Source organism: Nocardia albiluteola (genome assembly GCF_018860155.1).
Taxonomy (GTDB): domain Bacteria; phylum Actinomycetota; class Actinomycetes; order Mycobacteriales; family Mycobacteriaceae; genus Nocardia; species Nocardia albiluteola.
In genome coordinates this window covers 1-110645 of record NZ_JAHKNI010000011.1, presented here as the reverse complement: position 1 = coordinate 110645, position 110645 = coordinate 1, and the positions used below count along the sequence as shown (strand labels likewise).

Below are 110645 nucleotides of genomic sequence, written 5' to 3'. Positions count from 1 at the left end.
TCCGCTCACGACTCCACCTCGCTGGCGCTCGGCTCCGTCGTGCGCGCCGCGCGCTGGCCTGACGGTTCACTCCGCTTCGCTCCGCTCACGACTCCACCTCACGGCTACTCGGCTCCGTCCCGCGTGAGGCGTGTCGGCCCGATGGTTCGCTCTGTCCCGGCCCGCTCACAGCTCCGCGGCCAATCTGGTGCCCTGGTCGATCGCCCGCTTGGCATCCAGCTCGGCCGCGACGTCGGCGCCGCCGATCAGATGGACGCTCACGCCGGCCGCGGTCAGCGGCTCGGCCAGCTCACGCACGGATTCCTGTCCGGCACAGAGAATGACGTTGTCGCAATCGATGACGGTGGCCCGGGATCGCTGCTCGCCGAAGCTGATGTGCAGGCCGCGGTCGTCGATGCGCTCGTAGTTCACCCCGCCGATCTGCTCGACGCCCTTGGCCTTGACCGCGGCGCGGTGCACCCAGCCGGTGGTCTTGCCCAGGCTCTTGCCGAAGGAACCCGATTTGCGTTGCAGCAGAACCACTTCGCGGGTGGCGGGGGAGGGACGCGGGGTGGTGAGCTGACCGAGGGCGTCCGGATCGTCACTGATGACTCCCCATTCCTGTTTCCACTCGTCCAGCTTCAGCGACGGATGCCCCTCGACGGTGAGGAATTCGCTGACGTCGTAGCCGATTCCGCCCGCGCCGATCACCGCGACCTTCTTGCCGACCGGCCTCTCCTCCCGCACGAGCTCGGCGTAGGTGAGCACCTTCGGGTGGTCGATGCCCGGAATGTTCGGAATGCGCGGGCGCACACCGGTGGCCAGCACGACGTGGTCGTACCGGCCCTCGATCAGCTCCGCCGCCCCGACCCGCCGGTCGAGGAACACCCGCACGCCCGCGACCTCCAGCTTGCGCGTGAAATAGCGGATGGTCTCGTTGAATTCCTCCTTGCCCGGGATGCGCCGGGCGATGTCGAATTGACCGCCGATCTTGTTGTCGGCCTCGAACAGATCGACCTTGTGCCCGCGCTCGGCCAGGTTCACCGCGGCCGACAGCCCGGCCGGGCCCGCGCCGACGACCGCGATCCGCCGCATCCGCCGGGTGGGCAGCAGCCGCAGTTCGGTCTCGTGGCCCGCGCGCGGATTCAGCAGGCAGGACACCGTTTTGTGGACGAAGGCGTGGTCCAGGCAGGCCTGGTTGCAGGCGATGCAGGTGTTGATCTCGTCCTCGCGGGTCGCGCGGGCCTTGTTCGCCCATTCCGGATCGGCCAGCAGCGGGCGCGCCATCGAGATCAGGTCGGCGTCGCCTCGGGTCAGGATCTCCTCGGCCGTCTCGGGCATGTTGATCCGATTGGAGGCACAGACCGGAATGCTCACGCGCGCGGTGACCTTCGCGGTGTACTCGGCGAAGGCCGCGCGCGGCACCGAGGTGACGATGGTCGGCACCCGTGCCTCGTGCCAGCCGATGTCGGTGTTGATGATGCTGACCCCCGCGGCTTCCAATTCCGTTGCCAGCGCCAGGATTTCGTGCTCTGTCTGGCCGTGCTCCACGAATTCGGCCATGGACAGCCGGAATACGATGATGAAGTCCGGACCCACCGCGGCCCGGATGCGCCGCACGATCTCGAGCGGGAATCGCCGCCGGTTCTCCGCCGAACCGCCCCAGCGGTCCGTGCGCTTGTTGGTGCGCGGGGCGAGGAACTGGTTGATCAGATAGCCCTCGCCGCCCATGATTTCGGCGCCGTCGTACCCGGCGAGCTTGGCCAGCTCCGCGCACCGGACATAGTCGTCGATGGTGCGCTCGACGCCCTTGTCCGACAGTTTGCGCGGCCGGAACGGATTGATCGGCGCCTTGATCGAGGAGGCCGACACGCTGAACGGCACATAGGCATAGCGCCCGGCGTGCAGGATCTGGATGGCGATCTTGCCGCCCTCGGCGTGCACCGCGCGGGTGATCGCGCGGTGCCGGTAGGCCTCGGTCCGGTTGGTGAGCTTGGCGCCCAGCGGCAGCAGCCAGCCCTCCCGATTCGGCGCGTAGCCACCGGTGATGATGAGTCCGACACCGCCGCGGGCCCTTTCGGCGAAATAGGCCGCCAGCTTGTTCGTATCCCAGGCCCGGTCCTCGAGGCCGGTATGCATGGATCCCATCACCACCCGGTTGCGCAGGGTGGTGAAGCCCAGATCCAGCGGTTCGAACAGGTGCGGATAAGGGTTCGGCTCACTCACGTGGGTCACCTTTCGGTCCGGGGCGGGGAGGGGGAGCATTATCACCGCCGAGCGCGGCGAGTACCTCGTCGCACCACTCGGCGAATCCCGACTCGATGCGAATACCGCCGCGCAGCACCAGATATTGGTACAGCGCGGTGCCGGTGAGGCCGTGCGGGTCGGGGAAGTCCTTCTTCTCGATCAGCTGGAACAGCTCGAGCCGCTGGGCGTGGGCGTCGCGATGACGGGTCACCTCGGCGCGCAGCGCCGCGAGATCGCCGTGCGCGGCGGCGCGAATCTTCACGCCCAGCTCGCTGCGGAGCGGGCCGACATCCTCGGCGGGCGCGGCGATCCAGCGGGCCAGTTCGGTTCGCCCGGCCGGGCTCACGGTGTAGACCTTCTTGTCCGGCCGGCCCTCCTGAGCGACGGCCTCGCTCGCCACCCAGCCCTGCTGCTCCATGCGCTTGAGCACACGGTATATCTGCTGGTGGGAGGCGCTCCAGAAGAAGCCGATCGACTTGTCGAACCGGCGAGCCAGCTCGTAGCCCGAACCGGCGCGCTCGGTCAGCGATACCAGCAGCGCATGCTCGAGGGCCATGCGCCGAGGCTAACTGACACTTGCCGTCCTATGCAACTGGGTGCATAGGGACAGCTGTTCACAGCCGGGGACTCGAGGTAGCGTCGGGTGCGGTGCTCGGAAGCACCAGCTCGGATACGGGAAGGACGTCTCGCGATCCCGGGAGGTTCGCGAGGCGTCCTTCTGTATCTATGGCACCGAGCGCCAGGCGGCCATGCCCAGGGCGATCAGTCGCACCTGTCGCACGGTGCGTTCCACGACGTTCTGGCGGTCGCGGGGCAGCGCGGCCACGTAGTCGGCGATGTGCCCCGCAACCGTCGAGACGATGAGATCCGCGGCCAGCTCCAGATCCTCGGGCGACCAGCTGTCCAGCGCGCGCAGGCGGGACAGGTCGACGACCAATTCCCTGGTGAGAAGCTGCATTTCGATCGAGATGGCGGTGCGCAGGACGGCCGACCCGCCGTACCGTTCACGAACCAGGAAGCCGTACAGCGCATCTCGCCCGGCGATCTGTGCGAAGACGAAGCGCACCGTCTCGGCGAGGCGGGCATCGGGGGCGCGCCGCAGATCCCGTAGGGCCAAACGCAATTGGCGCACGCCCTCGTCGACGAGTGTGGTGCCGAGCTCGTCCAGCGAGGCGAAGTGACGGTAGAACGCGGTGGGCACGATGCCCGCCGAGCGCGCGACCTCCCGCAGGCTCAGCGCGGCGAATCCGCGCTCCGCGGCCAGCTCGAGGGTGCCCTCCAGCAGCGCGTGGCGGGTGCGCTCCTTGCGCTCCCCCCGGGACTCTGTCTGTTCGCTGCGCTCGGTCATCTCGGTGAGCATACATCCGTTCACGATGCGCCTGCTCCTCTCGGTGTCGCGTCGGTCACACGACCTGCTGGTTGAAATTCCGTGCCGTGTCGGAGCACACTTGGATCAGTGTACAGATGTGCACTGAAATTCTACGAGCTACACCGGGTGGTGGGAGAAGAGTTATGGCAGGACTGATCGATCTGGTTCAGACGCTGACCACACCGCATACCCTGGATCGCTATCTGGAACTCGTGCGCCCCACGCTGACCGTGCGCGACATGCGCGCGGAGATCGTCGAGGTGGATCGGCGCACGCCCGGCTCGATCACCCTGACGCTGCGGCCGACCCGGCAGTGGCGAGGGCACCTCGCGGGACAGTATGTGCAGATCGGGGTGTTGATCGACGGCGTCAAGCACACCCGGTGCTATTCGCCGATCGATCCGCAGGGCGCCACGCGGCGGCTGCGGCTGACGGTCAAGGCGCATCCGCACGGCCTGGTTTCGCGGTATCTGCACCGCCACGCCGCGCCCGGCATGGTGGTGGATCTGGCTCCCGCGGCGGGCGTGTTCACCCTGCCGCAGCGGCGCCCGGATGGGATCGTGCTGATCAGCGGCGGCAGCGGGATCACCCCGGTGCTGTCCATACTGCGCACCCTGGACGCGGAGAATCATCGCGGGCCGGTGGTGTTCCTGCACTACGCGCACTCGCCCGAGGCGGTGCCCCATCGCGTGGAACTGGCGGAAATTGCCGAGCGGCACAACAACTTCCGGATCGCCCTGTGCTATCCGCGGCTGGGCCGGTCCGAACTGCTGGACGGCGCGCCCTGGAGTTGCGCGAAGAACCCGGTGGCGGGGCTGTTCGGCTACGACCAGCTCGAGCGCATCGCGCCGTGGTTCGCCACCGCCCAGACCTATGTGTGCGGTCCGGCGCCGCTGATGACGGCGGTCCGCACCGTCTACCAGGCTGAACAGCTCGACGACCGGCTGCACCGAGAGGAGTTCACGCTCGCCGCGGCGCCGGTGGATCCGGGCGAGATCACCGGCGTCACCACCTTCTCCGCCAGCGCGACAACCGTGCCCAACGCCGGTGCCACCCTGCTCGAACAGGCTGAATCCGCCGGCCTCACACCGGAATACGGCTGCCGGATGGGAATCTGCTTCTCCTGCACCTCGATCAAGCGCTCCGGCTGCACCCGCAACCTGCGCACCGGGGAGCTGGACAGCGATCCCGATCAGCCGATTCAGCTCTGCATCAACGCCGCCGTGGGCGACGTGGATATCGAAATCTGAAGGGGAGAGCCGTGAGCGAGCGAAGCGAGGGAACTATGAACACAGCACCACAGGTTGCAGCGGAGCGAAGCGGAGCTGCGACCATACTGACCGAAACCCAGGACGGCCCGCTGGTTCTCAGTCCGCAGCAGGTCGAGGACATCGGCCGCGCGCTGGACGAGCTGCGCGACCGCATCACCGCCGACCTCGGCGAGCGTGACCGGGACTACATCTACTCGATCATCAAGGCGCAGCGCGGTTTCGAGATCGCCGGGCGCGGGCTGATGTACCTGGGATTCCTGCCGCCGTTCTGGCTGGCCGGGGTGGCGGCGCTGAGCCTGTCCAAGATCCTGGACAACATGGAGATCGGCCACAACGTCATGCACGGCCAGTGGGACTGGATGCGGGAACCGGGCCTGAATTCGCGTGTCTTCGAATGGGATACGGTCTGCCCGGCCGATCAGTGGAAGCATTCGCACAACTACATGCACCACACATACACCAATATCCACGGCCGCGACCGCGACATCGGGTACGGCATCCTGCGCATCGACGAGGGCCAGCGGTGGAATCCCTACTACCTGGGCAACCCGATCTACGCCGCCCTGCTGATGCTGCTGTTCGAATGGGGCGTGATGCTGCACGATCTCGAGGCCGAGAACATCGTGCGGGGCAAGCGGTCCTGGTCCGAGGTCAAGCGGCTGCTGAAGGGGCAGTGGCGCAAGGCGGGCAGGCAGGTGCTCAAGGACTACGTGGTGTTCCCGCTGCTGTCCGGGCCGCTGTTCGTCTCCACGCTGGCCGGTAATGCCACCGCCAACCTGGTGCGCAACGTGTGGGCGTACTCGATCATCTTCTGCGGTCACTTCCCCTCGGGCGTACAGACGTTCACCGAGGAGGAGACCGCCGAGGAGACCCGGGGCGAATGGTATGTGCGTCAGATGCTCGGCTCGGCCAACATCACCGGCGGCAAGCTGTTCCACATCCTGTCCGGCAACCTCTCGCACCAGATCGAGCACCACCTGTTCCCGGACCTGCCCGCCAACCGGTATCCCGAGATGGCCCCGGAGGTCCGCGTCCTGTGCGAGAAGTACGGGTTGCCCTACAACACCGGCCCGCTGAGCAAGCAGATCGGTTCGGTCTGGCTCAAGCTGTTTCGCCTGGCGCTGCCGCCCGCGCTCGCCGGGAAGACGCCGCAGCCAGCTGTTATCGTGATGAGAAACAAGCCACAGCCGGATCCGAGTGAAGCGGGCGTTTGATGATCGGGAAATTCGAGAGCAACAAGGATCTGATCCAGGAGCTGACCTCCTCGGGGGCGCGGCACGTCGGCAACATCGCCTCGATCATCACGGGCACGGTCTCGGAGGTGACCCGGGAGATCGGTGACTGGATCACCGACGCGATCGAAATGCGGGAGGCCGCCGCGGCCGCGCAGCGCGACCGCGAGGCCGCGCACGGCGTCAACGCCGGGCGCGAGGAGCCCGACGTGCTGATCGACGAGCCCGCGCCCAGTGCACGGGTGTCCGCCGACCAGCCGTACATCGATGCCAACGTCGAGATCGTCGACCCGGGGCGCTAGAACACCGGCAGCCGCCGCCGGTGTTCGGTCACGTCGGTGATCAGATCCTTGTAGCCGTCGGCCAGTTCGGCGAGCTGGACCCAGTGCAGGTGGGCCTGCGCGTCCACCCCGTGCGGGCCGCCGATACCGGCCCGGGTACGCGCGCCGGACTTGACGGCGGTGCACGGCAGGCCCAGGGCATCCTGTGCCGCAACCCATTTCGCCGCCATGCGGTCGATCACCGCGCCGAGGGTTTCGGTGTGCAGTGAGGCGCCGGAGCGGTGCGCGATATTGTCGGCCACCCAGATGTCTATGCCCGCAACTTGTTTCGCGCGTTCGGCGTCGATGTCGTCGACCAGCTGGCTGTAGTGGGCCCGCTGATCGCTGCCCGCGCCGGGGGCGTGCGCGGCCGCGAGCGCGAGATACCGGCGCTCGTGACAGCCGACCAATTCGTGGGCGGCATCCAGCACGGGACGATGTCGGCCGTGGGCCGGGCCTCGCCCGTCGACGGGTGCGCGGAAGGCCCGCAGCAGTTCCACCACCGACGGCAGCTCGTCGGATCCGATACGGCTACCGGCATATTCGGTCGCCATAACACTCCCACCCTTGCTTCGGGATCGGACCGTGGTTGCGCCAGGGCCAGGGAGGTTGGGGGGGTGCGCTCCCCGGCACCGGCGCAGTCCCTGTTCCCGCACGCGGCAGCCCACCGCAAAAGGACACGGTGAGAACCGGGAAATCCGCGACGATGCGATGAGCAATGAGTCCAGGAAACGGGACTCTTTCAGGAAAGCGCGTCCAGATAGCCCGCGCAACAGGACGAACCCCTCATGGCCAAGCTGCCGAGTAATCGTTATAGACAGTTACGGCCGTGTCACGTGCTCGCGAAGATCGATGATCTATCGGGGGCGCGGCGAGATGGCTGCGCCACGCCCGAAAGTTCCGTAACCTGGTATTTCATGTCCGCCTACGTGTCCTCCCCGGAGCTGACCTTCTCCTTCCTGTTCGCGCTGGAAGATCCGGAGCGAATCGCGGAGGTGGTGCGTGGCCTCATGGAGCGCCGCACGGTGTCGGTCTTCCGGCTCGCCCCGATGTCCGGGGCGGACGGTCCGCCGGAGCGGTACGTCGTGAATTGGGCGTCGATCCCGCAGATCTCGATCACCACCGCGGTTCCCGAAACTGAGGAGTTGCTGGAGCGGAGGCCGATGCTCGTCAATGCCTTTCTGAGCGAGGGCGGCGATATCAGTCTCTACTCCGCGGAAGGGAAAATGCGCCGGTAGGGGGCGGTATTGACGAGATCTGCATCGCCCGTTGTGCGCGACTCGTTACGGTGATCTTTAACATGAGACCTCTCAGTCCTTTGTCAGCTACGGATCAGTGAACTCTCAGATCGGCCCAGCAGGGTGGTCCTGGTCGGTGGTCCAATACGGAGCACCGACGGTTCCACGCCCCTGACAAGAGAGGTTGATCTTTTATGATCCCGGTCATCATCAACACTGGTTCGGCTGCGCTCAACGGCGTCCTCAGCACCGGCAGCGCTGCTTTCCACGGCCTGGCCAGCACCCTGTGGACCGGCTCCTTCGGCTAAATCGCAGCTGACGCGAGTGCACGCTCGCATACCGCCCCGGCGTCCCGCGGACTCCGGGGCGGTGTCGTGTCCCGCGCCGGGACGTGGGCGGATCAGCTCGCGCGGGCCAGACGCTGGACCAGCACCTGTTCCAGCAGCGCCACCAGTACCTGCTTCACCGACTCGCGGCTGCGGGCATCGCATTCGACCATATGGATGGATTCATCGACGCGCAGCGCCTCGCGCACCTCGTCCAGATCGAAGCGGTCGCCACCGTCGAATCGGTTGACCGCCACCACGAACGGGGTGCCGTTGCGCTCGAAGAAGTCCAGGACCGGATAGCAATCCTCGATCCGTCCGGTATCGATCAGGATCACCCCGCCCAGGGCGCCGTCGAGCAGGTCGTCCCACAGGAATTCGAACCGCTCCTGGCCCGGCGTGCCGAACATGTACAGCACCAGCGAACGGTCCAGGGTGATCCGGCCGAAGTCCATCGCCACGGTGGTGGTCGTCTTGCCCGTGTACTGCTCCGGATCCACCCCCGTCGACACCTCGGTCATCGCGGCCTCGGTGGACAGCGGTTCGATCTCGGAGATGGCGCCGATGAAGGTGGTCTTGCCGACGCCGAAGCCGCCGCTCACCACGATCTTGACCGAGACGGCGGCCTGTTCCGGTGGGGCCGGGGTGGGTTCCGGTGTAGCTGAAGTCTCAGAGTGCCCGAACAAGATCCCTGATCCTCTCGATGGCTGCGGTGGATAGATCATCGGCCGACGCCGCCTCCGCGTGACCGGCGAGCATCAGATCGCTGACCACGATCCGAGCCACGCCGATCGGAACACGCAGTGTGGCAGCGATTTCGGCGATGGAATGGGGGTGTCGGCACAGCAGCGCCACGGTCCGTTGCTCGAACCGCAGCGATGCCGAGGGTGCGGTGTGGGTTGTGCGGATGAGGGTTTCGACGCGCAGCCCGTCGACCAGCGGGGTGGTTCGCCCGGCCGTCATGAGGAACGGCCGGACCACGGGGCCGGTATCTCCGTGCTCCGCATCCGCGGTGTCGCCAGGCTGGCGGTCGATCATCCGCGCAGCGACTGTCGTAATTCGGCGATCAGTGCCGGGGTCAGGATCGCGCCGGCCCGATCGGCGAGGATGGCCATCTGATATCCGACCAGGCCCACATCGCTGTCATTGTCGGCGATGACGCCGATGCAACTGCCGTCGGAGATCGCCGACACCAGCAGGAAACCCCGCCGCATCTCGATCATGATCAGCTTCAGGCCATCGAAATCGTAACTGCGCGCGGCGCTTCGGGCCAGGCTCACCAGTCCGGAGACCATCGCGGCGAGGCGGTCCGCGCCGGCCCGGTCCAGCCCCTCCGACATCGCCATCAGCAGCCCGTCCGAGGACACCGCGACGGTATCCCGGACACCGTCGGTGGAGCGCACGAAATCGGTGAGCAGCCAGTTGAAGGTGTGTGAACCGGATTCCGGCAGTTGAGTGGTCACCGGGGGTCCTCCTGTGCTGTGGATGCCGGAATTGGCGCCGGCTCATGCATTTCGCCGCGCCGATGACCGGCCCGGAAGCTTGAAAGCATACCCCTGGTCTGCTCGGCGGAGTGGTCCACCGCGGGCGATGTCCGGTGTCGCGGCGGCGCCGGTGAGGCGGGTGTGGCGGCGACCGGATCCGGTGCGGTTGGGGACGGAATCCGCTTGGCGCGCTTGACCAGACCGTTGCGGGTTCGTTCCACTTCCGGCGCGGCGGTGGCGGCGCGTTCCGAATGGCCTGGCGCATTCGATTGCGGCTCAGCTGGATTCGGATCGGTCACCGGAGGCGATGACCGTGGAGTGGGGGTTGCCGGGGCGGTGCCCGGGGCCTGCCCGTTGGTCCAGGCCGACTGCACCGAATGCCTATTCCGTTGCGTGGAAAGGGCGTTCAGGGAATCCTTGATTCGGCCCGGCGGCAGTGTCGGGAACGGATCCGGGCGGGCCGCCGCGCCGTTCGTCGAGGCATCGTACGGAGCGGAATCCGTTGCGGTCACCGGATTTTCGGAGAATGCCCAGTTCGAGCCGTTCGCCGGTGCCGGGTCGAACGGCGCCCGGGCATTGTGGTCCGCCGCGATTGCCGGACGGTCGTGTGCGGCCGCTTCCAACGCCGAGCGGTCCTCGCTCGCCGACAGTGTGGTCGGAGAGCCCCCGGCGGGCAACGCGGCCTGCGCCGACTGGAGGGCCAGGGAGGTGCGGGGTGCGACCGGCCCGGCGAGCAGCGTGAGGGGCAGCAGCATCCGGGCCGCCACACCGCTGATCGGCGAGACCGTCAGCTCCACCTCGATGCCCAGGCGTCGGCTCAGTCGCCCGACGACGTGGTGCCCCAGGAACCGCGTCGGCGCGACCATGAAGTCGGCCTCCCCGCGCAGCCGCGCGTTGGCGGCCGCCAACTGCTCGGGCGACATGCCGATGCCGTGGTCGACCACGGCCAGCAGGTACCGCTGCCCGACGAGGCGGCCGTAAATCTCGACCTCGACCTCGGGCGGCGAGAAGGACAGCCCGTTCTCGATCAGTTCCGCCAGCATGTGGGCGAGCTCGCTGACCACACCGCCGGTGACCGGCACGTCGTCGACGCGGCGCACCACTACCCGCCGATAGTTCTCGACCTCCGACAGGGCCGCACGGATGACGTCGGTCAGCGGGATCGGCTCGCTCCACCGGCGCGGGCTGGCCTGGCCGACCATGACCAGCAGGCTCTCGGCGTTACGCCGCATGCGGGTGGCCAGATGGTCGAGCTCGAACATGTTCGACAGCGCCCGCGGGTCGAGCTCCTCGCGTTCGAACTCGCTGATCAGCGCCAGCTGGCGGCGCAGCAGATTCTGATTGCGCCGGCCCAGGTTGGCCAGCGATTCGGTGGTGTTGCGGCGCACCGTCGCCTGCGCCGCGCCGAGCTCGTAGGCGGTCGTCTGCACACGGTCGAATGCCACGGCCACCTGGGCGATCTCGACGCTCGCGCGTTCGGGGGCGGGCACCGGCTCGGGCGGGCCGGGATCGTCCGCGTCCGGATCCTGCCAGGCGCGGATCAGCGCGGGCAGCCGCTGGGTGGCGACCTCGTCGGCCGTCGCCGCGAGCGCGGCCAGCGGGCGCACGATGGCCCGCACGCCGGAGAAGACCAGCCGCGCCAGCACCAGCAGTGCGAGCAGGGTGCCGACGCCGTATCCGACCAGGGTCCGCTCGGCGATCTGACGCAGGTGCTGGGCGCGCTGATTGATGTCGGCGCCGATCGACTGCTGCACGCCGCGCTCCGCATCGATTACCGAGCTCGTCTGTGCCCACCAATCGGTCGCGGAGACCGGCGTGAGGAGCGGTCCGTGCTGCGCCGCGATGGCGACGCCCTCCGACTCGGCGGAGCGCAGCGCGTCGGCCGAGTGCATCAAACTGGTCACCGCCACGCGCTCGCTCGGGGTCGCATCGCGCGGATATGTCTCCAGCGCGGCCTGTTTCGCGGCCCGGATGTCGAGGAACTGCACGTACTCGCCGGGGCCGAACCCGCCGGCGGCGAAGACGCCGCTGAGGAAGCCGCGTTCCTGCGCGGTGAATTCCTTCGCATCGCCCAGGGAGTACAGCGCGGACAGGCCCCGCCACACCTGATCGTCCTGGGCGTGGTCGAGTCCGAGCCGGGTGCGGGTGAGCGCGGTAATCGCATCGGTGTAGAAGGCGAAGGCGGTCGTGCGGTCGGTGCGGTGCGCGTCGATTCCGGCCCGCTCGTCGCTCAGCGCCGCCAGATCCCGCAGCGCGGCACGCACATCGCCGACGCCCGGGGCGCGGTCGTCCAGTGCCGCGCTCAACGCCTGCAGGGCCCGGTCGGTGGCGGGGCGCTGGGCGTCGAGCGCCTGCCGCATCGCCGCGTCGCCGGCGAGCATGCCGTTGGACAGGCCCCGCTCGCGCTGCACCTCCTGCACCAGGTCCTGGACCGACAGCGTCAGCGACACCGCGCGCACCGTCTTGTCGGTGGCCCGGTACGCACGCACCTGGCCGGCCATCAGCAGACCCAGCAGGACGAGCACCAGGACGACCGAAACCGCCAGCACTCGGATCAATTGACCGCGGATGGTGCGCGGACGCAACAGCCCGATCGTCGTGGCACGTTGCTTGCTACCGTTCGGCAACAATGGTGCTCGACGGAATTGCACTTCGACTCCTCATTCCCGCTCCCCGCACGGCCTTCGGCCCGAGCTGCGGACAATCAGAAGCAAGGTGACACATGACGCCGCTTCTCGCAACACGAGAGGGTGGATGTGACGAAGCAAACGGAGTGTCGGCGCGTGTCATCACAGTCGATGACACATCCACCTCGGAAAGAACCATGAACGTGACCTGGTTGCGAAACAATCGGTGGTATCGCGGCTCGGCGTCGAGCCGGATACGCCCGAGAGGAGCGTGGTCATGCAACCTGACACCCCCGCTTACCCCGTCCGCGTTCGAGGTGATCTCGACCCGGCGCTGTCGCGCTGGCAATGGATCATCAAATGGATTCTTGCGATTCCGCATATCGTGGTGCTGATTTTCCTGCACATCGCCTACTTCGTCGTGACGGTCATCGCATTCTTCGCGATTCTGTTCACACGTCGTTATCCCCGAGGCCTTTTCGACTTCAATGTGGGTGTCATGCGCTGGAGCTGGCGTGTCCGGTTCTACGCGTTCTCGCCCGCGGGCACCGATCGGTATCCGCCGTTCAGCCTGAAGCCCGACGAGAATTACCCGGCGGATCTCGAGGTGGACTACCCCGAACAGCTGCACCGCTGGCTGGTGCTGATCAAGTGGTGGCTGCTCGCGATCCCGCAGTACCTGATCGTGGCGGCCTTCGCCGGTGGCTTCTGGCGCTGGGGAGGTGGCGGCGGGCACCGCCATCACCATCACCACCACGGCGTGGGCGGGGGGCACGGCCACTGGATGATGGGCGGCGGCGGGATCTCCCTGCTGGCCGTGCTGGTGCTCATCGCCCTGATCGGGCTGCTGTTCACCGGCCGCTACCTGCGCGGGCTGTTCGACCTGGTGATGGGTCTGAACCGCTGGAGCATCCGGGTGCGCGCGTACTCCTCGCTGATGCGGGACGAGTACCCGCCGTTCCGGCTGGACCAGGGGGCACGTGAGCAGGAGGCGGCCGCACCCCCTGAATGATCCGATCGAGCACTACCTCGCGTCCCCGTCGCCCGTCGGCGGGGACGCGTTTGTGTCCACACTCGGTGATCGCGCCGCGCTCTGGGAGCGGTAGATGCGCCGCACCACGTCCTCGATGCCGGGCTCCTCGATGGACAGGTCGCGCACCTCGGCCCGCGCCGAGACCGCGGCCAGGAGCTGTGCGGCGGTGATGCTCTCGGGATCGAAGGCCAGCCGCTGCCGGATGCCGCCGCCCTCGCTGGCGATCAACTGCGCGCCGCGCAGGCCGGTGAGTTCGGGTGCCGGCGCGACCAGATCGACCACCAGCATCCGGCGCACTCGCACGGTGGCGGCCAGCCCCGTCAGAGATCCGTCGTGGACCAGGCGGCCGCGGTCGACCACCAGCACCCGCTCGCACAGCCGCTCGATATCGCCCATGTCGTGGGTGGTGAGCAACAGGGTGGTGCCGCGTTCGATGCGCTCGTAGGACAGGAAATCGCGTAATCGCTGCTTGGACAGCACGTCCAGGCCGATGGTGGGCTCGTCCAGGATGAGCAGCTCGGGCGAATGTAGCAGTGCCGCGGCGATTTCCGCCCGCATCCGCTGCCCCAGCGATAGCTGCCGCACGGGCGTGTCCAGGGTGCCGGCCATCTCCAGCTGCTCCACCAGTTCGTGGCGGCGCTTACGGGCCCGATCCGGATCCAGGCGGTGGATGGCGGCCAGGATCGAGAACGATTCGCGCAGCGGCAGATCCCACCACAGCTGCGAGCGCTGCCCGAACACCACCCCGATCCGCCCGGCCAGCTCGCGCCGCTGCCGCACCGGTTCCAGCCCGCAGGTGCGCACGGTCCCGGAGGTGGGCACCAGGATGCCGGTGAGCATCTTGATGGTCGTCGACTTGCCCGCGCCGTTGGCCCCGATATAGCCCACCGCGGAGCCGGATTCGATCGAGAAGCTCATCCTGTCGACCGCGGTGATCACCTCGCGACGACGGGTCCAGCGCTTCTCGGTTTTCCGATGAATGACGAATTGTCTTGTCAGATTGTTGATTTCGATGGACACCGCTATCCACCGCCTCCCTGATAGTGTCGCACTCCCTGACGCCAGCACAGCAGTGCCAGTCCCCAGACCCACGCCGCCGCGATCGGGCTCGCCCATGCCAGCCAGCTCGGCAGCCATGCCGGTCCGGGCAGCCGCAGCAGCGCGATGGTGGGCAGATACGCGACGAACGACACCGGCACCCCGAAGCCGAACAGCAGTGTCATCGGCGCGCGAAACACCGAGCTGGGCTGTTGCGCGGCGAAGGCGCCGCCGTAGGTGAAGCTGTTGGTCAGTTCCGATCCGTCGACGAGGAAGAACTGCAGGCCCGCCGCGCACACGAACAACCCGGCGAACAGCGCGATGCCCGTCGTCAGCGAGAGCGCCAATAGGGCCAATGTGGTTACGGTCCAATCGATGTCGTTGATATCCAGGCCGATGCACAACACAGTCGCCGCCACGCCGGCGCGGGCCACCCGGCGCAGCGAGACATCGCTGGTGATGAGCTGCAACAGCAGCGGCTGCGGGCGCAGATGGAAGGCATCGAGGGTGCCCGCGCGGATGTATGCGGGCAGCGTGTCGGTGTGCCCGAAGGCGATCTGCGCGATCGCGAAGGCCAGATTCGACATGCCGAACAGCAGCAGCATCGCGTGCAGATCCAGGCCGCCCAGCACCCGCACGTTGTGGTAAATGACCCAGACCTCGGCGAATTCCACCACACCGACCAGGAGTGAGGAGAGCATGTCGGCGGCAAAGGAGAGTGGATACGCCTGCTGTGAGCGCATCCGCGAGCGGAGTACGGCACTGTACGGGGTGAACCATGTTCCCGAGGTCCGGGTGGTTCCGAGTAGTTCAGCCACCCTGTACCTCCAGTTTACGGCGGCCCGCCCGAAGTAACCCCCGGCCCAGTAGAACTGTGACGACAACCCAGAATACTTGTACAGCAACTACTTCCAGGGCATCCCAACCGGTCGCCCGCCCCGACAGCACATCGATCGGCGTCTGCAGCAGCGACGGGAACGGGGTGAGCTCCGCCAGCGTGCGCAACCATCCGGGAAACAGGTGCACGGGAACGAACAGGCCGGCCAGAAAGGTGGCGACGATCTGATACAGCAGCCGGATACCGCGGGTCTCCACCATCCAGAATCCGGTCAGGCACACCGCGAACAACAGCAGAAACGAGATCGTGACGGCCAGTACGATACTGAGCGCGCCCAGCACGTACGCGCCGGCCTGATGTGGCATCGCCAGCTCGAAGGCCAGCAGTCCCGCGGCGACACTGGGCAGCCCGCGCAGCAGCAAGGCGCACGCCGCCCGACCGAGATCGGTTGCCAGATAACAGAATTGGATGTCCGCGGGTCTGAGGAAGTCGATCGCGACGTCGCCGGTGCGGATCCGCTCGGCGATGTCCAGCGTCGGCCCCATCACCCCGAGCGATCCCAGTAGTCCCTGGGAGAGCCAGACGTACGCGCCGATGGAATCCGATGTGTAGCCGCCGAATCCGGTCGTGGCGCGCACGGCCGCGAGCATCACCGAGGCGCGGACCAGCCCGAACACCACATTGGTGAACATGCCCGCGAACATCGCGAGCCGATAGTGCCACTGACGCAGGAACCCTGCTGATGCCAGTCGCCAATAAACCCCTGCAGCGGCGTGCACAACCACACAACGTTACGGGGGTGGGCATACGTTAACAACTTCTTCGCCGAGATTCGAATGTTCTCCGAAGTGATACCGGCCCGGCCTGTCACCATGGAATCGAACGTGAGCTGAGACACAGTGTTGCGCAATTGTGACCTTCGCCGCGAGCTGTGTCGCATATGTTGTTGCCTACAACATATGGCCTCCGTCACCGGACACCCGAACCGGTGGCGGGGGCCGCCAGCTCGAAAGGTTCACCTGATGAGGATGAAACGGTATGGGGCCGTGGCCGTTGCGCTCGCCGGCCTGCTGACCCTCGCTGCCTGCGGATCCAACTCCTCCAGCGGCGGCGGCAACTCCACCAGCTCGAACGGCAGTAGTGGGGGCAAGAACGGGACCGTCGGTGTGATCCTGCCGGAGACCGCGACCTCGGCCCGCTGGGAGGGCTTCGACCGCCCGATGATCACCAAGGCTCTCAATGCCGAGGGATTCGACGCCGACGTCGAGAACGCGCAGGGCGACGTGCAGAAGTTCAGCACCCTGGCCGACGGCATGATCGCCAAGGGCGTCAAGGTGCTGCTCATCGCCTCCATCAATAGCGAGGTCGGTAATGCCGTGGCCGCCAAGGCGCACAAGGCGGGCATCCCCACCATCGATTACGACCGGCTGAACCTCGGCGGCTCCTCGGACTACTACGTGTCCTTCGACAACGTGAAGGTCGGTGCGCTGCAGGGCCAGGCCATGGCCGACGCGCTCAAGGCCAAGCCGGCCGCCCAGGTCATCGAGATCGAGGGCGCGCCGACCGACAACAACGCCACCCTCTTCCATCAGGGGCAGGAGCAGGTGCTCAAGCCGCTCTACGATTCGGGCGCGCTGAAACTCGTTGCCAGCCAGGCCATCGACGGCTGGGACAACCAGAAGGGCGGCGAGACCTTCGAGCAGCTGCTCACCACCAACGGCAACAAGATCGACGGCGTCGTGGCCTCCAACGACGGCCTCGCCGGCGCTATCGTCACCGTGCTGAAGAAGAACGGCCTCAACGGCAAGGTCCCGGTCACCGGCCAGGACGCCACCACCGACGGCCTGAAGGCCGTCCTGCGCGGCGATCAGTACATGACGGTGTTCAAGCCGATCCAGGACGAGGCCAACGCCGCGGCCAAGCTCGCCGCCGATCTGGCCAAGGGCGACAAGGCCGCCGCGGACGCCGTCGCCACGGCGTCGAGTCAGGACCCCAAGGGCAATCGGACTGTGAAATCCGTTCTGCTGGACCCGCATACGGTCACCCGGGATCAGGTCAAGACGGTTGTCGACCAGGGTTATGTGAAGGCGAGCGATCTGTGCTCGGGTGATGTTTCCTCCGTGTGCACCCAGCTCGGGATCTCCTGAGAGGTATTGCAAATCAGATGAGTGATCCGCTGCTGCAGATCTCCGGGCTCAACAAGAGCTTCGGTGCGGTCCATGTTCTGCACGATGTCGAGTTCACCGCCCCCGCGGGGGAGGTGACCGCGCTGGTCGGCGATAACGGCGCGGGTAAGTCGACGATGGTCAAGTGCATCGCGGGGATTCACCCCTTCGACTCCGGGACGATCAAGTTCCGGGGCGAGGAGGTGCACCTGCACGGCCCGAAGGATGCCGGCGCACTGGGCATCGAGGTGGTCTACCAGGATCTTGCCCTGGCCGACAACCTCGACATCGTGCAGAACATGTTCCTGGGCCGGGAGCGCGGCAAGCCGTGGTTCCTGGACGAGGCATCCATGGAGGACGCGGCGCGGCGCACGCTCGCATCGCTGTCGGTGCGCACGGTGAAATCCGTGCGCACCCCGGTGGCCTCGCTGTCCGGCGGACAGCGACAGACCGTGGCGATCGCGAAATCGGTGCTGTGGAACAGCAATCTGGTGTTGCTCGACGAGCCGACCGCCGCCCTCGGGGTGGCCCAGACCCGGCAGGTGCTGGATCTGGTGCGCCGGCTCGCCGAACAGGGGCTCGGGGTGGTGCTGATCAGCCACAACCTGGCCGACGTGTTCGAGGTCGCCGACCGGATCGCGGTGCTGTACCTGGGCCGGATGGCGGCGCAGGTGCGGACCTCGGAGGTCACCCAGAATCAGGTCGTGGAATTGATCACCGCGGGACGCTCCGGTGAGTTGGGCTTGGCCCGGCCGGAATCCGCTGTGTTGTAGGCGTTTGTAGCAGGATTAGCAGGAAAGCATTTGTGATGACCCAAGTTTCGGCCGATACGGCAGGCGGCGGGGAGAGCCCCGAGACCGCAACCGGCGCCCAGACGGCGATCACCGATTTCGGCATCGACACCACCACCGTATCCACGGCGGAGGCCGTGCGTGCCTATCTCGCCCGCGTGAGGGGCGGCGAGATCGGTTCGCTGCCTGCACTGCTGGGTCTGGTGGTGCTGGTCGTGCTGTTCTCCTCGCTGTCGAATGTGTTCTTCTCGCTCAACAACATCGCGAATCTGCTCGCCCAGGGCGCCGGGCAGACCATCATCGCGATGGGCATCGTGTATGTGCTGCTGCTGGGCGAGATCGATCTGTCGGCGGGCACCGCCTCCGGTGTGGCCGGGGCGGTGCTGGCCATGCACTATGTCGACAACGGAAATCTGTTGACGGGCATGGGCAGTACGGTCTTCTACATTTTCAACGGCCTGCTGCTGCTCGCCGCGGCACTGGCCGCGCTGCTGCGGATCTGGCCCGGGGTGGCGATGTCGCTGCTCGGGGTGGTGATCACGGTCGTCGGCTTCCATGCCAATCCGTGGATAGAGATGCTGCTGGCGGTGTGTGTCGGCACCGCCATCGGCTGCATCACCGGATTCCTGATCTCCAAGATCGGAATGCCCTCGTTCGTGGTGACACTCGCGCTGTTCCTGGCGTGGCAGGGTGCGATCCTGCAGCTGATCGGCGAGGGCGGCGTGCTGGGCATCAGCTCCTCGCACGTGCTCGATGCGGTGGCGAACGGGAATCTGTCGGTGCTGTGGAGCTGGGTGCTGTTCGTGGTCGCCGCCGGCGGCTGGGCCGGGGTCACGCTGTTCGGTCACTTCCGGAGGCGGGCAAAGGGATTGGTGGTGCAGCCGACGCCGCTGGTGATCGGCAAGGTGGTCGCGCTGCTGGTGCTCGCGAGCATTGCGACCGCGTTCATGTCGGTGAACCGGTCGCCGAGCAAGCTGATCACGATCTCCGGGGTGCCGTACGTGGTGCCGATCATCCTGGTGCTCTTGGCCATCGGCACCTATGTGCTGAACCGGACCACGTACGGTCGGCATTTGTACGCGATCGGCGGCAATGCGGAGGCCGCGCGCCGGGCGGGTATCAACGTCACCCAGTTGCGCTCGAGCGTCTTCGTGATCAGCTCCGGCTGTGCCGCGATCGGCGCGATCGTGTACTCCTCCAAGGTCGGTTCGGTCGATCCGCAGGCCGGTGGCCTGAACACCCTGCTGTTCGCGGTGGGCGCCGCGGTGATCGGCGGTACGTCGCTGTTCGGCGGTAAGGGACGCATTGCCGACGCCGTCATCGGTGGCGCCGTGCTGGCGGTCGTGTCCAACGGCCTCGGCCTGCTGAAACAGCCGGCCGCGGTGGTCTCGGTGGTCACGGGCCTGGTGCTGCTGCTGGCGGCCACCGTGGATGCGCTCTCGCGCCGCAGGGCCGCACATACGGGCCGATGAATTCGGCGGCCGCCCAGCCGTGTGTCATGGTGATCGCCGATCGCGCACCGACTTTCGGCTGGGACGGTCCCGGGCGTGTGCATTGCGGAGTGAGGGGTTGTCGATGTGGGAGGTGCCGTCGTGAATGTCGCCCGGCCCGATGAGGTGCGGCGCTTCAATCGGGCCTCGCTGTTGCGGTTGCTGCATGTGGGCGGTCCGGCCACGCGCGCCACGCTGGCCACGGAACTGGGGTTGAACCGCTCGACCATCAAGATGCTGGTGGACGGGCTGGCGGGGGATGGGGTCGTCGAGGAGCGGGTGCCGCGGCTGCCGCAGGGCGCGGGCCGCCCGTCGCTGCTGGTGCTGCCGCAGCCGCAGGCGGTCGTGGTGCTCGCGGTGGATGTGCAGGTCGAGCACGCGGCCATCGCGCTGGTCGGCCTGGGCGGTCAGATCCTGGGGCGCAACAGCTGGAATCTGCGTGGGCGGCAACGGGATCCGGATGAGGTGGTCACGCATGTCGCCGAGTCCGCGGCGCTGCTGGCCCAGGATCTCGACCTGCATCCGGTGGCGGCGGGGATCTCGGTGCCGGGCGTGGTGCGCCGCAACGACGGCCTCGTGTACAACGCGTCGAATCTGGGCTGGGACGAGGTGCCGTTCGGCGACCGGATGGGCCGGGTCCTGGGTGTGCCCGTGGTGGTCGGCAACGATGCCGAACTCGGTGCGCTGGCCGAATACGTGCGCGGGGTCGGGCGCGGGGCCTCGGACGCGGTGTTCGTCTCCGCCGACGTCGGGGTGGGCGGGGGCATCATCGCCCAGGGTGGGCTGCTGCGCGGCTCGGCCGGTTACCTCGGCGAAATCGGCCACATGACGGTGAATCCCAGTGGCCGGGTCTGCCATTGCGGCAATACCGGCTGCTGGGAGACCGAGGTCGGCGAGCACGCGCTACGCCGGGCGCTGGGCCTGAGCGAGACCGGAGCCCGGGGCGCGATCGTGGCCGAACTGCGTGAGCTGCAACGGGATTCGGATTCGGTGGCCCGTCTCGGGGGCTATGTCGACTGGTTGATCCTGGGCCTGGTCAACGTGGTGAACATTCTCGGCCCGGAGCTGGTGGTGCTCGGCGACCTGTTCGCGATCCTCCCGGAGGCCGTGGTGCAGCGCGCGCAGCAGGAGGTCCGGCGGCGCAGCATGGTCTCGCGTGCCCACGGAGGTGTGCGGATCGAAAGGTCTTCCCTCGGGCCGGATCTCAAGCTTCTCGGGGCCGCGGAGGCCGCCTTCGAGGACGTGCTCGCGAGCGTGTGAGGGCTGCCGGAGGGGGCAGCTGGGAACTCGTTATGCCACGTGGTGTAACCACGCCTAGGCCCCGTGTCCCGACGACAGTGGGCACGGGGCCTTGCGGGCTGCGCGGCGCTATCGGCGCTGTGCAGCAGCTCTTTCTAGTGCGCGGGCGGGCATGCGGGCGGGTTGCCGGGCTTCTGGCCGCCGGGCGGGGGAGCCTGGTGCCCGGAGGGCGGCGGTCCCTGGTGTCCGTTGGGCGGCGGAGCGCACTGCTGTCCGTTCTGCGCCGGCGCCTGCGGAGGCTGCGCGCTCGCGACCGCGGACCCAATTCCCAACGCCCCCAACGTCAGTCCGCCAACCGCTACCGCAGCGGCCAGCCTCGACGTGATACCCATACCAACCTCCTGGTTCCCGGACCGGAATCCGAAACGCCGTCCGGCACCTGCCGGACCGACGAGGGAAATCCTCGGGCTCGGACATTTGGCTGTCGTTGGGGCAGGTTAGGTATGAGCTGTGAAGAACGCGGCGCCGCCGGCCCGCGGGCTACCGGCGGCGCGGCGACCTCAGTTCGTGGTGGGAGCCGCCGGGGCAGCCGAGGCCGACGGGGTGGCGCTGGCCGAATGCTGCTTGGCCTGGGTGATGTCGGTAGCTGTGATGGTGGTGCCGGACTCCTTGCCGCGCACGGCGACCATCTCACCGAGGGTGAACTGGGACTGCTGAGCCGGATTCTTCTTGGAGCCGAATTTCGTCTGCGGGGTGATGGTGACGGTCTCGGTGGTGCCGTCCTTCTTGGTGAGCGTCCAGGTGTTGGCGTTCTGCGAGGCGATGGTGCCGAAGATCGCGTTCCCGTGGTGCTTGCCCGGCTTGGCCGTGCTGGAGGCCGCGGCCGAGGTGGACGAGGCCGGCGCCGAGCTGGAGTTGCCGGACGATCCGCAGGCACTCACCCCGACCACGATGGCGACGGCCGCGCCTGTGGCGCCGGTGACCAGCGCGATCCTGCGGCGGCGGCTGGAGGTTGACGGGGAGCCCGAGGGGGTCGGATGTGTCATGGCGGCAAGACTATTCATCGATTCTGGGAGGTGCCTCCGTGCCCTCTGTCAGTTCTCGGGGGACCGGCTGTGACCTAGCTGGCAGGGCCTGACCAGCGGAGATCGCTGCGGAACGGGGTCACAATCGTGCGGTCGAACGAGAAACCCCGCCGCACCCGGGTCTCGGGTGTGGCGGGGCGACCGTCGGCGTGGGAGCGTGTGTGATAAAGCCGACGGAGTCCTGGGTCAGCTCAGCGGCAGCAGAGCGGTCGGTGCATCGGCGGCGGATTCGGCCAGGGCCTCGAATTCGGTGATCTGGTCGATGTCGGTGGCGCCCATGGAGATGTTGGTGACCTTCTCCAGGATGATCTCGACCACCACGGGAACCCGGAACTCCTGTGCCCACTCCTTGGCGCGGGCGAAGGCGGCGGCGATATCCTTCGGGTCCTCGACGCGAATCGCCTTGCAGCCCAGGCCCTCCGCGACGCGGACGTGGTCCACGCCGTAGCCCTTGGCCAGGCCGATGGAATCGTCGGCGTTGATGTTGTCGAAGCCGAGCTGCACGAAGTAGTCCATGTCGAACGCGCGCTGCGCCTGCCGGATCAGGCCCAGGTAGGAGTTGTTCACCAGCACGTGCACGTACGGCAGGTTGAACTGGGCGCCGACGGCCAGTTCCTCGATCATGAACTGGAAGTCGTAATCACCCGACAGCGCAACGACATTGCGGGTCGGGTCGGCCGCCACCACGCCGAGCGTCGCGGGCACGGTCCAGCCCAGCGGGCCGGCCTGGCCGCAGTTGATCCAGTTGCGCGCCTGGTACACGTGCAGCATCTGCGCGCCGGCGATCTGCGACAGGCCGATCGTGGAGACGTAGCGGGTGTCGCGCCCGAACGCCCGGTTCATCTCCTCGTACACCCGTTGCGGTTTCACCGGAACGTTGTCGAAGTGCGTCTTGCGGTGCAGGCTTCCCTTGCGCTCGGTGCACTCGGCGACCCAGCCGGAGTAGTCGGGCAGGGTTCCGGCCTGCTTGCGCTCGCGGGCCACCGCCAGCAGCTGCTCGAGCGCGGCCTTGGCGTCCGAGGCGATGCCGTAGTCGGGCGCGAACACCCGGCCGATCTGCGTGGGCTCGATGTCCACGTGCACGAAAGTGCGTCCCCGGGTGTAGGTTTCCAGGTTTCCGGTGTGGCGGTTGGCCCACCGGTTGCCGATGCCCATGACGAAGTCCGAGGCCAACAGGGTGGCGTTGCCGTAGCGGGTGGAGGTCTGCAGGCCGACCATGCCCGCGGACAGCTCGTGGTCGTCGGGCAGGATGCCCCAGCCCATCAGGGTCGGGACCACCGGCACGTTCAGCAGCTCGGCCAGCTCGACCATCAGGTCCTCGGCGCCGGCATTGATGATGCCGCCGCCCGCGACGAACAGCGGCCGCTGCGAGGCGGTCAGCATTTCCAGGGCCTTCGCGGCCTGCGCGCGCGTCGCGGCGGGCTTGTAGACCGGCAGCGGCGCATAGGTTTCCGGGTCGAACTCGATCTCGGCGACCTGCACGTCGACCGGCAGGTCGATGAGCACCGGGCCAGGCCGGCCCGAGCGCATCAGGTGGAACGCCTGCTGGAAGACCCCGGGCACCTGGGCCGGTTCCAGCACGGTCACAGCCATTTTCGTGACGGGCGCGGCGATGGCGGCGATGTCGACCGCCTGGAAGTCCTCCTTGTGCAGGCGGGCGCGCGGCGCCTGCCCGGTGATGCACAGGATCGGAATCGAGTCCGCGATGGCCGAATACAGGCCGGTGATCATGTCGGTGCCGGCCGGGCCGGAGGTGCCGATGCACACGCCGATGTTGCCGTGCGCGGCCCGGGTGTAGCCCTCGGCCATGTGCGAGGCGCCCTCCATGTGGCGGGCCAGCACGTGCTTGATGCCACCGTGCGCGCGCAGCGCCGAGTAGAAGGGGTTGATCGCGGCGCCGGGCAGGCCGAAAGCCTGTGTGGCGCCCTCCAGTTCCAGGATCTTGACGGCCGCGTCGACGGCCCGCATGCGTGGCATGTCGTGTACTCCCATGTGTGCGTTTGGCGTCTCGTTCCGTTGATCGGGCCGCGCGGGGAGCCGTCATCCCCGCGTGGCCCGGTCCGCGGTGCGAGACCGGATGTATTTACTTGTGCCCTCGGCTATTCGGCCGGGGCGGCGCGATCAGTCGGCGACCGGGATGCCGCGGTAGGCGCGCCAGTCGCCGATATCGGAGATGTCGGTCAGCTCGGGCGAGTCGGCCAGGTTCGGCCGCAGCACGGTGGCCAGGCAGGCCGTGCCGTCCTCGAGTTCGATCAGGCCGAGCTCGAGCTCGGGCGGTTCGTTCGGGATCAGGTTGTCCCGCAACACTTCCATCGGTACGTCGTATACCTCGCCGAGGACCGAGCGACCCTCGTCGGAGGTGGCGAGCATGGCGGGGAAGCGGTCGCCGACCGAGTAGTAGCGGTACTTGGCGGCGCTGCGCGCGGCGCGCAGTAGCGGGGCGCCGTCGAGCTGGCCGTTGAGGCGCCCGCCGCGCATGCCGTCGCCGTTGAGGAACATCAGAACCATCGGGTCTCCTTCGTGATCAATGGCCGTGGGGTCAGTGGTCCGGGGTGGTGGCGGTGAAGCGGCTCTCGAGCTGCTCACGCCCCGCGGGGGTGATGCGGCCGAACAGGCGCAGCCGGGCGACGCCGCCGTCGGGAAGGACGTTGAGGCGCACGTGATTCACCGGCCGATCGCCAGTGAGGCGGAAGCGGTGGGTGGCATCGGGCTGCAGCGCCGTCGGCTCGAGCAGAGAGACCAGCTCGCCGTCCGCGGTGTACCCGTCCAGGGAGATGCGCGCGGGGGAGTTGCCCTTGTAGTGCGTGGTGTCGAGCTCGAGCACTGCGGGCACGGCCTCGGCGGCCAGGGCCACGGTGGCCCAGTCGTTGCCGTCGTCGCGCCGGCGCCGGGTCTCCCAGCCGTCGGCCATGAACCGCGAAATACCGGGCTGCAGCATGTTGTTCGGCGGGGAGAAGAAGCCGTCGCTGCAGGCCACCGCGCGGCCGCCGTTGCGCAGCGCCGCGAGGTCGAAGGGGATGTCGTCGATCCACTGCGGATCCGGGACCGCGGTACCGTGCACCCGGACCCGGGCGATGCCGCCGTCGGGATGCATGTTCACCCGCACGTGGGTGATGCGCCGATCGTTGCTGGCCTCGAACAGGTTCCGGCTGTCGCCCTCGACCGGGGAGACCGGCACGAGGGTATGCCAGTCGGCGGCCAGCAGTTCGTCCACCGAGGGATGCCCGGGCACCGAGGCGCCTTCGATGGAGACGTGCGGCGGGAAGTTGCCGATGAAAAATGCGGTGTCCACGACGATTCCGGACACCACCCCCGCGACGCCGAGCCGGATCAGCGCCCAGTCGGGTCCCGGGCTGCCGTCGCGGCGGCGCCGGGTCTCCCAGCCGTCGTACACCTGGCCCTTGTTGTTGAAGGTGTGGGTCTGGTAGACCGGCGCCGCATCCTTGATGAGATTCTCACGCTCGGCGAAGAATTCGTCGTTCGCCGCGACCACGCTGCCGCCGACCTGTCGTGAGGCCAGGTCCGGAAGTTGGGACCAATCGCTCACGCCTCCGCTTCGCTCCGGCATGAGCGAAGCACGCTGTGTCCCTTTGCTTCGCTCCGGCGTGAGCGAAGCACGCTGTGTCGATGATTCGCTCGCAAGCTCGCTCATGACTACCCTTCTCTCTGCAGCAGGCGCCCACGGGCGTGGTCACCGGTGATCAGATCGCCACGCAGCCAGGTGGATCGCACCACGCCGCGCAGCGTGCGGCCGTCGTAGGCGGAGATCGGGTTGCGGTGCTGCAACGCGGTCGCGTCGACGACGAACTCCTCGTGCGGGGCGAACACACAGAAATCCGCGTCCGCGCCGATTGCTATGCGGCCCTTGTGTTCCAGGCCGGCCAGATCCGCGGGCCCGGTGGCCATCCAGCGCACCAGATCGGGCAGCCCGACCCAGTCGGGGGAGGCGGTCCAGATCGCCGAAAGCCCTACTTGCAGACCGGCGATGCCGCCCCACGCCTTGCCGAAATCGCCGCCGCCCGCGCGCTTCAGCTCCACCGTGCTGGGGGAGTGGTCGCTGACGATGCAGTCGATGACGTTGTCGCGCAGTCCGTTCCACAGCCCCTGCTGGTTGACCCGGTTGCGGATCGGTGGGCAGCACTTGAATTCGGTGGCGCCGTCCGGGATCTCCTCGGCGCTGATGGTCAGGTAGTGCGGACAGGTCTCCGCCGTGATTCGCACACCACGGGCGCGCGCGGCCGCGATCATCGGCACCGCGCAGGCGGCGGCCAGGTGCAGCACGTGCACGCGTGCGCCGTACCGCTCGGCGAGGTCGATCAGTGCGGCGATGGCGCGGGTCTCGGCCTCGACCGGGCGCGAGGCGAGGAAATCGGCGTAGATGGGTCCGTGCGGGGCCGGTGCGGCGTCGATGACGGCAGGGTCCTCCGCATGCACTATCAGCAGCGAATCCAGCTCGGCCACCGCGCGCACCGCGGCCTCGAGCTGGGCGGCGTCCAGGTGACAGAACTCCTCGACGCCCGAGGGCAGCAGGAATGCCTTGAAGCCGAACACCCCCGCGCGCGCCAGCTCGGCCATGTCGCCGAGGTTGTCGCCGACCGCGCCGCCCCAGAAGCCGACGTCGATGCTGCACTGCCCGGCCGCCACGTCTTGCTTCTCGCGCAGCGCGGCGATATCGACCGTCGCTGGAATGCTGTTGAGCGGCATATCGATGAGCGTGGTGATGCCCCCGGCCACCGCGGCGCGGGTCGCGGTGGCGAAGCCCTCCCACGCGGTGCGGCCGGGCTCGTTGACGTGGACGTGGCTGTCCACCAGGCCCGGTAGCAGCGCCGAATCGTCCGGCACGTCGATGATCTCGCCCGCTGCGTGCGGCGCGTCGTAGGGGGTGATCTCGGCGATCCGCCCGTCGTGGACGACCACCGATGCCGCGACCTCGCCGGTGGGCGTGATCACCCGGCGGGCGCGGAATACCTTGTCGCTGTTGGTATTCACGAAAACTCCTGTACTGCATGGATAGTGCCGCATCGTTCCTGCGGAAGCCGGGACCCATAGACGGCGGGATAGGGTTCCGACCTCCGCGGGAACGACGCGACCGGCGCGGGTGCGCCGTAGTGCGGGCGGAAGACGGAAACCCTTTGACGGCTAGGTATTTCCGGCTTCCGCGCGCACGGCGGAGCGTGTCCGGCGCCCGGGCGGAGGTCGGAATCCGCGACCGCGAAGCGGGATTCCGGCCTCCACCGAGGCGACGGGTGGTCCGTCGTCCCGGCACGAGCGGCCGGGACGACGGCTGGGTCTAGGACGTGCGGCCGGCAGCCGGTTCGGTCAGCTGCTCCCGCGCGATCAGTTCCCCTTGGCGCTGCAACAGTTCCGCGGCCTCGTCCTGGCACCGCTGCAGGTCCGGCTCGAGCGCGGTGAGCGGATAGGACGCGGCGAAACCCGCGCCCCGCAGCTGTGCCTCGTCGAGCAGCTGCCGTCCGGCGACGGCAATGGTGCGCACCCCGGCCTTGGCGGCGCGGGCCGCGACGCCGGCGGGCGCCTTGCCGTGCAGGGTCTGCTCGTCGAGCGAACCCTCCCCGGTCACCACCAGATCCGCGTCCTTGACCACCCGATCGAATCCGACCAGGTCGAGCAGCACGTCGATGCCGCCCGAGCGCCGGGCGCCGAGCACCGCGAGGGCGGCGAAACCGATGCCGCCCGCCGCACCGGCGCCCGGCCGGTCGGCCACGTCGAATCCGGTGCGCTGGGCCACGAGCCGGGACCAGTGCGTCAGCCCCGCCTCCAGCACGGCCAGCTCACCGGCGCCCGCGCCCTTCTGCGGCCCGAAAATCGCGGCCGCGCCGTGCGCTCCGAGCAGCGGGTTGTCGACATCGCTGGCCAGCACCAGATCCACCTCGTGGATGCGGGGATCGAGCTGGTGCAGGTCGAGATACGCGATATCGGCCAGGCCGCCGCCGCCCGGGCCCACCGGACGGGCATCCGCATCGAGCAACGATGCGCCCAGCCCGGCGAGCATGCCGGCGCCGCCGTCGGTGCAGGCACTGCCGCCCACACCGAGAACCACCGTGCGGCAGCCGGTGTCGAGCGCGGCGAGCAGCAGCTCGCCGACGCCGCGGCTGGTCGCGGTCAGCGGGGCGAGCACGCCGTGTGGTAGCCGGGACAGCCCGCAGGCCGCCGCGGCCTCCACGACGGCGGTCGTGCCGTTGTGCGCGAACGCCGCTCGCACCGGCTCCCCGGTCGGGCCGCCGACTTCGACCGTGGTGCAGTCGAATCCGGCGGCGGCTGCCGCGTCCACCGTCCCCTCCCCGCCGTCGGCCACCGGGACCCAGCGGATGTCGGCGTCGGGGCGAACCCGCCGGATACCGGCGGCCACCGCCTCGGCGACCTCCCCGGCGGTGAGCGAGCCCTTGAACTTGTCCGGGGCCAGTACGATTCGCGGCGAGTTCATCAGGCTACTTCTCGCCGCGCCCGTTGAGGTTCTCGATGACCTTCAGCAGCGCCGAGTGATCCAGCGAGCCGTAGCCCTGGGCGCGGCCCGCGGCGATCAGCGATGCGGTCAGCGCGGCGGTCGGCAGCGACACGTCGGCCTGCTTGGCGGCGTCGGTGATGATGCCCATGTCCTTGTGGTGCAGGTCGATCCGGAAGCCGGGGGCGAACTCGCGGGCCACCATCGACTTGCGCTTGCGCTCGAGGATGGTGCTGCCCGCCAGACCGCCGGCCAGCACGTCCAGGCCCTTGCCCGCGTCCACACCCAGTGCCTCCATCAGCACGATGGCCTCGGCGACCAGGGCGTAGGTGCCGCCGACCACGAGCTGGTTGGCCGCCTTGACGATCTGTCCGGCGCCGTGCGCGCCGACGTGGATGTAGGTCTTGCCGACCGCCTCGAAAACCGGTGTCACGGCGGCGAAGTCGTCCGCGTCGCCGCCGACCATGATGGACAGCACGCCCTCCTCGGCGCCGCCCTGGCCACCGGATACCGGCGCGTCGAGCACCCGGAATCCGGCCTTGGCGCCGGCCTCGGCCACCGCGATCGAGCTCTCGGGCCGGATCGTGGAGAAGTCGATCAGCAGCGCACCCTTGGGCGCGTGGGCGAACACGCCGCCCTCACCGAGCACCACGTCCTCGACCTGAGGATGGTTGGGCAGCATGGTGATAACGATCTCGGCGTCCTTGACCGCGGCCTCGATGCTGTCCACCGCGCGACCGCCGTCGCCCTCGAGCCGCGCGTACGCGTCGGTGTTGAGGGTGTAGCCGACCACCTCGTGCCCGGCCTTGGCCAGGTGGGAGGCCATGGGCGAGCCCATGATGCCGAGGCCGATGAATCCGATTCTGGTCATGTTGTTTCTCCGTATGTCTTTCGGCGATGTATTTTTCAGCGGGCTGCGGGCAGCCAGGCGAAGCTGTCGGCGCTGGCGCCGCTGGGGGCGTACTCCGCGGCGACGTAGCCGCGGTAGCCGGCGGCGCCGATCTTGTCGATGTAGCCGAAGATGTCGAGCTCACCGGTGCCGGGCTCGTGCCGCCCGGGCGCGTCGGCGAACTGGACGTGCGCGATCCGGTCGGCGTGCGCCTCGATGACCTTGTCCAGATCGTCGCCGTTCACGGTGAGGTGGTAGATGTCGGCCAGCAGGCCGATGTTCGTCGCGCCCTGCGCCTCGCGAACCCGATCCAGCACGCCGACAACGTCTTCGGCGGTCTTGAGCGGATAGGTGGCGATGCCGCTGACGGGCTCGAGCAGCACGGTGCCGCCGATCTCGCCGATCGAGCGCGCGGCCAGCGCCAGGTTGCGGATGGCCACCTCGTCCTGCGCGCCGGGCTCCTGGCCCTCGAGGCGCAGGCCGTAGAGGGCGTTGAAGGCCTTGCAGCCCAGGCGACGCCCGATCGCCACGGCCACCGCGACGCTGTCGGCGAACTCCTGCTCACGTCCCGGCCACGACACCAGCCCGCGCTCTCCGGCGGGCATGTCACCGGCGAAGAGGTTCAGGCCGATCAGCTGCACGCCGGCCTGCTCGATGGCGGTGACGAAGGCCTCGACCTCGTCGTCGGCGGGGGTGGCGTTGGCGCCGAAGGGCCACCAGAACTCCACCGCGTCGAATCCGGCGGCCTTGGCCGCGGCGGGGCGCTCCAGCAGGGGCAGCTCGGTGAACAGGATGGACAGGTTCACCGCATACGGGAGGGGTTGTGTCATGCCGTCTCTTCTTCTCTCTCGGGATGCAGCGTCCGTACAGACTTCACTTCCGGGAAGGTGGATCGCCTCGTTGCGACCCGGATCGCGCTGTTGCGATCTTGATTCCACAATATGGAATGTTTCTTCCGTTATACGACGGTAGCTCCCCCGGGGTGTGGCGGTCAACACCTTTCGCGGATCCGGGCGAACCTTTGCGAATCTGTTGACAGCGCGTTGTGACCCCTCCTACATTCGTTTCAGCGGAATTTAATTTCCGCATCGTAGAAGTTGATGCGGTAGTCTCGAACTACAAGATTTCCGGCCGCAGGACCGGCGGATCGATCGGAATGCGGAGGTACCCGGTGACCCAAAATCTTACGATCGCGCAGCTCAACGCGCTGCCCGGCGAGGATTGGCGTGTCAGCCTGACCGGCGTGGTAGGCGTCGAGGAGTGGGTCCGCGCGGTCGACTCGGCCCGGCCGTACGCCGATCGCGACACACTGCTGGAGCTGGCGGAGGGGCAGGTGCTCGCGCTGTCGCCCGAGCAGGTGCGCGCCGCGCTGGCCGACCATCCGCGCATCGGCGCCTCCACCGCGCCCGGCTCCCAGGCCGCGCGCGAACAGTCCGGAGTCGATCCGGCCGATGCCGAGCTGGCGGCCGCGCTGCGCGAGGGGAACCTCGCCTACGAGGACAAGTTCGGCCTCATCTATCTGGTGTGCGCCTCCGGCCGCACCGGCCACGAGATGCTCGCCGATTGCCTCGCGCGCCTGGACAACGATCCGGACGCCGAAATCCTGGTCACCCGAAGAGAACTCGCCGCGATCGCGCGAAAGCGGCTGGAACGGATGGTTACTCAATGACCCGTAGTGCAATCACTACCCACGTGCTCGACACCGCCGGAGGTCATCCCGCACAGGGGGTTCCGGTGCGGCTCGAGGCCCGCACTCAGGACGGCTGGCGGGAGCTGGCCTCCGGCCGCACCGACGACGACGGTCGCTGCACCGATCTGGGCCCCGAGCGGGTCGAGGCCGGGGTCTACCGGCTGACCTTCGACACCGCCGCCTACTACGGCGACCGTCCCACGTTCTTCCCCGAGGTGACCGTGACCTTCACGATCTCCGATCCGCAGCAGCACCATCACGTGCCGCTGCTGTTGTCCCCGTTCGCCCTATCTACCTATCGAGGGAGCTGACCAGCCATGGCCATCCAGCTCGGACCCAACCAGTACGGCAAGGCCGAAAACCGTCTCGTGCGCGTCTACCGCGATACGGACCGCCACCAGATCCGCGACCTGAACGTCTCCTCCGCGCTGCGCGGGCGCTTCGCCGAGGCGCACATCGCGGGTGACCAGGGCGATGTGCTGCCGACCGACACCCAGAAGAACACCGTCTTCGCCTTCGCCAAGGAGAAGGGCGTCGAGGCGATCGAGGACTTCGCGCTCACCCTCGGCGACCACTTCATCGCCCGCTGCCCCGGCGCGGACGGCGCCCGCATCGAGATCGACGAGTACTCCTGGGACCGCATCGCGGTCGATGGTCTGCCGCACGATCATTCGTTCGTGCGCAGCGGCGGCGGCGTACGCACCACGGTGGTCAACATCGACGGCGTCGGCCCGGACCGGCGCGCGCACGTGGTGTCCGGCATCAAGGATCTGGTGCTGCTCAAGACGACCGGCTCGGAATTCCACGGCTTCTTCAAGGACAAGTACACCACCCTGGAGCCGACCAACGACCGGATCATGGCGACCTCGCTGGTGGCCCGCTGGCGCTACAACCCCACGGGCGCGGCCGGGGAGGGAACGGTCAACTGGGACAAGACCTTCGATTCGATTCGCTCGATCCTGTTGCGGCAGTTCGCCGTCGTGCATTCCTACGCCCTGCAGCAGACTCTCTACAGCATGGGCCGCGCGGTACTCGAGCAGCACCGCGACGTCGCCGAGATCCGCTTCTCCGCGCCGAACAAGCACCACTTCCTCTACGACCTGGACCGCTTCGGCCTGGACAACCCGGGCGAGGTGTTCATCGCAGCCGACCGCCCGTACGGCCTGATCGAGGCGGCCGTCGAGCGCGACGACGCCCCCGAGGCCGGCCGCGCATGGCACGGTATCCCTGGATTCTGTTGATTCGAGCGGGGGTGCGCAGCGAATTCCGGCATCCGGACTTCCGTATGCTGGAATTCGCTGCAAAGATGGTGGAAACACCGATCCAGGAGGGAACAACGCCGTGACCGACACCCAGACGCGGGCCAGTGGCGGGGTGCAGTCCGTCGACCGAGCCTTCGAACTGCTGGAGCTGGTGGCCGACGCGGGCGGGGAGGCGACGCTCTCGCAGCTCGCCGAGGCGTCCGGGCTGCCGCAGCCGACCATTCACCGGCTGCTGCGCACGCTCATCGCGGGCGGCTATATCCGGCAGCAGCCCTCGCGGCGATACTCCCTGGGGCCCAGGCTGATTCGGCTCGGCGAGACGGCCGGGAAGGTGCTGGGCTCCTCGGCGCGCCCGCATCTGACCCGGCTGCGCGACCTCACGGGGGAAACCTCGAATATGGCCGTGCTGGACGGGGATCAGGTCGTCTACGTCGCGCAGGTGCCCTCCCCGCATGCCATGCGGATGTTCACGGAGGTCGGTCAGCGGGTGGACCTGCACTGCACCGCCGTCGGCAAGGCGGTGCTGGCGACGCTGCCGCCCGCGGAGACCGACCGGATTCTGTCGCGAATCACGATGAGCCCCCGCACCATTCACACCATCACCGATCCCGCGGTGATCCGCGAGGAGATCGATCGGGTCCGCCTGCAGGGCTTCGCCGTCGACGACGGCGAGCAGGAGATCGGTGTGCGCTGCTTCGCGGTCGGCATCCCCGACGCTCCCACCCGCGCGGCCCTGTCCATTTCCGGGCCGCAGGCCCGGGTGGCGGGTCTGGACATGGACAACATCATCCCGCTGCTGCAGGAGGCCGCCGCCAGCCTCGGCCGGGAGCTGTCCGCCGCGAGCTGAGCGTCAGTACTCGAGTTCGGACCAGGGAATTCGAATGGGGAACGAAAGTTGGTGGCAATGCCGTCGGTGTCCTCGGACTTCCATTCACCAGCCATGACGTAATAGGTGGGGTGCAGCGGAGATACACCGGGTGGCAACTGTCCGTGGTGTGTTTCGAGCGCGTAGGCGCGAACAACGACGATCCGGCGGGGGTTTCGACCGAGCAATACCTCCCAGTACCAGGGAATTCCGGCCGCGGCGTACCGCGCCTTCTTCGCCTCGATGTCCCGCTCGGTGTTGGATGCCGACAACACCTCACCCGCTAGATACAGGTCCGAGGCACGGATATCCGCAAACTCGTCCTCATAGCAGCGGGATATGAGGAAATCCGGGGTCGAGAAGTCCGACTTTCCGTTCGTACCGAAGAAGACATTCGTCCCGGTGAGTACCCGCCAGCACTGCTCCGGCCGCACCGACATGTCTTCACGCCCACATCTACGGAGCGTGTTCCGAAACTCGATCGAATATTCCTGATGTGGGGCCGGCGGGCGTCGCATCCACACGACACGCCCCTTCCATAGCTCGATCTCCCCGGCGATCTCCTCGGGTAGTTGCTCGAGTTCTTCCCAGGTCATGTGCTCCGGCAGGTCCGGGGACGCGATGTACGGGATACCCATGTTGACCACACTATCCGCAGGTCGGGCCGCCGCGGCCGATCGTTCCGGGGTCCGATCGAGCGCCGTCCTAGGCTTCCGGCTGTGCGCCGGACGGGGGGATTTCTCCCGATCCGCGGACCAGCAGTCGAGTTGGTACCACGCGGCGGCGAGGTGGGGATTGGTCGCCGTCCAGGCGGGCGAACAGCAGCTCGGCGGCGGTGCGCCCGATGACGGCCGGGTCCTGGGTGACGGCCGTGAGGGCAGGGGTCAGCAGTTCGGCCAGGGGCAGGTCGTCGAAGCTGACCAGCGCGATATCCCGGTGCAGGCCACGCTTCTGGAGTGCGCGCAGTACACCGACGGTGACCAGGTTCTGGGCGCTGAACAGCGCGGTGGGGCGGTCGGGACGGGACAGCAGCGCGTCGACGGCGGCCTCGGCCGCGTCGGGATTGTGCAGATCGGCACAGATAAGGGTGGGGTCCAAGGCGATTCCCGTGCAGGCCAGGCCCTCGACGTAACCCGCGTAGCGTTGCGCGGCGGTCCAAATCGTATGCAGGTCACCGAGATAGGCGATGCGGCGGTGGCCCTGTGCGGCCAGATGCTCGATCGCGCGGCGGGCTCCGGCTCGGTTGTCGACCGTGACGCTGTCGATTTCGGCGGCGGCGGGCAGGCGGTCGACGAAAACGACAGGGGTGCCGCGCCTTTGCTCGTGGATCAGCATCCCGTGGTCGGTGCCGACCGGCATCACGATCAGCCCGTCGACGCGGCGGGACAGCAGCGCGTCCAGGACCTCGCGCTGGCGGCCCGGATTCTCGTCGCTCGAGACCGCGAACACCAAAGTCCCACGGCCGTGGGCGAAGTCCTCGACCGCGCGGTGCAGCGCGGAGGCGAACGGGTTCGCGACATCCATGAGCACCAGGCCGATCGCGGCGGTCTTCTGGCCGTGCCCGCGCAGCGTGCTCGCCGCGAGATTGTGCCGGTAGTCGAGCATGGCCGCGGCATCGGTCACGCGCGCGGCCAGTTCGGGGGATACGCCGGGCTCGCCGCGCACCACCCGCGACACCGTCTTGATGCTCACGCCCGCCAGCGCGGCGACCTCGCGCATGGTTGCGCCCCGGCGGGGGGTGCTGCGCCGGGCCGCCTCCGAGGCGGGGGTCCGAGGGTCTGACAACGCTGACATCTCCTTCTTTCTAGCACTGTGACACATCCTGCGCGTCGTGCCGTCCCCCGACGTACTGCCTAGAAATTTGTGAGTACTTGGCTCTGGACGTGAGCCGCGTCACGATCTATGGTCACTGACAACGTTGTCTTTCGCAGTACACATGGAGCACATAGATGTCCTCTCGTGCCATTCGTATCGCCGCCGCCTGCTTCGCCCTCACCACCGTCGCCCTCACCGCCACCGCGTGCGGCAAGGGGTCCGGCAGCGGGCAGATCGAGGTCGGGTTGATCACCAAGACCGACACCAACCCGTACTTCGTCAAGATGAAGGAGGGTGCGCAGAAGGCCGCCGACGCCGCCGGGGTCAAACTGGTCACCGCCGCGGGCAAATTCGACGGCGACAATGCCAGCCAGGTGACCGCGATCGAGAACATGGTGGCCGAGGGCGTCAAGGGCATCATGATCACCGCCAGCGATACCAAGGCGATCGTTCCCGCCATCGCCAAGGCCCGCGCCAAGGGCGTGGAGGTGTTCGCGCTGGACACGCCCACCGAGCCGCAGTCCGCGGTCGATGCGCTGTTCGCGACCAACAACTTCACCGCCGGCCAGCTGATCGGCAAGTACGCCAAGGCCGTCGAGGGTGACAAGCCGGTGAAGATCGCGATGATCGACCTGAATCCGGGCGTCAGCGTCGGCACGTTGCGGCACAACGGATTCCTGTCCGGCTACGGCGCCGCGCAGGCCACCCAGGACATGACCCAGGACGTCACCGCGCCGAATGTGGTGTGCGCGCAGCCCGCCCAGGGCGATCAGGCCAAGGCGCAGTCGGCGATGGAGACCTGCCTGCAGAAGGATCCGGGCATCAACGTGGTCTACACCATCAACGAGCCCTCCGCGCTGGGCGCGTACACCGCGCTGAAGACCGCCGGCAAGGAGAACGACGCGCTGATCGTGTCCGTCGACGGCGGCTGCACCGGCGTACAGGGCGTGAAGGACGGCAAGATCGCCGCCACCTCGCAGCAGTACCCGCTGAAGATGGCGCAGATGGGCGTCCAGGCCATCGTCGATTACGCCAAGACCGGCAAGAAGACCACGGGCTACACCGATACCGGCGTCAACCTCATCACCGCCAAACCCCAAGCGGGAGTTGACTCCAAAGACGTGCAGTACGGCACCGACAACTGCTGGGGCTGATCCCCGCCACCGCAAGACCGGCCGAATGTCACATTCACCCCATTGATTTCGGCGAGATGTGACATCCGGCCGGTCCGGCAGTGCATCATTCAGCCGATATTCGAAGGATCCGCATGACTGCTACAACCACATCGAAGGCGCCGCCGAAATCGGTGTCCGCATTGGCGAGCCGGGTGCTGAGCTTCCCGAACTTCGGCCCGATTGCGGTCATCCTCATCACGATCATCATCTTCTCCTCCGAGTCCGACCGGTTCCTGACTGGCGGAAACTTCTCGCTGATCGTGCAGCAGGTGATGGTGGTCGGCACCCTCGCCATCGGGCAGACGCTGATCATCCTCACCGCGGGCATCGACCTGTCCAACGGCGCGGTGATGGCGCTGGGCAATATCGCGATCACCAAACTGGCCGTGAACTCGGGGCTGCCGCCGCTGCTGGCGATCGTGCTCGGGCTCGCGCTGACCGCGGCGTTCGGGCTGGTGAACGGGTCGCTGGTGAGCATGGTCAAACTGCCGCCGTTCATCGTCACGCTCGGCACCTACGGCGTGGCCTTCGCGCTGACCCATATCTATTCGGGGGAGCAGACGATCTCGGGCCTGCCCTCGATGCTCACCTTCTTCGACAAGACCTTTCCGCTGGGCAGCACCGACATCACCTACGGATCGGTGGCGATGCTGGTGCTGTTCGCGGTGGCCTGGTACGTGCTGCGGCAGACCTCGGCGGGACGGCACATCTACGCGGTGGGCAACAATCCCGAGGCCGCCCGGTTGAGCGGAATCGACACGCGCCGAGTACTTCTCGGCGTCTACACCGTCGCCGGGCTGATCTACGGACTGGCCGCGCTGCTGCTGATCGCACGCACCGGGGTCGGCGATCCGAACGCGGGGCAGACCGACAACCTCGACTCGATCACCGCGGTGGTCCTGGGCGGCACCAGCCTGTTCGGCGGGCGCGGCAGCGTGATCGGCACCCTGCTGGGCGCGCTGATCGTCGGTATCATCCGAAACGGCCTGCAGCTCATGGGAGTTTCCTCGATCTACCAGACCCTGATCACCGGCATCCTGGTGATCGCCGCGGTGACGGTGGATCAATTCAACCGCAGGAGGCAGCAGCGGTGAGTGAGCAGACTGACGCGAAACAGCCTGTGTTGCAGGCGAAGGGGCTGGTCAAGCGCTACGGTCAGGTCACCGCGCTGGACGGCGCCGACTTCGACCTGTATCCGAACGAGATCCTCGCGGTGATCGGCGACAACGGCGCCGGGAAATCCACTCTCATCAAGGCACTCTCGGGGGCGGTGGCGCCGGACGAGGGCGAGATCCTGGTCGATGGCAAGCCGGTCCGGTTTCGCCGCCCTATCGATGCGCGCCGCGCGGGCATCGAGACCGTGTACCAGGATCTGGCCGTCGCCCCCGCGCTCGATATCGCCGACAATCTGTTCCTGGGCAGGGAATTACGCCGTCGCGGGGTGCTGGGATCGGTGTTCCGGATGCTGGACAAGGAGCGGATGGTCCGGGAATCCCAGGAGCACATGGCGAATCTGAAGATCGGCATCCGCTCGATGAAGCAGCCGGTGGAGACCCTCTCGGGCGGGCAGCGCCAGGGTGTGGCGGTGGCGCGCAGCGCGGCCTTCGCCCAGCACGTGGTGATCATGGACGAGCCGACCGCGGCGCTGGGGGTCAAGGAGACCGGCATGGTGCTGGACCTGATCCGCCAGGTCCGCGATCGCGGGTTGGCGGTCATCGTGATCAGCCACAACATGCCCAATGTCTTCGAGATCGCCGACCGCGTGCACATCCAGCGGCTCGGACGGCGGGTGGCGGTGATCGAACCGCACGAGTTCTCCATGTCCGATGCGGTCGCGATCATGACCGGGGCCATGGCGGGCGAGGAGGTGGACAACCATCGTGTCCGGGACTGAGCGGGGCACGGGGGTGATCGCCGTCGCGGGTGAGGCTTTGGTGGACATGGTGCCCACCGGTGCGCCGGGGGAGTTCGCGGCGATGCCGGGCGGCAGCCCCACTAATGTGGCCGTCGGCCTGGTCCGGCTCGATGTTCCGGTCCGGATGCTCGCCCGGATCGGCACCGGCACGCTCGGGGACAGGGTCCGGAACTTCCTGCGCGACAACGCCATCGGCCTCGATCATGCGATCCAGGGCAGCGAGCCGACCTCGCTGGCGCTGCTGGATCTGGACGCCGACGGCGTGGCCCGCTACGACTTCCGCATCGACGGCACCGCGGACTGGCAGTGGACCGATGCCGAACTCGGGCCCGCCCTGGACGGTGACGTGGCGGCCCTGCACACCGGCTCGCTGGCGATGACGCAGCGGCCCGGCGCGGATGCGCTGCTGCGCCTGGTCGAGCGCGCGCGGGCGACAGCGACCATCTCCTATGACCCGAATATGCGTCCGCAGTTGATGATTCACGACGACGCCCGGGCGCGCGTGGAGACGATGCTGGGCCTGGCCGACGTCCTGAAGGTCAGCTCTGAGGATCTGGCCTGGCTGTATCCGGACCGAGCGCCCGAAGACGTGCTGACCGACTGGGCCTGCCGGGGCCCAGCGCTGGTCGTGGTCACGCTTGGCGGCGAGGGCGCCTTGGCCGCCACCGCCGAGGATCCCAGGCCGATCCGTCGTCCGGGCGTACCGATCGAGCTGGTGGACACCGTCGGCGCGGGCGACGCCTTCGCCGGCGGCCTGCTCGCGGGTCTGCACCGCCGGGACCTACTCGGCGCGCATCGGCGAAAGGCGTTGCGCGCGTTGGAGAGCGCGGAGCTGATTGCGATCGTGGATGAGGCGATGCTGGTGGCTGCGCTGACCTGCGGGCGGCGCGGAGCCGATCCGCCGACCACGCGGGAGGTGCGCGCCGCACAGTTGTGAGCGAGCCCAGGGGGCGCCGACCCCGGCTCGGTCCTGATCATGAGGGGCTGTGCGGCTTCCGTGACCCGCGCGGCTCCAGCACGCCGCGGCACGGCGATTCGCCGGGGCGGCCGCCGCGATTCGCGCCGGTCCGGAACGGCCGATTACGTACCGGAACCTGGTGATTCGCCGGAGGCGATCGCACTCGGTGCGCCGTCGGCCGCGACGGCGACCAGATCCGCGGCGCTGGCCCAGAGCACCTCGGCGTAGTCGGCATTCTCGTCGGCCATGCACCTCTCGGCGGTCAGCCGCATCACGGCCATCCCGAGATCGGTGGCCAGCCGCGCGGTCTCGCGGTCGTGCCCGCGGCGCAGCAGTGCGGCCGTGAGGGCCTCGGACAGCGAGACGAGCTTGATCAACTCTCGCTCTCGCAATGGCGGATTCGCCGCGATGATCGCCGCGCGCCGCTCCAGGTGCTCGCGCGGACGGAACACCGCCGTCGCGGTGGTGCACGCGGTCAGCAGCGTGCGCAGCGCACCCGTGCCCGCGGGGACGGCCTCGATGGCGGCGACGAGGTGCTCCTCGAGTTCCCGGCCGCCGCCGAACAGCACCTCTCGCTTGTCGGAGAACCATCGGTAGAACGACCGCTCGGTGAGGTTCGCGCGCCGCGCGATCTGCGCGACCGTCGTGCGGTCGTAGCCCTGCTCCTCGAACAGGTCCAGGGCCGCCTCTGCGAGCCGATCAGGGGTATTGCCTTCCCACCGTGCCATGCCGCGATTCTAGCGACAGCAGATGCTGTCGTCACTCTGGTAGCGTTGGTGACGACAGATGTTGTCGTCACTTGGGAGATCACTCATGCGCACCCTTCGCTTTCACACCTACGGAGAGGCGGCCGACGTGCTGCGAATCGACGACGCCCCGGTCCCGGACCCCGGTTCGGGCCAGATCCGCATCGCGGTGCAGGCCTGCGGACTGAACCCGGCCGACTGGGCGCTGTGCGGTGGGCTGTACCCCGGCGACCTGCCGCGCGGGATCGGCCTGGAGGTGTCCGGGACCGTCGACGCCGTCGGTGACGACGTGACCGGGGTCGACATCGGCGATCCGGTGTTCGGGACCGCGCCCTTCACCGGTCCGACCGCGGGCGCGTCCGAGTACGCACTGCTCGACCTGTGGTTCGCGCGTCCGTCCGGGCTCGAGGCGGTGGCCGCCGCCGCGCTGCCGATGGCCGTCGGAACGGCGTACGTGGCCGTGGATGTGCTCGGCGTCGGTTCCGGCACCACCGTGCTCGTGCACGGCGCAGGCACCACCACCGGGTACGCCGCGGTGCAGATCGCCCTCGGGCGCGGCGCCCGCGTGATCGCCACGGCGGGCGAGACGTACGCCGATGCCCTCCGCGCCGCCGGCGCCGAGGTCACGAGCTACGGGGAGGGCATGGCGGAACGAGTGACGGCGCTGGCGGGTGGGCCGGTCGAACTCGCCCTCGACACCGCGCCGTTCAGCAACGCGCTGACTGAACTCGTGCGCACGGTCAAGGAACCCGAACACGTGCTGACGCTCGGAATCGACCCGGTGGCAAAGGAACTCGGCGTGCGCTCCGCGTTGGACACCGGCGCGATGCCGCGTTACGACGTGCTGGGCGAATTTGCACAGCTCGCCGCCGAAGGTCGGTTCTCCGTCCCGGTGGCCCGCACATTTCCGCTGGAGGACTGGCGTACCGCCCTCGAGCTCAGCGGGTCGCACCGGGCGCACGGCAAGCTGGTGCTCCAGATCGGGTAGTGCCGCAACGGTATTCGGCTAGCCCGGTCACTCCTGCGTGCCTTCGCCCCGGATGGGCGGTGCTAACCTGCCCGCGTCCCGGCTCGACCCGATCGGGATACCCGGTATAGCGGCGATGATCGGGTCCGGTCAGGCCGGGATGCTTGGTGTAGCGGTGACGGTAGGCTCGGTCCGGTCGGGATGGTTGGTGTAGCGGTGACGGTCGGCTCGGTCCGGTCGGGATGTATACCCAGCGCGGTCGGGATGCATAGCGAGGCAGCGACGATCCGGACCGGCTCAGGGGTGCGAGGCTTCGGTAGCCATCGGGACAGTTCCGGCCAGGATGCGCTGTGTGACAGCAACTATCGGCCCGCCCCAACCGACAGCGCGACGGTGGCCACAGTGCGTTCCGGTGCGGACGTTCGGGATGACGGAGGCGCCGGGCGGTGTCGGCGCGGTGCCGACCGGCCGGGCGTATCAGTTGGGCGCGCCGACCGGGTCGGCGGCCGGGTTGCCCGCGCCCGGACCGAATTGGCCGGGGCCGCTGGACATCTGGTTCGGGGCTGCTGCACCGTTCATCGCTCCTGGGCCACCCGTCCCGTCCATCCGGTTCCACCGCCCGCCGCCGGGCCGGGCGGCTGTCCCCTCGGTGACGACGGTGGTGGTGGACGTGCCGTTCGCATCGGTGGCCCGGATGCTCACCGTGTCACCGACTTTCACGCCCGAGGTTTCGCGCGTGTCCGATCCGATGGTGTAAGTGTGGGTGTAGTTGTCGGCGCTCTTGGCGGTGATCGAATCGGCCGAGACGGCGGTGACGGTGCCGGTCTGGGTCAGCTCGGTGGTGTAGTCGCCGTTGCCGTCCGAGACGACGAACTGGCCGTGCAGAGCCCCGCCCATCGGACCGGAGAAGCTGCCCCCGCCGTTGTTCGAGCCGCCGGGACTGTTCATGCCGGGGTCGTTCATGCTCATGCCGGGGCCGCCCGGGCCGCGATGGTCGCCGGTGGAACTGCCGGAGGCGGCATAGATCACACCGCCGCCCACCGCGGCGATCGCCGCGGCAACGCCCACGGTCGCGAGGGTCTTGCGTGTCGTCCACAGGGACGGCGTGGTCTGCGGTGCGCCCCAGGCGGGCTGGCTCGCCGCGGGCTCTTCGGGGCTCGCGGGCTGTAGGGGATCGGTCATCGTCGAAAGCTCCTGTGCGGTGCGGACCCGGCGGACCGGGCGGTTTCGCTCCACCGTGGGTGGCGAATGTAGGTGCGCGCTGTGTGCGGGCCCAGCGCGCGATATGTGCGCCGTTCGCGGGCAGTGTCGGGCGGCCGGTGAGGTTCACAGTTTGCGCACAGCCAAGGCAAAGCTCGCTCCGAGCGCGACCGCCGATCATGGTTGATGTGACAGCGACGACCAGTGCCAATGCCCCGATCGATCGACCCGTGATGCGCCGCGCCGACGGCACCCCGGTCACGGTGCTGGTCGTGGACGACGAGCCGATGCTCGCCGAGATGCTCTCGATGGCATTGCGCTTCGAGGGCTGGGAGGTGCTCACGGCTGGTGACGGCCGCACCGCGATGGCCCGCGCCCGCGAGACCCGCCCCGACGTGGTGGTTCTCGACGTGATGCTGCCGGATATGACCGGGCTGCAGGTCCTGGGCCGGCTGCGCGAACAGATCCCGCATCTGCCGGTGCTGCTGCTGACCGCCAAGGATTCGGTGGAGGACCGCATCGCGGGGCTGACCGCGGGCGGCGACGACTATGTCACCAAGCCGTTCAGCATCGAGGAGGTCGTGCTGCGGCTGCGGGCGCTGTTGCGGCGCACCGGAATCACCATGCGCGACAGCGGGGCCCAGATAGTCGTGGGAGATCTCGTGCTGGACGAGGACAGCCACGAGGTCACCCGGGCCGGCGAGCCGATCACGTTGACCTCCACCGAATTCGAGCTGCTGCGGTTCTTCATGCGCAACCCGAAGCGGGTGCTGAGCAAGGCACAGATCCTCGATCGCGTCTGGAGTTACGACTTCGGCGGCACCTCCAACATCGTCGAACTGTATGTCTCCTATCTGCGCAAGAAGATCGACAGCGGGCGCGATCCGATGATTCACACGCTTCGGGGGGCCGGGTATGTCCTCAAACCTGCTACCTGAACCGCCGGTGCCGGGGGCCGCGGCGTATCCGCTGGGGCCCGTGCGCGTGCCCGGATCGCCGACCGAGGGGGCGGAATCCGTTGTGCACCAGGGGAAAAAGGCTCGTGCCCGGAGGATGTCCAGTCGCGCGGGCGCGCGAGGCGAGGAATGCACCGCTCACCGCTACCGGCGGTGGTCTCCGCGGCGCTGGTCGCTGCGGATGCGGCTGCTGGTGGGCCAGGTGCTGCTGCTGGTGACGGTGGTGGTCGGCATCGGCGCCGCGACCGAGCTTGCGCTGCACCAGTTTCTGGTACATCAGCTCGATACCCAGCTCGTCGACATGGAGAAGCGAGCGGTTATCGAATCCGGCGGCGGACCGATCGTCGGGCCCGTGCCCACCGGCCGCATCGGCCATCCGCCGCCTCCGCCCGATTCCGACGGGTCCGAACCGGGCCCGAACTTCCTCGATCATCCCGGCAATCAGCCCAATGCCGTCGGCGCCCTGCTCGAGCACGGAAGTGTCACGGCCGCAGGGAGAATCGGCACCGACGGTGGCGTGGTCGCGCTGTCGGACACGGCTCGCACGCAGGTGGCCGCCGTCGCGGCCGACGCGAAGCCCGTCACGATCGATCTTGACGGCGCGGGCAGCTATCGCGTCGTGGCGGCGACGACCTGGAAGGGCGGCACGGTGGTCGCGGGCCTGCCGCTGGCATCGGTGGACGCGACGATCGTGTGGGCGCTGGTGGTGTCGATCGTCGTCACGCTCGTCGCGCTGGTCGTCGCCGTCACCGTGGGGGTCTGGGTGATCCGCCGTGCCCTGGCGCCACTGGACCGCGTCGCCGCGACCGCGGCCCGGGTCGCCGATCTGCCGCTGGACCGCGGGGAAGTCGAACTGCCCGTGCGGGTTCCGGCCGATGACGCCGATCCGGGGACCGAGGTCGGCAAACTCGGCGCCGCGGTCAACCGGATGCTCGACCACATCGCCGGCGCGCTCTCGGCCCGGCACGCCAGTGAGGTTCGCGTGCGCCAGTTCGTCGCCGACGCGAGCCACGAGCTGCGCACGCCCCTGGCCGCGATCCGCGGCTATACCGAACTGGCCCAGCGCAATCGGGACGAGGTGTCCCCGTCCGTGGCCGACGCGATGAGCCGGGTGGATGCCGCGGCACATCGCATGTCCGGGCTCGTGGAGGATCTGCTGCTGCTGGCCCGGCTGGACTCGGGCCGCCCGCTCGAGCGTCGGCCCGTCGACCTGACCCCGCTCACCGTGGACGCCGTGAGCGACGCCCACATCGCGGGCTCGGATCATCGCTGGGACCTGAAACTGCCCGACCGGCCGGTGGTGATCGACGGCGATGCCGCGCGCCTGCACCAGGTGCTGGCGAATCTGCTGACCAATGCCCGCGTGCACACCCCGCCCGGCACCACCGTCACCGCCGCGCTCGGCGTCGACGCCGCCGGGGCCGCGGTGTGGACGGTCCGCGACGACGGCCCCGGCATCCCCGCCGACCTGCAGCCGGAGATCTTCCAGCGCTTCGCCCGCGGCGACTCCTCCCGCTCCCGCCACGCGGGCAGCACCGGCCTGGGCCTGGCCATCGTCGCGGCTGTCGTCAAGGCCCACGGCGGCGATATCGCCGTGGACAGCGTCCCCGGCAGCACGGAGTTCACCGTCCGCCTCCCGATCGCCGACTGAGGTCCGCCCGACCGCCGTCTACATGTTGATTTCCGCGCCAATGAAGCGACGTGGGTCAGTCCATCACTCCACCGGTCAGCCGATGCCAAACGCTGCGAGAGCGGTCGACATCTTCATGACAAGGCGACCTGGCGTGTTCTCGACAGGGATGAAGTTGTACTTCTGATAGAAGCGGAACGCGGACTCATCGATCGCATCGACAACGATGAGCCGGCCGCCCGACACCTGCGCGGCTCCCATCATCTTCGAGATGGCGTCGATGAGAAGGTCGGTCCCGTACCCCTGACCGTGGAGGGACGAATCGAGGGCGAACTTGGCGAGGAGGAATGCGGGCACAGATCGCATTCCAGCTGCCAGATTGCTCGAGATGCCGTCTTCGGCACGATTGACCGAGGTCGGCGCGATGGAGTAGTACGCCCTGACGGCTGGGTCGTCGTCGAGGACCCAGACGTACGTCCGGCTCGTCATTCCTTTGTCCGCGGCGAGGGCTTTGGTCTGCAACCACTTGTTCAGAACCTCTTTGCCGCAGTCGAACTGTGACACGTCGTGTTCGGCCGTGAGGCCGGTCGAGATCAGAGTCACTTGCGCACGAACCTCCGGCCCCGAGCCACGGCCTTGGCCAGTTCGGGGGCGTCGTCGGCGGTGTCCAGCGATCGGATCATGGCGTCGAACTGCTCGGCGGGCATCAGTGTGCGACTGGCCAGTGCGAGCACCTGATCAGCACGTTGCATTGCCGCGTTACGAACGAAGTCCGTCACCGTCTCACCGACGGCCGACGCCGCCGCTTCGATCTGATTGCGGCCGTCTTCGGCCAGTCTTATCTCGAATCGTTCCGTCTTGGCGCTCATCGCAGTGACCTCGCTTGGGTTCTGACAACCGCCTGGTGAGCTGGGGGTGAAGCTGACGAGTCTCGGCGTCGTGTGTGGTGTGATCCAAATAGATACTGCCTAATGTACGGGCATTGTCCGTACATTGCGAGCGACTTGGCTGTGCCGAAGATCTTCGCAGGTCAGACCCTTAACCCAGGCATCTGGCAGCGGTTCCTCGTCTTCGCGCAGCGGACCCTGCGGGACTGAACTACGTCGCACACAACGACGGTTCTGTATCCGGATGGGGGACACAGACCCGTCGTCGCGTGGTGCGATCAGGAAATCGGCTTGGTCAGGTCGTAGACCGTGGTACCGCCGACGGTGGTCGCGGTGTAGTGCTGTTCCACCCAGGTGGTGATCTGCGATCCCACACCCGAATCGCCGCCGCCCGGGCCGTGGCCGCCACCGGCGATGAAGTAGTGGATATCGCCGTTGGCCACGTACTGCTCGAACTGGGCGAGGGTCGGTGACGGGTCGCTGCCGGTGAAGCCGCCGATCGCCATGACCGATGCGCCGGTGGACAATTCGAGGCTGCCCGCCGATTGGGAACCGATCGCCGCGGCGGCCCAGCGGTAGTTGGAGCTGGATTTCACCAGTTGCTGCAGGGCGGTGTTGTTGTCCGAGCCGCCGCCGAAGCCGCCCTGACCATCGGGCGCCGCACCATTACCCGAGGTCGTCGTGCCCAAGGCAGCTGCGCCCGGAGCCCCGCCTGCGCCGGGCGCCTTCGAGCCTTTCGTACCCGAAGCCGCGATCCCCGAGGCCGTCGAATCGCCTGTGCCGGAACCGCTGTGCCGAACCCACGTCCCGCCGCCGAATCCGCCCGGCCCGCCGAACCCGTGTCCGGCAGTCGGGCCCGAGGTCGGGATCGATCCGGTGTGCACCGTGGCCACGGTGTCGATGGTGTACGCGGTGGAGCCCGCCAGTCCGAACAGCAGGCCCGCCGCGGCGACGATCACCGTGAGCCGGCCCAGCTGATGCGCGCCGACGATGAGGACGGCCGCGACCACGATCGAGCCGATGAGCACGATCCAGCGCAGCGCCGGATACCACTCGGGCGTGCGATCCAGCAGCACGAAGTTCCAGACTCCGGTGGCGGCCAGCATCGCGCCGAGCACGCCACGCGCCGCGAAATGGCTCCTGCCGCGCCATAATTCGGTGACCGCGATGCCCAGCAGCGCCGCGACGGCGGGCGCCAGCGCGATCATGTAGTACGGGTGGATGGTGCCCTGCATGAAGCTGAAGACGATGCCGGTGACCAGCAGCCAACCGCCCCACAGGATCAGGCCCGCCCGGGTACGGCCCGTGCGCGGCGTGCGGCGCGTGAACCACAGGCCCGCAAGCAATCCGATCAGCGCCGCGGGCAGCAACCAGGAGATCTCGGTGCCGAACGACGCGCCGAACAGGCGGGTGATGCCGGTGCTGCCGCCGAATGCGTTACTGCCGCCGCCCATTCCGCCGCCACCGCCGTTGCCTTCGCCGCCGAACACCCGGCCCAGGCCGTTGTATCCCAGGGCCAGCTCCAGCAGGCTGTTGTTCGTCGAGCCGCCGATGTAGGGCCGGGATGCGCTGGGCCACAGGGCAACCAGGGCCACGAACCAGCCGCCGGATACCACCATCGCGACGCACGCGCCCAGCAGTTTCACGATCCGGTGCCGCAGGGCGATCGGCGCGGCAACCAGGAAGACCAGCCCCAGTGCGGGCAGCACCAGGAAGGCCTGCAGCAGCTTGGCCAGGAACCCGAAGCCCACCGCGACGCCGGCCAAGGCCAGCCAGCGCCCGCTGCCGTTCTCGGTCGCGCGCACCGTGCAGTAGGCGGCCACCACCAGCAGCAGAACCAGTAGCGCGTCCGGGTTGTTGAACCGGAACATCAGCGCGGCAACCGGGGTGAGTGCCAGCGCCGCACCGGCCAGCAGACCGGCGGCCGGACCGCTCCAGCGCCGCACCGCCGCGTACACCAGCGCCACCGAGGCCACGCCCATCAGGGCCTCGGGCAGCAGCATCGAGAACGAACCGAAGCCCAGCAACCGTCCCGACAGGGCCATCACCCACATCGCCGCGGGCGGCTTGTCGACGGTGATGGAGTTGCCCGGGTCGAGCGAGCCGAACAGCAGCGCCTTCCAGCTTTTCGTCCCGGACTGCACCGCCGCGGCGTAGAAGTCGTTGGCCCACCCGTTGCGGGTCAGACCCCACAGGTAGAGGAATGCGGCGGTGACCAGCAGCGTCCACAGGCAGGGGCGGGCCCAGCGCGACTGGTCGCGCGGTCCGCACACCCAGCGGCGCCACGACGGGCGCCGCGGCGGGTCGATTCGTTCGACGGGTACGCCCTCGCGTACGGGCGCGTCGGTGATCGTCATGGTGGTCCTCTCGTTGTTACCACGAGCATCGGCCGCCGCAATGGGCTGAGAATTGGTCCGTCCTGTGCGGCCCCTGTGAGGACGGAGATCACATTTCCGGGTCCTGTGGGCTGTTTGCGGGCGTGCGCGGGAAACAGCCGCCGGGCGCGACATCCCCCATTAACCTGGCGATTCGATATTTTCCCGCCCGGTGGGCTATCGTTTCTTCTCGTCGCGGGAACGCGACATGCGGATGTAGCGCAGCTGGTAGCGCATCACCTTGCCAAGGTGAGGGTCGCGGGTTCGAATCCCGTCATCCGCTCAATCGCGCGAAACCCCCGTCCGGATCCTGGACGGGGGTTTCGTCATTGTCGGGGTCAGGAGAGCGGGGCGGTCAGGTCGTAGACCGTGGTGCCGTCGATCGTCTGCGGGGTGAAATGAGCCTTGACCCAGGCGGCGATCTCGTCGGACGCCTGACTGCCGCCGGACGAGGCGCCGCCGCGCATGCCGCGCATCATCGCGGCCGCGATGTAGTAGTGGATCTTGTGTTGCGCCACAGAGGTTTCGAACTGCTGCAGCGTGGGGGCCGGGTCGGTGCCGTTGTAGCCGCCGATGGCCATGACCGGATCGCCGGTGGCCAACTGGTATCCGGCCGCGTTGTCGGAGCCCGTGGTGGCGGCCACCCAGGTGTAGCCGCTCGCGTTCTTCTTCAGCGCCGCAACGACGTTCGCGCTCGGGGTGGAGCTGCCGAACATGCCTCCCGGGCCGCCGTGGGCACCACCCGGTGTGGTGCCGCCCGTCGTCGAGCCTGCCGCGGTACCGCTGTTCGTCGAGCCGCCGCGGGCCTTGCCCGAGCCCGCAGCACCTCCGAAGGCCGCCGCATTCCCATTGCCCCGCACCGGATTTCCGGCCCCGCCGTGCCAGCCACCCCGGCCGCCGTGACCGCCGGGCCAGCCCGCACCGTCCGGACCCGCCGACGGCATCGCACCGCTGTGCGTGGTCCCCACGGTCGCAATCGAATACGCGGCGGACGCGGCCAATCCGGTGGTAACCGCCAGCAGCAGCGCGACTGTCGCCATCGCCTTCGGCAGCCGATCGGCCACGAGCAACAGGACGCATCCGAGCACGGCGGCCACGGCGATCACCGGCGCCAGCCACGGCAGCCAGTCGGAGGTGCGGCGCAGCAGCACCGAGGCCAGCGCAGCGGTCACCGCCAGCGACCCCGCCAGCACGATCCGGGAGCGAATATCGCTGCGAGACCGCCACATCAGCGCGCCGCCGACCCCCGCTGAGCCGACGATCGCGGGCGCCAGCGCTACCGTGTAGTAGGGATGCAGAATTCCGTTCGCGAAGCTGAACACGCCGCCGGTGACCAGCAGCCAGCCCAGCCACACCAGCAGCGCGGCCCGGGTCCGGTCCGTGCGCGGTGCCCGCCTGGTCACCCACAGCCCGGCCGCGCCCAGGAGCAGCGCCGCCGGGAGCAGCCACGCGATCTGGCCGCCCATCTGATCGCTGAACAGCCGGTTCCAGCCGACATCGAAGTTCGTATTGCCCAGGCCGCCGGTCTCATTGCCGGTCAACCGCCCGACGCCGTTGTAGCCCAGCGCCAGTTCGAGCACGCTGTTGTGCTGCGAGCCGCCGATATAGGGCCGCGAACCCGCGGGCCACAGGGCGACCAGCGCCAGATACCAGCCCGCCGACACCACCATCGCCACCGCCGCGGCCATCGTCTGCAGTAGCCGCTGCCGCCAGGGCCGCTGCGCCGCAATCAGATACACCACGACGAGGGCGGGCAGCACGACGAACGCCTGCATCATCTTGGCCAGGAACCCCAGCCCGACGAAAACGCCTGCGAGCGGCAACCACCATGCGGCAGAATCCTTTTCGACCGCATGCAGCATGCAGTACGCCGCGACGGTGAGCAGCAGCACCAGCAGCGCATCCGGATTGTTGTAGCGGAACATCAACGCCCCCACCGGAGTCAGCGCCAGCGCCGCCCCGGCCGCAATCCCCGCCCAGTGCCCGCTCACCCTGCGTACCGAGGCATACAGCACCGCGACCGCCGCCACCCCCTCCAGCGCCTGCGGAACGAGCAGACTCCACGCATTGAACCCGAACAGCCGCGCCGAGATATCCATCACCCACAGCGCCCCCGGAGTTTTGTCCACGGTGATCGCATTGGCCGCATCACTGGATCCGAACAGCATCGCCTTCCAGCTCGCCGACCCGGCCTGCACGGCTGCGGCATAGAACTGATTGGCCCACCCGCTGGCCCCCAGATCCCAGAGATACAACACCGCCGTCGCCGCCAACAGCGCCGCCAGCGTCACCCGGCGCACCCACCGCGGATGCCCCGCCGAGGGCTCCGCAGGCGCACGCACGTCCACCACAGTTTCCAGCAATGTCGAGGTCACACCCCCAGCCTGCGGACCTTCCGTGGTTCCCAGCTTTGTCGCCCCTGTGCACTCCCTGTGAGCCCCGGCGTGCATCACTTGCCGCGACCAGGATCACCTGTATTGCGGTCCATTCGACTTCGGGTGGATCGAGACTGAACCTGAGCTCCAAGTCTGTCGCCATCTCCGGTGGTTCGATGCGATCATAGAAGGTTCGGAACACTCGAGAGGGGAACGCGTGTCGGAGCTGGCAACTGTCTACCGGTGGAACATCCGGAACGGAACCGGCGTCCTCACCCGGTCGGACGCGCCGCCGGCGTGGTTTCACCTGTCCACCGTCGAGGGGGATCCGCTCTCGTTGCATGAGGGCGATCGGGTGGACGTAGAGATCGAGAGCGTACCGCAGGGGGAATACACATGCAGGGCTATATCGGTGCGCAAACACGACGGATAGCCGCAGCCGTCGCGGCGGTAGTCGCGGTGCTCGTTGTGTATGTTCCGGCGACCGCCTCACCGGGATCGAGCCCGGGACATTACGACTTCCACCCCAACGACACCCGGTACCAGTACGCCGGTCCGCACGGCACATTCACCGGCGACGCGATCTACGCATTCCAGAATCCCGACGGCGGAAATCGATTGATTTGGTCATTGCGTCTGTCGCCGTACGTCCGGGAAGCGCGGGTACCACGACCTGCGCCCCGAAGTGCCAGCGGACTATTGGTGGCATTCCGTCGTGACCGGTCTTCAACTCGACACCCTGTACCGGCTGTACGCCCGCTGCGACTTCACCGCGACCAACGGGGACGTGACGTCCCCAGGATCGGTGGAGTACACAGTGCAGTTCACAATGCACTCCCGTTGATCACCCTTCGTTGTTTCCCGCGCTGGTCAGCTCAGCAGCAGGTGGACCTGTAGTTCGCCGACCAGGAAGCCCAGGATGCCGCCGATCGCCACCAGCTTCCACTCGTCCTGTTTGAAGCGCTTGGTATTCGTTGTCGGTCATCAGGCAGGTCTTTGCCGCGCCCAGGTTGCGCAGGTCGAGGGCGCGCGTCCCCGAAAGGCTGGGTGACGCCCGCTGATACTCCATCGATCAGACTCCCATCGTCGGCGGGTGGTCACGATGACTCCTTCGAAGGCGCCTTCACTGCAGACGCTTCCGTTGTGACGCCATCCCACTGCCGTGCGTCTGCGACTACGGACAAACGGACCAAACCGTCACGGCGCACCGGCTCCCATCCTGGTGGCAGCTGGATCTCCCGCTGTGGATTCACTTGGGTGTTGTAGAAGGCCACCGTCGGAGGTACTGCGGCGAAGCGCATATCCAAATGTCCCTCGAAGCGAACACGGAAGAGGTCCAGCGGCCCCTCGAAAACCACTTCCTGGAAGTCCGCGTCGCTTTCGAACACCGCCTGCTTGAACGTGGTCTCCCCCATGAAGCGAGTACCCGCGAAGTCGGCCAGCCCGCCGAACCGCATTTCATTGAACCAGACGCGATCATGAAAGACGGTGTCGCGGCACCGAAATCGGCCGTCTCCGACAGTCGCCGCTGTGAACTGCGCAGGTCCGGTTGTCACGCAGCCGCCGAGATCCGTGTCGTCGTGGAACGTAGCATTCCTCATGGTGAGCGAACCAACCTTGCGGCCCGACAGATCGAAGTGCGCAACGCAAGCGCCCGTGAGGTCGAGGTCATAGCTGGGACCGGGAGAACTCGCCGGCGGTAGCAGTTGCGCGACGAGTCGTTGGGCGGTCAGCCGAACTTGAAGTTCCCGCTCGGCTTCTGCTCGGTCCGGTACGGCGTCGGGTTTCTCGCCAGCCGCATGCTCCCGGAGATATTCCGGATGGTCGAATGGACGACGCAGATAGGAACAGATCACGTCCAGCACTGTCTGCGTGTAATCTCGTCGACCACGCGAAACACCAGCGAGCGCATGCAGCGCGCCGACCCGCACTTGATCGGCATCGGATCCGAGAAGCTCCACCGATTTTGCGAAGCGTTCGTCTGTTACCCGGTCCCGGTCACGCTCAGCCCGCAGCAACTCCAAATTGTACCGCTCGCGCTCAGTACGCTGTCGATCCTCCTCCACCCTTCGGCGTCGGTCGTTCAACCATAAGGCGTACAACGCGATGACCGAACCTGCTGCCAGTCCACCGGTACGCAGTGCGTCGGAGTGGCTCGTGGTGGAATCGGCGAGCAACAAGCCGCTTACCACGACCAACAACGACACTGACAGACCCAAGGTCAAACTCAGCGGCGACCTCAGCCACGAACGCCCACTCATTGGCTGAACCCTACCTGCGCTCCTGGATTCACGGAGACCACTTCATCTCCGGCCGAGCGGCGACCAACACACGGATGTTGTGCGCCACAGCGCATCTCGCCCTGCAAACCGCGTCACAGGCGTTGAGAACACGCCCACCTCCGGTGCGCCGGTATCACCACGGCCTCCCTACACAAGGCTATGGTCGGCTTGAGGTGGAATCCGTTCTTCCGCTACATCTTCCGGCCAGCGGCACCGGTAGTGCGGGGTGGCGACAGAATTGCCCGGGGACGGTCGCAACCGGTGGTATGAGCTGTCAGTTCAGCAGCAGGTGGACCTGTAGTTCGCCGACCAGGAAGCCCAGGATGCCGCCGATTGCCACCAGCTTCCACTCGTCCTGTTTGAAGGCCGGGCGCAGCAGGCCCTCGTACTCGTTGTCGGTCATCAGGCGGGTCTTCTCCACGACAAGGGTGCGCAGATCGAGGGTGCGCATGGCGTGCTCCTCGAATCCGGCTGCGGCGCTGCGGATGTAGGCGATCATCTCCGGCGCCATGTCGCGTTTGAGGGCGGTGATGCTGTCGCCGGCGACCAGGGTCACCAGCGGTCGCGCGGGTGCGGACTGGGCATCGATGAATTCGCCGATCCTTCTGGAGAGGATGGAGGTGAGGCGGTCCGCGCGATGGCCGTTCAGGACGGCCTCGAGCATCTTTGCCGGGGTGAGGATTTCGGTGGCGATCAGGTCGGCGTAGTCGTTGCAGACCTGTTCGCGGCGCCGGTGGAACAGGCCCTGCCACGGCACGATGCCCAGCACTCGGCGCCGGTCGACCGGACGGAAGATCATCTGCAGCGCCAGCCAGTCCGTGGACAGGCCGGTGAGGCCGCCGAACAGCGGCATCAGCATGGGGGAGTGGGTGAATGCCCAGGTGAACATCTGCACGAAGCCCAGCACCGTGCCGAACAGCAGCCCCGAGCGCACGATGAAGCGCAGCTCGTGATGCCCCACGTGACGCACCATCTTCACCAGCAGCGCCTTGTCGTTGACCAGGGTGTCGATGGCGATGGACCGCAGATCCATCACCTGGTCGAGGTTCAGGCGCAGGTCGGTGACGATGTCCTCGATCAGCTCGGGCACGTCCCGCTGCACGCGGGCGATCATGGCCGTGCGCGCGACCTGCGGCATGGTCACCCAGATCCGCGGTTCGTAGCGCATCATCAGCTGATTCACCATGCGCGCGATGGCGTTGTCCAGGGGTTCGCGCAGGGTGGTGGTGAGTTCGGCGACGTCGACGCGGCCCAGCAGTTCCTGCGGGTCGATCAGCCGGGAGAACATCAGGTCGACCGCGATCGTCGCCATCCGCGGCGCCGCCTTCGGGATCACTCCCTGCCAGCCGAACCAGGGCCGGATGCCGACGAACTCGAGCGGGCGGCACAGCATCTCCACCGCAACTAGCTTGGTGGTCCAGCCGATGAGCGCCGCCACGACCGGTATAGAGCAGTAGAGCATCCAGTGCTGGAGGAAATCGGCGATCACGCGGCCGATCCGAGCCGGAAGAAGCTAGCGAAACCCACCGCGGAACTGTAGCGGGTTCTAGATCTGGTCCGGCGCTTGGCCGGCGGTATCCGCGCCGCTCAGGCGGACGGTGCCACGAACATGTACCCCTTCTCCTCGACCCGCCGCTGGATTCGCCACTGCCCCTCGACGCGCACGAACGTGTCCAGGTACCACAGCCCGCACAGCATCAGGCTCTGCTTGCCCTGCGCGTCCGCGACGAGCATCGGGTTGTGGCACATGGTGCGCGCGGTGGCGGTGTCGCCGTCGACGGCGATCGAGGAATTGCTGATCAGGTGCTGGAACGCCAGGAAATTCGGCAGCATGTCGGCCAGGAATTTCTTGGTGGAGGCCAGGTCGCCCGCGGCGCCGCCCATCGCGGTGTAGTCGATGTACGCATCGGCGGTGAACACCTCGTCCAGTAGATCCCACTGCCGGGTGTCCACCGCATGCGAATATCGCACCATCAGATCCTGGATCTCCATCCGGTCCGATATCTCCTGTAGCGACAACATGCTGACCTCCGGTGATGCGTGCGTGCGGGGTCCATGCCATCAGGAATCCAGTCCGCGCGTCAGCGGATTCGGCGAAATCTCCCGCCGTGTGGAATTCAGTCCTGGATTCGAGGGAAGGGGTTTTCGGCCTCGAGCAGGTAGGCCAGTTCGATCAGGGTGCGCTCGTCGCCGTATGCGGCGGACATGTGCACGCCGACCGGAAGTCCGTCGTCGGTCCGGCCCATCGGCAAGGAGATGGCAGGGGTGCCCGCGATGTTGTTCAGGGGCGTGTAACCCACATAGTGCGTGAGGCGCTCGATCAATTCGGGGAATGGGACCGTCGGCGAAAGATGGCCCAGCGGCGGAGTCGTATGCGAAAGTACCGGCGAGACAACGACTTCGTGCCGCGCGAACATCCGCGCGTACGCGGCCGGAACGCGGCGCAAGCGCCGCAGCGCCCCCGGGGTGCGGTGCGGCGCCTGCCGGTGATGGGCCCGCAGGCCGCGCGACAGGCCGTCGGCCCGGGCGGCGTCGAACGACCGATCCAGGATCAGCTTCCCGGTGCTGATCGCGAGATCGGCCAGCAGCGCCCAGTATTGGACGAAGTCGGCCGCGAACTGCTCGGTGACCGGTAGCGCGATCGGCTCGACGAGGTGACCGGCCTTTTCCAGCAGGGCCGCGGTGTGTTCGACGGCCGCACGCGTCGGCGCGTCCACCTCGGCGCCGGTCACGCTGCGCAGCACGAGCCCCACGCGCAGCCGGCGCCGCGCCGGGCCGTGTACCTGTCCGATCGGTGGCAGCGCCGGGTTGCGCCAGTGATCCTCGGCCGCGGCCACGAATGCCGCGGTATCGCGGACGGTGCGGGTGAGCACGCCCTCCGAAATTATGTGCAGCGGAAGGTGTTTGACCTGCTCCCCGTCGATGTGGCGGCCACGGCTCGGCTTGAGCCCGACGAGTCCGCCGCACGCCGCGGGGATGCGAATCGAGCCACCGCCGTCGTTCGCGTGCGCGATCGGGACCACACCCGAGGCGACGAGCGCGGCCGATCCGCCCGACGACGCGCCGATCGAATGATCGAGATTCCACGGGTTGCGGGCCGGCGATTCGGTCATGTACTCGGTGCTGGCGTTGAAACCGAACTCCGGCAGGCGCGATTTGCCGATCAGCGTCAGGCCGGTGCCACGGAGGTGTTCGGTGTACGCGCCGTCCTTCGCGGCCGGGCGGGCACGGAACGCCTCGCTGCCGTGGCCGGTCGGCAGGCCCGCGACGTCGGTGTTGTCCTTGACGAACGTCGGCACGCCATCGAGGGCGGCGCCGGGGCGGGTGCCGTACCGGGGAGCGTCATAGATCGGGCTGATGACCGCGTTGAGCTGGGGATCGACCAGGCGGGCCCGCTCGATGGCCGCGGCGGCGAGCTCCTGGCGGCTCACCTTTCCGGCGCGGATCAATTCGGCGAGGGCTACCGCGTCGTGTTCGCCGAGGGCGTCGTCGCGAAAGGCGTGGATGGACGTCATAACGGCCAACCCTAGAAGAACTTACAGACTTTGCCCAGGGGGAAACTGTAAGAAGTTACAGAGTTACAGAGATGTTCTAGGGTGGGGATGTGACCGTGCGCCGCCATCGTCCCAGCGCTCAGGCGCGGCGTGAGGCGTTGCTCGAGGCCGTCGTCGAGGTGGTCGCGGCCGCCGGTGTGGCCGGGGTGACCCACCGCGCGGTGACCGAACGGGCCGGGCTGCCCCTGACGACCGTCGGGTACTTCTTCGACTCGATCGATGCGCTGATCGAGGAGGCGCTGCGGGTCTACACCGACACCGACGCGCAGGCTCAGGTGCGGCTCGCCGAATCGCTCGCCGAGGCGCACAGCACGCCCGACGAAGTCCTCGAGGCCCTGGCCTTCACCGCCGCGCCGCGCGATCCGGAAACGCTCGCGCTGTTCGAGGCGTATCTGCACGCCGCGCGGCATCCGGAATACCGAGATTCCATCTCGCACGCGCTGACCGCTGCCCGGACGGTGGCCGTGGCCGGCGTGCGGGCAGCCGGCGGGCCGGATCCGGAGGGCGCCGCCGCGGCGTTCACCGCCCTGGCACACGGGATGGCATTGCACGAACTGGCCGTGCCGGGCGCGATTCCACCCGAGACGGCGCAGGCGGCGTTCCGGGCGCTGTTCCTCGGCTTCCTCGTCGACAACGGCCACGGTGAGCTGGCCATGGAACTGCGGCGGCAGTAGCGGTCCGTGCGCCCCACGCGCCCTCATCCGCGTGGGCCGCACCCTCCCGCCTCTACAACTGGACGGCGAGATACTTCGTCTCGAGGTATTCCTCGATGCCGGTGGCACCGCCCTCACGCCCCAGGCCCGAGGCCTTGACCCCGCCGAACGGGCCGCCCGGATCCGACACCAGGCCGCGGTTCACTCCGACCATGCCGGACTCCAGGCCTTCGGCGAACCGCAGCGCGCGCGAGATGTCCCGCGTGTACACGTATCCGGCGAGGCCGTACTCGGTGGCGTTGGCGCGCTCGAGCGCCTGCGCCTCGGTGTCGAAGGTGGTGATCGCCGCGACCGGGCCGAAGATCTCCTCGCGCCCGATTCGCGCCGTCTCCGGCACATCGGTCAGTACGGTCGGCGCATAGAAGTAGCCCGCGCCGCTGGATGCCTTGCCGCCGACGCGAATTCGCGCGCCGTGGGCGACGGCATCGTCCACCAGTTCGGTCACCTTGTCCAGCTGCCTGGCATCGATGAGCGGCCCGACGGTGCTGGCCGGGTCGAAGGCGTCGCCGATGACCAGCTTCTCGAAACGCCGCACCAGCCGCTGCGTGAACTCCTCCGCGACGGCGCTGTGAACGAGGAATCGGTTTGCCGCGACACAGGATTCGCCCGCATTGCGCATCTTCGCCAGCATCGCGCCCTCGACCGCGGCATCCAGGTCCGCGTCGTCGAACACAATGAACGGCCCGTTGCCGCCCAGCTCCATCGAGGTGCGCAGCACCCGATCCGCGGCCTGATGCAACAGGATCGAGCCGACCCCGGTGGATCCGGTGAACGACACCTTGCGCAGCCGCGGATCGTCCATCAGCGCCTTGGACTGCGCCGCGGCGTCCAGCGTCGGCAGGTAATTCACCACGCCCGCGGGCACATTCAGCTCATCGAAGATCCGCATCAGCAGCGCCAGCGTCAGCGGCGTCTGCGGTGCGGGCTTGATCAGGCAGGTGCAGCCCGCCGCGAGCGCCGCGCCGATCTTGCGGGTTGCCATGGCCAGCGGGAAATTCCACGGGGTGATCAGCAGCGAGGGCCCGACCGGCTGCTTGGCCGTGACGATGCGATAGCCGCCGTTCGGCGCCGGGGCATACGACCCGGTCAGATGAGCGGCCTGCTCGGAGAACCAGCGCAGGAACTCCGCGCCGTAGGCCACCTCGCCGCGCGCCTCGGCCAGCGGCTTGCCCATCTCGAGGCTGATCAGCGCCGCGAAATCCTCGGTGCGCTCGATGATCCGATCGAACACCCTGCGCAGCAGCTCGGCGCGATACCGCGGTGTTGTTGCACCCCAGTCCTTCTGGGCGGCTTCGGCGGCGGTCAGCGCGTCCTGCGCATCGGCCACGCTCGCGTCGGCGACCTCGGTCAGCACCGTGCCGTCGGCGGGACTGTGCACGGGATAGTGTGCGCCCGTTGCAGATTCGCGCCAGCGGCCATTGATGTAGAGCCCGCGCGGCAGCTCCGCGACCAGGGCCAGGGCGGACTCACGGTCGTGAGCCATCACAGTTCTCCTTCTTTCGTCGGCTATCCAGCCGGGCGTTCGCACCCGGTGATCCGACACGGCCCGCGGGCGGTGTCGTCGTCGAGCGGTCCGGATCGTCGGTCCGCACGTGCTGCTCGACTCTCAGCTCTCGTTGGCGCGCGGAACGATCGGATGACACGGTCCGGATCACGGCGTGAGATGCGGAACTCGTGCGTGATACCGCAGCCTGGGTTGGATGCGCCTTTGGCTCATGGGCTTTCGCCGGTCGCGGGAGCACATCGGATCGGACGTCGGCCACACGGATGCCCTGATGGCAACGACATCGAGGCTTCCCGCGGTGCGGCTGTCGGTCATTGGTCCTTACCGGGGCTCCGGATGCTGGCCCGCAACAGCGCCGCCAATTGCTCGGCGCTGGGCCGCAGCGGGGTGTTGTTGGTGACCGCGTCCGCGAGGGTCTTGGTGACCAGGGTTTCGACGAGCTCCTCGCCCACGCCCAGCTCACCCAGGTTTGTGGGCAGGCCGACCGTGGCCGCGATCTCCTCGATCCGCTGCGCCGCGCGCGCACCGTCGCCGTCCAGATCCAGCACCCGGACCAGATCGGCGTACTTCGCCTGTGCCGCACCGGCTCCGAAGGCCAGCGCCGGACCCGCGATCGAGGCCAGCGCGACGCCGTGCGGGGTGCCGGTGGTGGCGGTGATCGAATGCCCGATGCCGTGGACCAGGCCCAGTCCGCTCAGCGACAGGGCGCGCCCGGCCAGGTGCGAGCCGATCAGCATGCGGCTGCGGGCCTCGATATCGGAGCCGTCGGCCACCGCGTCGGCCAGGGCCGCGACGGTCAGCCGCAGCGATTCGGTGGCGTAGGCGCGCGAGAGCGAGGTAGCGCCCTGGGAAAGCAGCGATTCCGCGCCGTGGATGATCGCGTCGAAACCCGCCGCCGCGGTGACCTTCGCGGGCAGCCCGACCGTCAGCTCGGCGTCCAGGATCACCAGTTCGGGGGTCGTCGCGGCGGTGCCGATGTACACCTTGCGATGGTCGGCGCTCTCCATGACGCCGAAACCGTTGGTCTCCGCGCCGGTTCCGGCCGTAGTCGGGATGGCCGCCAGCGGTACCGTCGGGGCGTCGAATTCCTCAGAGCCGTCCAGCGATTCGGCCGACAGCGATGTGTGGGCCAGCAGCGCAACGGCCTTCGCCGCGTCCAGCGCCGAGCCGCCGCCGATCGCGACGACGAAATCGGCGCGGGCATCCCGCGCGACCGCTGTGGCCACGTCCAGCGAGGCCGTCGACGGATTCGCGGGGATCTCGCTGTGGATCGTCACCGCCGGCCCTGCGGTGGTGATCGTCGCGGCGACGTCGTCCACCATGCCGGTCTTGCGCAGGCCCGGATCGGTGACGATCAGCACCCGCCGCGCGCCCCGCTCGTGAAGCAGCCCGCCCAGCCGCGCGACCGACCCGGCCCCGGCGATCACCTGGGTTCGGGTGGTGATGTCCCAGTTCTCGGCGTGCACCGAATGTGCGTAGCCGCAATGATGTTCGGTCATGCCGCCGTCTCCTGCGCCTCGGCCGGACGCAGCAGCAGCCCGGCGTACTCCTCGGCCAGCCGCACCGGAATCATCTCGCCGGAATCGGGGCCGTATTTCGCCAGCGCGGTGCGATAGATCTGCTCGACGTGCGCCGAGATCGGCGTCGGCACACCGACATCGCGGCCCAGATCGATCGAGAGGCCGAGATCCTTGCATGCCAGCTTCATCGCGAAGGACTCGTCGTAGTCATCGGCGAAGATCGAGGGCAGATCGTTGGCCAGGAACGAACTCGCGGCCGGGCTGGCCAGCAGCGAGCGGTGCAGTACCTCGAGGTCGACCCCGGCCTTCACCCCGACGGTCAGCACCTCGGCCGCGGCGACCAGATGCGAGAACCACAGCTGGTTGATCATCAGCTTGACGGTGTACCCCGCGCCGAGCCCGCCGACGTGCAGCACCCGCTCGGGATCGCCCATCACCTCGAACAGCGGCCGCACCCGCTCGAGCACCGCGGTCTCGCCGCCGACGAAGATCTGCAACATGCCCGAGGCGGCGCCCTTGGCCATCCCCGACACCGGCGCGTCGAGGCGGGAGACGTCGCGCTCGCTCAGCAGGTCGTCCAGCACACGGGCGGCGGCCGGGGTGGAGGTGGACATGTCCACCCACACCGAGCCGGGCCGCAGCAGCGGACCCATCTCCCGGATCACGGCCTCGACCTGCGGCGGCCCGGGCAGCATCGTGATCACGACGTCGCAGGCGGCGGCCAGCTCGGCGATCGACTCGGCGCGCTCGGCGCCGAGATCGACCAGGCGCTGCACAGCCTCGGCGTTGAGGTCGTGCACGAGCAGGCGATGCCCGGCCCGCACGAGGTTCGCGGACATGTGCCCGCCCATGTGGCCGAGGCCGATGAACCCGATGAGCGGGGTCGAATTCAGTGTCATCTCAGTTATTCCCAATTTATCCAGGTGGTCTTCAGTGCGGTGTAGGCGTCGAGGGCGTGCAGGGATTTGTCCCGCCCGAGTCCGGTCTCCTTGAAGCCGCCGAACGGGGTGATCACGCTCGATTCGTCGAAGGTGTTGACCCACACCGTCCCCGCGCGTAGCTGGCGCGAAACCCGGTGGGCGGCAGACAGATCGGTGGTCCATACCGAGGCCGCCAGGCCGTAGCGGGTGTCGTTGGCCAGCGCCACCCCCTGCTCCTCGGTGGTGAAGGTGGTCACGGTCAGCACGGGCCCGAAGATCTCCTCCTGCGCGAGCGTGGAATCGTTATCCACCTCGGAGAAGATCGTCGGTTGCACGTAGTAGCCGCCGGATTCGGTGCGCACGCGGTTGCCGCCGGTCACCAGGCGGGCGGTGCGGCGGCCCTGTTCCAGATAGCCGGTCACGCTGGCGAGCTGCTGCTCGTCGGCGATCGCACCGAACTGGGTGTTCTCGTCCAGCGGATCTCCTGGGACGAACGTCCTGGCCGCGAATTCGGCGATGCGCGTGACCAATTCGTCCGCTAGGGATTCGTGCACTATCAGGCGGGAGCCGGCGTTGCAGGTCTGCCCGACGTTGTAATAGATGCCCCAGGCCACGGTTTCGGCGATGCGCTGCAGATCTCCGGCGCTGTCCAGCACCAGCTGCGGCGACTTGCCGCCCGCCTCGATGGCCACCTGCTTGCCGTTGGATTCCGCCGCGTACTGCTGGAACAGCCTTCCCACCCGGGTGGACCCGGTGAAGGCGATCTTGTCCACGTCCAGATGACGGCCCAGGGCCTGCCCGGCGGTCTCACCGAATCCGGTGACCACGTTCAGCACGCCGTCGGGGAGCCCGGCGCGCTGCGCGGCCTCGGCCAGTACCAGCGCCGAATGCGGGGACTGCTCGGCCGGTTTGAGCACGAAGGTGTTGCCCGCCGCCAGGGCGGGACCGATCTTCCAGGACGCGATCATCGACGGGTAGTTCCACGGCACGACCGCGCCGACCACGCCGAGCGGCTCGCGAGTGATGAGCGCGAGGCGCTTGGCGGGGGCCGGGGCGATCTCGTCGTAGGTCTTGTCGATAGCCTCGGCATACCAGCGGATCGTGTTCGCCGTGCCGGGCGCGTCGACGGCGAGGGTGTTGGCGATCGGCTTGCCGACATCCAGGGTCTCGGCCAGGGCGAGGCGCTCGGCGGCGCGCTCGATCTCGTCGGCGAACCGCAGCAGGTGCGCCTTGCGCACGGCCGGATCCAGCCCGGACCAGCGGCCGTCCTCGAATGCCCGGCGCGCGGCGAACACCGCGGCGTCGATATCGGCGGCCTGCCCGGACGCAACGACGCCTTGCAGCCGCCCGTCGATGGGGGAGTACTTCTCGAAGGTCCCGCCGTCGGCGGCATCGACGAATTTCCCGTCGATGAAGAGTTGATTCGGCAGGTCGGCGCGCTCGGCCCGCTCGTGCCAGTTCACAGTGCCCATCGGCGGCACGCCTCCTCGTCGAGTTCGAATCCGATCCCGGGTGCGTCGGGAACATGCAGGTAGCCCTCAGTATCGACCTCTACCGGGCGGGTCAGCATGAAGTCCCGGCGCTCGGGCGTCCAGCCCGGTGGATCGTAGGGGAATTCGAAGTACGGCCCCCCGCCGATTCCGGCGCTGACGTGCAGATTGGCCAGCACGCCGATGCCGTTGGTCCAGGAGTGCGGGGTGAAGCGGCGGTTCTTGGCGATGGCCAGCTCGCCCAGGGTCCGCGCACGGTGCATGCCGACCGCGAGCACCACGTCCATCTGGTAGATGTCCAGCACGTCGTGCTCGAGGTAGTCGATGACCTCGGGCAGCGAGGAGATCATCTCTCCGCCGGAGATCCGCATCCCGGTCTCGGCGCGCAGCCGCCGCAGGCCGTCGCGATCGACGTAGGGCAGCGGCTCCTCGACCCAGTACACGTCCAGGTCGCGGAACTGCTCGATGAGGCGGCGGGCGGTCACATAATCCGCGGGGACCTGGGTGTCCCCGGCCATCCGCCACGACTGGTTGAGATCGACCATGATCTCCATGGTGTCGCCGACGGCCTCGCGGGCCGCGCGCACCGCGGCGAGCCCGGCGCGCGAATCATGGGGATTCACACGGATTTTCATGGCCCGGAAGCCGGCTTCGCGGATGGCCAGGGCGGATTCGGCACGCTGCTCGGGCGTGCGCAGCTCCCCGGTCGAGGCATAGGCCAGGATCTTGCGCTCCGCGCCGCCGAACAGCTGTGCCACCGGCATGTTCGCGGCCTTGCCGATGATGTCCCACAGCGCGACCTCGAGCGGCCAGAAACGCCCGGCGTGGAAGTTGATGGTCTCGATCCGCCGGACCTGCTCGATGATGTTCAGCGGATCGGTGCCGATGAACAGGTCCTCGTAGGCGGCGAAACCGTCCATGGTGTCGCCGGATCCGATGCCGACGATGCCCTCGTCGGTGTGCACCTCGACGATGGTGGCGTCGAAATGCCTGCGCGGCACCGGATCCCAGGCCGCGAAGAAGGGCGGATCGAGTTCCTGACGTAGTTTCCGGGTACGAATCGCGGTGATTTTCATTTCGGGTCCTCCGGGGTGGTTTCGGTGCCGGGGGCGCCGCCGTCGGCTGGGGTGAAGAACGGATTACCGATCTGCCCACGGGTTTTCAGCACGGTGTCGACGTCGGGGTACCGGGCCGCACCGTTGGCCAGCGCCGTCGCGGTGGCGAGGCGATTGTTGCGGTAGACCGCCTCCGCGTCGTCGGCCTTCGGGTTGACCCAGACCGCGACGATCAGGCGCAGATCGGAGACCTCGTCGGGGGCGACGGTGCCCGCGGCGACCGCGTCGGCCACGCCCGCGGCGACCCCGGCCTGCGCAGGGCCCCAGATCATTTCGCCGTGCCGGTCGTCGACGGGTGCGGCCTTGGAGACGAAGACGGTGAACGGCTGAACCGGCACACCGGGGCGCATGATCACCACGAAGCGTTCGTAACCCGCCGACGGGGTGGCCAGACTGGTGGTCCACGCCGTTTCGGCGGCGCTGCCGCGCGGGCCGAGGACGGTATTGATGTGCGCCGCGTTGACGCCGGGATCGATGAACGATTCGCCGAGTTCGACACCGGTGTGCCGGGCCATGGCTGTCACCTCCGAAGGTGTTGCAGGGGTTGGTGGTTCGGTCGAGCGGCCGGGTCAGGCGACCTTGGGCTCGGTGGCCGGGCTCGCAGCGGTCCGCCGCTCCGCGGTCGTGCGGATGACACCGCGGGCGGCCTTGGAGCTGACCTCGGCCAGGGAACGGCCGGTCGTCTCCGGCGCCAGGTACTGCGAGCCGATCGCGCCCGCGATGCACACCGCGCCCATCACCGCCATGGTGCCGCCGACGCTCCAGTGGTTCAACGCGATCGGCAACAGGAAGGTGCCGATGGCCGCGCCGATCCGGCTGACCGAGCTGGAGAATCCGACGCCGCTGGTGCGCACCGCGGTCGGAAACAGCTCCATCGGGTATACGCCGCACAGGATGGAGGCCACGCCGTAGGCGAAGAGGTAGACGAAGAATGCGACAGCCACGATCAGCCGCGGCAGCGAGGCGTCGAACGAGACGATCAGCAGCGCGATGCCGGTGATCCACAGCGGCACGATCAGCAGTCGGCGCCGCCCGACCCGCTCGATCAGGTACCAGCCCAGCACCGCGCCGGCCAGCGCGACGATCGTGCCGACCAGCGCGGAGACGATCGGATTGGTCATGTGCAGGGCCTTCAGCACGTCGGCCTGGAAGAAGATGATCGCGAAGTACGGCAGTACCAGGCACGTCCAGAACATCGAGACGAAGAAGGTGCGGCCGATGTAGTCGCGGGAGAAGATCGTGGAGAACTTCGCCTCCTCGGGCTGCTCGGCCTGGAAGTCGCCGGATTCCAGCGACCAATCCAGCTGCGCGAGAACGGCTTCGGCCTCCTCGCGGCGACCCTGGGACAGCAGCCAGCGCGGCGATTCGGGCAGTCCGTGCCGGGCGATCAGACACAGCGCCGCCGGTATGAAGGCCGAGACCAGGACCAGCCGCCACTCGTGCGGGTAGGCGCGGGTGATCAGGTAGCCGATGAGGAAGGCCACGACATAGCCGACGTTCCATGCGATCTGGAGGAACGAGGTGAGCCGGGCGCGCAGCGAGGTCGGGGAGAACTCGGTGATCAGTGGCGAACCGATCGCGTAGTCGGCGCCGACCGCCAGGCCCATGATCAGGCCCAGCGCGAACATCTGCCACGAGGACTGCACGAAGAACATCAGCACCGAGGCGATCGCGAACCCGGCCAGGTCGCCCAGGAACATCGCCTTGCGGCCGACCCTGTCGGTAAGCCAGCCGAAAGTGGTTGCGCCGATGAAGATTCCGATCAGCGTGGCGGAGGAGATCAGGCCCGCCCAGGTGGTGGTGACGTGCAGATCGTCCTTGAACGTCTGCAGCGCCATCGTCACGCCGATGACCGCGAATATGTAGCCGTCGATGAACATTCCGCCCGCGGTCACGGCCGTGAGCCGTTTCAGGAACCGCCAGGCCTTGGGGCCTACGACGGGTTCGGCGGGATCGTGGATTTCGGCACTCGTCATTGCAATGCACTCTCTTCCTGCAGCATGCCGTGGCACACCGATGGGGGCGGTGTGAGCCACGGCACTTCAATGGAGCGAAGGTATCGCGAGCATTGACATTCAAGCAACCACTGTTGCACGATAATCAACACAATGACGCGGGCGGCGGCCGAACCGTGGGGTTACGGCGTGAGATGGACCGTCCGACTGCGAGGCGGGGTCGTCGGCCCCGCCGTGAGCTCCGATAGGGGGAGTAATGGCTGATCAGCGGACCTACAGCTCCGGTTTGATCCGCGATGTCGAGCTGCTGGAGGTGCTGGCGCGGCCCGATGCCGCGGCCGGGTTGGGTGTCTCCCGGATCGCCGAGCTGGCCGGGCGCGACAAGGCGCAGGTCTCCCGCGCGCTGGCCACGCTCGCCGAGGCCGGTCTGGTGGCCCGCGACGAGGACACCAAGGCCTACCGCCCGGGCTGGCGGCTGTTCGCCCTGGCCACGCACGCCACCGAAACTCAGCTGGCGCATGTGTCCGCGCCGTACCTGCGCAAGGTGGTGGGAGGCCTGAACGAGACCACCCACCTGTGCGTCCTGCGCGGCAACCGGGTGCTGACCCTGCACAGCGAGCTGGCGACGCACGCCTTCCGCGGCATCGGCTGGGAGGGCACCTCGGTCGACCCCTACACCACCTCCGCGGGCCGCACCCTGATGAGCGAATGGGACGACGAGACCATCACCCGCTGGTGGGACCTGTTTCCCCCGGACCGTCCCGCGTCGCCGATCGCCACCGCGATACCCGTTGGCGCACAGGCGGATACGGACTGGCTGACGTTGGAGTTCCTGCTGGGCAGGGTCGCCGACATCCGGCAGCGCGGATATGCCTCGGTGGACGAGGAATTCGAGCCCGGGCTGGTCGGTGTGTCCGCGCCGGTCTACGGCTTCCGCGGCGACGTCGTCGCCGCCATCAACGTCTCCGCCCCGAAACAGCGCCTGGGCAACCATTTACGCGAGGCGGGAGAGTTCACGCGCACGGTGGCCGATCAGCTGTCGGCGACTCTCGGCGCGCCGGCGCGGCGGAAGCGCCCGAAATCCGGGTGACGCCGCGGACTTCGGGCGCGAAACGGATCAGGGGAAGTTACGGAATACGCCGTCTTCGCCCGCGGCGTCCGCGTAGTCCCGGACATCCATGTTGGCGTTGTCGAGATTGCCGACCACTTCCCACAACTCGGACGAGGCGACGCGCGCGGTCGTCCCGCGCCCCGCGTCGAACAGGTCGAGTACGAGCACCGGATAATCCGCGTTCGTCATGGTCTGCTGGTCCGCCAGCATGACGTACGTGTCGTTCTCATCCTCGTCTCCCTCGGGGAGCTCGTCGAGGAACTGCTGCACCGTGATGTCGCGGTACTCCGGATTGTCCACGAACTCGACGAAGTTGTCGGGGTGCCCGATCGCCTCGACCGCGGACTTCTCGATCGCTGAACGGCAAGCCTCCCAAGCCTGTTCATCGGAGAAGTCCGTGCGCACGACGAGCGACATCTGGGTCTCTCGCTGGATGATCACGAGTGTGGAGTCCCTTCCCGGGAGTGGATCTGGATTCCTCGATCACATCACATTCTCCGCCTACGCGCTCCGCGGCCCCTCCGCCGCGTCCCGATCTTGATGCGAAACCGCAACGGGCCGAGCGCGAGGCTCAACCCAGGCCGAGGGAGTCCGCCAGGTCGAGCATTTCCGCGTGGTACAGAGCCACGGGCCGGCTGGTCTGCGGGCCGAGGTGGCCGTGCACCTCGAGGGCGACGAGGCCGTGCATGCGACCCCAGATTCGCAGGGCGAGAGCGAGTGCTGCGGGCGGGAGGCCGGGGAAAGCGGCGCGGGTGGTGGCGGCGAGGGCCGGTGTGAACTACCGGTCCCCATTTTCCGGGAGCTCGGAGCCGTCGAATTCCGGCGGCTCCGAGTCGTTTCTAAGAAGTTCGACCACGACCTCATAAGCTGCCGGGTTGGCTGAAACCGACAACTGGGCGTTCTCCGCCATAGCTCGAAACGCGGGGTCGGCTTGGGCCGCTTCCAGATCGGCCTGGCTGTCCCAATGCGCAACGTTGACAAGTTGGAACCGCGCCGTCGAAGAGATCGCCCGATGCAGTCGTGAGTCTCGGAATCCGGGAGCACTCGCCATGAGCTGTGCGCGGATACGCCATTGGGTGATGGCCTCGTCGACCTGGTCGGCTGGAACCTCGAATACGTTGATCAAGGTGACCGGCCGATCGTCGTCGTTGCTATCGAGTTGCGTCATGATGTTCCCTTGTGTTGATGATGATTGGGGATTGGTAACCCGGATGCTCTGGGCCGCGATACCCGGATCAGTTGTCCGGGCTTATGACCCGGTCCACCGCGACCTCGATCACCACCAGCCCTGGCGGGCTGGGCGGCGGGGACGAGTAGCGGCTGGTATACCGGCGCACGCCCTCGGCTATGCGCCGCGGATCATCTGATACGACGGCCGGACCTTCGAGCGTCAGCCACCGAAAACCTGCCGTCTGGCAGATCGCGACGCGGCCGCCGGGGCCGGCCAGGATATTCCTAGCCTTGCGTCGCGACTTGATCGTCATGACGCGCGCCAACCCGGACGTGCGATCCCAGGTAAATCGCACGGGCACCACGTGGGGCGACCCGTCGGGTCGCACGGTGGTCAGCGTGCAGGCGTGGTTCTCGGCCAAGAAGGCCTCGGCCGAGGCCGACAACGACACAGACATTGTGCTCAATCCTTTTATCGTGGAAGGAATTTCAGCGTTCACCGCCGACAGCGTCGCCATAGGTCTACTACCGCTTCCGGGTGGCCTCGCTCCAGATCAGCTTGGCGATATTGGGCTTGATCTGGGTTGTCGCGACACCTATCGCCTTGCGGGTGAAGCGGCCGTCCGTGAGCTGTCCGAGCATGGCTGCGGCGAGGTCGGATCGGGCAGTGAACACCCCGTCGGCGCTGTTCTCGTCTGTCACGTAGTCGGTCACGTCCGGGTGATCGAAAAGACCGGAGGGTCGGACAATCGTCCAGTCCAACTCGCTGGCGCGGACTGCGGCCTCCATCCGCCGCATGTCCTCGTGGGCGGTACGGGCCAGGACCCGGTTCACGTACGGGTCGAACACGTTGTTGAAAAAGACGGCGTTGCTCGGCCTCCAACCGGGATCGAGGACGCTCGAGCTGATCACGATCAGCCGCTTCACACCCTGCCGGTGCATCGCCTCCGCAATGTGCCCGGTACCGGTGGAGTATGTGTCGACAGGTCCCCGGGTCGGTGCTGCGCCGAGGGCGGACAGCACAGCGTCGCTGCCGGCGACCACAGCCTCGACGGCTTCGGGATCGGCGACGTCCGCTCGGGCCAAGGTCAGGCCTGGACGGGGCGTGAGTTTCTCCGGCCGCCGGGCTACGGCGGTGACGTGGTGGCCTGCGGCGAGTGCCTGGTCGGTCAGTTGGCGGCCGGTCGGGCCGGTGGCTCCGAACACTGTGATGAGCATGTGCGTGACTCCTTCGATCTTCGTGGGTGGGGCGTGCTTGACACTGGCACCCACGAGTCGTGGAATTCAACGATGCTGAATAAATCGCGTGGTCGCCCGAGGGGCCGTCCGCCTACGCGGGAACACATCGCGGAGGCGGCGCAGGAGCTGTTCCTGCGTCACGGTTTCCGGCGTACAACGGTGCGCGCGGTGGCCGCGCGAGCCGGGGTCGACTCGGCGGCGGTCATCTATCACTTCGGTACCAAACAAGGCCTTTTCGTCGAGGTCATGCGCGTGGCCTGCAGTCGCACGCTCAACCTGGCCGCGGTCGTGGACGGTCCGGCGGAGGGCTTGGCCGACCGGCTGCTGTGCTCGGTCGTCGACGGCTGGGAGGCCACCGATCCCGCCGAGAACCGGCTGGCAGCCCGAGACGAAGACGTCATGCGCGTCCTGCGCGACTACCTGGAGAACGAGGTAATCAGCGGACTTGCTGAATATTTGGGCGGCCCCGACGCCACCGAACGCGCCACCGCCGCCGTCGCTCTGATCGGTGGAGTGATCTTTACCAGGTACCTCAACCCCCTCGCCCCCGTCACTGCCATGACACCGCACGCGCTGCGCCGCGTCCTGGGCCCCCCGCTACACAGCGCCCTGTACCCCCGCCGCACCCCAACCCATAGCCGCATCGCAACCCGATAGACCCATCGAATCGACAACCCTGCGCGGGAGGTGCGAATCATGCGGTGTCGCCGACTGGTTCGAGGGCGACGCGGTAGCCGAGCTTCGAGTGTCGGTGGACGATGGTTATCCAGAGCTTTCAGAGCTGTGTCGTCGATGTCGAGCACGAGGCTTTCGCATTCCCGGGAACTGCGTCGTGGAGGTGGCTACCCGTTCGATTCACCGCAGCAGAAAGGCGATGAGCGGCAGGACAACTGCGGTGTAGGTGCCGAATATCGTGGTGGCGATCTGGCCGCGGGGTATTCGTGGCAATCGGGTTCCGATGCCCGCGTAGGTGCCCAGGGCTACGAACAGCATTCCCCATGCGGTCAGTGCGCGGCTGCCGATCTGGCCGAGGTGGCCGGAGAAGACGATTGCCATGGCCGCGATGGTCAGTCCGGCGGCGACGCCGCAGATCCACAGGGCGGCACCGGCGTGGGCGTTCATGACCACCGGGCGGCCGCCCGCGATGGCCAGCCGGTGTGGTTCGGCCAGGTGGGCCGTTCGGGAGCGTTCTCGAGCTCTCGGATTCCTTGCCGGGGACGGGATTTCGTCCGATCCCTGCTTGGCGAGTGTCATTGCCGTCAGGGCCTGTGCCGTGGCAGAGGTGGTCACATATCCGTCCGGTGAGGTACGGAATCCGCCGTACTGGGCGTGCATGCGATCGGTTTCCTGCAGGTCGAGCAGGGTCGTGAGCGCCTGTGATACCGCCGGATCGGCGATCGACCGGGGCTCGGCGGCCAGGACCGCGCCGAGCGCGGTGTGCAGCGTCAGATGCCGCCAGCTCTCGGCGACGCCGTCCCGGACGAACGTCTCCTTCGCGACGCCGGCATCACCGCGCCGCAACGCTGCGAGTAAGCGGCAGACGGCCAGCTCGCGGGCGTGGGCGAAGCGTTCCCCGCCGATCGCGGCGATCTCGGGCCGGACCAGCGCGGCCACCACATAGGCCGACTCATAGAGCGGCCGAGGGCGTGGATCGTGGTCCAGTATCGCGGCCACCAGGCAGCCCGCGCCCCACAGAATCGCCTGTGCCACATCCTCATCGGAGGATGCGGCCGCATCGAGCGCGGCAATCGCGTTGGCGGTGGCCATGACCGACACGGGCCCCGACCGGCTCGACATCGGCCATCCGCCGGTGTCGGCGTCCTGCGCCGCGAGTAACGACTCGCGCAGCTCCACCTCATCGGCGTCGTCTGCCTGGGCCCCCAGTTCGCGCAATGCCCGCAATCGCCAGGACGTATCGATCGGCGCCATGCGCTCGCCCCCGTCCAGCAACGGCTGGCGCAACAGTTCGGAAACCTCCTGCGCCCAAGGGATTTCCCGCCCGCAGACCCGTAGCGCGCACACGACCTCCGCCGTGCTCATCGCATTCGGTGGCACGTCCGCAAGCCAGCCCCAGCCCGTGCCCCCGGGCTCGTCGGACATCTGATTCCGGTACAGCCACTCCGCCGCCGCACCGATTCTCGTCTCCAGATCCATTCGCACCGCAACCGCCTTTGTTGCCGTTCGATCCGTCTACCTCCATCGATACCCGTCGGTCTGTGTTCGTGTACCGGGCGGCGTCGGATAGTTATGCGAATTGAACCGAGGAGAAATATGACTTGCGTGCTGCGCTGGTCGTCGGCACTGTCACCCGGTTCGAGCCGGTGGCATTTGGGGAAGCAGCCCAGATCCGCACGCAATTCTTCACCGAGACAGCGTGACCGGGCACGGCGGTACCGAGCCGGTCACGCCGTCGGGCGCCGGTGCGCAGGGGCACCCACACCATCCACCGCATCTACTCCTTCTTCGACCCCATTCCCAGCTGACGTCCGGACGCGACGAGCGAGCCCGAACCATGCGTTGGCCGCACGGACTTTGGTGGGTGGGTTCGCCCGAACGCGTGTGTCGCTTGACTCTGACACCATGTGAGACCGCAGACTCACTGGCGTGACCGACCCCTCGAACCTGATGTCCATCGGGCGCTTCTCCTCGCTGAGCAGGATCAGCGTGCGCATGCTGCGGCATTACGACGCCAGCGGGGTGCTGATTCCCGCAGTCGTCGACAACATCACCGGATATCGCTGGTACTCGCCGCGGCAGCTACGCGAGGCCAGCCGCATCCGGCAGCTGCGTGACGTCGGGTTCGGCGTGTCCGCCATCGGAGCCCTGCTCGCCGTCTACGGCACCCCCGCCTACACCGAGGCGCTGCGCTCGCAGCGCCTGGCGCTGGTGGACGAGTCCGCCGCGGCCCGGCACCGGCTGACCCTCATCGAGCACCTACTCGACCGAAACACTCTGGAGCACACCATGACCGACGTGAAACTGATCGATATCCCCGCCCAGACGCTGGTGACCCTGCGCGGCACCCTCGCCAACTACGCGGCGGAAGGGGAACTCTGGGCCCGCTTCATGCCCGAACTTCAGCGCCAGCACATCTCGATAATCGGCCCCGGCGGATGCATCGAGCACGACGCGGAATTCCGCGAATCCGACGTCGACGAGTCGGTTTTCGTGGAAACCACCCCTGGCACCGAGGTCCAGTCCCCGCTCATCGCGCTGCACCTCCCGGCCCGCCGCGCGGTATCGGCCACCGTGAAAGGCCCCTTCGCCCAGGTGATCCCACAGGCCCACGACCAGATCGCCGCCTTCATCGACGACAACGGCCTGCGCATCTCCCGCACCGACGACCTCTCGACCCACCACTTCAACATCTATCTCAACGACCCCAGCCAGGTCCCCGAATCCGAGGCCGAAACCTCGGTAATCGTCCCGGTGATCTGACCCTGCCCCAGGTCAGTCGATATCAAATCTCGGTGAGCGGCAACGGTATCGGCGAACCGCTCACCGAGATCCGGCGCCAGGTGAAGCTATCCTCCCGGCGGCGAGCGGCATCGGGCGTCGGCTGGGCAGGCCGGTGTCCATGACCGCGGAAGGCGACTACGGTCACCCGGTGCTCGCCGCAGATCACGACGTCAAAACTCTTCGATACGCCTCGGGGCCGGATTGTCGGTGGGTCCTGCGAGGATGCCTGCAAAGGTTGTCGAACACGAGAGAAGTGCATGACGGACAAGACTTTACGGGTGATCAGCGAGCTCATGGGTTCGGTGCCGGCGGCGGGGTCATTTGCTACGCGCCGGACGAGCTCGGCGGAGAACCTGGTGATCGAGGTGGTTGGGGTGGGGCCGATCCGGTTGCCGGTGACGCCGGTTCAGGCGCGACGATTGTGCGAGGTCGCGCGGCCGGCGCGGTACGGTCGGCGGGAGCAAACCCTCCTGGACGCGAATGTTCGTGACACCTGGGAGGTTCCGCGCGACCGGGTGACGGTCGACGAGCGGCGGTGGCTCGAGACGTTGCTGCCCATGCTGGACACACTTCGGGCCGAGCTGGGTCTGGCGCCGGACTGCGAGTTGTCCGCGGAGCTGCATTCGATGCTGGTGTATGAGCCGGGACAATTCTTTCGGCGCCATCAGGATTCGGAGAAGGCCGACGGCATGATCGGCACATTGGTGGTTACTCTGCCCTCGGCGTTCACCGGCGGTGAGTTGGTGATCGAGCAGCAGGGCACGAAGGTCACCGACCAGGGTTCGCCGGAGGAGCTGTCCTTCGTCGCGTTCTACGGCGACTGCGAGCATGAGGTGCTGCCCGTCACCGACGGTTTCCGGATCACGTTGACCTACAACCTCGTGGCGAAGGGGCGTACCCGCCCGGACACCGCCGCGTTCGCCACACATCCGTCGGCCGCGTTACTGGCCGAGCAGCTACGCGCGCATTTCACAACACCGATGGAATTGTCGACGTGGTCCGTCGATCGCCAGCGGGAGATAGGCCCGCCTCATCAACTCGTTTACCTGCTGGATCATCAGTATTCCCAGCACGGATTCGGGTGGGATCAGCTCAAGGGCGGCGATGCTGCCCGTACCGGGCTGATGCTCGCGGCGGCCGACATCGCGGGATACGACACGTCGCTGGCGCTCGCGGAGGTCGAGGACTCCTACGAGGAGGACGAGTACTCGATGATGATTTATCGTCAGCGCTGGGAGCGCGTCGAGGGCGGGTGGAAGTGCGTCGAAAGCGCAGACATGGAGTTCGATGAAGACGGGGAAATGGTGGAGCCCGTTTTCGATGACCCCGCGAGCCTTCCGGTGGATGCCGACCTTCCTGTGGACCCGGGATCGGAAGATCTCGGCGAGCTGCGCTGGTCGGACATCACATTGACGTGGCTGATCGATCGGTCCGGGGCGGCCGGTGAGCCCGCGGTGCGTGAGGTCTGGGATGAGGAATTGTGCACGGGCGCATCGAGGTCGATGCTCGAGCCGTTCGCGTCGGAAATCGAGGGCTACACGGGCAATCAAGGAAATACCGCGAATTTCTGGTATAGGCGCGCGGCGATCGTCGTCCGGCCCCGTCGGTAGGACTGCCCGGCAAGCAATTTCCGGCGTCAGCCTTCGATGCGACCCATTGTCGTGGATCCGGGCTCACGCGTCGGTCCAGTAGCCGACGCGGACGTGGTGGGTGGCCTCGCCGCCCGCGACGGTGATGCTGCTGGTGACCGGGGGATAGCCGCGGGCGACGACGGTGTACTGGCCGTCGGCGAGGTCGGGGATCAGATAGTGGCCGGTGTCGTCGGTGCGGACGGTGGCGGTGAGGTCGCCGGTGGCGTCGAGGATCGCGATCTGGGCGTCGTGGACGGGGCGATTATCGTCCGCGAGAACCGATCCCGCGAGGACCGCGCGGGGAGCCAGGACGATGTCGTGGTGCAGGATGCGGCCGCCGGGGACGGTCAGGGTGGCGGCGCCGGGACGCATGTGTTTCGCGAGGGCGACCAGGGTGTAAGTGCCCGGGACGATGCCGTGGCAGAGGTAGGCGCCGTCTACGGAGCTGACCGCCGTGCCCACCACCTCGCCCTGTTCGTCGGTGAGGGTAACGATGGTGTCCGGGACCGGCGCGCCGGTCGTGGCCGAGCGGATCACGCCCGAGAGCTCTCCAGCGCCGTGCAGCAGCACATCCAATTGCCTTGGCATCCAGCCGATCGCTACTCCGGTGGCGTTCGGCTGATGGCCCTGCGCGGAGACGATCAGCACGTAGTTTCCCGGTTCCGGTGCGGCGATGAGGAAGTCGCCGTCCGGGTCGCCGGTCGTGCGCGATACCTGCTGCCCGCGTGTGTCTATCAGGGTGAGTGCGGCGTGCGGGACGGGCTGGCCGTCGTCGCGGCGGACCCGGCCCAGGACACAGTGCTCGGTTCCGGCGTCCACGCGGGCGAGCAGCGCGTCGAAGTGGTCGGACGCCGACTCCGGATCGTCCAGCAGTTCCGCGGCGTCATCCGGAACGGCCACGGACATGATCGGCTCGGCGACCGGATCATCCTGCAGCGGAATCTCTTTCATGAACAACAGCACGATCCCCGCCAGCACCGCGACGGCGGCGGCGATGAGGAATACCTCCCGCATCGCATCGGTGTATCCGGTCAGGATCGGAATCCGGAGCTGTTTCGGCAACGCCGCGATGTCGCTGGTGTCGCGCTGCAGTCCGGCGAGGCGACCGCCGAGCGCGCCCGGCGGATGTCCGCCGAAGGCCGCGACGATTCGTCCAGGGACGAGATTGAACAGGATGGTCAGGAAGACCGCCACCCCGAGCGTGCCGCCCATCTGACGCACGAATGTGGCCGTAGCCGTGGAGGTTCCGCGATCCTCGGGGCGGCAGGCGTTCTGTGCGGCGATGATCAGGGTCTGCATGCAGCCACCGAGACCGAATCCGATGATCCCGCAATACAACAGCGGCTGCCAGAGCGGACTGTCGTATTCGACGCGGCCGAACAGCCCCGCACCGGCGGCGAAGGCGAAACTGCCGAGCACCGGCAGGATCTTGTACCGCCCGGTGAGCTTGGTGACCACCCCGGACAGCTGCGCGCCGACCATGATTCCCACGACCAGCGGCAGCATCAGCAGTCCCGCGCGAGTCGGCGAATAGCCGCGCACCACTTGGAAATACAGCGGCACCAGGACGATGACCCCGAACATCGCGACGCCCACGATCATCCCGCCGAGGATGGAGACGCTGAACGTCGAGCTGCGGAACATGCGCAGTGGAATCAGCGCCGCATCCTTCATGAGCAACTCGGCGATCAGATACAGCACGAATCCCGCGGCCCCGATCCCGTAGCAGATCAGCGCGCGGTGCGAGCCCCAGCCCCACTCGCGGCCCTGCTCGGCCACGATGAGCAGCGGCACCACGCAGGCGGTGAGCGTTATGGTGCCGAACCAGTCGATCCGATGGTCCTGGCGCGCGTGCGGCACGTTGAGTACCCTCGCGACCACCGCGAACGCGACCACCCCGATCGGCACGTTCACCAGGAATACCCACCGCCAGCCGTCCACGAGAAGCAACCTGTCGTAGTTGGACAGGAAGCCGCCCAGGACCGGTCCGAGCACCGTCGCGACGCCGAACACCACCATGAATCCGCCCTGGTACCGCACGATCTCGCGCGGCGGGACGATATCGGACAGGATCGTGAACGCCAGCGCCATCAGCCCACCCGCACCCAGACCCTGGAACGCCCGGAACCCGGCCAGCTCGTACATCGAGGTGGCGAACGCGCAGGCCGCGGACCCGATCAGGAACAGCGCGATCGACGTCAGATACAGCGGCTTACGCCCGTAGATATCGGCCAGCTTGCCGTACAGCGGGGTGGTGATCGTCGCGGTGATCAGGTACGCCGTCGTCGCCCAGGCCTGCTGATCGAATCCGTGCAGGCTGTTGGCGATTCGCACGATCGCCACGCTCACAATGTTCTGATCGAGCGCGGCCAGGAAGATGCCGAGCATCAGCCCGGTCAGCACGGTGCGGATTCGGCGTGGCGACAGCACCGCGCGATCGGCCGTCGCCGGGATTGCGGGCGCCTGCTTCTCCTGAATCATGCTGTTGGTCACTGTCGTGGGTCCCTGCCGTCGGGTCGTGAAGGTGATGACGCACAAACAGTGGTTATTCGTCAGCAAAACGAATTTGGATCGGGGATCACGCGCGGGTTGTCCGATCCGCCCGGGTATATCCGGCCGCTGGCGGAGGGGGCACGCAGTGACCTACAACCAGGGCACTCCCGCGCGAAGCAGCACATTCGCGTAGGGGCGGGCCTCGCCGGTCCGCACGACGAAGCGGCAATCGGCGATGCGGTGCTTGAAATCCTCGTGGTCGATCAGCTCGGCGTGTACTCGTTCGTCGAGAAGGGTTGCGGTGTCCGGGTTTTCGGTGGAGACCTCGCGGCTGGCCCAGGCGGCTTCGATGGTGACCTCGTGCAGGATCAGGTCCAGGACCGGTTCGAAGTGTGGGAATCCGTAGCTGATGCCCAGATCGATGACGGGCACCCCGGTCGGTACCGGCAGTCCGGAGTCGCTGATCGCGAACAGGTCGGTGTGGCGCAGGCCCGTGAGGGCCGAGGCTAGTTCGGCGTGAATGATGCCGGTGGTGCGCATGGTGGGACTCCTGTCGAAAAGCATTGCAAGGGGGGTGCTCGGCTCTCATCTCGTGCCCAGCCCGGGACGCGAATCTCTAACTGAGGGGCTGAGACTCGGGCACTGTCGGTAGTGTCGCCGCGATCTGCTCGCGGGTGGGGTAGGAGCTGTGGGTGCCGGGCGCCTGCACGGCCAGGGCGCCGGCCGCGGTGGCGGTCCGGACCGCCTCGCCGAGGTCCGTGCCTTCGGCCAGCGCCGTGGCCAGGGCCCCGACGAAGGCATCGCCCGCGCCGGTCGAATCCACCGATTCCACCCGGGGCGCCGGCTGATACGCGCCCGCTACCGCGTTGTATCCCGACTCGCGCCGCGCCCACACCGAGCCCGCGGAGCCGAGCGTCGCCACTACCGACGGCACCCCGCTCAGGCACAGTGCGCGTGCCTGTTCGAAGGCCTTCTCGGGCGTGTGCGGGACCACGCCGCCGAAGGCGGCGAGCTCCGATTCGTTGACGATCAGCGGATCGCAGCGGCGCAGCAGGTCGTCCGGCAGCTGTGTGGCCGGGGCGGCATTGAGAATGAATCGCCGGGCCCGCGCCGCGGCCCAATGCACCACGCGCAGAGGCACTTCCAGCTGCGCGACCACGACCTGCGCCGTGCCGATCAGGTCGGTCTCGGCGACCAGTGCGTCGAGTTGGTGATCGGTCTCCCAGCGGAAGTTCGCGCCCGGATCCACGACGATCTGATTCTCGCCGCCCGCCACCGTGATGTACGCGGTCCCGGTCCGGGTGTCGGGGACCTCGCGCACGGCGGCGAGTCCGATGCCATACTCCAGCAACGACTTCCACAGTCCGGGATCGGCATCGGCGCCCACGCGGGCGATGAACTCGACTCGACCCCCGGCACGGACGGCCGCGACGGCCTGATTGGATCCCTTGCCGCCCAGATTGGTTCGCGAGCCCAATGCCAGCACCGTCTCGCCCGGCGCGGGCAGCCGCGCCACCTCGCTCACCACGTCCCGGTTCACCGAGCCGATCACGACAACGCTCACGACTCCGCCTCGCTGGCGCCCGGCTCCGTCGTGCGCGTGGCGCGCTGGCTTATTGGTTCGCTCCGCTTCGCTGCGCTCACGACTCCGCCTCGCTGGCGCCCGGCTCCGTCGTGCGCGTGGCGCGCTGGCTTATTGGTTCGCTCACGACTCCGCCTCCGCGGTCTCCAGGTTCCCAGGGGTCGCCCCGGTGATCAGCCCGACCAACTTGTCTCCATCGACCTCGGATATCGGATGCGCCGCTACCGATCTACCGCGCCGCAGCACCCGGACGTTATCGCAGATCCGCATCACCTGCGCCATATCGTGGCTGATGATCAGCACGGTGACGCCGCGCTCGCGCAGTTTGCGCACCAGCTTCTCCACCGCAGCGGTCTCCCGGACGCCCAGCGCCGCGGTCGGCTCGTCCATGATCACCATCGCCTCGCCCCACGCCACCGCGCGGGCGATCGCGATGGACTGGCGCTGGCCGCCGCTCATCCGTCGCACGGTCGTGCGCACCGTGGGCACGTCCACGTCCAGTTCGCGCATGATCTCCGCGCTGCGGCTGATCATCCTGCGCCGGTTGACGATTCCCAGCGGATAGACCAGCTCCCGGTTGAGGAACAGGTTCTGCCACACCGCCAGATCGTCGATCAGTGCCAGATCCTGGTAGACGGTCTCGATGCCCATTTTGCGGGCGTCCTCGGGGGAGCGCAGCCGGACGGGTTCGCCGCGGAACAAGATCTGCCCGGTGTCGGGCGACTGCACGCCGGTCAGACAGCGCACCAGCGTGGACTTTCCGGCGCCGTTGTCGCCGACCAGCGCGGTGACCTCGCCCGCGGGAATGGTCAGCGAGACGCCGCCGAGGGCGCGCACCGAATCGAAGGATTTGGTCAGGTCCCGTGCCTCGAGCAGGGGAATGGTCATGTGTCGCACCTACTTTCGGAAGCGGGAGATGCCGGCGGCCAGCAGCAGCACCGCGCCGACCGCGACCGGCTGGTAGTACTGCGAGATGCCCAGGATGGTGAACCCGTTGATCAGCGAGGTGAACAGCACCGCCCCGGCGACGGTGCCCAGCACCGAGGCCTTGCCACCGTTCAGCGACGACCCGCCCAGCACCACCGCCGCAATCGAACTCAGCAGGTAAGTGGTCTGCAGTGAGGGATCCGCGCCGCCGTTGCGCGCCACGAGCATCACCCCCGCGATGCCGCACAGCAGCCCCGACATGGCATAGGCGAACAGCCGGATCTTATTCACCGAGATGCCGGTGTCGCGCGCGGCCTCCAGGCGCCCGCCGGTGGCGAGCAGATGCGTGCCGATGCGGGTGCGGAAGATGATGCCCGCCACCACGAGCGCCGCGATCAGCGCCATCAGCCAGAACCAGCGCACCGGGCCGATGCCGTCCAGGGCGAACTTGGACAGGAACGGCGAGCTCACCGCGGTCGTATTGCCGTGTGTCAGTAGCAGTGTCAGACCGCTGATCACACTCAGCATGCCGAGGGTGACCACGAAGTCGGTCATCTGCAGCTTGCCGACCAGATAGCCGTTGAGCACGCCGACCACCAGCCCGCCCAGGATCGCCACCGCGATACTCACCGCGAGCGGATAGCCGCGGCTGTTCATGAAGCCGAGAAGTGCTGCGGCCCAGGGCAGATTCGCGCCCACCGACAAATCGATGCCGCCAACGGTGACCGCGAACTGCTGACCCAGGGCCAGCACGGTCAGGATGGTGGCCGAGACCAGCAGGTCGCCGATGTTGGACATGGTCAGGAAGTCCGGAGTGGCGATGAAGAACGCCACCCAGAGCAGCACCAGTGCGATCGGCGCCGCGTATTCGGCTGTCTTGGCAAGGATTTCCGTGCGCCCCTCACGCGCACCGTCGCCCTTCGTGTCCTTGGCGTCCCGGCCGGGATCAGCGGGCGCGATATCTGCCGCGGTCACTTGTTCAACAGCCCTTCCACCGGGTTGTCGAAGGTGACGATCGGCTTCGGGAACGCGGAGATCTGCGCAGCGACGTTGTCCGAGTTGATGAATGCGATCGGGGAGACCACGCGGGCGGGCAGCTTCTTGCCCTGGTGCAGGGCCAGGCAGGACTGCACGGCGATCTGCCCCTCGGCATACGGGTACTGGGTGACGGTGCCGGTCAGGCTTCCCGATTTGGTCGCGTCGAGCGCGGCCTGAATGCCGTCGGTGGAGATGACCTTGATCTGCCCGCTCTTGCCCGCGTTCTTGATCGCCTGCGCGGCGCCCAGGCCCATGGTGTCGTTGGCGGCGTAGATGCCGGTGATATCCGGGTGCGCCTTCAGGATCGCCTCGGTGACCTGCAGGCCCTTGTCCTGCTCGTAGTCGGCGGGCGCCTCCTGGACGACCTGCAGCTTGCCGGCGACCGCATCATTGAAGCCCTTGTCGCGGTTGATGCCGTTCTGCTCACCCGCGATGCCCTGCAGCACCGCGACCTTGCCGGTGCCGCCCAGGGCCTTCAGCATCTCCTGGCCCGCGGTCTTGCCGGCCTCGACGTTGTCCGAGCCGATGAAACTGGCGTAGCTCACCCCGGCCGCCTTGGAGGCGTCCGGGTCGATCTGGGTGTCCAGATCCAGGATCGGGATGTTCTTGCGGGCGACGGCGGTGAGCGGGGTGATGACGTTGGTGCCGTTGACCGGAACCACGCCGAAGCAGTTGAAGCCCTGCGCGGCCATGGTGGAGATCTGCGCGTTCTCCCCGTCGGCGTCCGTCTCCGACTGCCCGGCCTGCACGGTCACCTTCACACCCAGCTTGGCTGCCTCAGCCATCGCGCCGTCGCGCAGCGCGGCCCAGTAGGGGTTGGTGAAATTGCGGGTCACGATGGCGATCTTGAAGTCGCCGGAGCTGCTGTGATCACCGCGCCCACACGCGGCCGCGGCGAGCGCTCCGACGAGGACAAGCGGCGCCATTGCACGCCTGAATCGAGCATTCATGGGGTACGACCTATTCCCTGTTCCGATCATCAACTCGTGTTGATCAACACGAATTGATGAGTAGTCTGTGACCTGACTCACCCGCTGTCAAGGGGCTGGGCGCAATAGCGTGGCAACGACGCACGAGGCGAACACAGGAGAGCTGGAATGGTAGTGACACGGGCCGACGTCGCGCGCCTGGCGGGTACCTCCCCGGCTCTGGTGAGCTACGTGCTCAACGGCGGGCCGCGGCAGGTGGCTCCGGCGACCAGGGCCCGCATCGAGGCCGCCATCGCCGAACTCGGCTACCGGCCCAACATGTCCGCGCGCAGCCTGCGGATGAACCGCGGGCACGCGCTGGGCATGGTGATTCCCGACGGCGCCAATCCGTTCTTCGCCGAGCTGTCCGCGGTGATCGAGGCGGCGGCGTTCGCCCGGGGATACCCGCTGTTCGTCGGCAACGCCGCGGGGGATTCCGAGCGCGAGCAGGCCTACGTGCGTACCTTCATCGATCGCAGAGTCGAAGGGATGCTTGCCATTTCGTCGTCCTGGGAGACCGGAATCGGCGATGCCTGCGCGGCGGCGGACATGGTGCTGGTAGCCCTGGACCGCATCATCGATCCGGTCCGGTTCGCCCACGTGATGTGCGATTCGGTCGGCGGCGCGGAGCAGGCCGTCGCCCACCTCGTCGGCCACGGCCACCGCGAGATCGCCTGTCTGGCAGGGCCGCGCGTCTCCACGGCCGACGATCGGGTGCAGGGCTACCGGAATGCGCTGGCCGCCGGGGGATTGCCCGAGGGGCCGATCGTCCGGACCGATTTCGGCGGCGCGGCCGGCTACCGCGCCCTGTCGGAGATCATCGCCGGACCGCGCAGGCCCACGGCGGTTTTCGTCACCAGCGACCTGCAGGCCATGGGCATGCTCCGCGCTGCCTACGACGCGGGCCTGCGCGTGCCCGACGATCTCGCGGTGGTTGCGTTCGACGGGATCGAATACGCCCGCTACACCCGGCCGGGGCTCACCACCATGGTGCAGCCGACCCGTCGGATGGGAGAACTGGCGGTAGATCTGCTCCTGGAGCAGATCGACAGCCGCACAACGGATCCCGGCGTCCATCACCTCGATGCGACGCTGCGGACCCGCGGTTCCTGCGGCTGTCCCGACGACTTCTGAGCCGGACGTCTACGCGCTCACCAGGCGGCGAATCGCGGCGGCCACCTGTTCGGGTTTCTCCGCGGGCACCACGTGTTCGCAGTCCGCGTCCTCGAACCGCGCACCGACCTGTTCGGCGTACCGGCGCTGGTACTCGCGGATGGTGCCGTGGTTGCGGGCATGCATCCGGTCGGCCCGGGATGCCGAGATGAGGACGATGTCGCAGTGCGGCGGTTTCGGTGGGCGGCTTCGGAATTCGCCGATCCCGCTCGCGACCGCCGCGATCTCGCGTCGGTTCTGGGCGATGCCCGCGGGAGAGAAGTCGTCGGTCAGCATCGCCTCGTAAGTGTCGGCGGGGAACATGCGGCCGTAGGGCCGGGTCAGCACGCGCATGAGCGTGCGCGAGCGCGCGAGTGCCTGCTGCACGGCCAGAATTCGGTCGGTCTGCCGCGCCGTGGCCGACCAGTCGTCGTAGATCGGGGCCGCCTCGGGGGTGGTGTCGACCAGTACGAGCCCGTCGGGGTGGGGCGAGAGCCGTTCGATGGTCCGGCGGACGACCAACCCGCCCATGCTGTGCGCCACCAGGATCAGCCGGGTCGGTGCGAGCGCTTCGACCATGGCGACGAGTGTGTCGGCCATGTCGTCGAGGCTCTGGGGTGATTTCGCAGGGCCGCTGCGCCCGCGCCCGGCGCGGTCGTAGGCGACGGTGCGCGCGATATCACCGACCAGTGGCACGACCGGATCCCACAGCATCCGCCCGGCCCCGGCTCCGGATTCGAACACCACGCAGGTGTCGCCGGAACCGGCTTCCTCGAGGTAGATCTCGGTGCCGCGCACCGTGAGTCGGCGTCCGGATGCATTTCTTGTCATGCCCGCTCCCCATTAGTTCCAGTTTTGGAAATGGTACCAAAAATGGGATAGTAGAGCTATGGACCCCACCGAGTTGCTGCTGCACCCCGTGCGACTGCGCATCGTGCGGGCGCTGTCCGGCGGGCCGGCGCGCAGCGCGAGCGAGCTGTGCGAGCGCCTGCCCGACGTGCCGCGCACGAGCATCTATCGGCAGCTCGGCCTGCTGGTCGACGGCGGAATGCTGGAGATCGGCGACGAGCGGCGGGTGCGCGGCGCGGTGGAGCGCTTCTACCGGCTGCGCGGCGACCGCCCGACGATCGCCCCGGAGGCGGGGGACACGATGACCGCAGACGATCACCGGCGCGGGTTCGCCGCGTCGATGGCCGTGCTGATCGCCGAGTTCAACGCGTATCTCGACCGGCCCGGAGCCGCCCCGTTCGCGGACTCGGTGAGCTACCGGCAGGGCACCCTGTGGCTCAGTGCCGAGGAGCTCGACGCGATGCTCGCGGGCCTCCACGGGATCGTCGCGCCGCTCGCGGCGAACCAGCCGGGCCCCGGGCGGAGGCCGTATGTGGTGAGCCCGATCCTCTTTCCCGGCGAAGAACCCGCGCCGGGCGATGGCGAGTGATCGTTACGGTCACGAAAGTGGCAGCGGCCCTTTCGATTCGGCCGCGGTGTCGGTCAGAAAGGTGGACATCGCCGCGGCCACGGCCTCGGGCCGGTCGAGCATGGACAGGACGTAGGCGTCGTCGATCTCGACCAGCCGGGCGTGGGGGATCAGCTCGGCCAGGCGGCGGCCGTGTTCGCGAGGCATGACTTTGCCCGCCGAGGACCACAGAATGAGGGCATGGCCCGGGAAGTTGTGCAGTGCTTCGGTATTCGCGATCAGATCAGCCTTAGGGAAGCTGGATCTGGTGTAGGCCAGCAGGTCTCGCCGAATGTCCCGGTTGTGCAGACCGGATTCGGTCCAGCCGCGTACCAATTCGTCCGGCAGTGGGCGGCGTGCCATCCAGCCGAACAGCAGTGGCGATCGGCGCAGCCACCCGATCCGCAGCTGCCGCAACGCCAGCGTGACGCCGCCGGGTAGCGCGCCGGCGACCATGGCCATCCTGCCGGGCAGGCCGGGCGGAAAATTGCCGAATGCCTCGCAGGGCAACACGATCAGCCGTCCGACGCGTTCGTCCAGGCCGTACGCGGTGAGGAACAGGCCGCCGCCCCAATCGCTGTGAACCAGTGTGACATCGCGCAGCTCGAGCGCCGCCAGGAAATCGGCGAGGAGGCGATTCATGCCGCGCAGGCTCAGGTCTGTGCCCGGGCGCAGCGGTTCGGGATGCGCGCCGAGCGGCAGGTCCGGCAGCACGTACCGGAAACCCGCCGGGAGTCGTCCGATGACCGAGTCCCACTGCGTGTGATTCATCAGCAATCCGTGCAGCAGCACCACCGGTGGCCCGTCGCCGTGCTCCGTGTAGTGAATCCGACCTGCGGGTATCTCGACGACCGGCATCTCGACCTCCATTCGAGCGAACGCTCTAGAGCCTTTGCTCTAGTCTGGGTGGATGGTCGAGAAGATGTCAACCCGAGACCGGTTGATCACTGCGGTCGGCGAGCTGATGCGCGGCCGCGGCTACAGCGCCGTCACCGTCAAACAGATCACCGCCGCCTCGCGGGCCCCCATGGGCTCGCTCTATCACCACTTCCCCGGCGGCAAGCCGCAGATCGCCGCCGTGGCCCTGCGCACCTCGGGCGCGGCATACATCCAGCTGCTGCCGCTGCTCATGGACCCGTATGAAGACCTGCGCGAGGCCGTCCCTGCCGCCTTCGCCGCGGCCGCGGAGACCATCGAGCAGAACGGCTGGATCAACATGTGCCCGGTCGCCACCGTCGCGGGCGAGATCGCCGACAGCGAGCCGGATCTGCGCGAGGTCGCCGCCGAGGTCATGACCTCCTGGATCGCTGAGGGTACAACGTATTTCGTCCGCCGCGGACTAGCCGAACCCGACGCCCGCGAGCTGACCCTGGCCGTCCTGTCGGCGCTCGAGGGCGCCTTCATCCTCAGCCGCACGCTCCGCTCCACCGAGCCACTCCTCGCCGCCGGCCGCGCGATGGGAGACCTCGTGGAATCGGTGCTGGCGCGAGAACCGGTGGCGGATCGGTAATATCCGGCCCGGACAACCGCTTCGTGACCGGGCAGGTGATCTTCGCCGACGGTGGTGCGGAGGCCGCGGCGATCGGTGATCACCACTGGCGGTGACGGCCCCGGAGGTACCATTCGATATCGGTTCTCGAGGGAGATTGTCATGAAGAAACGGACGACTCTCGTGCTGGTCATCTCGGCTCTTGCCACCGTGTTGACCGGCGTTATGGCAGGTCAGGCACAGGCCGGGTCGGCGTTGGGTTCGGACTGCGCGGTGCTGGGGCCCATCGGCTCGAACGCGGTTCCCACCCTGGCGCCGTTGCAGAACATGCCGCAGAGTCAGGCGGCTCCGAAGCTCAACGCATATCTGGGGCAGCTGCGTGGGCAGGAGGGCAGGCTGACCACCGCCCAGGGCAAGGCCGATCTGCACGCATACATCGACGCCCTGCAGAACGCGACCTCGCCCTCGGCCGCGCCGCAGATCATGGCCGCCATCAACAAACTGCAAACCGACTGTCCGACATAGCCGATCACCGGGAGGGGCGGCGTGCCCGTATCCGAGCACGAACAATTCGTCGCGAACTTCATCGACTTCTGGCGTGATCCGTCCACCGATCGCATGCCGGAGCTGCTGCACCCGGACATCGTGCTGACCCAGCCGCTGGCCGCGCCGATGCGGGGCCTCGATGCCGCTCGTGCCGAGTTCGAGGGGATCTGGCGGTTGTTTCCCGATCTGCGTGCCCAGATCGACCGCTGGAGTGGCGATTCCGAGCTGCTGTTCATCGAGTTTCGGTTGCGGGCCCATGTCGGGCGCGAGCTGATCGAGTGGCCGAATATCGACCGCTTCGTGCTGCGCGACGGCAAGGCGATCGTGCGGACGAACTACTTCGATCCGCTGCCGGTCTTCGGCTGGGTGGCCAGGCATCCGTCGCTGTGGTGGCGCTGGTGGACCTCGGGCGTGGCGCGGCCCTGGCGGACTGGGCACACCATGGCCGACTACACCGCTCTTCCCCTTCCAGGCGGGGGTCTAACCAGGTAGGCCGCGCCATCGCGGGGAGTCGGGGCCATTGTGCGACGGGTAGGTTTACGCCGGGCGAGTGGCTCGGTAGCAGACGATGCGGCCCATGTGGCGGTGTGGCGTGGAGCTGACCAGGGTGTAGTCGAATCCGGCGGACTTCAGGAGTTGCGGGATGCTGTCGCCCAGGTTGCCCGCGACGGCGTGGCTGCGCTGTATCTGCCGCGCGAGGAAGCCGTCGGCCGGGGTACTGTCGCCGCCGAAGTCCAGCAGGTGCAGGCGGCCGCCGGGGCGCAGCACCCGGAACGCCTCGGCGATGGCGGCGGCCTTGATCTCGGTGGGGATGTGGTGGAGCATGAGCGCCGAGAGGACCCGGTCGAATTCCTGGTCCGGGTAAGGCAATTCCTGGGCGTAGCCGCGCTCGAATCGTATTCCTCTCAGGCCGTGGGCCTTTCGCTCCGCGCGGGCCAGCGCCTTCGGGTCCGGATCGGAGCCGGTCACCTTGGCGTCGGGCTGGGCACGCTTGGCCTTGAGGACGAGATTACCGGTGCCGCAGCCGATTTCCAGTACCCGGTGTCCCGGCTCGAGCTCGGCCTGTTCGATGAGCCGATCGTGCAGCGCGGGCGTGCCGAACAGCCGTGAGATCAGATCGAAGGCGGGCAGCATCAGATCGGACCCGGCCGCGGGCAGGTAGTCGTGCCGGGCGCTTCCGGCGGGGAGGAGGGAATGTGGATTATGTTTGCTCATGAACTCCATCGTGAGCCGCGGGGAAGTGTGGAAGTGGGGTGATAATCGGCAAGAATTGGACTATCTTCGGTTGCATGTTCGAGGCGGCCCGGTTGGTTCGTCAGCAGCGCGGCGTGCCGGTCTACGACTACCGGGGCGATCCGGACACGCCTCCGGTGTCCACCATGCGCTATCCGTTCTCGCTGCCCGACAAGCATCGGCACATTCACGATTTCCCCGCGTTGTGGTACGTCGGCGCGACCGGCGAGCTCTATGTCGTCGCGGCCGGCAAGGTGGTCGACGGCTCCGAGGCGCACAAGCTCGGACCGGGCGTCGCGGTGTTCTTCGATCCCGCCGCACTGGGTGACAATGCGCGGGCGCCGTGGCCCGCGTGGCGCTCACATCCGCTGCTGTATCCGTTCCTGCACGAGGAGCGCGACGGGCTGTTGCGCCTCACCGTGCCGCCAGAACGGCGCCCGTTGTGGGACAACACGATCGAGGCCATCGAGGCCGAGCTGGAGCAACGGCGCGACGGCTACCGGCAGGCGGCGTGCGCCCACCTGACCCTGCTCCTGATCGACCTGGCGCGGCTGACCGCCGACGTCGCGGGCGACCTGCGCCGCAGCGGCGAGCCGCTCCTGGCCGAGGTGTTCGACGTGATCGACAAGCGCCACGCCGAGACCCTGTCGCTGCGCGACGTGGCACAAACGGTCGGCATGACCCCCGGTTACCTGACCACCCTGGTCCGCCGCCGCACAGGCCGCACGGTCCAGGAATGGATCCTGCACCGCCGCATGACCGAGGCCCGCCGCCTACTCTCCGAGACCGACCTCCCGATCGCCGAGATAGCCCGCCGCATAGGCCTTTCCGACCCCGGCTACTTCAGCCGCCAGTTTCGCAAGACCTTCGGTGTGCCGCCGCGCAGTTGGCGGGCGGGCCCGGTCGGGTGACCCCGAGAGAATCGATCTGCCACTCGATTACCCAGGGCGGCGGGCGAATTCGGGGGCGTGCTCGGGTAGGACGCCGCGTGCTACCAGGTAGGGCAGTGCGTCTCGCAGCATGGGGATGCGGCGTAGCAGGCGTAGCGGTAGTGGGGCTCGGGTGGCGTCGGAGATGTTCAGGTCGCCCTGGAGGGCGGGGGCGATGGCGCGGGCGTGCAGCAGGCGTTGCAAACCCTGCGTGATGACCGTGGGAAGCAGGCGGCGGCGCTGCACGCGGGCGAGGTCTGCGGTTGTCACCGAGTGTGAAAGTAGGTGCGGGGCAAGGATTCTTGCTGCGGCGACCGCGTCTTGGACCGCCAGGTTGATGCCGACGCCGCCGACGGGGGACATGGCGTGGGCGGCGTCGCCGAGGCACAGGAGGCCGTCGGCATACCAGCGGTCGAGGCGGTCGAGCTGTACGTCGAGTAGCTTCACCTCGTCCCAGCTCGACAGGGCGTGCAATCGGTCCGAGAGCCAGGGCACGATCTCGGTGATCGGGCGCATGATGCCGGTGATCGGGCCCTCTCGCAGTGCAGGATCGCTGCCCTTGACGATCAGGGTCGCGCACTGCCAGTAGTCGCCACGGTCGAACATCAGGGCCACTCGGTGCGGAGTGAGGAATCCGAGCGCTCCGGCCGGATCGCTGTCGTGGCGCGGGATCCGGAACCACCACACGTCGAAAGGCGTTGCCCAGCGTCGTGATCCGAGCCCGGCCGCCGCCCGCAGGGCCGAGCTTCGCCCGTCGCACGCCACGGTCAGATCCGCGCGGATCTCTCCGGTTTCCCCGTCCCGGGTGCGGTAGCGCGCGCCGACAACGCGCCCGTTCTCCCGGATCACATCGACCGCCTCGGTATTCATGCGCAGCTGGAATGCGGGCTCCGAATCCGCCTCGCTGGCCAGCAGATTCAGCAGATCCCACTGCGGCACCATCGCAATGTACCGATGCGGACCCGGCAGCCGGTCGAACGTGGCCGCGGTGAACATGCCTCCGCGGAGGGGCAACTGCACCGAGGTCAACCGCCGGTGCGGTATCTTCGCGAATCGCTCACCCAGCCCCAGCTCATCGAGCAGGTCCAGGGTCGTCGGATGCACCGTGTCGCCGCGGAAATCACGCAGGAAGTCACCATGCTTCTCGAGCACGGTGACCTCGACACCGGCACGAGCGAGCAACAGCCCCAGGACGATTCCGGCGGGGCCCCCACCGGCGACGAGACAGGTCGTTCGATCCATCGGTCCCTCCAGCCGCACGGCGCATCCGTGTCTTTTCGATGCTATTGCGCCGCTCTCCGGTTTGCACCGACATCCGGCTCGTTCATGAGATGAGGGGACCCTAAGATAAGCGGGCCGACCCGACCTCAGGATGCTCTCACGATCGAGGGGCATGATGCGGGGGTGGCGCAGGACCTCGCACCTACCGATATGACGCTGATCCGCGGGAGCGGGCAGCGGCTGCTTGTTGTAGATGATGATCCGGGGATGGCGGATCTGCTGGTCACGACGTTGCGGTTGGCCGGGTACGACGCCGCGGTGACGGGTAGCGGGGCTGAGGCGCTGCGGGTGTGCCTGGAGGATCCGCCGGATCTGCTGGTGCTGGATCTGACGCTGCCGGACCGGGACGGGCTGAGTATCTGCCGGGCGCTGACCGAGCGCGGGCAGTCGGTGCCGATTCTGGTCGTGACCGCGCGCGATGCGGTCGAGGACAAGATCGCGGGGCTGGCGCAGGGGGCGGACGACTATCTGGTCAAGCCGTTCAGCGTGCCCGAGGTGCTGGCCCGGGTGCATGCGCTGCTGCGGCGGGCCAGCGTGCGGGGCGCCGCCGAGCCGCCCGCGGCGCTGCGGTACGGCGAGCTGTCCCTGGATGAGGGGCAGCGCCAGGCCCGGCGCGGGGAGCGGCGAATTCCCTTGACGCCCACCGAGTATCGGCTGCTCGAGTTGTTCCTGGCCAACCCGGAGCGGGTGCTGTCCAAGGATCAGATCATGGATCACGTGTGGGAGTACCGATTTCGGGAGCAGGTCGTGGAGAAGTTGATCTCGCGGCTGCGCGGCAAGATCGACGCCGAGTCGCCCGCGCTGATCCACACGGTGCGCGGCTTCGGCTACCGCCTCGGCAGCGGAAAGGCCCGCTGAATGGCCGCGAGCCGGCGGGGGTCATCGGTTCGCTCCGCTCCGCTCCGTTCACGGCTCACGGTCGGGATCGTGCTGCTGGCGGGCATCGGGCTGCTGATCGCGGACACCGCGCCCGTGGTGACCCTGTGGTTCTATTTCCGGCACAATGCCGATTCCGGGCTGTACCAGGCTGAACGCATTGTCCGCGCCGCGCCCGGACCGTACGTGCTGAGTTCGGTGCAGCAGCTCGAGCCCGAGGCGTTCTATGTCGCCTTCCTCGGCGAGGACGGACACGTCATAGCGGAATCCGGTGGTGCGCAAGCAAATGCGACGGACCGGCCCGCATTGCCCGCCGTGATCGGCCCGGGCTACGCGGCGCGACCCGTGGCCGCCGCCGCGGTGGGCAACCGGACCCACCGGTACCGCGTGCTGGCCTTCGCGGCGCCGCCCGGCCGGGCGGTGGAGGCGGTCAAGGGTGCACCCCCGATCCCGGTAGCCCGGATCGTGGTCGCGCGCAGCCTGCGATTCGACGACGGTGTGCTGAGCTGGCTGCTGGGTGTCGAGGTCGTCGCGACGCTGGTCGTGCTGATCGGCATCGCGGTGCTGAGCCGGACCGTGCTGCGCGTGGGCCTGCGGCCGCTGCGCGACATGACCGCCACCGCCTCGGCCATCGAGGCGGGCGAGCTCGGTCGCCGGGTGCCGGTCGCCGAGCGCCGCGACGAGGCGCGTGAGGTCGGGCTGGCGCTGAATCGGGCGTTCGATGCCCGCGAGCGTGCCGACGCGCGGCTGCGGCAGTTCATCTCCGACGCCTCGCACGAACTGCGCACCCCGCTGGCCACCATCCGGGGCTGGGCGCAGAACTACGAGCACGGCCTGGCCCAGGACCGCGAGTCCGTGGATCATGCGATCGCGCGGATCGACGCCGAGGCCGCGCGCATGCACAGGCTGGTCGCGGCGATGCTGCAGCTGGCCCGCCTGGATCAGGTGAGCGCCGCGAGCGAGGAGCCCGTGGATCTGGGCGCACTGGCGCGCGAGGCCGCCGGCGACGTGCGGGCGGTCGATCCCGGCCGGGTGGTGGAGGTTTCCGCGGCCGAACATGTCTACGTCTCCGGCGATGTCGATCAACTGCGCCAGGTGCTGCAGAATCTGCTGTCCAACGCGCTGCGGCACACCCCTTCGGAGGCAACGATTTCGGTGACCGTCGCGGTCTCCGAGACGGGCGAGGTCGAGTTGACCGTGGCCGATTCCGGTCCGGGACTGGATGATTCGTCGATCGAGCGGGTCTTCGAGCGGTTCTATCGGGGCGGGGGCTCCGGAGGGGGCGGCACCGGGCTCGGGCTGAGCATCGTCAAGGAGATCGTCGAGCGGCACGGCGGTACGATCACCGTCCGCTCCGAGGGTGGAGCGATCTTCACCGCGACCTTTCCGCGTTGCCGCTGACGCGCAGCCGGTCCCGCAGCGCGGATCCAGCGTCGACCCGTGCCGTTCACTCGTCGGGTAGCGCGACGGCCGGCTCCATCGCCTCGCGAGCCGCCGGTGGCGTCGGACCATCCCGCCCACACCTGCTCCGCATGCTTGTGGCCCGATCACGCCAGCCGTCCGCCGCTCGCTCCCACCCGGAAACCGTCAGCTTTCGGTCAGCTTTCCGGCGCAGCCGCGTCAGCCCCGCCTGATGTCCTGGATTCACAACCGATCCGCGACCAGGAAGGTACACGCCGTTGGCTGCCAGGACAACCACATCGGATCCCGCCCCGGCGCTCGCGCCGACTCCCGAGCTGCGCGAACGCCTGCTGGTCGGGGCGGTGTCGGGCGCGCCGATCGGAACCTTCACCATTGCGATCTCCGCGACGGGGTCGCTGGTGGTCGCCGCCGGCGCCGCGCTCGCCGCGGCGTTCGTGGTGAGTTGCTGGCGCATCGCGACCCGGCGGCCCGGGCGCACCACCGCCGCCGTGGTGGCCGTGGTCGTGCTGCAGGTGACGCTGGCGGCCGTGACGGGCAATGCCGCGAACTTCTTCCTACCCCGCATCCTGTGGGCAGTGGTGTGGTCCCCGGTGCATCTCGTGCTGATCCTGGCCGGACGCCCGCCGCTGGGCTGGGCCGTCGGCCGGCTGAGCGGTGATCCGGGGCAGTGGCGGCGCTGCGCCGTGCAGCGCCGGGCCTACACTCTCGCCTCACTCCTGCCCTGGAGCCTGGCCACTGTGGAAATGGTTGTCGCGCTGTGGTTGTACACGCACGGCCAGGTCGCATTGCTCGGCAGCACCGAAATGCTCACCAACGGAATACATCTGCTGTCGTTCCTGGCCGCTTGGCGCATTGCGGTGCGGCTCATAGGAACACATCGCTGTCAGGACGATCCCCGAACGTGCTCGCCCGAGGAAAGGAAATCGTTGATGCGCCTCGACATAGACCCCTCCCGCTGCATCGGCTCGGGGGTGTGCGCCCTGACCGCCCCGGAGGTCTTCGATCAGAACGACTCCGACGGCACCGCGCTGCTACGGCATTCGGAACCCCCCTCGGCCGAATGGGATTCGGCGCGCCTGGCCGCGCGATCCTGCCCGGCCGCGGCGATATCGATCTCGGAATAGCTCGACCGGACACCTCGAGGAGTATCCATGAATACGCCTGTCACCGAACCGATCCCGCTCGACATCGACCGCGACGATCCTTTACGGCCGGTCCCGGCGGTGCTGGAGCGCCTGGCCGGGACCCCGATTCGGCGCGTCCGGTACCCCAACGGCGGGGTAGCCTGGCTGGTGACCGGGCACGATCTCGCGCGCCAGGTGCTCGGCGACGGTGCGCGATTCACCGTCGTGAAGGACGGCACCCAACCCGGTCGGCAGGCCGAACCGCTACCGTCGCTGCCCTCCCCGGCGTTCCTGCTCGGCGTCGACGGCGAGCTGCATCGGCGGTATCGCGCGATGGTCAACGGCGAGTTCATGGTGAAGCGGATGACCGCGCTGCGCCCGCGCGTGCAGGAGATCGTCGACCATTGCCTGGACGAGGTCGCGGCGGCGCCGGAGCCGGTGGACCTGGTGTCCACCTTCTGCCTGCCTGTGCCCTCGCTGGTCATCGCCGATCTGGTCGGTGTCGCCCCCGAACATCGAGCCGCCTTCCAGGCCGCGGCGATGGGGATGCTCGGATTGAAATCGACTGTGCAGACCCGTGATACGGCGATCGCGAACCTCGGGACGATCCTGGACGACGTCATCGACGCGCGCTCGCGGGAGCCGCGGGACGACGTCGTGTCCCGGCTGCTGGCCGAGCAGCCCGGACTGGCCCGGCAGGAGGTACGGAACTTCTGCGTGCTGTTCCTGGTCGCCGGGCACGAGACCACGGCCAATGCCGCCGGTGTCGCCATCGGCCTGCTGCTGGAGAATCCGGACCAGCTCGCCACACTCCGTGAAAACTCGGGCAACGCACGGCAATTCGTGCACGAGATCGTCCGCTACCTGGGCGCGCTCGGCGACGGCGGCGGACTGCTGCGCCGCGCGCTGGTCGATGTCGAGCTCGGCGGCCGGCGGATCGCCGCGGGGGAGTGGGTGGCGGTCAGCCTGCCCGGCGCCAACCTCGACCCGGGCGTCTGCCCGCACGCCGCCCGGCTCGACCTGGACCGTGCCCCGGCCCCACACCTGACCTTCGGCTTCGGCGAACACGTCTGCCTGGGCCAGAACCTGGCCAAGCTCGAGCTCGAGGTCATGCTCGGCACCCTCTTCGCCCGGTTCCCGGGCCTGCGCCTCGCGGTCCCGGCCGGCGAATTACCCTGGCGCACAGAGTCGATCGTGCGCGGGTATCGCGCGCTGCCCGTGCACAGGTGAACCGATACGGTCCGGCGAAACCGATACGGTTCGGCGAGCCGGCAGGGTCCGGTGAGCCGCGGCGCATTCGGTGTGATCGCGGGCGCCGGGGCCGCTGGCGAACCGGACCGTCGGTAGCCCGTGCTGCCGTGTCGGCCAGGCTGGCGTCGTGCTCCTGGACAGCCAGTGGGAGAACGCTATTCGGGGGGTGCGCCGGCCAGTAGTCGGACTACCGAGCGCACGTAGTCCTCAAGCCGTTCGCGCGGGTACTCCTCCGGATCGCTGACCGCCAGGCGGCCCAGCATCTCCGCGACGGTGAGCACGGACCGGGCCAGCAGCCCGGAATCCATTGCCGCCCACCGCCGGTCCAGCGTCGCGCCGACCCGGACCAGCGCCTCGGCGCGCTCGATGATGTCGGCACGCGAATCCCGTAGCGCCGCACGGTATTCGTCGGGGGCGCTGGCCGGGGTGGCCAGGATCAGCCGCCAGCGGGTCGGATTCGCCAGCGTCACATCGACGAAAGCCGCTACCGTCGCGGAGGCCGCCGTCACGGGATCGGCGCCGAGCAGATCGGCGGGCAGGGTGCCGGCGACCTGCTCCAGGCCGCGCTCGCGCTCGCGTTCGAGCAGCGCGGCGACCAGCTCCGCGCGCGTGGCGAACACCGTGTAGAGCACGGGCTTGCCCACGCCCGCCTCCTGGGCCACGGCCTCCATGCTCAGCTCGTGCAGCTCGACGCGGCCCAGCACCGTGAACGCGGCATCGAGCAGTTGCGCGCGCCGCTGCTCGGGGGGTAGGCGCTTGGCATAGCGGCGACGCGGGCGATCCGTCGCGGAGTGCTCGGCGGGCCCGGGCTGTCCCCCCTGGGGCGGCCGCGCCGAACGCATTGTTCGCGCCGCCGAACGCTCGACCGTCACCGCCTGCTCACCTCCGTCGGATCCATACTGTCATGACAAATCCTACGGTGCCGTTGTATTCAAACATCGCAATTGCTACGGTGGTGTTGTATTCGCCATCCGGGCGGGTAGCGCGCACAAGGAGTAGCCGATGGGCTTCGATCCGACCACCCTCCGCCGCGACGACTACGGATTCTTCGGGCCCGGCTCGCCCAGCTGGAAGGTCTGGACGTCCCCCACCGCCGTCATCGGCTTCCAGCGCGCGGTTGTGCTGGAACATTTCGACCCGTTCCTGACCGCGGCCGTGGCCGATTCGCGCGGCATCTACACCGAACCGCGCAGCCGCCTCGACAACACCTTCGCCTACTTCCTGATCGTTGCCGTCGGCGATGGCCGTACCGCCATACAGGCGTCGGAGCACCTGATGACGGTGCACGCGAAGATGACCGGCATCGAGCCGATCAGCGGCAAGCGCTACGCGGCCAACAGCCCTGAAACGCAGCTGTGGATCCATATCACCGGATGGCATTCGGTGCTCGCGGCGTACGAGGCGTTCGGTCCCGGCCCGCTGAGTGCGGAGCAGGAGCGGCGCTACTGGGCCGAATGCGCCGTCGCAGCGGAACTGCAGACGTGCAAGCCCGAAGATGTGCCACGGTCCCGCGAGGAGGTGCGGGCCTACTTCGAGCGGGTGCGCCCGCGCCTGTGCAGCTCCGAACGCGCGGAGGAGGGCATGCACCACCTGCTGTGGACCTCACCGCGCAACGGCGCCGGCTGGTCCTACGCGCTGGGCAGCAGGCTGCTCTCGCTCGCCTCGGTGGCGACGCTGCCGAAATGGATGCGCACGCTCGGACACTTCGATCGGCCCGGTGTCGTGGACCTGGCGGTCCGGCTGCCCACGAAGGTAATCGTCTGGGCGACTTCGCGATTCAACTCGTTCGGCCTCCTCGCGGCCGCCCCGTACATCGCCCCGATGGCCGGGCAGATCCTGGCCCGGCACCTCGCCGCGCCCGAACCGATCACGCCGGAGACGATCACACCGGCGCGTGCTCGTGAGCTGTACGGCTCGCGCGGGTCGACGATCTCCGCGGTGGGCTGATCGCCGGGCCGACCTCAACGGCTGCTTCTGCGGGCGGACAATCGAACGCCCGGTCGAACCTTCCGCCACTGCGGGCCTTCCGCGGAGTCCGAGACCGAATCGGTTGGCGTACAGCTCGACTCGCCCGCCGTGATCGCCGACCACGGAATGAAGCACGGTCCGACGGAGCGGCGGCGCGACGCGGGGTGCACCGCCGGATCCGCGCAGACCGGACCACTCAACTCGGTTGGCGCAGAGGCATTCCGGCGGCTCGGTAGATCGCGTCGATCACGGTCATGTTCTCGATCGAGTCCTGCGGCGAGGTCGGCACCGGTTCGCCCCGCAGCACCGCGGCCGCGAAGGCGTCCAGCTGATAGGCGTACGTGGGCCGGCGGTCGAAGCGCTCGATCCGCTTGCCGCGCCGCGACCGCACCGACATCCAGTGCAGGATCTGCGGCGCGAGCGGATTGAATAGGTGCAGTTCACCGTGCTCGCCGACCACCCGGGCATCGATCCGCAGCACATCCGAGGACCACATCGAGCAGCGGATCCGGCCGGTATGCCCGGCGGGATAACGCAATTCGGCCGTCATCGCACGATCGACATCGGGCTTGTGCAACTTCGCCTGTGCGGAAACGACTTCTGGATCGCCGCCGCCGAAGACCCGGGCCATGTGCACCGCGTAGCAGCCGGCATCCATCAGCGCGCCGCCCGCGAGCGAGTAGTCATACCGGATATCAGAGAACATGGGCAACGGAAAGCACATCGCGGTCTCGACTCGCACCAGCGCGCCCAGCTCGCCCGAGGCGATGACCTCCTCCGCGGCCCGGACCAGTGGGTGGTAGCGGTAGTGGAACGCCTCCATGACCACCCGATCGGAGTGCCGCGCCAGTTCGGCGATCTCGCGGGCCTCCTGCGCATTGGCGGTGAAGGGCTTCTCGCACAACACGTGTTTGCCCGCGGCCAGGGCCGCCCGCGTCCACCGCCCGTGCAGGCCGTTGGGCAGCGGGTTGTAGATCGCATCGATGTCGGGCGCGTCGAGAAGCTCCTGGTAGCTGCCGAATACTGTTGGCACACCGTGCTTGTGGGCGAACTGCCGGGCCCGCGCGTGGTCGCGCGCCGCCACCGCGGCAACGATCACCTCGGGGTTACGCGCGGCGGGGCGGATCAGGGCCGGCGGTGCGATGCGCGCGGCACCCAGGATACCGATGCGCAGCGGGGCGTTGGTCACGGGAGAACCTTAACTTGCGGGCCTGGAATCCGTGGTCGTGATCGGCGCGCCCCGCCGCATGCCTATTCTGGGCATATGCCCCGCGACGGAAGGTGTGTAGATGAGCGACCTGGACTGTAGGCCAGATGTGGCGGCTCTGCCCTGTGCGGCGGGGCGACCGGGCCCGCGCGCCGACTTCTTCCCGTCTCGCGAGGTCCCCCTCGGCGGAGTGCGCGGTGTGACCGTGCACCGGTCCCTGCCGCAGCGCGGCCTGCCCACGATCGGTGCGTGGTGCTTCCTGGATCACTTCGGATCCGGCGGTCCGAAGACGCCCGCCGGTCACGACATAGATCCGCACCCGCACATCGGGCTGCAGACGGTGACGTGGCCCCTGGACGGTCGCATTCGCCACCGCGACAGCATCGGATCCGACGTCGAGATCCTGCCGGGCCAGCTGAACCTGATGACCTCCGGTTACGGCATAGCGCACTCGGAATACCGTGTGCCGGGCCATGCTTCGGGCGCGGGCCTGCAGCTGTGGATCGCGCTGCCCGATGAGGCCCGCGACACCGCACCGCATTTCGAGCAGCATCGCGACCTGCCCGCCGTCGAGCTGCCGGGGCTGCACGCGACGGTGCTCATCGGCACCCTCGCGGGAGCCACCTCACCTGCCAAGGCCTACACCCCCATCGTCGGCGCGGACCTGCGCCTGGACGCCGGAGTGGACGTAGAACTGCCCGTCACAACGGAATTCGAATACGCGATCCTCGTCGTCGAGGGCTCGCTCACCGTCGCGGACAACACCGTCGAGCCCGGCACGCTGCTCTACCTCGGCAGTGATCGGCCCACCCTCGCGCTCACCAGTTCCGCTGGTGCGCACGCCATCCTGCTCGGCGGTGAGCCGTTCGGGGAGTCGCTGGTGATGTGGTGGAACTTCGTGGCGCGCAGCCACGAGGAGATCGAGGCTGCCCGAAATGATTGGGAGGCACACGATCTGCGCCGCTTCCCTGATATCGCCGGACACACGCCCGAGCAGCGCATCCCGGCGCCGCCGCTGCCCCCGATCCACTTGGCACCCAGGACACGGCGAATCTGACTGCCCGCCAGGGTGATACGAGTGAGCCCGCGGTTCTCGGCGCCGTCGTGGTCGTCGATGGCGTAGGCGCTACTCCCCGCTCGTGCCGGGTGTGCGCATGAGTTCGTAGGTGGAAACCGGTCGGCCCAGTCGCGCACTGGCGTCGATGGCGTTGTGCCAGAAGGCCTCTGCGGTACGGGAGAGGGCGGCATCGACGCCGACCTCCGCGCTGGCGTCGACGATGTGCCGGGCACCCGCATGCATCATCCGCAGTCCGGCCAGTTCGGCGTGCCCTCCGGTTCGGTTGCGCGCCGCGATCGCCTCCATGAAATAGGGAAAGGCGGCGTTGGAGCGCAGCGCGTACGGCAGGAATTGTGCGATGTCGTGCCCGGACTGGGCGATCATGGCCGTGGCCTGGTCGAAGGCCAGCAGCCAGGGGTGGAAGACGGTGAGCAGGCCCTGATAGAAGACCTGCGCCAGCCCGTCGTCGACGCCGAGATACTCCTGCGGGCCCAGCGGGCGCAGCAGCCCGGCGTGGGCATCGAACACCTCGCGCGGTCCGCTGTAGAACAGATAGGAGGCCGGGTGGTCGAGGTTGTCGCCCGCCGACATCACCCCGCCGGACAGGAATTCGGCGCCGTGCGAGCGGACCCATGCCGCGCCCGCGCGCGCCCGCTCGGGCGAATCCGACGAAAGATTCACGATCACCTTGCGGCCCAGGTGATTTGCTGCCTGGTTCAGCACGTCGTACATGGCGGCGTAGTCGGTGAGGCTCAGGACCGCCACCTCGTTGGCGTCCAGCGCCTCGGCGACGGTGGCCGCCGTTGTGGCCCCGAACTCCGCCATGGCCTCGGCCTTGTCGGGGCTGCGGTTCCAGACCGTGACCTCGATGCCGCGGTTCCGGAACGCGGTGACCATCGCCCGGCCCATCGGTCCGAGCCCGAGGACGGTGATCGATCCTGTCGACGTGTGTTGCGCGGTCATGCGTTTCTCCTTCGATCTGCGTGGCGAACCGGTATCGGCGCCGGACTCCGATCGTGGTCGCGATCGATGTGCCCGGGAAGAACGCACGTTCGAGTGGGGTTGCTTACCGACAGGTTCGGAATCTGGTCAGGAGGCCGCGATGGGAGTCGATGGTGAGGCGGATCACGATGTCTGCGGCATGTCGGTGGCCATCGACGCCGTGGGCGGCAAGTGGAAGCTGCACCTGATGTGGGTGCTCGGGGCGGGCCCGCGGCGGTTCGGGCAGATCCGGCGCGTCCTGGCCGGGGTCAGCGAGAAGGTGCTGGCCGAGAACCTCCGCCAGATGGAGGCCCGGGGCATCGTACATCGCGAGATCTATCCGGAAGTTCCACCGCGGGTGGAGTATTCGCTGACCGCGGTCGGCGAGGAGCTCAATACCGCGCTGCGCGCCCTGGGCGAGTGGGGCGACAGGCACCGCGACCGCCTCACTACGGACCAGCGCGACGAAATTACCGCGGCCCCGGGCGGTCCGCGGTAATTTCCCTTGTGCCGGTTCAGGTTTGGACCGGCAGCGCGAGGGCGACGCGGTCCTCGACACCGGGCAGGTAGTGCACCTGGACGACTCGGCCGATCTGGACGAGCTCGACACTGCCGGACGGGACGAACTTTTCGGTGTGAGTGGTGTAGGTGCTGCCGTCGGGCCGGGTCACCGCCAGATCGAGTACCACCTTGACGTAGCCGTCCCGGATTTCGCCCGGCACCGAGAGCGACTGGACGACGGCCTGGGCGGCGATGCCCCGGGCGGCGACGTCGAGCATGTCGCGACTGGTCAGGCCACGCCGAATCATGTTCTCGTTCCACGTGTTCTGCATTGCCTCGCGGTCGCCGGACCGATCGATCTCGACCCTGTCGGTGCGGCCCGGGAGGTAGCGGACCGGGAGCACGACCCCGGGCCGCAGCAGCGCGAGCTCGGTCAGCGGGACGATGATCTTCGCCCGGGAGTCGAAGGTCTCGCCCTCGGTGCCCTGCACGCTCAGGTCCAGGCGGACCTGTGGCTGGTCGTTCACGCTCACCCCGGTCTGCCGGACCGAGGTCACAGTCCCGATGCCGACCAGGCCCGCCCGAAACGCCACGCTGTTGCGTCCGGTGAAGGCCTGGCCGATGCCCTCGCCGCTGAAGGCGAACACGATCGGAACGACGGTGACGGCGGCGATCGGCAGCGCGATCTGCCAGCCGAACCATCCGAGGTCGCCCTCGGGGCCGGTGGACGGGTAGGTCAGCCCGTGCCAGAGGTAGTACCCGATGGCCACGACGGCGGCGGCGAGCATCAGTGCCCGAATCCTGGGGGCCATGATCAGCCTCCGATCATGGTCGGGCAGGCGAAGGTGATGTCGAACTTCGAGGTCTTCGCCCCCGCGAGGGGATTGCTCGGGTCCGGGGTGCCGACGGCCTCACCGGTGACCCGGAAGGTGTTGCCGCTCTTGACGACAGACGCGGATCCACCCGGCGCGCCCTTGCCGAACCCGATGGCATACGGCAGCCCGGACGTGCCATCCTTGCTTCCGGTGATGCCCACGGCCTGTACGGAGTTGCCGCCGGTGAGGGTGGCGCTCACCGCAAGATCGCCATAGGCCGAGTTGCCGGTGTCGGTCAGGGCGAGGGCAAGCAGGCCACCCTGGCTCGCGCAGGTGGTCGTGAAATGTCCGGCGACCGCCTTGCCGTCCACCGACAGCGCCGAGGTGCCCATGTCGGGCACCGACGTGTCGGGCGGCGACATCTCGGGCGCCAACGTGTCGGGCTCCGACGACTCGGGCGCCGGTGGCGGTGGCGGTGGCGGGTGCGGTGGCGGGTGCGGCCCCGCCACCAGCGACGACGCGGGCGCCGCCGACGAGGGGGCGGCCGGCGCGGGCGAGGAGGTCTTCGACGAACTGCTGCAGCCGGTCAGGGCCAGGGCGAGGGTCGCGGAGGCGACGGCGACGGCGGCGCACAGGCGAATGGGAGTGGTGATCATGGGATTTCCTTCAGTTCGGATGCGGCTCGCCTGGGGTGGAGCCGATGGGGCAAACGTAGAAAAGACCGACCCCCTACCGATCCCAGGTTTCCACCGCGCCGACGGGTGGAGTAGGGCAGAAATACCATCTAACCTGAGCAAATGCGACGCCCTCGCGACATGGTGCTCCACGAGGCCTGGAGCGCGCTCGACGGTGTCGAGGCGCTCAGCGGAGCCCAGGGCGGCCCGCTGCGCCGCACCGTCAAACTGATCCTCGACCCACTGGTGATCCGCCCCGTGCAGAATCCGCGGTGCGCCGGGCCGATCGTGACGGCCGAGGGCGCGGCCGAGGTGATCACCCTGGTGGAGGCCGCCGCCCCGGTGCTCCGGGCCACCGCCGAATGGTTCACCCTGCTCAAGCAGGTCCGGCGGGGGCTGCGGATCACCGACGGAAACCCGCAGGACCTGTACTTTCAGCGCTGCTTCGAGCTGGCCACGGCCGCCGGTGCGCCGGACCGATCGCGGGACGGCGAGATCGTCGAGACGACACTGCTCGAAATGCACGGGTTTGCCGCGGGCCGCACCACCCGGGCGCTGCGGGAGTATCTGACCGAGCCGGATCGGGCCCGCGAGCTGACCGGACTGATCCAGGTGGCATGGGCGCGCAGGCCGTTGCGTGACGTCGCGGGCGCGGATCGCACCGCCGAGCTCACCGCCCTGCTCGAGGTCTGCGTCGCCGCCCGGAGCCTGCGCGACGGCGGGCGGGCCGCGCTCGCCGAGCTCCTGGCCGGGCATGCCGGAACCCATTCCGGGATCCGATTGTGGTCCGCCGCAACCGATCCGAGCGCGCGGCAGCTCGGCCTGACCGAGCATCCGGCGCCCGCACCGCCGCCCCTGGGCTCGACCGCGTCCACGGCCACCTTGGCGCGGCCGTTCGATCGGTCGATCTATGAGCGAGTCTTCACCGTCCTGCACGCGGCCCTGGATCGGGCCGATCTGCCGACCGTCCCCGAACTGGTCGGCGCGGAGATCGCGCGCAGCTGTGCGCCGTGGGCCCTGCTGGACGAGTCGCTGCGACTGGCCGCCGCGGCCGGGGCGGTCCTGGCTCTGGGGCTGCGGCCCCTGGGCGGCGAGGCGGTGACCGGAACGGCCGCGCACCGAGTAATCAACGGGCGCTGGCGGCGCGAGGCCTACGTGCTGCAGGCCCGTCGGCTCGCCCTGCGGACGTCGGAGGAATCGAGTGGCCCGCTGGACGCCGTCGCCGCCGACCTGCGCAGCCCGTGGCGGCCCTATCTGCGCCGGCTGTGGGTCCGGCTGCACGGGCGCGACGTCCGGGAGCTACCGCTGCCGGACGGCGGCGAACTCTGGGATGTCCTGGATGGCGTCGCCAGGTCCGTGATGCTCGATCACCGGATGCGGGTCAAACAGGCACTCAGTACGAGTTCCATAGCTGCCGAGGTGGATTCGGCGGAATCGAGGGCAATCCCGTGACGGATCGGATCATCGTGCGGGGCGGCCCGTCGGGCACGCTGTACCTCGGCCCCGAGACCGCGCCCGTGCTGGGTGAGGGCACCGCACCACTGGATACCGCGGTGCTGGAGGTACACGGCGGATATCTGGTGTGGAGTGTGCTTGCCGGGCAGCACTTTCCGGCGGCGGTCATCGATGATCTGGATGCCGCACAGGAATGGATCTGGGCGATGTACGGCCCGCAGATCGCGCTTGCCGCAGCCGATTTCGACAGCACACCAGCGGAATTCGCGCCCGAACCCGGTCTGCCCATGCTGGTGGAACGGGCCCGCAAACTCGGCTATGCGCACTGGGCCGCGCGATGGTGGCCCGCCTCCACCCTCGACGACATCCCTCCGCTCGACGAACGGCTCGTCGATATCGACATCGCAACGCTCACAACCGAATGCGATCTGCTGGTCGATGGGGCCGATGCCCTGGACGGGCACACCGACGATGATCTCGCGACTGTCCCTGGACTCGACCGTGACGAGAGTTCCGTGCTGAGTGTGGACCGTGACGAGGGTTCCGTGCTGGGTGTGGACGGTGACGAGGGTTCCGTGCTGGGTGTGGACGGTGACGAGGGTTCCGTGCTGGGTGTGGACGGTGACGAGAGTTCCGCGCCGGGTGTGGACCGTGACGAGAGTTCCGCGCCGGGCGCGCACCGCAACGGGAGGTCCGCGCCCGGCGTGGACCGCGCCGAGGCTTACGCGCTCGCGGCCGGTCCGGCGGCCGACTCCGCGGTCAAAGCCCTGGTCCTTGCCCGCGGCTCCGGCGGCTGGGACTGGCGCCGCTGCCCGCCCGGCATCGTCGACGCCTCCGAACGAGCGCTGTCCTGGGAGGTCCGACGGCACCCGGGCGTGACGACGATCCAGATATCCGCCGTAGCCGCGCCCCACATGCCCGCCGCCGTGCCGCCCCACCTGCGGCCTCGGGCGCTGGTCCGCACCGCCGCCGGGATCGCCGCCACCGAGTTGACTCTGGCCGGTGATGCCTGGACGGGATCGGTTCTCGCTCCCGACGAGTGGGAATTCACTCTGGCAGTGGAGATCCACGTACCCGGGGTGGGTCCCTCCGATACCGCCACTCCCGACGATGTGCGAATTCGCCCGCGGCTGAGGGAATTCGCCAGGAACCGCCTCCGCGACGCGCGCTCGGCGCCCGACGACACCATGCTGCTGGCCGAGATCGCGGCCGCCACCACGGATACGGACTTCTGACATGCGATGCGGGACAACAAAATCGCGGCGTGCGACCCCTCAGTCGACGCCATGGGATCGCACACACGAACCAACGCGTGATCCTGTCCGCGATGTGGCGGCCGCCGAACCTCGGGAGCAGTGAGATGGACGAAGTCGCCGAGACGGATGGATCCGATCAGCCACAGGCCGCGCCCCCAGAATCGGACGGGCGCGAATTACTGCAAGCCGGGGCTACCGCCTACGGCAACGGTGACGCGACAGGCGCCCTGCGCATCTTCGAGGATGCGGCGCGAACCACCTCGGGGCGAATCCGGTTGGCGGCCATGGTGAATGCGGCGAGCATGGCCGACGGGCTCGGCGAGCACCGGCGGGCGGTGAGCTGGTTTCGGACGGCGCTGGCCGAGATGCCCGGCGACGCCGGTGCGATGCGGCCCACCGCCCTGCTCAACATGTCGCAGGCGCTGCAACATCTCGGCGATCTCGACGGGGCGCAGGAGGCGCTGAACCGGGCGCGATCGCTGCTCACGGACGATCCCGAGCAGGGCACGCTGCGGGTGGCCTGCCTGCTGTCGTGCACCGCGGTGGCGATCCATCGCCAGCACTGGGTGGACGCGATCGATCTGGCCACCGAATCACTCGATACCGCACGATATTTCGCGCCGCACCTGGCCGGACACCCGCTGATGAATCTGGCCGCCGCCTACTTCGAGACCGGGCGCGGCGAGCTGGCCCTGGACTTCGCGCGCCAAGCGCTCGATGCTTTCGGCGCGGCCCAGGACGCCAACGGTGTCGCGGAGACCCAGCAGAATCTCGCGCTCATGCATATCAGGTCGGGACGCCCGCAGGAGGCGGAGCCGCTGCTGACGGCGAGCCAGGCGTATTTCGAGGGCGCCGGGTTGGGCCCGCGCGCTGGGATCGGTCTGAAGGCACAGGGATTTGCCTCCGAGATGCGTGGCGCGCACGCGCGAGCGTACGAGCTGTACCGGCGCAGCCTCGATCAGTTCACCGACTCGGGTGCCGTCCTCGAAGCCGCCGAAGCGCGAATCCGCGTTGCGACAGTGGCCTTTTCGCTCGGCCGGCACGACGAGGCGGGACGGCTGTTCGGGGAATCGTTCCGGGTGTTCGCCGACCACGGCCTCGGATTGCATTGCGCGCAGGTCGATTTCTGGCACGCGCGACTGCTCGAATCGACGCTCGACGATTCCCGGCCCGACCCGCCGCGGCTCGTGGAGGCCCTGTGGCTCGCCGTGCCGTCGGCCTTGGCCATCGACGCCGTGCGCCACATCTTCCCCGGCGGCGAGCAACGCCACCGCTGGCACCGCGAACTCGCCGAACCTGCCATGCGGTCCGCCTTCCGGCTCGCCTACCGCAGCGGTGACGCCCGCCTCGTCTCCGATCTCATCGAGACCCAATGTGCCGGGGCGACAGTGAAATTCACCGACCAGGCACCCGTCGGCCCCGCCGATCGGTGGACCGCGTTGGAACCACAGGAGCCGCCCGAGGCGCTCACCGGAACCCTGACCATGGCCGCCGCCTTGGCCGAGGTCGCCGCGGGGGAGGGCGTCGCCATCGCGCCGCCGCCGCGCCTGCGGTACGAGCCGGGTGGCCGGATCGTGCTGGAGGAATACATCGCCGAGGCTGAGCGCCGATACGGCCGCCGTATTCGCGACGACCGGGTGCTGCCCGTATGACCGAGCGCGACGAGGGAACCACGGGTACGGGCACCAGAAACGATGGAACCACGGGTACCCGCACCAGCGACGAGGGGCCATGGGCCCAGCACCAGCGACAAGGGAGCCATGGGTTCCGGCACGGGTGACGAGGGAGTCGTGGGGTCCGGCACGGGTGACGCGGGAGTCGTGGGGTCCGGCACGGGTGACGAGGGAGTCGTGGGGTCCGGCACGGGTGACGCGGGAGTCGTGGGGTCCGGCATGAGCGACGCGGGAGCCATGAGCTCCGGCACCCGCAACGAGCGAGGCACAAGCATCGGCGTCAGCAACGACGCCGAGCACCCGCGAGAGACGGCCGTGACCGACTCGCAGCGGCCGACAGTACTGGTTCGCATGGCCGACGCGGGCGATCTCTACGTATCGTGGCGCTGGCGCGACGACATCACCGGCGGTGGAGTGGAGGCGATTCCGGAGGCGCAGGTGGCCGAGCTGGTGGCCCGCGTGAGCACCGCCCTGCCCGCCCCCTCCGCGGACCGGATCGAATATGCTCTGACTGCAGGGGCATTCGCCGACTATGACTCCGAACATGAACTCGCCCAGGCGCTTTCGCGCACACTGCTGCCTCACGGTCTCGCCGCGCAGCTGCACGATTTGTACCTGCGCGGCGTGCGGCCACACATCAGGCTGCAGCCTTCGCCCCGGACGGCCCAGCTCCCCTGGGAGCTGCTGGCGCCGGATCCGGGTCTGCGCCTGCTCGACATCGCCGATATCAGCCAGCTCGCACCGGCAGGCCTGATCAACGCGCCCGGACGCGTACCCCGGTCGTGGGTGCGGACCCGGGATCTGCCGGTGGTGGCCGTGCTCGACCCGCGAGTACCGGGATTCCGGGCCGATTCGGCCCTCGGCTCGGTGCTGGGACGGATGTCCACGCACGCGACGCTCACCGAACGGATCGCAGACTACCTCGCAGACGATCGCATGCGGCCCGCGGTGCCGGATCCCGTCGAGGCCTTTCGCCGCACCGATCAGGATCGGGCGTGGCTGAGCGCGGCGCTGCGGGCCGGTGCCTCCCGGCTGCTCTATGTCGGCCATGTCACCGCGGCCGCGCCGGAATCGGGGCGCAGCGAGGAGGCCCGCCTCCACCTCGCGTGCGCCGACGACGTCCCCGGCTTCGCCGCGCCGGAGCGCACCCACCGGCCGCTGTCGGCCCGCGACCTCATCCTCGGCACCCAGACCCTCGACGGCGCGGCGCGCACGGGTCCCGAGCTGTGGCCGATTCCGAGCCGCGTGGCACTGATCGCCTGCGAGAGCGGCGGCGACCTGCGCTTCGGTGAGACGCTCGGCCTGCTGGCCGCCATGATCAACGGCGGCGCCGAACTCGTCACCGCGGGCCGCTGGGCGCTGCCCACCGATCTTGCCTTCCGTCGCTTCGCGGACGTGGCCGCCGACCGCCGCCCGCTGCAGGAAACCGTCTGCGCGATCGACGCCGCACACGAGCAACCCGATCCCATTGCCGCGCTTACGGAATGGCAGCGCGAGCGCCTCGCGGCCTGGCGCGCCGGTCGCTCGGTGCCGGACTCACCGATGCTGTGGGCGGCATTCGCGACCCTGTCCGCGTGAGCTCGGGAAACTACGCCCGTGCTCGCTACGTCGGCTGCAGCTGCCGAAAAGCGCGCGGGCTCATGCCCTTCCAGCGGCGGAAGGCCTGCGAGAAGCTCGACACCTCGACATACCCGAGCCGGTGGGCGATCTCGGCGACCGACAGGCCCTGGGTGATGAGCAGCTCCTCGGCCAGTTGTTCCCGAATCTCGTCCAGCAGTGCCCGGTCGGAGGTGCCCTCCCGGGCGAGCTGGTGGCGCAGCGTTCGCTCGCTCCGGTGCAGCTGCCCGGCGATCGCGGCGCCATCGGGCGAGGAGACCATGTGCGCGATCAGGATGTTGCGCACCTGCCCGGCGACGCCGGTCCGGGCGCGGCGGTTGTCGAGCAGGTCGCAACAGTGTTGCAGCGCAACGGCGGCGGTCTGCTCATTCGCCTGCGGCAGTGTGCGTCCGCGTTTTCGCTGTCGAAGGCGAGCACGTTCTCGTCCGCGTCGAATTCCGGCCACATGCCGAAGATCTCGTCGTGGAGCGGTAGCCTCTCGGCCGGTGGCGCGGGGAAGGCGATCACCCGGGCCAACGCGTTCGGTTCCGCGAGCAGGTCGCGGTGCAGGGTCTGGATGCCGGCCGCGTCGCGCTCGATGGTGAAGCGCCGCCGCTGCATTCGTCAAGCCTGGCCGGCTGTGCCTCGGCCCTCATCTCATCGACCAGCCGAGGTGCTAACCACGTTGACGCAACTCGCAGTCCCGCTTGAACGATTCCTCTGCCGCCGCGGTCAGTAGTTGTGGCAGATCCTCGAGGATGTGCCCGGGGGCCGGTGGTGAAATCTTCTCGGCCGTAAGCAACCTGATGCTGAGGGCGGCGATCAGCACCGCGAACGTGTTAGCGGAAGTGGGACGATCCAAATGGCTCGGGTAGCGGGTGCCCAGTAGACCACCCAGTCGCCGCGACATACGTCGGCAAAGCTCCTGCTCCTCGGCCGTCGGCTGCAGTGCCTCATTGGCTGGGCATCGGCCGCGCCCGTACATGATCTCACTGGATTCGGGGACGATCTGGCCAAGCACCGCATGAGTGCACGCCGCTATTTTCTCGCTGTGCGAAAGGAATGACGGCCGCCCGCAGGCCGCTAAACGAAGCCCATCGGCCGCGGTGCTCACCCGAAATGGGTTCGGCTCCCGGTCGGCAAAGTACACGGAATTGCCTACGGCGTCGGTTACCGCCGCGGTCACGGACAGTTCCGCATTGGCTGCGAGCAGCATGGCCGGCCATTGTTCCGGTGGAATCCCGGCGTCGGCCAAAGCCGCCATGGCCGCCTCGATCGACACCGCCCCCAGCGCGCTCATTGAGATGTAGTTGGCTGGAAACTGCTTGAACATATCTGTCTGCAGACCGTTGTTCGCACGTTCCGGCTCCTTGTCTACATTGCTCCAAAAAGCGGCTGTCCGTACTCGGAAAGGAACTTGCATTTCTTCGCTATAAGGTTCCCGAACCAGCGTGGTCGCAGCGCGGTTGACACCTTCCAGGGTGGCCCGCTCCTCGCTGAGGAGTTGGTCGCCGAGGGCGCCGAGCTCCGCGGTGATCGACTTGTTGCACTGGTGCAACGCGGCCAGGTGCTCCGGTGGCATCGAGTGCATGGGCACGTCGAAACACTCGGCCAACACGACCTCCAGAGAAGCGGCGACGCGAGCCTGATCGCCACTCAGCCAATAGTGGCGCGCGGCTTCCCAGTTGGTGATGTTATCCACCGTGCGCCCGAGGCCCTGGTCGTGGAGCCGCTTGTTGATAGCCGAGATCGCGTCGTAGTTGGGATCCAGGAAGTCCAGGGCCGCGTTCAGCATGGCGTAGCACACCTTGTCCGAAAAGACCCGCTGGATGCTCCGGCGCGCGTCGTGGACCACCCGGTGCGCGATGTGTAGCGGCTCCAACTGTTTTGCGCCGAAAATGCGGCTGTCGCTATGGAATTCGACCAGAAACACCCGTAGCCGATCGAGGTGCTCCTGCGCCCCGAGTGGATCCGCCTTGATCAGGTTCGAGGTAGCCAAGTCTTCTCGATCTCGAGTCACGTACCGCGAGTGCCTGGCTGATCCAGTGTCGATCGTCACGGCTCCAGCCTAGATTTCGGCGCGACGGTTCGCCGGTAGTGGGAATACGAAAGTGCTTGCCCTGCAAGGCATACTGTTACTCCTCTGCAGTATCGAGATGTCGATTGGAAGGCCCTTCAGGTGAAGATGTCGCAACGCCGGGTCGCTACGCGAACCGGCGGATCTGACCACACCGCCGGAGTAGGTCACCGGCGTGCCGGCCAGCACGTACCGGGAGGCGTTGCTGGTCGACCTGTTTCATGTGGCGGTCCGGCGTGGCGCCACCACCCCCCGGAAGGACACAAGATGGCGTGTTGCTTGGATGTAGCGATGGAACGGCATGAAATCGATGCGTGAACCAAACCAGGTGGAATACGTTCTGTCGGCCTACTTGAGCCCGCCGGGTCCCACGGCATTTACAACGATTCGGCATGACCAAAGCGTTGCCCTGTGGGCGATCCGGGGCGACGAGATATCACTGGTTCGATACTGGGAACTGGAACGGATTTCGGGTATGAAACATCATCATATGCCGATCTACGACTCCACGCGCTCACCGATCGACCTGCTGAATGGCCTGCTTGCGCAGGAGGATTTAACGTTGGCCGATATTGCCCAGGTGTGGGGCACGCCAGGGCTGGCCTCCACGCCGGTGCTGCCGAATTATGCAACCCAGGGGTTGCCAATCCATAGCGTATCGCACCTGTTCTCCGGGCTCTGCCTGGATACGGACCGGTTTCGCGACTCGACAATCGTTGCGTTGGCAATGGACGGCGGGCCGGACTTCACCCTCGAGCAGGATCTCCTCGGCGACCACTGGTACGCCGGAGCAGTTTCCCGCGGTGGCGATTTGTCCTTGTTTCCGGTGGAATCCCCCGGCCTGTTGTGGCATGCGTCGAAGCGCCGCTTCAATCAGGAACCGGGGACATTGATGGCCCTGGCGCACGCGTCGCCCGCCAGTATCGAGTTCGATCAATCGAGCCTGCTGAGCCAGGAATTCTGGGGAGGCTTCTCGCTGTTCGATCGATGCGATGAGCTTGTTGCGTCGGTCGCCGATGCCGCCGACAACGCGATCCGATCCGGCATCGACGGCGATAATCCGTTCAGTCGTGACGAATTGGTGGCAAGCGCCACGATGAAGATTATCGAATCCGTATCCAAATCGATCGTCGAGCGGTCGATCGAGAGGCTGCTTTCAGCGAAAAGCATCTCTCCCTGCGATGCATTTCTTTCCCTGTCGGGCGGCTTCGCGCTGAACTGTCCGACAAACTCACATCTGTTGGCCAAGTATGGATTCCGCGGGCTGCTCGTACCGCCCTGTGCGAATGATTCGGGGCAGGCGCTCGGGATCGGCCTGCTCGGCTTCTATGCCAGGGGTGACCTCGATACCAAGAACGTAAGGACCGGGCTGCCTTATCGGGGTGACGACGGACTTGACATCGCCCCGGCCCTGGCGGCCTTCGGTCGGCGCATTCTCGACGTGCGCGATTTCGATGCCGCGACCTTCGTCGATGATCTGGAGAATTATCCGGTGGCGTGGGTCGACGGCGCTGCGGAAGTCGGACCGCGTGCGCTGGGCCATCGAAGCTTGTTAGGCGATCCGCGTCGAATCGAAACCAAAGACATCCTCAACCGGATAAAGCAGCGCCAGTGGTGGCGGCCGGTGGCGCCGATCGTGCTGGAGGATCACGTGGCGAGATGGTTTACGGGCGGACGCCCGTCGCCGTTCATGCTGGAGACTTTCCCGATCGATCCCGAATTCCGATCGCTCGTGCCCGCGGTCGCACATATCGACGGGAGCGCAAGAATCCAGACCCTGTCGACCTCCGATGAACCTTTTCTCGCTGCCGCACTCGATTCGTTCTATCGGAGAACCGGAGTGCCTATTATATGCAACACATCGCTGAACGACGCCGGTGAGCCAATTATCGACAACGCGGAGCAGGCGCTCAATTTCTGCCTCCGGAAGGGTATTGCCGTCGCTTACATCGGCAAACGCCGGTATCAACTCGACGTATCACATGCGAGCGAGTCCAGCGCGCCCCAGCCGCGGCCGT

Annotated in this window: 104 protein-coding genes, 1 tRNA gene and 2 pseudogenes; 45 read left to right on the top strand and 62 right to left on the bottom strand. The window is 68.0% G+C overall.

What is annotated here, in order from left to right; all coding sequences use genetic code 11:
* Positions 1-165: 165 nt before the first annotated feature.
* The 3 genes from KO481_RS29000 to KO481_RS28990 all read right to left on the bottom strand — a co-directional run bounded on the left by KO481_RS29000 (position 166) and on the right by KO481_RS28990 (position 3574).
* Entirely contained in the window at positions 166-2205 is a 2040-nt protein-coding gene (locus tag KO481_RS29000; RefSeq protein ID WP_308166593.1) for an FAD-dependent oxidoreductase, read from the bottom strand.
* Positions 2198-2782 (bottom strand): PadR family transcriptional regulator, encoded by a 585-nt coding sequence (locus tag KO481_RS28995; RefSeq protein WP_215917525.1) that lies wholly within the window; start codon positions 2780-2782, stop codon positions 2198-2200. Before KO481_RS28995 ends, KO481_RS29000 begins: the two co-directional genes overlap by 8 nt.
* A 168-nt stretch (positions 2783-2950) precedes the next feature.
* Positions 2951-3574, bottom strand: coding sequence for a TetR family transcriptional regulator (locus KO481_RS28990; RefSeq protein ID WP_245400890.1), 624 nt, complete (start codon positions 3572-3574; stop codon positions 2951-2953).
* A 164-nt stretch (positions 3575-3738) separates the two neighbouring features.
* Here KO481_RS28990 and KO481_RS28985 point away from each other — a divergent pair, with 164 nt between their 5' ends.
* Genes KO481_RS28985 through KO481_RS28975 form a run of 3 tightly spaced genes read left to right on the top strand, consistent with a single transcriptional unit; the run spans position 3739 to position 6400 of the window.
* Complete coding sequence (locus tag KO481_RS28985) at positions 3739-4845, top strand: ferredoxin reductase (protein ID WP_215917526.1); 1107 nt, start codon at positions 3739-3741, stop codon at positions 4843-4845.
* 35 nt (positions 4846-4880) lie between these two features.
* Entirely contained in the window at positions 4881-6080 is a 1200-nt protein-coding gene (locus KO481_RS28980) for a fatty acid desaturase family protein (RefSeq protein ID WP_215917527.1), read from the top strand.
* Complete coding sequence (locus tag KO481_RS28975; RefSeq protein WP_215917528.1) at positions 6080-6400, top strand: hypothetical protein; 321 nt, start codon at positions 6080-6082, stop codon at positions 6398-6400. The genes KO481_RS28980 and KO481_RS28975 overlap by 1 nt, the downstream gene beginning before the upstream one ends.
* On the opposite strand, the gene KO481_RS28970 is transcribed toward KO481_RS28975, so the two are convergent.
* Positions 6397-6972: a DUF4254 domain-containing protein gene (locus KO481_RS28970; RefSeq protein ID WP_215917529.1), complete on the bottom strand. Its 576-nt coding sequence runs from the start codon at positions 6970-6972 to the stop codon at positions 6397-6399. The two genes, KO481_RS28975 and KO481_RS28970, sit on opposite strands and share 4 nt — an antisense overlap.
* A 363-nt stretch (positions 6973-7335) precedes the next feature.
* Here KO481_RS28970 and KO481_RS28965 point away from each other — a divergent pair, with 363 nt between their 5' ends.
* Positions 7336-7656 (top strand): hypothetical protein, encoded by a 321-nt coding sequence (locus KO481_RS28965; RefSeq protein WP_215917530.1) that lies wholly within the window; start codon positions 7336-7338, stop codon positions 7654-7656.
* Positions 7657-8056: 400 nt separating this feature from the next.
* Here KO481_RS28965 and KO481_RS28960 read toward each other — a convergent pair whose 3' ends face one another.
* Genes KO481_RS28960 through KO481_RS28945 form a run of 4 tightly spaced genes read right to left on the bottom strand, consistent with a single transcriptional unit; the run spans position 8057 to position 12117 of the window.
* Positions 8057-8671, bottom strand: a complete 615-nt coding sequence (locus KO481_RS28960) for a GTP-binding protein (protein WP_372452041.1) — start codon at positions 8669-8671, stop codon at positions 8057-8059.
* On the bottom strand, positions 8652-9020 hold the full coding sequence (locus KO481_RS28955; RefSeq protein WP_215917532.1) for a DUF742 domain-containing protein: 369 nt from the start codon (positions 9018-9020) through the stop codon (positions 8652-8654). The genes KO481_RS28960 and KO481_RS28955 overlap by 20 nt, the downstream gene beginning before the upstream one ends.
* Positions 9017-9445 carry a roadblock/LC7 domain-containing protein gene (locus KO481_RS28950; protein ID WP_215917533.1) on the bottom strand — a complete coding sequence of 143 codons (429 nt, stop codon included), beginning with the start codon at positions 9443-9445 and terminating at the stop codon, positions 9017-9019. The genes KO481_RS28955 and KO481_RS28950 overlap by 4 nt, the downstream gene beginning before the upstream one ends.
* The gene (locus KO481_RS28945) at positions 9442-12117 is read right to left on the bottom strand and encodes a sensor histidine kinase (protein WP_308166594.1); all 2676 of its coding nucleotides are present in this window, start codon (positions 12115-12117) and stop codon (positions 9442-9444) included. Before KO481_RS28945 ends, KO481_RS28950 begins: the two co-directional genes overlap by 4 nt.
* A gap of 253 nt (positions 12118-12370) precedes the next feature.
* Between KO481_RS28945 and KO481_RS28940 the strand changes: the two genes are divergently transcribed.
* On the top strand, positions 12371-13105 hold the full coding sequence (locus KO481_RS28940) for a DUF4389 domain-containing protein (protein ID WP_215917534.1): 735 nt from the start codon (positions 12371-12373) through the stop codon (positions 13103-13105).
* A gap of 12 nt (positions 13106-13117) precedes the next feature.
* On the opposite strand, the gene KO481_RS28935 is transcribed toward KO481_RS28940, so the two are convergent.
* From KO481_RS28935 to KO481_RS28925, 3 genes are read right to left on the bottom strand one after another with little or no spacing between them, the layout of a single operon-like run.
* Positions 13118-14146, bottom strand: coding sequence for an ABC transporter ATP-binding protein (locus KO481_RS28935; protein ID WP_308166595.1), 1029 nt, complete (start codon positions 14144-14146; stop codon positions 13118-13120).
* Positions 14147-14148: 2 nt separating this feature from the next.
* Positions 14149-14982, bottom strand: coding sequence for an ABC transporter permease (locus tag KO481_RS28930; protein WP_308166596.1), 834 nt, complete (start codon positions 14980-14982; stop codon positions 14149-14151).
* Complete coding sequence (locus KO481_RS28925; RefSeq protein ID WP_245400892.1) at positions 14975-15694, bottom strand: ABC transporter permease; 720 nt, start codon at positions 15692-15694, stop codon at positions 14975-14977. Before KO481_RS28925 ends, KO481_RS28930 begins: the two co-directional genes overlap by 8 nt.
* A 330-nt stretch (positions 15695-16024) precedes the next feature.
* Between KO481_RS28925 and KO481_RS28920 the strand changes: the two genes are divergently transcribed.
* The 4 genes from KO481_RS28920 to KO481_RS28905 all read left to right on the top strand — a co-directional run bounded on the left by KO481_RS28920 (position 16025) and on the right by KO481_RS28905 (position 20708).
* Positions 16025-17149: a sugar ABC transporter substrate-binding protein gene (locus KO481_RS28920; RefSeq protein ID WP_245400893.1), complete on the top strand. Its 1125-nt coding sequence runs from the start codon at positions 16025-16027 to the stop codon at positions 17147-17149.
* Between the two features lie 17 nt (positions 17150-17166).
* Positions 17167-17940: an ATP-binding cassette domain-containing protein gene (locus KO481_RS28915; protein ID WP_215917537.1), complete on the top strand. Its 774-nt coding sequence runs from the start codon at positions 17167-17169 to the stop codon at positions 17938-17940.
* 35 nt (positions 17941-17975) lie between these two features.
* The gene (locus tag KO481_RS28910) at positions 17976-19430 is read left to right on the top strand and encodes a sugar ABC transporter permease (protein WP_215917538.1); all 1455 of its coding nucleotides are present in this window, start codon (positions 17976-17978) and stop codon (positions 19428-19430) included.
* A 120-nt stretch (positions 19431-19550) separates the two neighbouring features.
* Entirely contained in the window at positions 19551-20708 is a 1158-nt protein-coding gene (locus KO481_RS28905) for an ROK family transcriptional regulator (RefSeq protein WP_215917539.1), read from the top strand.
* Positions 20709-21247: 539 nt separating this feature from the next.
* On the opposite strand, the gene KO481_RS28900 is transcribed toward KO481_RS28905, so the two are convergent.
* The 8 genes from KO481_RS28900 to KO481_RS28865 all read right to left on the bottom strand — a co-directional run bounded on the left by KO481_RS28900 (position 21248) and on the right by KO481_RS28865 (position 29951).
* A complete protein-coding gene (locus tag KO481_RS28900; RefSeq protein WP_215917540.1) occupies positions 21248-21733 on the bottom strand; it encodes a DUF5666 domain-containing protein in 486 nt (161 codons plus the stop codon).
* A 225-nt stretch (positions 21734-21958) separates the two neighbouring features.
* Positions 21959-23749 carry a glyoxylate carboligase gene (gene gcl, locus KO481_RS28895; RefSeq protein WP_215917541.1) on the bottom strand — a complete coding sequence of 597 codons (1791 nt, stop codon included), beginning with the start codon at positions 23747-23749 and terminating at the stop codon, positions 21959-21961.
* A 144-nt stretch (positions 23750-23893) separates the two neighbouring features.
* A complete protein-coding gene (locus KO481_RS28890) occupies positions 23894-24280 on the bottom strand; it encodes an allophanate hydrolase-related protein (RefSeq protein WP_215917542.1) in 387 nt (128 codons plus the stop codon).
* 31 nt (positions 24281-24311) lie between these two features.
* Positions 24312-25340: an allantoicase gene (alc, locus tag KO481_RS28885; RefSeq protein WP_215917543.1), complete on the bottom strand. Its 1029-nt coding sequence runs from the start codon at positions 25338-25340 to the stop codon at positions 24312-24314.
* An 86-nt stretch (positions 25341-25426) separates the two neighbouring features.
* Entirely contained in the window at positions 25427-26761 is a 1335-nt protein-coding gene (allB, locus tag KO481_RS28880) for an allantoinase AllB (protein WP_215917544.1), read from the bottom strand.
* A gap of 301 nt (positions 26762-27062) precedes the next feature.
* Positions 27063-28214: a glycerate kinase gene (locus KO481_RS28875; protein WP_215917545.1), complete on the bottom strand. Its 1152-nt coding sequence runs from the start codon at positions 28212-28214 to the stop codon at positions 27063-27065.
* A gap of 4 nt (positions 28215-28218) precedes the next feature.
* Entirely contained in the window at positions 28219-29142 is a 924-nt protein-coding gene (locus KO481_RS28870) for an NAD(P)-dependent oxidoreductase (RefSeq protein ID WP_281066096.1), read from the bottom strand.
* Positions 29139-29951, bottom strand: a complete 813-nt coding sequence (locus KO481_RS28865) for a hydroxypyruvate isomerase family protein (protein ID WP_215917547.1) — start codon at positions 29949-29951, stop codon at positions 29139-29141. Before KO481_RS28865 ends, KO481_RS28870 begins: the two co-directional genes overlap by 4 nt.
* Positions 29952-30292: 341 nt before the next feature.
* On the opposite strand from KO481_RS28865, the gene uraD reads away from it, so the two are divergent.
* The 4 genes from uraD (at position 30293) to KO481_RS28845 (ending at position 32920) form a co-directional block, all read left to right on the top strand.
* Positions 30293-30790: a 2-oxo-4-hydroxy-4-carboxy-5-ureidoimidazoline decarboxylase gene (gene uraD, locus KO481_RS28860; RefSeq protein WP_215917548.1), complete on the top strand. Its 498-nt coding sequence runs from the start codon at positions 30293-30295 to the stop codon at positions 30788-30790.
* On the top strand, positions 30787-31122 hold the full coding sequence (gene uraH / locus KO481_RS28855) for a hydroxyisourate hydrolase (protein WP_215917549.1): 336 nt from the start codon (positions 30787-30789) through the stop codon (positions 31120-31122). The genes uraD and uraH overlap by 4 nt, the downstream gene beginning before the upstream one ends.
* A 6-nt stretch (positions 31123-31128) precedes the next feature.
* Positions 31129-32052, top strand: coding sequence for a factor-independent urate hydroxylase (gene pucL / locus KO481_RS28850; protein WP_215917550.1), 924 nt, complete (start codon positions 31129-31131; stop codon positions 32050-32052).
* A gap of 100 nt (positions 32053-32152) precedes the next feature.
* On the top strand, positions 32153-32920 hold the full coding sequence (locus KO481_RS28845) for an IclR family transcriptional regulator (protein ID WP_215917551.1): 768 nt from the start codon (positions 32153-32155) through the stop codon (positions 32918-32920).
* 266 nt (positions 32921-33186) lie between these two features.
* On the opposite strand, the pseudogene KO481_RS44455 reads toward KO481_RS28845, so the two are convergent.
* Together KO481_RS44455 and KO481_RS28835 are read right to left on the bottom strand one after the other, a co-directional pair.
* Positions 33187-33534, bottom strand: a pseudogene (locus KO481_RS44455) (Uma2 family endonuclease); the annotation flags it as partial.
* 109 nt (positions 33535-33643) lie between these two features.
* Positions 33644-34723: a LacI family DNA-binding transcriptional regulator gene (locus KO481_RS28835; protein ID WP_215917552.1), complete on the bottom strand. Its 1080-nt coding sequence runs from the start codon at positions 34721-34723 to the stop codon at positions 33644-33646.
* A 164-nt stretch (positions 34724-34887) separates the two neighbouring features.
* Between KO481_RS28835 and KO481_RS28830 the strand changes: the two genes are divergently transcribed.
* From KO481_RS28830 to KO481_RS28815, 4 genes are all read left to right on the top strand, one after another.
* The gene (locus tag KO481_RS28830; protein WP_215917553.1) at positions 34888-35907 is read left to right on the top strand and encodes a sugar ABC transporter substrate-binding protein; all 1020 of its coding nucleotides are present in this window, start codon (positions 34888-34890) and stop codon (positions 35905-35907) included.
* A 113-nt stretch (positions 35908-36020) separates the two neighbouring features.
* Positions 36021-37022, top strand: coding sequence for an ABC transporter permease (locus KO481_RS28825; protein ID WP_215917554.1), 1002 nt, complete (start codon positions 36021-36023; stop codon positions 37020-37022).
* Positions 37019-37822, top strand: a complete 804-nt coding sequence (locus tag KO481_RS28820) for an ATP-binding cassette domain-containing protein (protein ID WP_308166597.1) — start codon at positions 37019-37021, stop codon at positions 37820-37822. The genes KO481_RS28825 and KO481_RS28820 overlap by 4 nt, the downstream gene beginning before the upstream one ends.
* Complete coding sequence (locus tag KO481_RS28815; RefSeq protein ID WP_215917555.1) at positions 37809-38780, top strand: carbohydrate kinase family protein; 972 nt, start codon at positions 37809-37811, stop codon at positions 38778-38780. The genes KO481_RS28820 and KO481_RS28815 overlap by 14 nt, the downstream gene beginning before the upstream one ends.
* 143 nt (positions 38781-38923) lie before the next feature.
* On the opposite strand, the gene KO481_RS28810 is transcribed toward KO481_RS28815, so the two are convergent.
* A complete protein-coding gene (locus KO481_RS28810; protein WP_215917556.1) occupies positions 38924-39529 on the bottom strand; it encodes a TetR/AcrR family transcriptional regulator in 606 nt (201 codons plus the stop codon).
* An 85-nt stretch (positions 39530-39614) separates the two neighbouring features.
* On the opposite strand from KO481_RS28810, the gene KO481_RS28805 reads away from it, so the two are divergent.
* Positions 39615-40535, top strand: coding sequence for an NADP-dependent oxidoreductase (locus KO481_RS28805; protein WP_215917557.1), 921 nt, complete (start codon positions 39615-39617; stop codon positions 40533-40535).
* 456 nt (positions 40536-40991) lie between these two features.
* Here KO481_RS28805 and KO481_RS28800 read toward each other — a convergent pair whose 3' ends face one another.
* Positions 40992-41696: a hypothetical protein gene (locus KO481_RS28800; protein ID WP_215917558.1), complete on the bottom strand. Its 705-nt coding sequence runs from the start codon at positions 41694-41696 to the stop codon at positions 40992-40994.
* A 251-nt stretch (positions 41697-41947) separates the two neighbouring features.
* Between KO481_RS28800 and KO481_RS28795 the strand changes: the two genes are divergently transcribed.
* Both KO481_RS28795 and KO481_RS28790 read left to right on the top strand, forming a co-directional pair.
* Positions 41948-42652: a response regulator transcription factor gene (locus KO481_RS28795; protein ID WP_215917887.1), complete on the top strand. Its 705-nt coding sequence runs from the start codon at positions 41948-41950 to the stop codon at positions 42650-42652.
* A 199-nt stretch (positions 42653-42851) separates the two neighbouring features.
* The gene (locus tag KO481_RS28790) at positions 42852-44321 is read left to right on the top strand and encodes a sensor histidine kinase (RefSeq protein ID WP_372452042.1); all 1470 of its coding nucleotides are present in this window, start codon (positions 42852-42854) and stop codon (positions 44319-44321) included.
* A gap of 75 nt (positions 44322-44396) precedes the next feature.
* On the opposite strand, the gene KO481_RS28785 is transcribed toward KO481_RS28790, so the two are convergent.
* The 3 genes from KO481_RS28785 to KO481_RS28775 all read right to left on the bottom strand — a co-directional run bounded on the left by KO481_RS28785 (position 44397) and on the right by KO481_RS28775 (position 47544).
* Entirely contained in the window at positions 44397-44903 is a 507-nt protein-coding gene (locus KO481_RS28785) for a GNAT family N-acetyltransferase (protein WP_308166598.1), read from the bottom strand.
* Positions 44900-45169, bottom strand: a complete 270-nt coding sequence (locus KO481_RS28780) for a type II toxin-antitoxin system TacA family antitoxin (RefSeq protein WP_215917560.1) — start codon at positions 45167-45169, stop codon at positions 44900-44902. The genes KO481_RS28785 and KO481_RS28780 overlap by 4 nt, the downstream gene beginning before the upstream one ends.
* Before the next feature lie 296 nt (positions 45170-45465).
* On the bottom strand, positions 45466-47544 hold the full coding sequence (locus KO481_RS28775; protein ID WP_215917561.1) for an ArnT family glycosyltransferase: 2079 nt from the start codon (positions 47542-47544) through the stop codon (positions 45466-45468).
* A gap of 228 nt (positions 47545-47772) precedes the next feature.
* Here KO481_RS28775 and KO481_RS28770 point away from each other — a divergent pair.
* Positions 47773-47845: transfer RNA gene (locus KO481_RS28770), tRNA-Gly, on the top strand.
* A gap of 55 nt (positions 47846-47900) precedes the next feature.
* Here the strand turns inward: KO481_RS28770 and KO481_RS28765 are convergent.
* The gene (locus KO481_RS28765; protein ID WP_372452017.1) at positions 47901-49937 is read right to left on the bottom strand and encodes a glycosyltransferase family 39 protein; all 2037 of its coding nucleotides are present in this window, start codon (positions 49935-49937) and stop codon (positions 47901-47903) included.
* Between the two features lie 715 nt (positions 49938-50652).
* Between KO481_RS28765 and KO481_RS44075 the strand changes: the two genes are divergently transcribed.
* Complete coding sequence (locus KO481_RS44075) at positions 50653-50781, top strand: hypothetical protein (RefSeq protein WP_281066087.1); 129 nt, start codon at positions 50653-50655, stop codon at positions 50779-50781.
* 253 nt (positions 50782-51034) lie between these two features.
* On the opposite strand, the gene KO481_RS28760 is transcribed toward KO481_RS44075, so the two are convergent.
* The 4 genes from KO481_RS28760 to KO481_RS28745 all read right to left on the bottom strand — a co-directional run bounded on the left by KO481_RS28760 (position 51035) and on the right by KO481_RS28745 (position 55734).
* A complete protein-coding gene (locus KO481_RS28760) occupies positions 51035-52144 on the bottom strand; it encodes a pentapeptide repeat-containing protein (RefSeq protein ID WP_215917563.1) in 1110 nt (369 codons plus the stop codon).
* A 349-nt stretch (positions 52145-52493) separates the two neighbouring features.
* Entirely contained in the window at positions 52494-53708 is a 1215-nt protein-coding gene (locus KO481_RS44450; protein WP_215917564.1) for a DUF445 domain-containing protein, read from the bottom strand.
* A gap of 98 nt (positions 53709-53806) precedes the next feature.
* Positions 53807-54241, bottom strand: coding sequence for a nuclear transport factor 2 family protein (locus KO481_RS28750; RefSeq protein ID WP_215917565.1), 435 nt, complete (start codon positions 54239-54241; stop codon positions 53807-53809).
* A 95-nt stretch (positions 54242-54336) separates the two neighbouring features.
* Entirely contained in the window at positions 54337-55734 is a 1398-nt protein-coding gene (locus KO481_RS28745) for an amidase (RefSeq protein ID WP_215917566.1), read from the bottom strand.
* A gap of 89 nt (positions 55735-55823) precedes the next feature.
* On the opposite strand from KO481_RS28745, the gene KO481_RS28740 reads away from it, so the two are divergent.
* Positions 55824-56447: a TetR/AcrR family transcriptional regulator gene (locus tag KO481_RS28740; RefSeq protein ID WP_215917567.1), complete on the top strand. Its 624-nt coding sequence runs from the start codon at positions 55824-55826 to the stop codon at positions 56445-56447.
* Between the two features lie 52 nt (positions 56448-56499).
* Here the strand turns inward: KO481_RS28740 and KO481_RS28735 are convergent, their stop codons facing one another.
* The 7 genes from KO481_RS28735 to KO481_RS28705 all read right to left on the bottom strand — a co-directional run bounded on the left by KO481_RS28735 (position 56500) and on the right by KO481_RS28705 (position 65011).
* A complete protein-coding gene (locus tag KO481_RS28735; protein ID WP_215917568.1) occupies positions 56500-57969 on the bottom strand; it encodes an NAD-dependent succinate-semialdehyde dehydrogenase in 1470 nt (489 codons plus the stop codon).
* Positions 57970-58301: 332 nt separating this feature from the next.
* Entirely contained in the window at positions 58302-59489 is a 1188-nt protein-coding gene (locus KO481_RS28730; RefSeq protein WP_215917569.1) for an iron-containing alcohol dehydrogenase family protein, read from the bottom strand.
* Positions 59486-60409, bottom strand: coding sequence for an NAD(P)-dependent oxidoreductase (locus KO481_RS28725; protein WP_215917570.1), 924 nt, complete (start codon positions 60407-60409; stop codon positions 59486-59488). Before KO481_RS28725 ends, KO481_RS28730 begins: the two co-directional genes overlap by 4 nt.
* A 5-nt stretch (positions 60410-60414) precedes the next feature.
* Complete coding sequence (locus KO481_RS28720) at positions 60415-61902, bottom strand: aldehyde dehydrogenase (protein ID WP_215917571.1); 1488 nt, start codon at positions 61900-61902, stop codon at positions 60415-60417.
* The gene (locus KO481_RS28715; RefSeq protein WP_215917572.1) at positions 61890-62996 is read right to left on the bottom strand and encodes a mandelate racemase/muconate lactonizing enzyme family protein; all 1107 of its coding nucleotides are present in this window, start codon (positions 62994-62996) and stop codon (positions 61890-61892) included. Before KO481_RS28715 ends, KO481_RS28720 begins: the two co-directional genes overlap by 13 nt.
* Positions 62993-63550: a formaldehyde-activating enzyme gene (gene fae, locus KO481_RS28710; RefSeq protein ID WP_215917573.1), complete on the bottom strand. Its 558-nt coding sequence runs from the start codon at positions 63548-63550 to the stop codon at positions 62993-62995. Before fae ends, KO481_RS28715 begins: the two co-directional genes overlap by 4 nt.
* 54 nt (positions 63551-63604) lie before the next feature.
* Positions 63605-65011 carry an MFS transporter gene (locus KO481_RS28705; RefSeq protein WP_215917574.1) on the bottom strand — a complete coding sequence of 469 codons (1407 nt, stop codon included), beginning with the start codon at positions 65009-65011 and terminating at the stop codon, positions 63605-63607.
* 235 nt (positions 65012-65246) lie between these two features.
* On the opposite strand from KO481_RS28705, the gene KO481_RS28700 reads away from it, so the two are divergent.
* Positions 65247-66080 (top strand): IclR family transcriptional regulator, encoded by an 834-nt coding sequence (locus KO481_RS28700; RefSeq protein WP_215917575.1) that lies wholly within the window; start codon positions 65247-65249, stop codon positions 66078-66080.
* 27 nt (positions 66081-66107) lie between these two features.
* Here KO481_RS28700 and KO481_RS28695 read toward each other — a convergent pair whose 3' ends face one another.
* From KO481_RS28695 to KO481_RS28675, 5 genes and pseudogenes are all read right to left on the bottom strand, one after another.
* A complete protein-coding gene (locus KO481_RS28695; RefSeq protein ID WP_215917576.1) occupies positions 66108-66542 on the bottom strand; it encodes a DUF6924 domain-containing protein in 435 nt (144 codons plus the stop codon).
* 130 nt (positions 66543-66672) lie between these two features.
* A pseudogene (locus KO481_RS28690) lies at positions 66673-66852 on the bottom strand (WHG domain-containing protein); the annotation flags it as partial.
* Positions 66853-66879: 27 nt separating this feature from the next.
* Positions 66880-67269 carry an antibiotic biosynthesis monooxygenase family protein gene (locus KO481_RS28685; RefSeq protein ID WP_215917577.1) on the bottom strand — a complete coding sequence of 130 codons (390 nt, stop codon included), beginning with the start codon at positions 67267-67269 and terminating at the stop codon, positions 66880-66882.
* A gap of 67 nt (positions 67270-67336) precedes the next feature.
* A complete protein-coding gene (locus tag KO481_RS28680) occupies positions 67337-67729 on the bottom strand; it encodes a pyridoxamine 5'-phosphate oxidase family protein (protein ID WP_215917578.1) in 393 nt (130 codons plus the stop codon).
* Positions 67730-67796: 67 nt separating this feature from the next.
* Entirely contained in the window at positions 67797-68489 is a 693-nt protein-coding gene (locus KO481_RS28675) for an NAD(P)-dependent oxidoreductase (protein WP_215917579.1), read from the bottom strand.
* Positions 68490-68561: 72 nt separating this feature from the next.
* On the opposite strand from KO481_RS28675, the gene KO481_RS28670 reads away from it, so the two are divergent.
* Positions 68562-69167 (top strand): TetR/AcrR family transcriptional regulator, encoded by a 606-nt coding sequence (locus KO481_RS28670; protein ID WP_215917580.1) that lies wholly within the window; start codon positions 68562-68564, stop codon positions 69165-69167.
* A gap of 198 nt (positions 69168-69365) precedes the next feature.
* Here KO481_RS28670 and KO481_RS28665 read toward each other — a convergent pair whose 3' ends face one another.
* Positions 69366-70670: a prenyltransferase/squalene oxidase repeat-containing protein gene (locus tag KO481_RS28665; RefSeq protein ID WP_215917581.1), complete on the bottom strand. Its 1305-nt coding sequence runs from the start codon at positions 70668-70670 to the stop codon at positions 69366-69368.
* Positions 70671-71114: 444 nt separating this feature from the next.
* Between KO481_RS28665 and KO481_RS28660 the strand changes: the two genes are divergently transcribed.
* Both KO481_RS28660 and KO481_RS28655 read left to right on the top strand, forming a co-directional pair.
* Positions 71115-71948: a MerR family transcriptional regulator gene (locus KO481_RS28660; RefSeq protein WP_215917582.1), complete on the top strand. Its 834-nt coding sequence runs from the start codon at positions 71115-71117 to the stop codon at positions 71946-71948.
* A gap of 278 nt (positions 71949-72226) precedes the next feature.
* The gene (locus KO481_RS28655; protein WP_215917583.1) at positions 72227-73579 is read left to right on the top strand and encodes a 2OG-Fe(II) oxygenase; all 1353 of its coding nucleotides are present in this window, start codon (positions 72227-72229) and stop codon (positions 73577-73579) included.
* Between the two features lie 63 nt (positions 73580-73642).
* Here KO481_RS28655 and KO481_RS28650 read toward each other — a convergent pair whose 3' ends face one another.
* The 6 genes from KO481_RS28650 to KO481_RS28625 form a co-directional block, all read right to left on the bottom strand.
* The gene (locus tag KO481_RS28650; protein WP_372452019.1) at positions 73643-76093 is read right to left on the bottom strand and encodes an MFS transporter; all 2451 of its coding nucleotides are present in this window, start codon (positions 76091-76093) and stop codon (positions 73643-73645) included.
* A gap of 150 nt (positions 76094-76243) precedes the next feature.
* Entirely contained in the window at positions 76244-76633 is a 390-nt protein-coding gene (gene rbsD, locus KO481_RS28645; RefSeq protein ID WP_215917584.1) for a D-ribose pyranase, read from the bottom strand.
* 76 nt (positions 76634-76709) lie between these two features.
* The gene (locus KO481_RS28640; RefSeq protein ID WP_215917585.1) at positions 76710-77657 is read right to left on the bottom strand and encodes a ribokinase; all 948 of its coding nucleotides are present in this window, start codon (positions 77655-77657) and stop codon (positions 76710-76712) included.
* Positions 77658-77798: 141 nt separating this feature from the next.
* Entirely contained in the window at positions 77799-78563 is a 765-nt protein-coding gene (locus KO481_RS28635) for an ATP-binding cassette domain-containing protein (protein ID WP_215917586.1), read from the bottom strand.
* Positions 78564-78572: 9 nt separating this feature from the next.
* Positions 78573-79577: an ABC transporter permease gene (locus KO481_RS28630; protein ID WP_308166599.1), complete on the bottom strand. Its 1005-nt coding sequence runs from the start codon at positions 79575-79577 to the stop codon at positions 78573-78575.
* Entirely contained in the window at positions 79574-80566 is a 993-nt protein-coding gene (locus KO481_RS28625) for a sugar ABC transporter substrate-binding protein (RefSeq protein ID WP_245400896.1), read from the bottom strand. Before KO481_RS28625 ends, KO481_RS28630 begins: the two co-directional genes overlap by 4 nt.
* A gap of 171 nt (positions 80567-80737) precedes the next feature.
* On the opposite strand from KO481_RS28625, the gene KO481_RS28620 reads away from it, so the two are divergent.
* Positions 80738-81742, top strand: coding sequence for a LacI family DNA-binding transcriptional regulator (locus KO481_RS28620; RefSeq protein WP_215917588.1), 1005 nt, complete (start codon positions 80738-80740; stop codon positions 81740-81742).
* 9 nt (positions 81743-81751) lie between these two features.
* Here the strand turns inward: KO481_RS28620 and KO481_RS28615 are convergent, their stop codons facing one another.
* Positions 81752-82591 carry an alpha/beta fold hydrolase gene (locus KO481_RS28615; RefSeq protein ID WP_215917589.1) on the bottom strand — a complete coding sequence of 280 codons (840 nt, stop codon included), beginning with the start codon at positions 82589-82591 and terminating at the stop codon, positions 81752-81754.
* A 58-nt stretch (positions 82592-82649) separates the two neighbouring features.
* Here KO481_RS28615 and KO481_RS28610 point away from each other — a divergent pair, with 58 nt between their 5' ends.
* Complete coding sequence (locus tag KO481_RS28610; RefSeq protein ID WP_215917590.1) at positions 82650-83198, top strand: helix-turn-helix domain-containing protein; 549 nt, start codon at positions 82650-82652, stop codon at positions 83196-83198.
* Between the two features lie 9 nt (positions 83199-83207).
* Here the strand turns inward: KO481_RS28610 and KO481_RS28605 are convergent, their stop codons facing one another.
* Positions 83208-84086, bottom strand: a complete 879-nt coding sequence (locus KO481_RS28605) for an alpha/beta fold hydrolase (protein WP_372452020.1) — start codon at positions 84084-84086, stop codon at positions 83208-83210.
* Between the two features lie 52 nt (positions 84087-84138).
* Here KO481_RS28605 and KO481_RS28600 point away from each other — a divergent pair, with 52 nt between their 5' ends.
* The 3 genes from KO481_RS28600 (at position 84139) to KO481_RS28590 (ending at position 85743) form a co-directional block, all read left to right on the top strand.
* Positions 84139-84726 carry a TetR/AcrR family transcriptional regulator gene (locus KO481_RS28600; RefSeq protein WP_215917591.1) on the top strand — a complete coding sequence of 196 codons (588 nt, stop codon included), beginning with the start codon at positions 84139-84141 and terminating at the stop codon, positions 84724-84726.
* A gap of 141 nt (positions 84727-84867) precedes the next feature.
* On the top strand, positions 84868-85230 hold the full coding sequence (locus tag KO481_RS28595) for a hypothetical protein (RefSeq protein ID WP_215917592.1): 363 nt from the start codon (positions 84868-84870) through the stop codon (positions 85228-85230).
* A 21-nt stretch (positions 85231-85251) separates the two neighbouring features.
* Positions 85252-85743 (top strand): nuclear transport factor 2 family protein, encoded by a 492-nt coding sequence (locus KO481_RS28590; protein WP_308166600.1) that lies wholly within the window; start codon positions 85252-85254, stop codon positions 85741-85743.
* A gap of 45 nt (positions 85744-85788) precedes the next feature.
* Here the strand turns inward: KO481_RS28590 and KO481_RS28585 are convergent, their stop codons facing one another.
* On the bottom strand, positions 85789-86466 hold the full coding sequence (locus KO481_RS28585) for a class I SAM-dependent methyltransferase (protein WP_215917593.1): 678 nt from the start codon (positions 86464-86466) through the stop codon (positions 85789-85791).
* A 74-nt stretch (positions 86467-86540) separates the two neighbouring features.
* On the opposite strand from KO481_RS28585, the gene KO481_RS28580 reads away from it, so the two are divergent.
* The gene (locus KO481_RS28580; protein WP_215917594.1) at positions 86541-87395 is read left to right on the top strand and encodes a helix-turn-helix transcriptional regulator; all 855 of its coding nucleotides are present in this window, start codon (positions 86541-86543) and stop codon (positions 87393-87395) included.
* 27 nt (positions 87396-87422) lie between these two features.
* On the opposite strand, the gene KO481_RS28575 is transcribed toward KO481_RS28580, so the two are convergent.
* Positions 87423-88655 (bottom strand): FAD-dependent oxidoreductase, encoded by a 1233-nt coding sequence (locus tag KO481_RS28575; protein ID WP_215917595.1) that lies wholly within the window; start codon positions 88653-88655, stop codon positions 87423-87425.
* 162 nt (positions 88656-88817) lie between these two features.
* Between KO481_RS28575 and KO481_RS28570 the strand changes: the two genes are divergently transcribed.
* From KO481_RS28570 to KO481_RS28555, 4 genes are all read left to right on the top strand, one after another.
* Positions 88818-89552 (top strand): response regulator transcription factor, encoded by a 735-nt coding sequence (locus tag KO481_RS28570; RefSeq protein ID WP_308166601.1) that lies wholly within the window; start codon positions 88818-88820, stop codon positions 89550-89552.
* 69 nt (positions 89553-89621) lie between these two features.
* The gene (locus KO481_RS28565; RefSeq protein ID WP_215917596.1) at positions 89622-90971 is read left to right on the top strand and encodes a sensor histidine kinase; all 1350 of its coding nucleotides are present in this window, start codon (positions 89622-89624) and stop codon (positions 90969-90971) included.
* Between the two features lie 278 nt (positions 90972-91249).
* Complete coding sequence (locus KO481_RS28560) at positions 91250-92116, top strand: DUF3159 domain-containing protein (RefSeq protein ID WP_215917597.1); 867 nt, start codon at positions 91250-91252, stop codon at positions 92114-92116.
* Between the two features lie 27 nt (positions 92117-92143).
* Entirely contained in the window at positions 92144-93346 is a 1203-nt protein-coding gene (locus tag KO481_RS28555; RefSeq protein WP_215917598.1) for a cytochrome P450, read from the top strand.
* Positions 93347-93522: 176 nt separating this feature from the next.
* Here KO481_RS28555 and KO481_RS28550 read toward each other — a convergent pair whose 3' ends face one another.
* Positions 93523-94209 carry a TetR/AcrR family transcriptional regulator gene (locus tag KO481_RS28550; RefSeq protein WP_215917894.1) on the bottom strand — a complete coding sequence of 229 codons (687 nt, stop codon included), beginning with the start codon at positions 94207-94209 and terminating at the stop codon, positions 93523-93525.
* A 160-nt stretch (positions 94210-94369) separates the two neighbouring features.
* Here KO481_RS28550 and KO481_RS28545 point away from each other — a divergent pair, with 160 nt between their 5' ends.
* Positions 94370-95314 (top strand): oxygenase MpaB family protein, encoded by a 945-nt coding sequence (locus KO481_RS28545; protein ID WP_215917599.1) that lies wholly within the window; start codon positions 94370-94372, stop codon positions 95312-95314.
* 217 nt (positions 95315-95531) lie between these two features.
* On the opposite strand, the gene KO481_RS28540 is transcribed toward KO481_RS28545, so the two are convergent.
* Positions 95532-96524, bottom strand: coding sequence for a Gfo/Idh/MocA family protein (locus KO481_RS28540; RefSeq protein WP_215917600.1), 993 nt, complete (start codon positions 96522-96524; stop codon positions 95532-95534).
* Between the two features lie 100 nt (positions 96525-96624).
* Between KO481_RS28540 and KO481_RS28535 the strand changes: the two genes are divergently transcribed.
* On the top strand, positions 96625-97599 hold the full coding sequence (locus KO481_RS28535; protein ID WP_215917601.1) for a pirin family protein: 975 nt from the start codon (positions 96625-96627) through the stop codon (positions 97597-97599).
* A gap of 69 nt (positions 97600-97668) precedes the next feature.
* Here KO481_RS28535 and KO481_RS28530 read toward each other — a convergent pair whose 3' ends face one another.
* Positions 97669-98649, bottom strand: coding sequence for an NAD(P)-dependent oxidoreductase (locus KO481_RS28530; RefSeq protein WP_443677995.1), 981 nt, complete (start codon positions 98647-98649; stop codon positions 97669-97671).
* A 52-nt stretch (positions 98650-98701) separates the two neighbouring features.
* Between KO481_RS28530 and KO481_RS28525 the strand changes: the two genes are divergently transcribed.
* Positions 98702-99079 (top strand): winged helix-turn-helix transcriptional regulator, encoded by a 378-nt coding sequence (locus tag KO481_RS28525; protein ID WP_245400897.1) that lies wholly within the window; start codon positions 98702-98704, stop codon positions 99077-99079.
* A 16-nt stretch (positions 99080-99095) separates the two neighbouring features.
* Here KO481_RS28525 and KO481_RS28520 read toward each other — a convergent pair whose 3' ends face one another.
* Positions 99096-99893, bottom strand: coding sequence for a hypothetical protein (locus tag KO481_RS28520; protein WP_215917603.1), 798 nt, complete (start codon positions 99891-99893; stop codon positions 99096-99098).
* Between the two features lie 2 nt (positions 99894-99895).
* Positions 99896-100552, bottom strand: a complete 657-nt coding sequence (locus tag KO481_RS28515) for a lipoprotein LpqH (RefSeq protein WP_215917604.1) — start codon at positions 100550-100552, stop codon at positions 99896-99898.
* A 159-nt stretch (positions 100553-100711) separates the two neighbouring features.
* Here KO481_RS28515 and KO481_RS28510 point away from each other — a divergent pair, with 159 nt between their 5' ends.
* The 4 genes from KO481_RS28510 (at position 100712) to KO481_RS28495 (ending at position 106532) form a co-directional block, all read left to right on the top strand.
* Positions 100712-102022 carry a hypothetical protein gene (locus KO481_RS28510; protein WP_215917896.1) on the top strand — a complete coding sequence of 437 codons (1311 nt, stop codon included), beginning with the start codon at positions 100712-100714 and terminating at the stop codon, positions 102020-102022.
* Positions 102019-103260: a hypothetical protein gene (locus tag KO481_RS28505; RefSeq protein WP_215921657.1), complete on the top strand. Its 1242-nt coding sequence runs from the start codon at positions 102019-102021 to the stop codon at positions 103258-103260. Before KO481_RS28510 ends, KO481_RS28505 begins: the two co-directional genes overlap by 4 nt.
* A gap of 125 nt (positions 103261-103385) precedes the next feature.
* Entirely contained in the window at positions 103386-104933 is a 1548-nt protein-coding gene (locus KO481_RS28500; RefSeq protein ID WP_215917606.1) for a tetratricopeptide repeat protein, read from the top strand.
* A gap of 372 nt (positions 104934-105305) precedes the next feature.
* Positions 105306-106532, top strand: a complete 1227-nt coding sequence (locus KO481_RS28495) for a CHAT domain-containing protein (protein WP_245400968.1) — start codon at positions 105306-105308, stop codon at positions 106530-106532.
* 25 nt (positions 106533-106557) lie between these two features.
* On the opposite strand, the gene KO481_RS28490 is transcribed toward KO481_RS28495, so the two are convergent.
* From KO481_RS28490 to KO481_RS28480, 3 genes are read right to left on the bottom strand one after another with little or no spacing between them, the layout of a single operon-like run.
* Positions 106558-106857 carry a helix-turn-helix transcriptional regulator gene (locus tag KO481_RS28490; RefSeq protein WP_215917607.1) on the bottom strand — a complete coding sequence of 100 codons (300 nt, stop codon included), beginning with the start codon at positions 106855-106857 and terminating at the stop codon, positions 106558-106560.
* Entirely contained in the window at positions 106842-107171 is a 330-nt protein-coding gene (locus KO481_RS28485) for an AraC family transcriptional regulator ligand-binding domain-containing protein (RefSeq protein WP_215917608.1), read from the bottom strand. Before KO481_RS28485 ends, KO481_RS28490 begins: the two co-directional genes overlap by 16 nt.
* Before the next feature lie 55 nt (positions 107172-107226).
* Positions 107227-108609: a hypothetical protein gene (locus KO481_RS28480; RefSeq protein WP_215917609.1), complete on the bottom strand. Its 1383-nt coding sequence runs from the start codon at positions 108607-108609 to the stop codon at positions 107227-107229.
* A gap of 319 nt (positions 108610-108928) precedes the next feature.
* Here KO481_RS28480 and KO481_RS28475 point away from each other — a divergent pair.
* Positions 108929-110645 (top strand): carbamoyltransferase C-terminal domain-containing protein (locus KO481_RS28475; protein WP_281066216.1); only part of this gene is annotated, 1717 nt, incomplete at its 3' end.

What these genes read in the sequence shown, in the direction of transcription:
- KO481_RS28995 (WP_215917525.1), bottom strand. Translation starts at nt 2,782, where the DNA reads ATGGCCCTCGAGCATGCGCTGCTGGTATCGCTGACCGAGCGCGCCGGT.
- KO481_RS28990 (WP_245400890.1), bottom strand. Translation starts at nt 3,574, where the DNA reads ATGACCGAGCGCAGCGAACAGACAGAGTCCCGGGGGGAGCGCAAGGAG.
- KO481_RS28985 (WP_215917526.1), top strand. Translation starts at nt 3,739, where the DNA reads ATGGCAGGACTGATCGATCTGGTTCAGACGCTGACCACACCGCATACC.
- KO481_RS28980 (WP_215917527.1), top strand. Translation starts at nt 4,881, where the DNA reads ATGAACACAGCACCACAGGTTGCAGCGGAGCGAAGCGGAGCTGCGACC.
- KO481_RS28975 (WP_215917528.1), top strand. Translation starts at nt 6,080, where the DNA reads ATGATCGGGAAATTCGAGAGCAACAAGGATCTGATCCAGGAGCTGACC.
- KO481_RS28970 (WP_215917529.1), bottom strand. Translation starts at nt 6,972, where the DNA reads ATGGCGACCGAATATGCCGGTAGCCGTATCGGATCCGACGAGCTGCCG.
- KO481_RS28965 (WP_215917530.1), top strand. Translation starts at nt 7,336, where the DNA reads ATGTCCGCCTACGTGTCCTCCCCGGAGCTGACCTTCTCCTTCCTGTTC.
- KO481_RS28955 (WP_215917532.1), bottom strand. Translation starts at nt 9,020, where the DNA reads ATGATCGACCGCCAGCCTGGCGACACCGCGGATGCGGAGCACGGAGAT.
- KO481_RS28940 (WP_215917534.1), top strand. Translation starts at nt 12,371, where the DNA reads ATGCAACCTGACACCCCCGCTTACCCCGTCCGCGTTCGAGGTGATCTC.
- KO481_RS28925 (WP_245400892.1), bottom strand. Translation starts at nt 15,694, where the DNA reads ATGTTCACCAATGTGGTGTTCGGGCTGGTCCGCGCCTCGGTGATGCTC.
- KO481_RS28920 (WP_245400893.1), top strand. Translation starts at nt 16,025, where the DNA reads ATGAGGATGAAACGGTATGGGGCCGTGGCCGTTGCGCTCGCCGGCCTG.
- KO481_RS28915 (WP_215917537.1), top strand. Translation starts at nt 17,167, where the DNA reads ATGAGTGATCCGCTGCTGCAGATCTCCGGGCTCAACAAGAGCTTCGGT.
- KO481_RS28910 (WP_215917538.1), top strand. Translation starts at nt 17,976, where the DNA reads ATGACCCAAGTTTCGGCCGATACGGCAGGCGGCGGGGAGAGCCCCGAG.
- KO481_RS28900 (WP_215917540.1), bottom strand. Translation starts at nt 21,733, where the DNA reads ATGACACATCCGACCCCCTCGGGCTCCCCGTCAACCTCCAGCCGCCGC.
- gcl (WP_215917541.1), bottom strand. Translation starts at nt 23,749, where the DNA reads ATGCCACGCATGCGGGCCGTCGACGCGGCCGTCAAGATCCTGGAACTG.
- KO481_RS28890 (WP_215917542.1), bottom strand. Translation starts at nt 24,280, where the DNA reads ATGGTTCTGATGTTCCTCAACGGCGACGGCATGCGCGGCGGGCGCCTC.
- alc (WP_215917543.1), bottom strand. Translation starts at nt 25,340, where the DNA reads ATGCCGGAGCGAAGCGGAGGCGTGAGCGATTGGTCCCAACTTCCGGAC.
- KO481_RS28875 (WP_215917545.1), bottom strand. Translation starts at nt 28,214, where the DNA reads ATGAACTCGCCGCGAATCGTACTGGCCCCGGACAAGTTCAAGGGCTCG.
- KO481_RS28865 (WP_215917547.1), bottom strand. Translation starts at nt 29,951, where the DNA reads ATGACACAACCCCTCCCGTATGCGGTGAACCTGTCCATCCTGTTCACC.
- uraH (WP_215917549.1), top strand. Translation starts at nt 30,787, where the DNA reads ATGACCCGTAGTGCAATCACTACCCACGTGCTCGACACCGCCGGAGGT.
- pucL (WP_215917550.1), top strand. Translation starts at nt 31,129, where the DNA reads ATGGCCATCCAGCTCGGACCCAACCAGTACGGCAAGGCCGAAAACCGT.
- KO481_RS28830 (WP_215917553.1), top strand. Translation starts at nt 34,888, where the DNA reads ATGTCCTCTCGTGCCATTCGTATCGCCGCCGCCTGCTTCGCCCTCACC.
- KO481_RS28825 (WP_215917554.1), top strand. Translation starts at nt 36,021, where the DNA reads ATGACTGCTACAACCACATCGAAGGCGCCGCCGAAATCGGTGTCCGCA.
- KO481_RS28810 (WP_215917556.1), bottom strand. Translation starts at nt 39,529, where the DNA reads ATGGCACGGTGGGAAGGCAATACCCCTGATCGGCTCGCAGAGGCGGCC.
- KO481_RS28805 (WP_215917557.1), top strand. Translation starts at nt 39,615, where the DNA reads ATGCGCACCCTTCGCTTTCACACCTACGGAGAGGCGGCCGACGTGCTG.
- KO481_RS28800 (WP_215917558.1), bottom strand. Translation starts at nt 41,696, where the DNA reads ATGACCGATCCCCTACAGCCCGCGAGCCCCGAAGAGCCCGCGGCGAGC.
- KO481_RS28795 (WP_215917887.1), top strand. Translation starts at nt 41,948, where the DNA reads ATGCGCCGCGCCGACGGCACCCCGGTCACGGTGCTGGTCGTGGACGAC.
- KO481_RS28790 (WP_372452042.1), top strand. Translation starts at nt 42,852, where the DNA reads ATGCGGCTGCTGGTGGGCCAGGTGCTGCTGCTGGTGACGGTGGTGGTC.
- KO481_RS28780 (WP_215917560.1), bottom strand. Translation starts at nt 45,169, where the DNA reads ATGAGCGCCAAGACGGAACGATTCGAGATAAGACTGGCCGAAGACGGC.
- KO481_RS28775 (WP_215917561.1), bottom strand. Translation starts at nt 47,544, where the DNA reads ATGACGATCACCGACGCGCCCGTACGCGAGGGCGTACCCGTCGAACGA.
- KO481_RS28750 (WP_215917565.1), bottom strand. Translation starts at nt 54,241, where the DNA reads ATGTTGTCGCTACAGGAGATATCGGACCGGATGGAGATCCAGGATCTG.
- KO481_RS28745 (WP_215917566.1), bottom strand. Translation starts at nt 55,734, where the DNA reads ATGACGTCCATCCACGCCTTTCGCGACGACGCCCTCGGCGAACACGAC.
- KO481_RS28735 (WP_215917568.1), bottom strand. Translation starts at nt 57,969, where the DNA reads ATGGCTCACGACCGTGAGTCCGCCCTGGCCCTGGTCGCGGAGCTGCCG.
- KO481_RS28730 (WP_215917569.1), bottom strand. Translation starts at nt 59,489, where the DNA reads ATGACCGAACATCATTGCGGCTACGCACATTCGGTGCACGCCGAGAAC.
- KO481_RS28725 (WP_215917570.1), bottom strand. Translation starts at nt 60,409, where the DNA reads ATGACACTGAATTCGACCCCGCTCATCGGGTTCATCGGCCTCGGCCAC.
- KO481_RS28720 (WP_215917571.1), bottom strand. Translation starts at nt 61,902, where the DNA reads ATGGGCACTGTGAACTGGCACGAGCGGGCCGAGCGCGCCGACCTGCCG.
- KO481_RS28715 (WP_215917572.1), bottom strand. Translation starts at nt 62,996, where the DNA reads ATGAAAATCACCGCGATTCGTACCCGGAAACTACGTCAGGAACTCGAT.
- fae (WP_215917573.1), bottom strand. Translation starts at nt 63,550, where the DNA reads ATGGCCCGGCACACCGGTGTCGAACTCGGCGAATCGTTCATCGATCCC.
- KO481_RS28705 (WP_215917574.1), bottom strand. Translation starts at nt 65,011, where the DNA reads ATGACGAGTGCCGAAATCCACGATCCCGCCGAACCCGTCGTAGGCCCC.
- KO481_RS28700 (WP_215917575.1), top strand. Translation starts at nt 65,247, where the DNA reads ATGGCTGATCAGCGGACCTACAGCTCCGGTTTGATCCGCGATGTCGAG.
- KO481_RS28685 (WP_215917577.1), bottom strand. Translation starts at nt 67,269, where the DNA reads ATGACGCAACTCGATAGCAACGACGACGATCGGCCGGTCACCTTGATC.
- KO481_RS28680 (WP_215917578.1), bottom strand. Translation starts at nt 67,729, where the DNA reads ATGTCTGTGTCGTTGTCGGCCTCGGCCGAGGCCTTCTTGGCCGAGAAC.
- KO481_RS28675 (WP_215917579.1), bottom strand. Translation starts at nt 68,489, where the DNA reads ATGCTCATCACAGTGTTCGGAGCCACCGGCCCGACCGGCCGCCAACTG.
- KO481_RS28670 (WP_215917580.1), top strand. Translation starts at nt 68,562, where the DNA reads ATGCTGAATAAATCGCGTGGTCGCCCGAGGGGCCGTCCGCCTACGCGG.
- KO481_RS28655 (WP_215917583.1), top strand. Translation starts at nt 72,227, where the DNA reads ATGACGGACAAGACTTTACGGGTGATCAGCGAGCTCATGGGTTCGGTG.
- rbsD (WP_215917584.1), bottom strand. Translation starts at nt 76,633, where the DNA reads ATGCGCACCACCGGCATCATTCACGCCGAACTAGCCTCGGCCCTCACG.
- KO481_RS28635 (WP_215917586.1), bottom strand. Translation starts at nt 78,563, where the DNA reads ATGACCATTCCCCTGCTCGAGGCACGGGACCTGACCAAATCCTTCGAT.
- KO481_RS28625 (WP_245400896.1), bottom strand. Translation starts at nt 80,566, where the DNA reads ATGGCGCCGCTTGTCCTCGTCGGAGCGCTCGCCGCGGCCGCGTGTGGG.
- KO481_RS28620 (WP_215917588.1), top strand. Translation starts at nt 80,738, where the DNA reads ATGGTAGTGACACGGGCCGACGTCGCGCGCCTGGCGGGTACCTCCCCG.
- KO481_RS28615 (WP_215917589.1), bottom strand. Translation starts at nt 82,591, where the DNA reads ATGACAAGAAATGCATCCGGACGCCGACTCACGGTGCGCGGCACCGAG.
- KO481_RS28610 (WP_215917590.1), top strand. Translation starts at nt 82,650, where the DNA reads ATGGACCCCACCGAGTTGCTGCTGCACCCCGTGCGACTGCGCATCGTG.
- KO481_RS28605 (WP_372452020.1), bottom strand. Translation starts at nt 84,086, where the DNA reads ATGGAGGTCGAGATGCCGGTCGTCGAGATACCCGCAGGTCGGATTCAC.
- KO481_RS28600 (WP_215917591.1), top strand. Translation starts at nt 84,139, where the DNA reads ATGTCAACCCGAGACCGGTTGATCACTGCGGTCGGCGAGCTGATGCGC.
- KO481_RS28595 (WP_215917592.1), top strand. Translation starts at nt 84,868, where the DNA reads ATGAAGAAACGGACGACTCTCGTGCTGGTCATCTCGGCTCTTGCCACC.
- KO481_RS28585 (WP_215917593.1), bottom strand. Translation starts at nt 86,466, where the DNA reads ATGAGCAAACATAATCCACATTCCCTCCTCCCCGCCGGAAGCGCCCGG.
- KO481_RS28580 (WP_215917594.1), top strand. Translation starts at nt 86,541, where the DNA reads ATGTTCGAGGCGGCCCGGTTGGTTCGTCAGCAGCGCGGCGTGCCGGTC.
- KO481_RS28575 (WP_215917595.1), bottom strand. Translation starts at nt 88,655, where the DNA reads ATGGATCGAACGACCTGTCTCGTCGCCGGTGGGGGCCCCGCCGGAATC.
- KO481_RS28555 (WP_215917598.1), top strand. Translation starts at nt 92,144, where the DNA reads ATGAATACGCCTGTCACCGAACCGATCCCGCTCGACATCGACCGCGAC.
- KO481_RS28550 (WP_215917894.1), bottom strand. Translation starts at nt 94,209, where the DNA reads ATGCGTTCGGCGCGGCCGCCCCAGGGGGGACAGCCCGGGCCCGCCGAG.
- KO481_RS28545 (WP_215917599.1), top strand. Translation starts at nt 94,370, where the DNA reads ATGGGCTTCGATCCGACCACCCTCCGCCGCGACGACTACGGATTCTTC.
- KO481_RS28535 (WP_215917601.1), top strand. Translation starts at nt 96,625, where the DNA reads ATGAGCGACCTGGACTGTAGGCCAGATGTGGCGGCTCTGCCCTGTGCG.
- KO481_RS28525 (WP_245400897.1), top strand. Translation starts at nt 98,702, where the DNA reads ATGGGAGTCGATGGTGAGGCGGATCACGATGTCTGCGGCATGTCGGTG.
- KO481_RS28520 (WP_215917603.1), bottom strand. Translation starts at nt 99,893, where the DNA reads ATGGCCCCCAGGATTCGGGCACTGATGCTCGCCGCCGCCGTCGTGGCC.
- KO481_RS28515 (WP_215917604.1), bottom strand. Translation starts at nt 100,552, where the DNA reads ATGATCACCACTCCCATTCGCCTGTGCGCCGCCGTCGCCGTCGCCTCC.
- KO481_RS28510 (WP_215917896.1), top strand. Translation starts at nt 100,712, where the DNA reads ATGGTGCTCCACGAGGCCTGGAGCGCGCTCGACGGTGTCGAGGCGCTC.
- KO481_RS28500 (WP_215917606.1), top strand. Translation starts at nt 103,386, where the DNA reads ATGGACGAAGTCGCCGAGACGGATGGATCCGATCAGCCACAGGCCGCG.
- KO481_RS28495 (WP_245400968.1), top strand. Translation starts at nt 105,306, where the DNA reads ATGGCCGACGCGGGCGATCTCTACGTATCGTGGCGCTGGCGCGACGAC.
- KO481_RS28485 (WP_215917608.1), bottom strand. Translation starts at nt 107,171, where the DNA reads ATGCAGCGGCGGCGCTTCACCATCGAGCGCGACGCGGCCGGCATCCAG.